86 protein-coding genes and 3 tRNA genes (2 of these 89 running past the window's edge) are annotated in these 115,343 nt (G+C 40.9%); 41 read left to right on the top strand and 48 right to left on the bottom strand.

The window, feature by feature from the left end:
- Positions 1–442 carry the 3' end of a M43 family zinc metalloprotease gene (locus tag K8P02_RS17100; protein ID WP_122202065.1) on the top strand. Its footprint begins 2,441 nt before the window's first position, so the window shows 442 of its 2,883 coding nt (coding positions 2,442–2,883); its start codon lies off the left edge, out of view; its stop codon occupies positions 440–442.
- Between the two features lie 79 nt (positions 443–521).
- Here K8P02_RS17100 and K8P02_RS17095 read toward each other — a convergent pair whose 3' ends face one another.
- The 3 genes from K8P02_RS17095 to rpsO form a co-directional block, all read right to left on the bottom strand.
- Positions 522–2,171, bottom strand: coding sequence for an AMP-binding protein (locus tag K8P02_RS17095; RefSeq protein WP_025867057.1), 1,650 nt, complete (start codon positions 2,169–2,171; stop codon positions 522–524).
- A gap of 104 nt (positions 2,172–2,275) precedes the next feature.
- Positions 2,276–2,851 (bottom strand): helix-turn-helix domain-containing protein, encoded by a 576-nt coding sequence (locus K8P02_RS17090; RefSeq protein ID WP_002558243.1) that lies wholly within the window; start codon positions 2,849–2,851, stop codon positions 2,276–2,278.
- 437 nt (positions 2,852–3,288) lie between these two features.
- Positions 3,289–3,558 (bottom strand): 30S ribosomal protein S15, encoded by a 270-nt coding sequence (gene rpsO, locus K8P02_RS17085; RefSeq protein WP_002558242.1) that lies wholly within the window; start codon positions 3,556–3,558, stop codon positions 3,289–3,291.
- 156 nt (positions 3,559–3,714) lie between these two features.
- On the opposite strand from rpsO, the gene typA reads away from it, so the two are divergent.
- Complete coding sequence (typA, locus tag K8P02_RS17080) at positions 3,715–5,514, top strand: translational GTPase TypA (RefSeq protein ID WP_002558241.1); 1,800 nt, start codon at positions 3,715–3,717, stop codon at positions 5,512–5,514.
- Between the two features lie 178 nt (positions 5,515–5,692).
- Positions 5,693–7,165, top strand: coding sequence for a chitobiase/beta-hexosaminidase C-terminal domain-containing protein (locus tag K8P02_RS17075; RefSeq protein WP_025867056.1), 1,473 nt, complete (start codon positions 5,693–5,695; stop codon positions 7,163–7,165).
- 96 nt (positions 7,166–7,261) lie between these two features.
- Here K8P02_RS17075 and K8P02_RS17070 read toward each other — a convergent pair whose 3' ends face one another.
- The 3 genes from K8P02_RS17070 to pckA all read right to left on the bottom strand — a co-directional run bounded on the left by K8P02_RS17070 (position 7,262) and on the right by pckA (position 11,139).
- Positions 7,262–8,272 (bottom strand): hypothetical protein, encoded by a 1,011-nt coding sequence (locus K8P02_RS17070; RefSeq protein ID WP_002558239.1) that lies wholly within the window; start codon positions 8,270–8,272, stop codon positions 7,262–7,264.
- Positions 8,273–8,297: 25 nt separating this feature from the next.
- The gene (locus K8P02_RS17065; protein ID WP_025867055.1) at positions 8,298–9,323 is read right to left on the bottom strand and encodes a hypothetical protein; all 1,026 of its coding nucleotides are present in this window, start codon (positions 9,321–9,323) and stop codon (positions 8,298–8,300) included.
- A gap of 208 nt (positions 9,324–9,531) precedes the next feature.
- Complete coding sequence (gene pckA / locus K8P02_RS17060; RefSeq protein WP_025867054.1) at positions 9,532–11,139, bottom strand: phosphoenolpyruvate carboxykinase (ATP); 1,608 nt, start codon at positions 11,137–11,139, stop codon at positions 9,532–9,534.
- A 264-nt stretch (positions 11,140–11,403) separates the two neighbouring features.
- Between pckA and upp the strand changes: the two genes are divergently transcribed.
- Positions 11,404–12,057 carry a uracil phosphoribosyltransferase gene (gene upp, locus K8P02_RS17055; RefSeq protein WP_025867053.1) on the top strand — a complete coding sequence of 218 codons (654 nt, stop codon included), beginning with the start codon at positions 11,404–11,406 and terminating at the stop codon, positions 12,055–12,057.
- A 269-nt stretch (positions 12,058–12,326) separates the two neighbouring features.
- Here the strand turns inward: upp and K8P02_RS17050 are convergent, their stop codons facing one another.
- Positions 12,327–13,337, bottom strand: coding sequence for a 2-oxoacid:ferredoxin oxidoreductase subunit beta (locus K8P02_RS17050; RefSeq protein ID WP_025867052.1), 1,011 nt, complete (start codon positions 13,335–13,337; stop codon positions 12,327–12,329).
- A 3-nt stretch (positions 13,338–13,340) separates the two neighbouring features.
- Positions 13,341–15,191, bottom strand: a complete 1,851-nt coding sequence (locus tag K8P02_RS17045; RefSeq protein ID WP_196039924.1) for a 2-oxoacid:acceptor oxidoreductase subunit alpha — start codon at positions 15,189–15,191, stop codon at positions 13,341–13,343.
- A 503-nt stretch (positions 15,192–15,694) separates the two neighbouring features.
- On the opposite strand from K8P02_RS17045, the gene K8P02_RS17040 reads away from it, so the two are divergent.
- Positions 15,695–15,766: transfer RNA gene (locus K8P02_RS17040), tRNA-Arg, on the top strand.
- 232 nt (positions 15,767–15,998) lie between these two features.
- On the opposite strand, the gene K8P02_RS17035 is transcribed toward K8P02_RS17040, so the two are convergent.
- From K8P02_RS17035 to K8P02_RS17010, 6 genes are all read right to left on the bottom strand, one after another.
- Positions 15,999–16,193 carry an FAD-dependent oxidoreductase gene (locus K8P02_RS17035; protein ID WP_223382440.1) on the bottom strand — a complete coding sequence of 65 codons (195 nt, stop codon included), beginning with the start codon at positions 16,191–16,193 and terminating at the stop codon, positions 15,999–16,001.
- A 118-nt stretch (positions 16,194–16,311) separates the two neighbouring features.
- Positions 16,312–19,335, bottom strand: a complete 3,024-nt coding sequence (gene secDF / locus K8P02_RS17030) for a protein translocase subunit SecDF (protein WP_002558226.1) — start codon at positions 19,333–19,335, stop codon at positions 16,312–16,314.
- A gap of 267 nt (positions 19,336–19,602) precedes the next feature.
- The gene (locus tag K8P02_RS17025; RefSeq protein WP_002558225.1) at positions 19,603–21,690 is read right to left on the bottom strand and encodes a M3 family metallopeptidase; all 2,088 of its coding nucleotides are present in this window, start codon (positions 21,688–21,690) and stop codon (positions 19,603–19,605) included.
- Positions 21,691–21,735: 45 nt separating this feature from the next.
- Positions 21,736–22,830, bottom strand: coding sequence for an endonuclease/exonuclease/phosphatase family protein (locus K8P02_RS17020; RefSeq protein ID WP_025867051.1), 1,095 nt, complete (start codon positions 22,828–22,830; stop codon positions 21,736–21,738).
- Positions 22,831–22,833: 3 nt separating this feature from the next.
- Positions 22,834–23,733, bottom strand: a complete 900-nt coding sequence (locus K8P02_RS17015; protein ID WP_007487548.1) for a rhomboid family protein — start codon at positions 23,731–23,733, stop codon at positions 22,834–22,836.
- Positions 23,714–24,388 (bottom strand): rhomboid family intramembrane serine protease, encoded by a 675-nt coding sequence (locus K8P02_RS17010; protein ID WP_025867050.1) that lies wholly within the window; start codon positions 24,386–24,388, stop codon positions 23,714–23,716. The genes K8P02_RS17015 and K8P02_RS17010 overlap by 20 nt, the downstream gene beginning before the upstream one ends.
- Before the next feature lie 225 nt (positions 24,389–24,613).
- On the opposite strand from K8P02_RS17010, the gene K8P02_RS17005 reads away from it, so the two are divergent.
- Positions 24,614–24,886 (top strand): HU family DNA-binding protein, encoded by a 273-nt coding sequence (locus K8P02_RS17005; protein WP_002558221.1) that lies wholly within the window; start codon positions 24,614–24,616, stop codon positions 24,884–24,886.
- An 85-nt stretch (positions 24,887–24,971) separates the two neighbouring features.
- Positions 24,972–26,765: an arginine--tRNA ligase gene (gene argS / locus K8P02_RS17000; protein WP_002558220.1), complete on the top strand. Its 1,794-nt coding sequence runs from the start codon at positions 24,972–24,974 to the stop codon at positions 26,763–26,765.
- A gap of 119 nt (positions 26,766–26,884) precedes the next feature.
- On the opposite strand, the gene K8P02_RS16995 is transcribed toward argS, so the two are convergent.
- Positions 26,885–28,843 carry an LruC domain-containing protein gene (locus tag K8P02_RS16995; protein WP_025867049.1) on the bottom strand — a complete coding sequence of 653 codons (1,959 nt, stop codon included), beginning with the start codon at positions 28,841–28,843 and terminating at the stop codon, positions 26,885–26,887.
- Between the two features lie 139 nt (positions 28,844–28,982).
- Positions 28,983–31,328 carry a type I DNA topoisomerase gene (gene topA, locus K8P02_RS16990; protein ID WP_002558218.1) on the bottom strand — a complete coding sequence of 782 codons (2,346 nt, stop codon included), beginning with the start codon at positions 31,326–31,328 and terminating at the stop codon, positions 28,983–28,985.
- A 423-nt stretch (positions 31,329–31,751) separates the two neighbouring features.
- On the opposite strand from topA, the gene K8P02_RS16985 reads away from it, so the two are divergent.
- Entirely contained in the window at positions 31,752–32,237 is a 486-nt protein-coding gene (locus K8P02_RS16985; RefSeq protein WP_002558217.1) for an HU family DNA-binding protein, read from the top strand.
- A gap of 241 nt (positions 32,238–32,478) precedes the next feature.
- Here the strand turns inward: K8P02_RS16985 and K8P02_RS16980 are convergent, their stop codons facing one another.
- Positions 32,479–34,191 (bottom strand): TonB-dependent receptor, encoded by a 1,713-nt coding sequence (locus K8P02_RS16980; protein WP_002558216.1) that lies wholly within the window; start codon positions 34,189–34,191, stop codon positions 32,479–32,481.
- Positions 34,192–34,197: 6 nt separating this feature from the next.
- Positions 34,198–37,206 carry a tetratricopeptide repeat protein gene (locus K8P02_RS16975; protein WP_002558215.1) on the bottom strand — a complete coding sequence of 1,003 codons (3,009 nt, stop codon included), beginning with the start codon at positions 37,204–37,206 and terminating at the stop codon, positions 34,198–34,200.
- A 256-nt stretch (positions 37,207–37,462) separates the two neighbouring features.
- Here K8P02_RS16975 and K8P02_RS16970 point away from each other — a divergent pair, with 256 nt between their 5' ends.
- Positions 37,463–37,831: a thioredoxin family protein gene (locus K8P02_RS16970; RefSeq protein ID WP_002558214.1), complete on the top strand. Its 369-nt coding sequence runs from the start codon at positions 37,463–37,465 to the stop codon at positions 37,829–37,831.
- Here K8P02_RS16970 and K8P02_RS16965 read toward each other — a convergent pair.
- The gene (locus K8P02_RS16965; RefSeq protein WP_195350605.1) at positions 37,821–38,342 is read right to left on the bottom strand and encodes an NUDIX domain-containing protein; all 522 of its coding nucleotides are present in this window, start codon (positions 38,340–38,342) and stop codon (positions 37,821–37,823) included. The two genes, K8P02_RS16970 and K8P02_RS16965, sit on opposite strands and share 11 nt — an antisense overlap.
- Before the next feature lie 176 nt (positions 38,343–38,518).
- Between K8P02_RS16965 and ahpC the strand changes: the two genes are divergently transcribed.
- The 8 genes from ahpC (at position 38,519) to K8P02_RS16925 (ending at position 50,768) form a co-directional block, all read left to right on the top strand.
- On the top strand, positions 38,519–39,085 hold the full coding sequence (gene ahpC, locus K8P02_RS16960) for an alkyl hydroperoxide reductase subunit C (protein ID WP_025867048.1): 567 nt from the start codon (positions 38,519–38,521) through the stop codon (positions 39,083–39,085).
- 141 nt (positions 39,086–39,226) lie between these two features.
- Entirely contained in the window at positions 39,227–40,777 is a 1,551-nt protein-coding gene (gene ahpF / locus K8P02_RS16955; protein ID WP_025867047.1) for an alkyl hydroperoxide reductase subunit F, read from the top strand.
- 149 nt (positions 40,778–40,926) lie between these two features.
- The gene (locus K8P02_RS16950; protein ID WP_195349210.1) at positions 40,927–43,797 is read left to right on the top strand and encodes a TonB-dependent receptor; all 2,871 of its coding nucleotides are present in this window, start codon (positions 40,927–40,929) and stop codon (positions 43,795–43,797) included.
- A 29-nt stretch (positions 43,798–43,826) separates the two neighbouring features.
- Positions 43,827–45,071, top strand: coding sequence for a DUF4876 domain-containing protein (locus K8P02_RS16945; protein ID WP_223381559.1), 1,245 nt, complete (start codon positions 43,827–43,829; stop codon positions 45,069–45,071).
- A 14-nt stretch (positions 45,072–45,085) separates the two neighbouring features.
- Entirely contained in the window at positions 45,086–46,633 is a 1,548-nt protein-coding gene (locus K8P02_RS16940) for a DUF6850 family outer membrane beta-barrel protein (RefSeq protein WP_025867046.1), read from the top strand.
- A gap of 23 nt (positions 46,634–46,656) precedes the next feature.
- Positions 46,657–48,843, top strand: coding sequence for a HEAT repeat domain-containing protein (locus K8P02_RS16935; protein WP_025867045.1), 2,187 nt, complete (start codon positions 46,657–46,659; stop codon positions 48,841–48,843).
- On the top strand, positions 48,840–50,381 hold the full coding sequence (locus tag K8P02_RS16930) for a C1 family peptidase (RefSeq protein WP_195349203.1): 1,542 nt from the start codon (positions 48,840–48,842) through the stop codon (positions 50,379–50,381). Before K8P02_RS16935 ends, K8P02_RS16930 begins: the two co-directional genes overlap by 4 nt.
- 21 nt (positions 50,382–50,402) lie before the next feature.
- Positions 50,403–50,768 (top strand): HmuY family protein, encoded by a 366-nt coding sequence (locus K8P02_RS16925; RefSeq protein WP_025867044.1) that lies wholly within the window; start codon positions 50,403–50,405, stop codon positions 50,766–50,768.
- A gap of 143 nt (positions 50,769–50,911) precedes the next feature.
- On the opposite strand, the gene K8P02_RS16920 is transcribed toward K8P02_RS16925, so the two are convergent.
- The gene (locus tag K8P02_RS16920; protein WP_025867043.1) at positions 50,912–51,118 is read right to left on the bottom strand and encodes a hypothetical protein; all 207 of its coding nucleotides are present in this window, start codon (positions 51,116–51,118) and stop codon (positions 50,912–50,914) included.
- A 228-nt stretch (positions 51,119–51,346) separates the two neighbouring features.
- On the opposite strand from K8P02_RS16920, the gene K8P02_RS16915 reads away from it, so the two are divergent.
- Genes K8P02_RS16915 through K8P02_RS16905 form a run of 3 tightly spaced genes read left to right on the top strand, consistent with a single transcriptional unit; the run spans position 51,347 to position 55,041 of the window.
- Positions 51,347–53,521: a polysaccharide lyase 8 family protein gene (locus K8P02_RS16915; protein WP_195349201.1), complete on the top strand. Its 2,175-nt coding sequence runs from the start codon at positions 51,347–51,349 to the stop codon at positions 53,519–53,521.
- Positions 53,522–53,533: 12 nt separating this feature from the next.
- Positions 53,534–54,346, top strand: coding sequence for an inositol monophosphatase family protein (locus tag K8P02_RS16910; RefSeq protein ID WP_002558202.1), 813 nt, complete (start codon positions 53,534–53,536; stop codon positions 54,344–54,346).
- A gap of 5 nt (positions 54,347–54,351) precedes the next feature.
- Positions 54,352–55,041, top strand: coding sequence for a ComF family protein (locus K8P02_RS16905; protein WP_025867042.1), 690 nt, complete (start codon positions 54,352–54,354; stop codon positions 55,039–55,041).
- Between the two features lie 119 nt (positions 55,042–55,160).
- Here K8P02_RS16905 and K8P02_RS16900 read toward each other — a convergent pair.
- Positions 55,161–55,234: transfer RNA gene (locus K8P02_RS16900), tRNA-Asn, on the bottom strand.
- Between the two features lie 29 nt (positions 55,235–55,263).
- Positions 55,264–55,337: transfer RNA gene (locus tag K8P02_RS16895), tRNA-Asn, on the bottom strand.
- 76 nt (positions 55,338–55,413) lie between these two features.
- On the opposite strand from K8P02_RS16895, the gene K8P02_RS16890 reads away from it, so the two are divergent.
- The 3 genes from K8P02_RS16890 to K8P02_RS16880 all read left to right on the top strand — a co-directional run bounded on the left by K8P02_RS16890 (position 55,414) and on the right by K8P02_RS16880 (position 59,035).
- Complete coding sequence (locus tag K8P02_RS16890; protein WP_195349197.1) at positions 55,414–56,400, top strand: adenosine kinase; 987 nt, start codon at positions 55,414–55,416, stop codon at positions 56,398–56,400.
- 44 nt (positions 56,401–56,444) lie between these two features.
- Positions 56,445–58,121: a S41 family peptidase gene (locus tag K8P02_RS16885; protein ID WP_025867041.1), complete on the top strand. Its 1,677-nt coding sequence runs from the start codon at positions 56,445–56,447 to the stop codon at positions 58,119–58,121.
- 125 nt (positions 58,122–58,246) lie between these two features.
- Positions 58,247–59,035 (top strand): carboxylesterase family protein, encoded by a 789-nt coding sequence (locus tag K8P02_RS16880; protein WP_025867040.1) that lies wholly within the window; start codon positions 58,247–58,249, stop codon positions 59,033–59,035.
- 131 nt (positions 59,036–59,166) lie between these two features.
- Here K8P02_RS16880 and K8P02_RS16875 read toward each other — a convergent pair whose 3' ends face one another.
- From K8P02_RS16875 to rpoN, 5 genes are all read right to left on the bottom strand, one after another.
- On the bottom strand, positions 59,167–61,011 hold the full coding sequence (locus K8P02_RS16875) for a 4-hydroxy-3-methylbut-2-en-1-yl diphosphate synthase (RefSeq protein WP_195570431.1): 1,845 nt from the start codon (positions 61,009–61,011) through the stop codon (positions 59,167–59,169).
- A gap of 145 nt (positions 61,012–61,156) precedes the next feature.
- Positions 61,157–61,666, bottom strand: coding sequence for a 5-(carboxyamino)imidazole ribonucleotide mutase (gene purE, locus K8P02_RS16870; RefSeq protein ID WP_002558194.1), 510 nt, complete (start codon positions 61,664–61,666; stop codon positions 61,157–61,159).
- 61 nt (positions 61,667–61,727) lie between these two features.
- Entirely contained in the window at positions 61,728–62,108 is a 381-nt protein-coding gene (gene gcvH / locus K8P02_RS16865) for a glycine cleavage system protein GcvH (protein WP_002558193.1), read from the bottom strand.
- A 31-nt stretch (positions 62,109–62,139) separates the two neighbouring features.
- Positions 62,140–62,817, bottom strand: coding sequence for a hypothetical protein (locus K8P02_RS16860; RefSeq protein ID WP_002558192.1), 678 nt, complete (start codon positions 62,815–62,817; stop codon positions 62,140–62,142).
- A gap of 38 nt (positions 62,818–62,855) precedes the next feature.
- On the bottom strand, positions 62,856–64,337 hold the full coding sequence (rpoN, locus tag K8P02_RS16855; protein ID WP_002558191.1) for an RNA polymerase factor sigma-54: 1,482 nt from the start codon (positions 64,335–64,337) through the stop codon (positions 62,856–62,858).
- A gap of 144 nt (positions 64,338–64,481) precedes the next feature.
- Here rpoN and K8P02_RS16850 point away from each other — a divergent pair, with 144 nt between their 5' ends.
- On the top strand, positions 64,482–65,855 hold the full coding sequence (locus tag K8P02_RS16850; RefSeq protein WP_025867039.1) for an aminopeptidase P family protein: 1,374 nt from the start codon (positions 64,482–64,484) through the stop codon (positions 65,853–65,855).
- A gap of 84 nt (positions 65,856–65,939) precedes the next feature.
- Here K8P02_RS16850 and K8P02_RS16845 read toward each other — a convergent pair whose 3' ends face one another.
- Positions 65,940–67,463 (bottom strand): sensor histidine kinase, encoded by a 1,524-nt coding sequence (locus K8P02_RS16845; protein WP_369880899.1) that lies wholly within the window; start codon positions 67,461–67,463, stop codon positions 65,940–65,942.
- Between the two features lie 140 nt (positions 67,464–67,603).
- Positions 67,604–69,277 carry a nucleoside kinase gene (locus K8P02_RS16840; RefSeq protein WP_025867038.1) on the bottom strand — a complete coding sequence of 558 codons (1,674 nt, stop codon included), beginning with the start codon at positions 69,275–69,277 and terminating at the stop codon, positions 67,604–67,606.
- 84 nt (positions 69,278–69,361) lie between these two features.
- On the opposite strand from K8P02_RS16840, the gene K8P02_RS16835 reads away from it, so the two are divergent.
- On the top strand, positions 69,362–71,059 hold the full coding sequence (locus K8P02_RS16835) for a Na/Pi cotransporter family protein (protein ID WP_025867037.1): 1,698 nt from the start codon (positions 69,362–69,364) through the stop codon (positions 71,057–71,059).
- A gap of 72 nt (positions 71,060–71,131) precedes the next feature.
- Here K8P02_RS16835 and rd read toward each other — a convergent pair whose 3' ends face one another.
- Positions 71,132–71,296: a rubredoxin gene (rd, locus tag K8P02_RS16830; RefSeq protein WP_002558186.1), complete on the bottom strand. Its 165-nt coding sequence runs from the start codon at positions 71,294–71,296 to the stop codon at positions 71,132–71,134.
- A gap of 144 nt (positions 71,297–71,440) precedes the next feature.
- Here rd and K8P02_RS16825 point away from each other — a divergent pair, with 144 nt between their 5' ends.
- From K8P02_RS16825 to K8P02_RS16810, 4 genes are all read left to right on the top strand, one after another.
- Positions 71,441–72,010, top strand: coding sequence for a nitrogen regulation protein NR(II) (locus tag K8P02_RS16825; RefSeq protein ID WP_002558185.1), 570 nt, complete (start codon positions 71,441–71,443; stop codon positions 72,008–72,010).
- A 72-nt stretch (positions 72,011–72,082) separates the two neighbouring features.
- Complete coding sequence (locus tag K8P02_RS16820; RefSeq protein WP_002558184.1) at positions 72,083–74,767, top strand: calcium-translocating P-type ATPase, PMCA-type; 2,685 nt, start codon at positions 72,083–72,085, stop codon at positions 74,765–74,767.
- Positions 74,768–74,770: 3 nt separating this feature from the next.
- The gene (locus K8P02_RS16815; protein WP_002558183.1) at positions 74,771–75,388 is read left to right on the top strand and encodes an HAD family hydrolase; all 618 of its coding nucleotides are present in this window, start codon (positions 74,771–74,773) and stop codon (positions 75,386–75,388) included.
- Between the two features lie 17 nt (positions 75,389–75,405).
- Entirely contained in the window at positions 75,406–76,329 is a 924-nt protein-coding gene (locus K8P02_RS16810) for a bifunctional riboflavin kinase/FAD synthetase (RefSeq protein ID WP_002558182.1), read from the top strand.
- Positions 76,330–76,480: 151 nt separating this feature from the next.
- Here the strand turns inward: K8P02_RS16810 and K8P02_RS16805 are convergent, their stop codons facing one another.
- Positions 76,481–76,741 (bottom strand): hypothetical protein, encoded by a 261-nt coding sequence (locus K8P02_RS16805; RefSeq protein ID WP_002558181.1) that lies wholly within the window; start codon positions 76,739–76,741, stop codon positions 76,481–76,483.
- Positions 76,742–77,830: 1,089 nt separating this feature from the next.
- Between K8P02_RS16805 and K8P02_RS16800 the strand changes: the two genes are divergently transcribed.
- From K8P02_RS16800 to K8P02_RS16770, 7 genes are all read left to right on the top strand, one after another.
- Entirely contained in the window at positions 77,831–78,982 is a 1,152-nt protein-coding gene (locus K8P02_RS16800) for a 6-bladed beta-propeller (protein ID WP_162173709.1), read from the top strand.
- A gap of 262 nt (positions 78,983–79,244) precedes the next feature.
- Positions 79,245–79,751, top strand: a complete 507-nt coding sequence (locus tag K8P02_RS16795; RefSeq protein WP_002558178.1) for a DUF3836 domain-containing protein — start codon at positions 79,245–79,247, stop codon at positions 79,749–79,751.
- 37 nt (positions 79,752–79,788) lie between these two features.
- Positions 79,789–80,607: a CPBP family intramembrane glutamic endopeptidase gene (locus K8P02_RS16790; protein WP_002558177.1), complete on the top strand. Its 819-nt coding sequence runs from the start codon at positions 79,789–79,791 to the stop codon at positions 80,605–80,607.
- 5 nt (positions 80,608–80,612) lie between these two features.
- Positions 80,613–81,263: a DUF2975 domain-containing protein gene (locus K8P02_RS16785; protein WP_002558176.1), complete on the top strand. Its 651-nt coding sequence runs from the start codon at positions 80,613–80,615 to the stop codon at positions 81,261–81,263.
- A gap of 14 nt (positions 81,264–81,277) precedes the next feature.
- Complete coding sequence (locus tag K8P02_RS16780; protein ID WP_002558175.1) at positions 81,278–81,739, top strand: DUF2975 domain-containing protein; 462 nt, start codon at positions 81,278–81,280, stop codon at positions 81,737–81,739.
- A gap of 24 nt (positions 81,740–81,763) precedes the next feature.
- Positions 81,764–82,384: a DUF2975 domain-containing protein gene (locus K8P02_RS16775; RefSeq protein ID WP_002558174.1), complete on the top strand. Its 621-nt coding sequence runs from the start codon at positions 81,764–81,766 to the stop codon at positions 82,382–82,384.
- 23 nt (positions 82,385–82,407) lie between these two features.
- Complete coding sequence (locus K8P02_RS16770; protein WP_002558173.1) at positions 82,408–82,620, top strand: helix-turn-helix domain-containing protein; 213 nt, start codon at positions 82,408–82,410, stop codon at positions 82,618–82,620.
- Between the two features lie 3 nt (positions 82,621–82,623).
- Here the strand turns inward: K8P02_RS16770 and K8P02_RS16765 are convergent, their stop codons facing one another.
- Positions 82,624–83,937, bottom strand: coding sequence for a DUF6198 family protein (locus K8P02_RS16765; protein WP_025867034.1), 1,314 nt, complete (start codon positions 83,935–83,937; stop codon positions 82,624–82,626).
- 112 nt (positions 83,938–84,049) lie between these two features.
- On the opposite strand from K8P02_RS16765, the gene K8P02_RS16760 reads away from it, so the two are divergent.
- On the top strand, positions 84,050–84,889 hold the full coding sequence (locus K8P02_RS16760) for a helix-turn-helix domain-containing protein (RefSeq protein WP_025867033.1): 840 nt from the start codon (positions 84,050–84,052) through the stop codon (positions 84,887–84,889).
- Positions 84,890–85,059: 170 nt separating this feature from the next.
- Here K8P02_RS16760 and K8P02_RS16755 read toward each other — a convergent pair whose 3' ends face one another.
- The 11 genes from K8P02_RS16755 to K8P02_RS16705 all read right to left on the bottom strand — a co-directional run bounded on the left by K8P02_RS16755 (position 85,060) and on the right by K8P02_RS16705 (position 102,196).
- Positions 85,060–87,462 carry a glycoside hydrolase family 95 protein gene (locus K8P02_RS16755; RefSeq protein ID WP_223381551.1) on the bottom strand — a complete coding sequence of 801 codons (2,403 nt, stop codon included), beginning with the start codon at positions 87,460–87,462 and terminating at the stop codon, positions 85,060–85,062.
- A gap of 23 nt (positions 87,463–87,485) precedes the next feature.
- The gene (locus K8P02_RS16750) at positions 87,486–89,687 is read right to left on the bottom strand and encodes a GH92 family glycosyl hydrolase (RefSeq protein WP_025867032.1); all 2,202 of its coding nucleotides are present in this window, start codon (positions 89,685–89,687) and stop codon (positions 87,486–87,488) included.
- A gap of 57 nt (positions 89,688–89,744) precedes the next feature.
- Positions 89,745–91,901 carry an alpha-galactosidase gene (locus tag K8P02_RS16745; RefSeq protein ID WP_002558167.1) on the bottom strand — a complete coding sequence of 719 codons (2,157 nt, stop codon included), beginning with the start codon at positions 91,899–91,901 and terminating at the stop codon, positions 89,745–89,747.
- A 113-nt stretch (positions 91,902–92,014) separates the two neighbouring features.
- A complete protein-coding gene (locus K8P02_RS16740; RefSeq protein WP_002558166.1) occupies positions 92,015–93,964 on the bottom strand; it encodes a sialate O-acetylesterase in 1,950 nt (649 codons plus the stop codon).
- Positions 93,965–94,203: 239 nt separating this feature from the next.
- Positions 94,204–95,844 carry a KGGVGR-motif variant AAA ATPase gene (locus K8P02_RS16735; RefSeq protein ID WP_044094774.1) on the bottom strand — a complete coding sequence of 547 codons (1,641 nt, stop codon included), beginning with the start codon at positions 95,842–95,844 and terminating at the stop codon, positions 94,204–94,206.
- A gap of 2 nt (positions 95,845–95,846) precedes the next feature.
- Positions 95,847–96,365 carry a helix-turn-helix domain-containing protein gene (locus K8P02_RS16730; protein ID WP_002558164.1) on the bottom strand — a complete coding sequence of 173 codons (519 nt, stop codon included), beginning with the start codon at positions 96,363–96,365 and terminating at the stop codon, positions 95,847–95,849.
- 5 nt (positions 96,366–96,370) lie between these two features.
- Positions 96,371–96,805, bottom strand: coding sequence for a DUF6932 family protein (locus tag K8P02_RS16725; protein WP_002558163.1), 435 nt, complete (start codon positions 96,803–96,805; stop codon positions 96,371–96,373).
- An 825-nt stretch (positions 96,806–97,630) separates the two neighbouring features.
- Positions 97,631–99,682 carry an alpha-galactosidase gene (locus K8P02_RS16720; protein ID WP_044094772.1) on the bottom strand — a complete coding sequence of 684 codons (2,052 nt, stop codon included), beginning with the start codon at positions 99,680–99,682 and terminating at the stop codon, positions 97,631–97,633.
- Between the two features lie 59 nt (positions 99,683–99,741).
- Positions 99,742–100,173, bottom strand: a complete 432-nt coding sequence (locus K8P02_RS16715; RefSeq protein WP_002558161.1) for a SufE family protein — start codon at positions 100,171–100,173, stop codon at positions 99,742–99,744.
- 35 nt (positions 100,174–100,208) lie between these two features.
- Positions 100,209–101,210 (bottom strand): M20 family metallopeptidase, encoded by a 1,002-nt coding sequence (locus K8P02_RS16710; RefSeq protein ID WP_002558160.1) that lies wholly within the window; start codon positions 101,208–101,210, stop codon positions 100,209–100,211.
- A 74-nt stretch (positions 101,211–101,284) separates the two neighbouring features.
- Positions 101,285–102,196, bottom strand: a complete 912-nt coding sequence (locus K8P02_RS16705) for a S66 peptidase family protein (protein ID WP_044094942.1) — start codon at positions 102,194–102,196, stop codon at positions 101,285–101,287.
- Between the two features lie 167 nt (positions 102,197–102,363).
- On the opposite strand from K8P02_RS16705, the gene K8P02_RS16700 reads away from it, so the two are divergent.
- Both K8P02_RS16700 and buk read left to right on the top strand, forming a co-directional pair.
- Entirely contained in the window at positions 102,364–103,272 is a 909-nt protein-coding gene (locus K8P02_RS16700) for a phosphate acyltransferase (RefSeq protein WP_002558158.1), read from the top strand.
- Between the two features lie 8 nt (positions 103,273–103,280).
- The gene (buk, locus tag K8P02_RS16695) at positions 103,281–104,342 is read left to right on the top strand and encodes a butyrate kinase (RefSeq protein ID WP_002558157.1); all 1,062 of its coding nucleotides are present in this window, start codon (positions 103,281–103,283) and stop codon (positions 104,340–104,342) included.
- 348 nt (positions 104,343–104,690) lie between these two features.
- Here buk and K8P02_RS16690 read toward each other — a convergent pair whose 3' ends face one another.
- From K8P02_RS16690 to pnp, 5 genes are all read right to left on the bottom strand, one after another.
- Positions 104,691–106,343, bottom strand: a complete 1,653-nt coding sequence (locus K8P02_RS16690; protein WP_002558154.1) for a SusD/RagB family nutrient-binding outer membrane lipoprotein — start codon at positions 106,341–106,343, stop codon at positions 104,691–104,693.
- A gap of 20 nt (positions 106,344–106,363) precedes the next feature.
- Complete coding sequence (locus tag K8P02_RS16685) at positions 106,364–109,750, bottom strand: TonB-dependent receptor (RefSeq protein ID WP_002558153.1); 3,387 nt, start codon at positions 109,748–109,750, stop codon at positions 106,364–106,366.
- A gap of 187 nt (positions 109,751–109,937) precedes the next feature.
- Positions 109,938–110,870, bottom strand: coding sequence for a FecR family protein (locus tag K8P02_RS16680; RefSeq protein WP_002558152.1), 933 nt, complete (start codon positions 110,868–110,870; stop codon positions 109,938–109,940).
- Positions 110,871–110,967: 97 nt separating this feature from the next.
- A complete protein-coding gene (locus tag K8P02_RS16675; protein WP_002558151.1) occupies positions 110,968–111,528 on the bottom strand; it encodes an RNA polymerase sigma-70 factor in 561 nt (186 codons plus the stop codon).
- Positions 111,529–111,665: 137 nt separating this feature from the next.
- Positions 111,666–113,792: a polyribonucleotide nucleotidyltransferase gene (pnp, locus tag K8P02_RS16670; protein WP_002558150.1), complete on the bottom strand. Its 2,127-nt coding sequence runs from the start codon at positions 113,790–113,792 to the stop codon at positions 111,666–111,668.
- Between the two features lie 196 nt (positions 113,793–113,988).
- Here pnp and K8P02_RS16665 point away from each other — a divergent pair, with 196 nt between their 5' ends.
- Positions 113,989–115,140 carry a thioredoxin-like domain-containing protein gene (locus K8P02_RS16665; protein ID WP_002558149.1) on the top strand — a complete coding sequence of 384 codons (1,152 nt, stop codon included), beginning with the start codon at positions 113,989–113,991 and terminating at the stop codon, positions 115,138–115,140.
- A 180-nt stretch (positions 115,141–115,320) separates the two neighbouring features.
- On the top strand, positions 115,321–115,343 hold the beginning of the coding sequence (gene greA / locus K8P02_RS16660; RefSeq protein WP_002558148.1) for a transcription elongation factor GreA. The gene runs 442 nt beyond the window's last position; the window shows 23 of its 465 coding nt (coding positions 1–23); its start codon is at positions 115,321–115,323; its stop codon lies beyond the right edge, outside the window.

The raw sequence follows: 115,343 nt of genomic DNA, 5'->3' as shown, positions 1-115,343 counted from the left end.
TATTGCTACCAGCCAGTTTACCAGCTGGTATGGCCGTACTGCTTATGCTGGTTTTGCCTTTGAGTATTTAGGTAATACGTTGTATGGCTGGTTTGAAATAACAGTAAGTGCTGATGGAGGCTATTACGTAGTCAATCGGTTTGCTTACAATGAAAAGCCGGGTGAACCTATTTTTGCCGGTAAGACTGGTCCAAACGCTATTCATAATCCGGGCCTTCAGGCTGTCTCTTTGTCTCCCAATCCTGTAAGTGATCTGTTACATATAACAGCTCCGGAGCATACTCATATCTCTGTTTATGGTATCAACGGAACAAAAGTGTGGAGTGGCGTAATGACTACCGGACAAACAGATGTCTCAGTGTCGTATTGGGAAAAAGGTTTCTACTTTGTTCATTTGTCTAAGGACGGAGTGAATGTGGTACAAAAGATTATGGTAAAATAGAAAAGAAAAATAAAGAAAAGGCCAGCCGATAATTAATCAGCTGGTCTTTTCTTTATTTTGAAGTATCTTGTTACAAGAACTATATTATCTCGATTCCCTGTTCTTTACAGAGTTGCAGTCCCAGATCTTTTAATTTGAACTTCTGTATCTTTCCGCTACCTGTCATTGGAAATTCGTCGATAAAGAAGATATATTTGGGTATCTTATAACGGGATATCTTGTTTTTGCAGAAGTCTCTTACATCTGATTCGTGCATCTTTACTCCTTCGCGGAGAATGATAAAGGCTCCTACAGCTTCTCCGTATTTCTTAGAGGGAATTCCTGCCACCTGTACATCTTTTATACCGTCTAGCTTATAGAGGAATTCTTCTATTTCGCGTGGATAGATGTTCTCTCCTCCACGAATAATCATATCTTTAATACGGCCGGTGATGCGGTAATTACCGTCTTCGTCTTTGATACCAAGATCACCCGAGTGCAGGAAGTTATTCTTATCAATTACTTCGGCCGTGGCCTGAGGATTTTTATAATATCCTTTCATTGTGTTATAACCCCGGTTACACATTTCACCTTGTACTCCTACCGGACATTCTTCTCCTGTTTTCGGATCAATTACTTTTACTTCGGTGAATTCAAAATCATGTCCCACTGTATTACAACGAACGTCAAACGAGTCATCAATTCGTGTAGCCGTCATGCCGGGCGCTGCTTCTGTAAGTCCGTATACACTGGTTACCTTCATGTACATTTTCTCTTCCACCTGTTTCATTAGTTCTACCGGACAGAGAGAACCTGCCATAATTCCGGTACGGAGGCTGGACATATCGAACATGTCGAACATCGGGTGATTCAGTTCGGCAATGAACATAGTAGGAACTCCGTAAAGCGCTGTACAGCGTTCTTTATGAACAGATGCCAATACTACCAGTGGATCGAAACGTTCTACCATTACTTGTGTACAGCCATGGGTGAGGCAGTTCATTGTGGCCAGCACCACACCGAAACAGTGGAATAACGGCACACAGCAACATAATTTGTCATCTGCTGTGAATTTCATATGCTCACCGGTAAGGTAACCATTGTTGGCAATATTATAATGGGTAAGCATTACTCCTTTAGGAAATCCGGTGGTTCCTGATGTATACTGCATGTTTACTACATCATGGCAGTCTACCTGGCTTTTCAACTGATTCAGCTTTTCGTCCTCCACATTATTTCCCAGCAACAGAATTTCGGCAGTGTTATACATGCCCCTGTGCTTTTCCTGGCCTACATAAATCACATTTTTCATGTAGGGGAAACGTTCGCTTTTCAGATGTCCCCGTTCACAGGTTTTTAATTCAGGAAGCATGGTATAAGTCATCTGTACGAAGTCGCTGTCTTTCTCTCCATTGACGATACACAGCGTGTGCATATCGGAGTTCTGACAGAGATATTCCAATTCAGATTGCTTGTAATTGGTATTTACGGTTACGTAGACGGCACCTATCTTGGCACAAGCGTATAACAACGTAAGCCAGTCGGGTACATTGGCAGCCCAGATTCCTACGTGTGTGCCTCTTTCTACTCCGATGGCGATAAGACCTTTGGCCATATCGTCTACGCGACGGTCAAGTTGTTTCCATGTGAAACGCAGATTACGGTCGGAGTATACGATGTATTCTTTGTCGGGAGTTTCCTCAGCCCAATGCTCAAGCCATTGGCCGAGAGTTCGGTTGTATAATTGCATGATAAATGGTGATAAGTGTTGAGTGATAAGCGATTAGTGATTAGTGAGAAGAGATAAGTACGATGGATATGCAATACTTATCACTTCTCACTAATCGCTAATCACTAAATGGGTGTATAGATTACGGCCAAAATTTTTGCTGCCTTTCCTTCATAAGCATGTACGTGGTGCGGGACAATGGAGTCATAGTAAATGCTGTCACCTTCTTCCAGCAAATAACTGGCTTTACCATAACTGATTTCCATGATACCTTCCATAACCATGATAAATTCTTCGCCTTCGTGAGAAGAGAGTACAAAGTCATTATCAGCAGTAGGAGCTACATCAATGATGAACGGTTCCATGTGGCGGTCGGCTTTGGACTTAGATAAAGAGTGATACTCCATATGCTTGCGCGAATGAATGGCATTGTTGGAGAAGCTGATGGAATCTTTGGCTTCTTCCTTACGGCATACCACAGGACCTGTTTCGTCCTGATCGTCAAGGAATGTCCCCAAGCGTACCCCCAATACACGTGCTATCTTGATCAGTGGTGCAAGTGACGGAAGGTCGATATTCCCTTCGATGCGTTCTACTTGTTCTACTGCCAGGCCGGAGCGCTGTGCTAATTCTTCTATCGTAATTGATTTATTTTCGCGGAGGGCTTTAATTTTTTCTCCGACAATCTTACTTGTATCCATATTGATAGTATTTATTGTCTATAAGGTTATAATTTAGAACTATTAAGTTGCAAAAATAGCAAATTCTTTATAGCATCGCAATTATAAGTGTAGAAAATGTCAATTTACTGCCTCCTCTTGCGGAGATAAACTTCAATCAATCGTTTGGTTACCGGCATATGCTTTCTGACTCGGTGAAGAGTATTGCACGACATGTACATCTCGTACAGTCCCAGATGTGCATGTCGTACAGTCCCAGATGCACATGTCGTACTGCATGAGATGTACATGTCGTACAATGTTCTGTTACGACTTCTTTAAAGGCTGTCTACGGTATAGCGTACGAAGGGTTTAATGAAAGTTCGGGTAGGACAATAACTGAGGGAGGACTAAAAAAAAGAAGTCGCTTCTTCTTTTCAGAGAAACGACTTCTTTTAATCTTGTTTGTAACAAGCGGATTACTTACGCAATCCAAGAGTTTTGATGATAGCACGATATCTTTCGATATCTTTTGCTTTCAAATAGTCGAGTAAGCGACGACGCTTACCTACCAACATTGTCAAAGCTCTTTCAGTACTATAATCTTTTCTGTTGAGCTTCATATGCTCAGTCAGATGGGAGATACGGTATGAAAACAAAGCTATCTGAGCCTCAGCTGAGCCAGTATCAGAGTTAGACTTTCCGTATTTTCCGAAGATTTCTTGCTTTTTAGCAGCATCTAAATACATAATTCTTAGTTTTTTGTAATATATAAACTTTACTTTTGAGCGTGCAAAGATAGCCATTATCTTTATATCCCACAACGTTTTGCAGGAAAAAAAATCTCTATAGGTCTTTTTTCTAATCCAATTTTCGTACCTTTGCCGGCAAATATTAGGTATTATATGCAAAACATTAGGAACATTGCAATTATTGCCCATGTTGACCATGGGAAAACGACGTTAGTCGATAAGATGCTTTTGGCCGGAAATTTGTTCCGCGACAATCAGACAAACGGTGAACTAATTCTGGATAACAATGACCTGGAACGTGAACGAGGTATAACGATTCTCTCTAAAAACGTTTCTATCACTTATAACGGAACTAAGATTAACATTATTGATACTCCGGGGCACAGTGACTTCGGCGGCGAAGTAGAACGTGTGCTCAATATGGCCGACGGATGTATTCTGTTGGTAGATGCTTTTGAAGGCCCGATGCCTCAAACTCGTTTCGTATTGCAAAAAGCATTGGAGATCGGTTTGAAGCCTATTGTGGTTATTAATAAAGTAGACAAACCCAACTGTCGTCCGGATGAGGTACATGAAATGGTATTTGACCTGATGTTCAGCCTTGATGCTACAGAGGAGCAGCTTGATTTTCCAACTATCTATGGTTCGGCAAAGAATGGATGGATGAGTACCGATTGGCAGAAGCCTACAGATACTATTTTTCCGTTGTTGGATTGTATTATTGAGAATATCCCGGCTCCTACGCAATTGGACGGTACACCTCAGATGTTGATTACTTCATTGGACTATTCTTCTTATACAGGCCGTATCGCCGTAGGACGTGTACATCGTGGCGTGTTGAAGGAGGGTATGAATGTGTCATTGGCAAAAAGAGATGGCAGCTTTGTAAAATCAAAGATTAAAGAGGTGCATGTATTTGAAGGACTGGGTCGTGTGAAAACGACAGAAGTAGAGTCCGGAGATATTTGTGCTTTGGTAGGTATTGATGGTTTTGAGATCGGTGATACGATCTGTGATTATGAAAATCCGGAAGCATTGCCGCCAATCGCTATTGACGAACCTACTATGAGTATGTTGTTTACTATCAACGATTCTCCTTTTTATGGTAAAGACGGTAAGTTTGTAACTTCACGTCATATACATGATCGGTTGACGAAGGAACTCGATAAAAATCTTGCCCTTCGCATTCGTAAGAGTGAAGAGGATGGTAAGTGGGTTGTTTCCGGTCGTGGTGTTCTTCATTTGTCTGTACTTATCGAAACGATGCGCCGTGAAGGATACGAGTTACAGGTAGGACAGCCGCAGGTTATTTATAAAGAGATAGATGGTGTAAAGTGCGAGCCGATAGAAGAGTTGACCGTAAATGTCCCCGAAGAATATTCAAGTAAGATTATCGACATGGTAACCCGCCGTAAGGGTGAGATGACGATGATGGAAAGCAACGGTGAGCGTGTAAATCTTGAATTTGATATGCCGTCACGTGGTATCATCGGTCTTCGTACCAATGTGTTGACTGCTTCTGCCGGTGAAGCTATTATGGCTCATCGCTTCAAAGAATATCAACCGTTCAAGGGTGAGATTGAACGTCGTACCAATGGTTCTATTATCGCCATGGAGGCCGGAACGGCATTTGCTTATGCAATTGACAAGTTACAAGATCGTGGAAAGTTCTTTATTTTCCCACAGGAAGAGGTGTATGCCGGACAGGTGGTAGGTGAACATTCTCACGAAAAAGATCTGGTGGTAAATGTAACTAAATCGAAAAAGCTGACCAATACCCGTGCTTCCGGTACGGATGATAAAGCGAGGCTGATTCCTCCTGTGCAATTCTCACTTGAGGAAGCTCTGGAGTATATCAAGGAAGATGAATATGTTGAAGTTACTCCGAAAGCAATGCGTATGCGTAAAGTTATTTTAGATGAAAATGAACGTAAACGTGCGAATAAAAATTAACGCTTTTGTAATATAGTAAGGAAAAGCCCGGCTGGAGTCATCTTGCCGGGCTTTATTTTGCTTGGAATTGCTCTTGGTATTACAATGCGGTAACATTGTGAAATTTTAAATATTGAGCGCTTGCTTAATTTTAAATATTGTATAACTTTGTGGAATAATAACTTAAAAACATTATGATATGAAAAAACTATTACTTTCGTTATTTATGGTGGTTGCAGCTGTGGTTACAAGTTTTGCAACAGAGACTGTATTTGATTTAACCAAACCGGAATTATTTGGTTATGCAGTACCTGCATCAGGACAAGGTACTAATCTTGCAGATGGTAATTTGACTGCAGGGAATATTGTAATTGCTTCAAAAAAAGTGGCTAATAATGATACTCGCTTTTGGGGAGTTGCTACGGGAGTTGAAGGAATTCGCGGATATGCAACATCTACTTTGACTTTTTCTACTACAAATGGTGAAGTAATTACTGGAATTAGATTTGAAGGTAAGGATATTACTGCTAAATTTCTGACATTTGACAGCGGAGTTTATACGAGCCCTACATGGGAGGGGGTTGCTAGTGAGGTAGTATTGACTTTTGCTGCTACTGGTAAGATTAGTTCTATTACAGTTACAACAGCTTCTGCAACAGGAGTTCAAATACCTAGATTCTCACTTGCTGAAGGTACTTATTATACACCGCAAGAGGTAGCTTTGTCTTGTGGTACGGCTGATGCTGTTATTTATTATACGACTGATAATACTGATCCTACTGCTTCTTCTACCGTTTATGTTGATCCTATTAAAGTTGAAACTACTACAACAATTAAGGCAATAGCGATTAAGGGTGGTGACAAGAGCGATATTGTTTCGGCTGTTTATACAATTTCGGAACCCATTGCTGTTGCTAACATAGGTGAGTTTGTTGGACAATCTAAGGATGCTGTTATTAAGTTTACAAATCCGGTGAATGTTATTTATCAGAATGGTTTGTATTTGTTCGTTCAGGATGCTACTGGAGCAATGCAGGTTTATGGTAATGTTGGCCAAACATATAAGAGTGGTGATGTGATTCCGGCAGGATTTATGGGTACAGTTGGTGAGTATGGCGGTCTTAAACAATTAACTCCTATGGCTGATACTTTTGTAGCAGGTACTTCTGGTGTAGCTATAACGCCGGATGTTGTTGCAACTGATGGAGTGGTTGAAGCTTTGGTTAACAAGTTGATAAAAGTAGCTAATGTTACTATTACTCTTGATGAAGGTAAAACAAAGAACTATACCATTACTGATGCCAAAGGTACTGCAGCAGTTTATGATCGTTTTACAGGTGTTGTAATACCAAAAGATGAAAAGAAATATGATGTTACTGCTATTGTAAACATATATAATGGAACTGTCCAGCTTTTCCCGACGGAAATTATTGAATCCCAAAACGTAGGTATTGCTGGTACAGAAAGTGATAACGCTATTGCAACCGTTTTTGCTGGTGATAAAGCTATCAAGATTGATGCAGCCGAAAGTGCTCAGGTTCTTGTTGTTAATACTGTCGGTCAGGTGGTGGCAAGCAAAACAATTGCTGCTGGTGCTAATACAGTTGAGGTACCTGCTGGTCCTTATCTTGTTAAAGTAAATAATGCTGTAACTAAGGTGATTATTAAGTAACTTTGATTATTAAGATATGAAAAAAGGAAAGCGTATGTACGACAATGAGTCGGTATACGCTTTCCTTTTATTTTTATCAGTTAATATCTTGTGTCATTAATTTCCTCCTTGCCAGGGAAGGTCAGTTGTCGGATCATTTTCCAGTTCACCTTCATCAGCTATTTTTATACTTAGATCGGCGTCTGTACCAAAGTTGTCAATGTCGCTGATAGCAATAACCGATTTATAATTACGTTTAAAAGAACGGTTATATTCCATTATTTTCCCCTGACTGACTCCATCCTTAAAAAGTTCCACTCTGAACATTGCATTTTCTGAAATAATATTACTACTTGTGATTTTTCCGGTTAAAGTTCTGAAAGATATGTAGGTATAATCTGTCTCATTCTTTTCCGGTGTCAGGACCCATTTAGGAGAATCATCCAGTTGAACTTCCAGTTTGTAGTTCTTACGCAAGCCGTTTGCTACGAATTTTACAGCAAAGTAACGTCGGTATAGTTCTAATTCATTATTTGCAGTATGTGTTTCCAGGGAGTCAATAAGTCCATGATATCGTAAAATAGATGGGCGAGAGATATCTTCTTGTGCTTTAGTTCCTATTTTACTGTTATCTGCATCAAAGAGGAATAGCTGTGTACCGTCAGGTTGATCTGCTATAAGAAACTTGTTTTCTACTGTACCATATACTTTCCCGTTACGGTCAAGAGTGAAAGGGCGGGCTAATTTTCCATCTACTTCGAGGGAGTCTGTTGCATTTCTTACCATTGTGCAAGCTACACGATATTTGTAACCGTCTAACAGATTTAATTTCAGGTTACTAATATTGTCAAATATCCCATATGCATAAGGTTTACTTTGGAGACGTCCACTTGTGTCTCTGATCCATTGAGAAACAGTAATACCATAAATGTCTTTTTTCTCATTTGTAGCACGTGAAAGCGGAGTTTCTGTGGTGCTACATTCACCTCCAATATTAAAAGTTACCTCTGAATAGGTTTCCGGTTCAGGAACTTTACTAATTTGTGACAGATCTTTTTCTTCGATGCAAGAACTTAATATTGCCACTGCTAAAGCGCTGATGGTAGCAAGTTTTTTAGAATAATTCATGATGATATATGTTTATTTTATTGTTTTAGATAATTTCCTGGTGTTCAGAATCAGTGGGGTTACCAGCTATTTCTCCTTCGCCCATAGTAAAATGACCTTCTCCTGTGGCCTGATTTATATTGATGAATTTGATAATATTTCGTTTGTTTCGTTTTAACGTGATGAGAGGAGCGTCTTGATAGATGGAGTGCCATTCTTTGTCTTTGGTTGAGTAATATCTCACTAAAATAGAACTTTGATCACTTGCATTGATTCCTCCGTTCCATCTGTCGGCTGTTTTGCTGAGTGCCAATAATCGTTCTTCCGTTTTTATCGTTCCATCTCCACCGGTTCCGAGAATGGTAAAGGGAGATGTTCCTGAAAGAGTTATTTCAATAATATCTCCTTGCGGAATATCTTTCGATTCGAATGTCAGTGTACAGTATGCCCGTAGCAATTCGATGTTCACATTGACATGTGAAGTTGTTGATTGGCTCAGATCGACAATGTTGCTTCCGTAATAACGATGGTTAGAAGGGTAAGAGCATATTTTGCCTTCTGTAACTTCTGTGTTGCCTGAATAAGTTCCCTGATAAAACTGATTATTTTTATCGAATGGAGCCAGAGAGACAATTAATCTATTAGTGACCGGAGCATAAATACTGCCATCTTGCGTCAGAGCAAAAGGACGTCCATATTTTATAACCCCATTGTCGATAATGTGATGAGGAAGTTCATTTTCTCCTAAATAGGTACAGTCAAAACGGTATTTATACCCATCGATGAGGCTGATACTTACTTGGCTTACATCATCGAACAGACCAGAAACGTATGGTTCGTAATTTTTTAATCCCTTACCTTGCCAAAATACATTAATAGTATACAACCCTTTCGGTTGTTCACTGCTACGGCTCATTGGTAATTCGCTTTGTTCAATAGAAGGTGCGATACAGAGAGATACTTGGGTGGTGCTCACCGGATCTGTAGGGTAGTCAGAAGCTTCATCACTGTTGCATGCTACAACGAAGAATGAAATTAGAAAAAAGGCAAAGGCAATGAATGGTGATTTCATTTTACTTTGGAGTTTAATATTGCAAAAGTGAGAGCCAAATTCTTGCTAAAAAAACATGAATAAGAGTCTGATTATTTGTTGTTAAGTTTGTCTTGCACAAAAGTAAGTGTTTTAACTGTAAGAAACAAAAAAAGCGACCCCCTTTTGGGAATCGCTTTTATTATTATAATCAGTATTTGAACTTTCGTTCGAAATGATTTGCTTTATCTTACAATTTCGGACCAGCAGCAACCAATGCTTTACCAGCTTCGTTACCTTCAAACTTAGTGAAGTTTTTGATGAAACGAGCAGACAGGTCTTTTGCTTTTTCTTCCCATTTGCAAGCACATTCGTAAGTGTCACGTGGGTCAAGAATTTTAGGATCAACTCCCGGAAGTTCTGTAGGAACAACAAAATCGAAGAAAGGAATAACCTTAGTAGGAGCTTTGTCGATAGAACCGTCAAGGATAGCATCGATGATACCACGAGTATCTTTGATAGAAATACGTTTGCCAGAACCGTTCCAACCTGTGTTAACCAAGTAAGCCTTAGCGCCAGATTTTTCCATCTTCTTCACCAATTCTTCAGCATATTTTGTTGGGTGCAATGACAAGAAAGCAGCACCGAAACAAGCAGAGAATGTAGGAGTCGGTTCAGTGATACCACGTTCTGTACCTGCCAATTTAGCTGTAAATCCAGACAAGAAGTAATATTTAGTTTGCTCAGCGTTCAGGATAGATACCGGAGGCAATACACCGAATGCGTCAGCTGACAAGAAGATAACTTGTTTTGCAGCCGGACCTTTAGATACCGGTTTAACAATGTTTTCGATGTGATAGATCGGGTAAGAAACACGAGTGTTTTCTGTAACTGACTTATCTGCGAAATCAATTTTACCGTTAGCATCAACAGTAACGTTTTCAAGAAGAGCATCACGTTTGATGGCATTGTAGATGTCCGGTTCGCTGTCTTTATCCAAGTTGATAACCTTAGCGTAGCAACCACCTTCGAAGTTGAATACACCTTCGTCGTCCCATCCGTGTTCGTCGTCACCAATCAACAGACGTTTCGGGTCAGTAGACAAAGTTGTTTTACCTGTACCAGACAGACCGAAGAAGATAGCTGTGCTTTTGCCTTCTTTGTCTGTGTTAGCAGAGCAGTGCATAGAAGCCATACCGTTCAATGGGAGCAAGTAGTTCATGTAAGAGAACATACCTTTCTTCATTTCACCACCGTACCAAGTGTTCAGGATAACCTGAATCTTTTCTGTAAGATTGAATACAACTGCAGTTTCTGAGTTCAGACCCAATTCTTTGTAGTTTTCAACTTTAGCTTTAGAAGCGTTCATGATAACGAAATCAGGTTCACCGAAGTTAGCCAGTTCTTCAGCTGTCGGACGGATGAACATGTTTGTTACGAAATGAGCCTGCCAAGCAACTTCCATGATGAAACGCAGTTTCAAACGAGAGTTAGGGTTGGCACCGCAGAATGCATCAACAACAAACAATCTTTTGTTAGAAAGTTCTTTTGTTGCCAATTCTTTAACGGCTTTCCAGCATTTTTCATCTACTGGTTTGTTATCGTTTTTGTATTCGTCAGAAGTCCACCATACTGTGTTTTCGCTGGTAGCATCTTTAACGAAGAATTTATCTTTAGGAGAACGACCTGTGTATACACCTGTCATTACGTTTACAGCACCCAGTTCTGTTTCCTGGCCTTTTTCAAAACCTTCCAAACCTGGTTTGGTTTCTTCAGCGAACAATACATCGTAAGACGGGTTGTGTAAAATCTCTGTTACACCTGTAATACCGTACTTGCTTAAATCTAAATTTGCCATTTTCTTTTGAATTAATTTAAATTGGTATTTTGTTTTATTATCTCATTCTGGCATTTGAGGGAAAGAATGTTTTTAAACATCTCCTTGTAAATCGGCTACAAAAGTAGTATTTTCTTTGGAAAGAAATAACGTATTAGAGAAATTTTTCCCTAATCGAATCTCTTTTATATATTACTAACAATATCTGCTAACTGAATGTTGCAATTTGAAAGATTATCATTTACTTTGCATCGTATAAATTCTGAATAAATAAAGGCTAATAAAATGAAGATAATTGATTTTAGTGAAACAAATTCTATTCTGAATCAGTATGTATCAGAAATAAGGAATATAGAAGTTCAAAATGACCGTCTGCGTTTTCGTCGTAACATTGAGCGGATAGGTGAGATTATGGCTTATGAAATGAGTAAGACGTTTGCTTATTCTGTAAAGGAGATTCAGACTCCTTTGGGGATTTCACCGGTCAGTACACCGGATAGTCAGTTGGTAATCAGTACTATTCTTCGTGCCGGGTTGCCATTTCACCAGGGCTTTCTGAGCTATTTTGACTATGCAGAAAATGCCTTCGTTTCGGCATATCGTAAGTATAAGGATACATTGAAATTTGATATACATATTGAGTATATTGCTTCACCACGTATCGATGGAAAAACTTTGATAATTACTGATCCGATGCTTGCAACGGGAAGCAGTATGGAGCTTAGTTATCAGGCTATGCTTACTAAAGGGCATCCGGCAGAAATTCATGTAGCTTCTATTATTGCCAGCAGGCAGGCGGTGGAACATATTGCTTCGATATTTCCGGAAGATAAAACGACTATTTGGTGTGCAGCTATTGATCCGGAGATTAACGAGCATTCGTATATTGTTCCGGGATTAGGTGATGCCGGTGATCTGGCTTACGGAGAAAAAGAATAGGAGAGCTGTGAATCATTATTCTTCTCAATATATATGAAACAACTTTCTCAATGCATATGAAACAGTGTTCTCAATGTATTGAGAATTTTTTCTCAAAGCTTTGAGAAAAGACTCTCAAAGGGTTGAAACAGATAGACCCTCTAAAGCCAATAAGAAGTATATAAAGCAGAGGATGTTTATATAGAATGCTGAAGGGGTGATAAGAAAAAAGAGGTCGCACTGTAACCGTCTTAGGTAAGTGCAACCTCTTTTCTGTTTGTATATAGTAATTATTTTACTTCCCAGGTATCGTTGGTCATAAGTAGTTCGTTGAAATTGTGATATTTCTTCTTACCTTTTACTTCCTCGATCTGCTCTACTACGGCATCATTGTAAGTAGGAGCTTCCACATCGCGAATTACACCTAAAGCAATCGGGAACTCGGGACCTTCCATCAGTGCAAGTTTCAGTTGCAGTGTGTTGTCTGCGCAGTGGGCATCGTGTATCAGAATATCTTTCTCTGTGATACCATTTTCTCCCAGCTTTACTACTTTCAATCCGAAACCTTGCTGCATTAACCCAAACTCTTTGTTTTCACCAAAGATCATCGGTTTGCCGTGCTCCAGATAGATTGCATTTTTAGCGCGCCCTTCTTTGGTAGCAACGCTCTCGTGGGTACCGTCGTTGAAGATAACGCAGTTTTGCAGTACTTCTACGACAGAAGCGCCTTTATGGTTGGCTGCTGCTTTCAGTACCTCTACAGAAGCGGCACCATCAACAGCTATACAACGGGCAAAGAAGCGTCCACGTGCTCCAAAACAAAGCTCTGCAGGGTGGAAAGGATCTTCTACTGTTCCGTAAGGAGATGATTTACTGACAAATCCACGTTCCGAAGTCGGAGAATATTGCCCTTTAGTCAGTCCATAAATACGATTGTTTAGCAGAATCATATTCAGGTCTATATTACGACGAACGGCGTGGATAAAATGATTACCACCGATAGCCAGTCCGTCACCATCACCGGATATCTGCCAGATAGTCAAGTCGGGATTAGCAACTTTGGCACCTGTAGCTACGGCAGCAGCACGTCCATGGATGGTGTGGAAGCCGTAGGTGTTTACGTAATAAGGCAGACGGGAGGAGCAGCCGATACCGGAGATTACTGCGATATTGTGCGGAGCAACTCCCAAGTCGGCCATTGCTTTATGCAGAGAGTTCAGGAAAGCATGGTCACCACATCCCGGGCACCAACGGGGCTGACCTGATTTATAATCTTTTGCTGTATATACTGTTTCGCTCATCTCTTATTCCTCCAATAATTTAGTGAATGCATCTACAAGTTCTCTCGTAACGAAAGGTTGCCCCTTCACCTGGTTGAATTGGCTGACATTCAGTCCGGGCACTTTCATTCGCAGGTATCCGGCAAATTGCCCCAGGTTCTGTTCGGCTACTATAATCTTTTTGTATTTCTTCAGTACGTCGGCTGTGTTCTTGGGTAACGGATTGATGTACTGGAAATGAGCAAGGGCTACTTTCTTACCGTTCTTACGCATATGTTCTACAGCCGAATAGAGATGTCCGTATGTTCCGCCCCATCCTACTACCAGTAGGTCAGCATCTGCATCACCTTGTACTTCGAGTTCAGGAATACTATCGGCAATCTTATCTACTTTGGCTTGGCGTAACAACGTCATCTTATGGTGATTCTCAGGTTCAGTAGAGATCACTCCTGTTTCGTTGCTTTTTTCCAGTCCGCCGATACGGTGCATAAATCCTTCTGTTCCCGGAACAGCCCAGTAACGTGTACCGGTCTTCTCGTTGCGTTGGAACGGAGTCCATGTTTCCGCCATGTCCGGAGTGACGTATGGAGGATTAATAGCCGGGTATTCTTCCAGATTAGGTAACTTCCAGGCAGCAGAACCATTGGCGATGAAAGCATCAGTCAGCAATACTACCGGAGTCATGTGTTCCAGGGCTATCTTGGCTGCCATATAAGCAGCATCAAAGCAATTGGTAGGTGAAATAGCGGCAATAACAGGCATCGGGCTTTCGCCATTACGGCCGTAAAGCGCTTGTAACAGGTCGGTTTGTTCCGATTTAGTAGGAAGCCCAGTCGAAGGGCCGCCACGTTGTACATTGACTATTACCAACGGAAGTTCGGCAATGACAGCGAGGTTCATCGCTTCGCTTTTTAAGCATACACCCGGTCCGGAAGTAGTAGTAACAGCGAGGTCGCCTGCAAAAGCAGCTCCTACGGCTGAAGCACATCCGGCAATTTCGTCTTCACACTGTACTGTTTTTACACCCAGTGATTTATGTTTTGAAAGCTCGTGTAGAATGTCTGTAGCCGGAGTAATAGGATAAGAACCCAGGTAGAGTTCCAGTCCTGCTTTCTCAGCAGCGGCAATCAGACCATATGAAGTGGCTTTGTTACCATTAATATCGGTATAGAGTCCTTTTGCTTTCGGACTTTTACTTTCTATTTTATAAGTAGAGGTAGAAGCATGGGTATTGGCGCCGTAATTATAACCGTCGTTCAATACTTTTATATTTGCTGTGGCAATCTCGGGCTTTTTAGCAAACTTCTGGCGGAGCATGTTTTCTGCAGCTTCGAGGTTACGGTTGAAGAGCCAGCAAACCAGTCCCAGTGCAAACATGTTTTTGCAACGGAGTATAGCCTTGTTGTCCAGTCCGGAATCTTTCAGACTCTCTTTACACATAGATGAAATAGGTACTTCAAGTACTTCTTGCTTAACACCTAATTCTTCAAACGGGTTATCTGTTGTGTATTTTGCTTTTTCCAGATCTTTTGCTCCAAAAGAATCGGAATCAGTGATGATCAATCCTTGCGGTTTACAGAACTTAATCTGTGTTTTCAGTGCTGCGGGGTTCATTGCAACCAATACGTTGCAGCGGTCGCCCGGAGTAAATATCTTACTTGCTCCAATATGTACCTGGAAGCCGGATACACCCGTTAATGACCCTTGCGGGGCACGGATATCTGCCGGATAGTCAGGGAATGTACAGATGTCATTTCCTACTGTTGCCGACACGTTCGAGAAGATGTTGCCGGCCAATTGCATACCGTCGCCGGAATCGCCGGAGAAGCGCACTACCACTTGCTCCAATTCTTTAACCATCATTTCGTCTGCCATAATTTTACTTACTATATTTAATTTTAGGATCGACTTTCTTCGTTTTGCATAAATATAACCCCTTTTTAAGTGGTTTGTGTATATTCATTTATTGTGCAGAAGGTTTCGCAAAGGTCGTAAAGTTAAACGACTTAGCAAAATCTTTTTCTGTTTATCTGTAGCCTCCTGTCAAAAGAATTATGTTATGGGGCTATTTTGGTATTTAGAGTAAGCAAAATGCGCTGTTCTGTGTCTTGTTTGTGTTTTAAATGATTGCATATTGTTATTGCTCTTTTATGCTGAAAATGACGAAATGTTGCAGTTTTTATGCAAAATGTAATCTATCTGTTAGTTTTTAGGGTGTATTATCTTGCAATGATGAGAATATTCTTGTTCTTTACTGACTCTATTTTATAGTATATTTTATGACTGGCTTATTATTGTTCGGGCACTCTATAAATCTGTATGTTCTGTCTTGTTAAATCAAGAGAATACGTTATCTTTGCAACCGAAATCTAAAAGGAGGTCCTGTAGTTCAACGGATAGAATAGAAGTTTCCTAAACTTTAGATAGGGGTTCGATTCCCCTCGGGACTACTTTCAGAATATGTAATCTATTGTGTGCAGATAGATAGGTTACAGCTTTTCTTTTAAAATATTCCTTCATTGCACCTCTGATTGTTTCCCAGCCCTTGTCTGGCAACTCCTTTTTTATAAATGTCTTTAGATCATCCAGATACATTCTATATATACAAGGGGATTTACTTGATACTTCTTACATAGTGAGGTATCTGTACCACTACTTCTCCTATTATATCTGTGGTACGTATCATCCGTATCGTTCCAAAGCTACATGGGTAACGCTAATGTTGTGTCCTGCCATAAATAAGTTGCAGACGTTTTGGGAATACAAGCGACGATATGGAAACTGATACAGATGAATCAGCATATGCTTAGTTACAGCTTTAAACTTATTACCGGGAAAATATTCGCTGTTTTGTGGATCCTTCCGGTGTAAATCGATACCCCGAGTTGGTAAAGGAAGTATCTTTGTGTGTTATATTCCTATTTATCTATGATAGGGACAAAAAAAGAGAAAGCTTATCTGAAGCTTTCTCTTTTTTTATATAATCAGGCTGTTGTTATTCTACAGCAACAGTAGCAGCCTCTGCTGTTTCTTTCTTTTTGCTCATCATTGCATATGCAATAGGCGAAGCAACAAACAGAGAAGACAGTGTACCGATAATAACACCCAGGATCATTGCGAATGCGAAGCTACGGATAGAGTCACCACCTAGGATGAAGATACACAGCAACACGATCAATGTACTCAATGAAGTATTGATTGTACGGGCCAATGTTGTATTTAGTGATTCGTTGAACAGCTGACGTTTGTTACGCTTCGGATATAAACCGAAGAACTCACGCACACGGTCAAAGATTACCACCTTATCATTGATAGAGTAACCGATAGCTGTCAGGATAGCACCAATAAATGTCTGGTCAATTTCCAGTGAGAACGGCACCAATCCCCATAATAGAGAGTAGGCACCAATAATCATTATTGTATCACAAGTCAGTGCCACTACAGAACCTACACTATAAGCAATATTGCGGAAACGAAGCAGGATATACAGACCGATAGCAATCAGAGCCAGAACAACAGACCAGATGGCAGATGTCTTGATATCGTCTGCAATACTCGGACCTACCTTTTGTGAACTGACAATACTACCACCTGTATGGTTGTCACGGTCAATGAAAGTGGCTAATGAAATGTTTTGAGTTAACAATGGTTTCAGTGTTTCGTACAGATATGCCTCGATCTCAGAATCTACATTATTACCTTCTTCTTCGATGCGGTAGTTAGTGCTGATACGAACGGTTTTCTTGTCAGTACCGATAGAGATTACACTTACGTTGGCATCACCGAATTTACTTGCAATCAATTCACGTACCTGTTCCGGTTCTACTTGTTGTTCAAACTGTACTTTGAAGTTACGTCCACCGGTGAAGTCGATACTCTGACTTAAACCACGGGTTACGAATGAAGCAATACATACCAGAATGATAACACCTGTGATTATGAAGTAACGTTTATTGTTCTTCATGAAGTCGAAATGAGTATTTACCAGCAGATTTTTAGAGATTGCAGAGGTAAATGTCAGATTCAACAACTTGTCTTTATTCATGAAGTGTTCGTAAACGATACGAGTCATGAATACTGCTGTAAAGAATGAGCAGAGGATACCGATTATCAAGGTAGTGGCAAAACCACGAATAGGACCTGTACCAAAGTTAAACAGGATAATACCGGTGATGATTGAAGTTAAGTTGGAGTCGAAAATTGCAGAGAATGCATTTGAGTAACCATCGGCCAATGCTTTCTTTACACCTTTACCACTGCGCAACTCTTCTTTCGTACGTTCATAGATAAGTACGTTTGCATCTACTGCCATACCGAGTGAAAGCACCATACCGGCAATACCCGACATTGTCAGTGCTGCCTGGAAGGATGAAAGGATACCCAGCGTGAAGAAGAAATTGAGGAACAATGCACCATTAGCAATCATACCCGGGATAAATCCGTACATAGCACACATGTAAATCATTAGCAGGATAAGTGCCACAACGAATGAGAATACACCTGCGTTGATAGATTCCTGACCTAATGACGGACCTACGATATCTTCCTGTACAATGTGTGCAGGAGCAGGCATCTTACCTGACTTCAAAACGTTTGCTAAGTCTTTTGATTGTTCCGGAGTAAAGTTACCTGTGATGATTGAGTTACCACCTGTGATTTCTGTACTTACGTTCGGAGCAGAGTATACATAATTATCGAGTACGATAGCAATGGAACGTCCAATATTTTGTTTGGTCAATTGTGCCCAACGGCGTGCACCGTCAGAGTTCATAGACATGCTTACAGACGGTTTACCGTGTTGATCGTAATCGTCTTTTGCATCTGTTACTACATCACCCTCAAGTGGAGCTTTGCCATTACGTTCAGTAGATTTGATAGCATACAATTCGAAAATTTGTCCTTTCGGAGCAAAGTCAGCTGCGGCAACACCCCATTTTAAGCGCAAGTCTTTGGGAAGTTCAGCCATTACTTCTTTCATGGAGAGATATTTGTTTATCTCAGCAGTGTCTTTGTGATTGGCGTAACCAATGATAGGCCCCTGACCGCTTGTATTCAACTGCAAAATAGCCAACAATGGATGCTCTTTCTTGATTTGTTCCATGTTGTTGGAAGCTTCTTGCTTGTCACCTTTCAGTGTGGCCTTAATACTATCGGTAGCGCTAATGACTTTTGCAGGTGCAACCTCTGCTACTACTTCTTCTGTAACAGTTGTAGTAGTATCGGTTACTGCAGAAGAGCTTGCCAGGACACTACGTATTCTGCCGTCTACAGATTCCATAACGGGCAACACTTCTTTGGCTGTGTATGTTTCCCAAAATTCCAGATTGGCAGAACCTTGAAGAAGCTTTCTCACACGTTCCGGTTCTTTGATACCCGGAAGTTCTACCATGATACGTCCCATCTTGTCTTCGAGGCTTTGGATATTGGGTTGAACCACACCAAAACGGTCGATACGGGTACGGAGTACATTATAAGAGTTCTCTACGGCAGCTTTTACCTCAGAACGTAATACTTTCTCTACTTCAGCATCAGATGATTTCTGGTTAACTTTGTCTTTCAACTGTTGTGTCGCGAAAAGTTCAGAAAGTTTAGCGTTCGGTGCTATTCTGTGATATTCCTTAACGAATAGGGTGATCACATCGTCCTGGCTGTTGACAGCTTGTTTGGCAGCGGTTGCCAATGCCTGATTGAAGTTTTCATCAGGTTTGTTATCAGCCAGTGCTTTAATAACATCAGGTACAGATACTTCAAGGATGACGTTCATACCACCTTTGAGGTCCAGACCTAAACTAATTTCCATTTCACGACATTGTTTCAGCGTGTAATTCCACTTCCATATTTTCCAGACTGGCTCATTAGCGAGAGAGTCCAGGTATTCTTGTTCTACTTTAGCATTGCCATTCGCTACTTCTTTTGCCTTATTAGTATAGTGGCGGGTAACGAAGGAAAAAGAGAGGTAGAACACGCATACCAGCGTGAGAAGTACCGCAAAAACTTTTACAAATCCTTTGTTTTGCATTTTACTTTTAATTTATTATGATTACTTTTTAATTTAATTCTGTCGCATATAAGGCTGCAAATATAGTTTTTTTTTCACATTCAGTGGTAATTAGGGGTCAAATATTTGAGGTTTAGGGCACATTTTGCTCCTAATGTAGAGATTTATATCCGGGAAAATAAAATATCCCCGGAGGATTCTGAATTACCTCAGGGGATATTAAAGTTTACTTGAAGTTAAAAAAGCTCAGCATTCCGCTTCTTATTTTTAACCTTAGATTATTTTTCATTACTTCATGCCTCTGTTTTTCAACATCGGTTCCAGCTGTGGCTCTGCTCCGCGGAAGTTTTTGTAGAGTACCATCGGATCTTCACTGTTTCCTTTCTCAAGTACGTTGTGACGGAACAGATTGGCTGTTGTTTTATCAAAGATGCCATTCTCTTTGAAAGCTTCAAAGGCGTCATTATCCAATACGTTGGCCCAGAGGTAACTGTAGTAACCGGCAGCATATCCGCCAATGATGTGGTTGAAATACGTTGTACGATAACGTGGTGCTATTTCAGGAATAAGCCCGAGCTTATCCATTGCTTCTTTTTCATAAGAAATTACATCTAAATTCTTTACGTTTGTCAGGTTGTGAAGATTCATGTCCAGGATAGCAGCTGCGAGTAATTCTGTTGTCATAAATCCCTGGTTGAAGGTCTTCTGTTTCAGAATTTTGTCGATAATTGAATCAGGAATGACTTCACCCGTCTGGTAATGTTTGGCATACATCTTCAGCACTTCCGGTTCGGTAGCCCAATGTTCATTGATTTGCGAAGGAAGTTCTACAAAATCGCGTACAACGTTGGTACCTGAGATACCTTGGTAGTTGCATTTGGTCAATAGGCCATGAAGTCCGTGTCCGAATTCATGAAAGAGTGTTTCCACTTCGTCCATGGTAAGCAATGATGGAGTATTGCCTACAGGTTTAGTGAAGCTGGCAACATTACAAACCAGTGGACGGATGTCTCCTTTTTGTTCGCGATAATTACTCATCCATGCACCACCGCTCTTTCCGGGACGGGGATAATAGTCAACATAGAAGATACCTAATTGAGAACCATCTGCGTCTTTCACCTCAAATACTTCCACGTCGGGATGATATACAGGAATATTTGATAATTTGGTCAAAGTGATACCATACAGTTTATTGGCTACTGCGAAAGCACCTTCACGTACATTCTCCAGTTTGAAATAAGGTTTGGTTTCTTCTTCATCTAAATTGTATTTCTCTTTGCGGAGTTTTTCGGTATAATACCACCAGTCCCAAGGTGCTAACTTTTCACCTTTACCTTCTTTATCCATGAGCTTTTGCAATTCAGCAGCTTCTACTTTGGCTTTAGGGAGCGAATAACTCCATAAGTTATTGAGGAAGTCCATAACAGTGGCTGAATTTTTAGCCATTGTATTATCCAGAACAAAGTTTGAATAACAGTCAAAACCGAGTAAATTGGCTTTTTCAAGACGGAGACTAACTATTTTGGTAATTATCTCTTTGTTGTCGTTTTTATCATTGTTATTGCCACGGTTAATATAGGCCTGGTATATTTTCTCACGAAGTGGGCGGTTCTCCGAATATTGGAGAAAAGGCAGACGGCTGGCATTATGCAATGTAAACAACCATTTTCCTTCTTGTCCGGCAGCTTTTGCCTCTTCGGCTGCACTTTGGCGGAACCATTCGGGTAAGCCGGCAAGATCTTCTTCCTTATCTACGAATAATTGGAAAGTATTATTCTCATTCAGGATATTATTGCTGAATGTGATGCCAAGAGTGGAAAGTTCCTTATTAACTTCGCGTAAGCGTGCTTGTTTTTCAGCAGAAAGATTGGCTCCTGAACGTACAAAGCTTTTATAGGTTTTGTCCAGCAGGCGTTCTTGCTCCGTAGTGAGATGCAAGTCGTTCTTTTGTTGATATACGTTATTTACTTTGGCGAATAGCTCTTGGTTGAGGGAAATGTTATCACTGTGTTCAGAGAGTACCGGAGCCATTTTTATAGATAATTCGGTCAGTTCATCTGTTGTTTCTGCATCGGTCATATTGAAGAAGATGGCACTGACACGATCCAGAATAGGCGAACTGTTATCCAGCGCTACAATTGTGTTTTCAAATGTAGGTGCTTCCGGATTTTCGATAATGGTTTTGATATTCTGATTTTGCTCTTCTATTCCTTTTAGGAAAGCGGGTTCGTAATGTTCCAGTTTGATTTTATCGAAAGCCGGAACACCATACTCGGTTTGAAACTCGGTAAAGAACGGATTATTATCCGTTTTTGTAGCACAGGAGTACATCATACAACTTGCAGCTAAAATAATTACTGTTTTCTTTATTTCCATAGGTATTGTTATTGGGTATTGTCATTCGTTTTATTGGTCATTGATTTATCGTTTGGTGATATAACACCAGATGGGATAGTGGTCAGAATCTTTGATAGAGCGATCCACTGTGCAGTTATAGGCTTTTAGGTTCTTGCTTATAAGAATATTGTCTATCCTGAAATAGAATTTATTCTGATTGTAAGAGATACCCAATCCTTGTCCGGATTCGGTGAAGGCATCGTCTAGATTTTCTGCAATAACCCGGTGCGTGTAGGAGATGGCGGTGTCATTAAAGTCGCCACATACAATGATATACGGATGGCGGGATTTGGCAATTTCGGCTGCAATGACGTCCGCCTGTTTAGAACGGATGGCAGATGCTTCTGCCAGTTTTCCAACCAGATGGCGGGTACCGCTTTTCACTTTATGGGCATTGGGGTCTTTCAGCATTTCTTCATATACAACTTTGTCTTCCTTGGTCAGTTTGTTCGATTCCAGATGGTTGTTTATGAGAGTAATTGTATCTTCGTTGACTTTCAATTCATAAATTGCAGAACCGTTATAACTGCTTTCATATTGCAACTCTCGTGCAGAGAGGATAGGATATTTTGAATATATGGCTATCCGGTTATTACTGATTTCTTTACCTACGCGTTGAATATGCCGGTAAGGATAGGCTTTCATACCTTTTTCCACCTCTTTTGCATTCAGGTGTATCTTGGCTGTTGAAGAAACATTGTGCTCTTGCAGGCAAACGATATCGGCATTACTGGCACGGATATATTCGAGTACAGGGTTTTTGCCATTCTCTTTCTCCATGTTTCCGAAAGACATGATATTGTAGGAAAGAATTTTAATGCTTCCTTCGGGAATATCTGATGTATGGATATTAATAGGGAAATACGTCCGGATTTGAGGATAGCAGAAGGCAAAGCCGAGAATGGGCAAAAGCGCAAACTTGTAACGCACCAGCAGCCAAAAGATGAGAAAACAGAGGTTGATGATCAGAAAAATGGGAAAAGTGAGTCCCATACATGATTCTACCGGATGTACCACAGGGTGAATATGCGGACTATAAGCTGTCAATAAAAGAATCCCGACAAAGAATGCGTTGACAGCTAAAATCAGATAAGTGAAAACTTTTCCGACGTGTTTCATGCTTTATTTTTTGCTTGCATCAAAAAGACTTTTTTTCTCTGCGGTAGTGAGGCTCTCGTATCCGGATTTCTTTAATTTATCGAGTATACGGTCTACTTCATCCGACTGAGCTTTTTTGCGGGCATTGTAATCGTAATCTTGTTCACGGCTGTAATTGCCATAGTGAACCTTCATCTTAGGCTTACGCTTCCAGGTCTTTTTATCGAACAAAGAAGAAACGCCATCCAATATTCTGTTAATCCAGGCTGTAATATCTGTACCTTTGCTAAGGCTGGCAGCAAACCCAAGTCCGGCCAATGCTCCGCCCAGGTGAGCGATATGTCCGCCTGCATTATTGGAAGTGATAAACAGTAAGTCTGTGAGTACTACGATCAGAGCTAAATATTTTAAGCGGATAGTACCGAAAAGAAAAAGGCGTACCGGATAGTTAGGCTCCCGATAAGCAGTTGCCACTACAATCGCAAGTACGGAGGCAGAAGCTCCTACTAAAGTTGATATCTCTACCATTGGGTAGAAGTAAGGGAAAATGTTGTAGGAAATCATGTATAGCAATCCACCACAGATTCCTCCCAAAATATACAGTCCGCGCAAGTGCTTTCCCGAGAAAAAGTAGAGGAACAATTGTCCGAACCAATAGAGCCAAAGCATATTGAACAGGATATGCATGAAACCTGCATGCATAAACATATACGTAAACAATGACCAGGGCTGGAAGATAAACCGGGTGAAAGAAGCCGGAAGTGCCAGTAGTTCGAATATACCATCTGCACTTCTATTAAAAAGTAACAGAAAGATATTAATCAATGTAGTTGCTACAAAAACTCCTACGTTGATGTATATCAGTTGGATAAAGACGTTTCCTCTTCGGAAAGCTTCTTTTAAATCAGCTATAATATGTGCCATGATCGTTATTCTTTTTTCTCCAGTACATAATCAGAATAAATCCGAATATCATTCCTCCCAAATGGGCAAAATGTGCTACGTTATCATTGGGGTTATTGGCGAATCCTGAGTACAGTTCAATTAGAGCATATCCGATGACAAAGTATTTGGCTTTGATGGGGAACGGAAGTGGGAAGATAAACAATTGCTGATTTGGAAATAGCATTCCGAATGCAAGCAGAATAGCATATACGGCTCCCGAAGCTCCTACGGTATTCATCATGTTCAGATACTCACTCATCGGTATGGTCCCGCTAATGGTTTGAACCATAGTATATCCGGATAATACGGTTTTATATTCAACAAATTGTACAATCTCCTGTATAAGTCCTGCTCCGATACCACAAGCAATATAGTAAAAGAGAAAACGTTTGGGACCCCACACTTGTTCGAGGATACGACCGAACATCCACACGGCAAACATGTTAAAAAAGAGATGTGTGAACCCTCCGTGCATAAACATATAGGTGATTAACTGTGCAGGGTTAAAACTGTCGGCCATGAAGAAATGCAGACCCATATAATCTGCGAGATCTATACCATAACTTTGAGCTACGATGGTCCCTAAATAAAGCAGTACATTAATAATTATCAGGTTTTTAGTAACTGTAGGCATCATATGTTTGAATTTCTTTTTATGCTAATAATTGAGTAATGGTCGCAAAAGTACGAATAAATTCTGTTTTAAAGCAGAAAAAGTGGTCGCTATTAGTTCTTTTTCAGCAATTTGCTGTGTTTTTTGGATGTTTTTATTTGATATATTGTTTTGTTACTCTATATTTGTGAGGAATTTACGTCTATCTTTTGTGTAACATATATATTAATTAATCATTTACGAATTATGAATAAGGCTGAACTTATTAATGCTATCGCAGCAGAGTCGGGCTTGAGTAAAGCAGATTCTAAAAAAGCACTTGAGGCTTTTGTGTCTTCAGTAACGAATGCTCTGAAGGGTGGTGACAAAGTTTCTTTGGTTGGTTTTGGAACTTTCGCAGTATCCGAAAGAGCTGAAAGAACCGGTATTAATCCATCAACGAAACAGGCTATCACTATCCCGGCAAAGAAAGTTGCTAAGTTTAAAGCAGGTGCAGAATTGTCTGAAGCTGTTGAATAAGCTATATAGTTGAAAGATTTACAAAAAAGGAGACGTGCTAACGCCTCCTTTTTTGTATCTTTGCGCGCAGAAAAAAAATGTAACTATGAATATAGAGAATAAACTTGTGGATTCCGTAATAAACGGACTGAAAGCCCTTTACGGTCAGGAGGTACCTGCCGTGCAGGTGCAGTTGCAGAAAACTAAAAAAGAATTTGAAGGACATCTGACCCTGGTTGTGTTCCCTTTTCTGCGTATGTCGAAGAAAGGACCGGAGCAGACGGCACAGGAAATCGGTGAGTATTTGCAGGCCAATGAGCCGGCAGTAGCTGCTTTTAATGTGATTAAAGGTTTCCTGAACTTGACTATTGCCTCTTCTGCATGGATTGAACTGTTGAATGTGATCCATGCCGATGAACAATACGGAATCACTGCCGCAGATGATAATTCTCCGTTGGTAATGATTGAGTACTCTTCCCCTAACACCAATAAACCACTTCACTTGGGTCATGTACGTAATAACCTGTTGGGTAATGCACTTGCCAATATTGTGATGGCAAACGGCAATAAGGTGGTAAAAACCAATATTGTGAATGATCGTGGTATTCATATCTGCAAGTCTATGCTGGCATGGAAACTTTATGGTAACGGTGAGACTCCTGAGTCGTCCGGAAAAAAAGGAGACCATCTGGTAGGTGACTATTACGTCTCTTTTGATAAGCATTATAAGGCTGAAGTAGCTGAGCTCATGAAGGGTGGTATGACAAAAGAAGAGGCCGAAGCTGCTTCTCCGTTGATGAATGAAGCCCGTGAAATGTTAGTGAAGTGGGAAGCCGGTGATCCGGAGGTGCGTGCCTTGTGGACAATGATGAACAATTGGGTATATGCCGGATTCGATGAAACTTACCGTAAGATGGGAGTTAGTTTTGATAAGATATACTATGAATCCAATACATATCTCGAAGGAAAAGAAAAGGTCATGGAAGGACTGGAGAAAGGCTTTTTCTACAAGAAGGAAGATGGTTCGGTGTGGGCTGACCTGACGGGGGAAGGACTTGACCATAAACTCTTGCTTCGTGCGGATGGTACCTCTGTTTATATGACCCAGGATATTGGTACAGCCAAATTGCGTTTTGCCGATTATCCTATTGATAAGATGATTTATGTGGTAGGTAACGAACAGAATTATCACTTCCAGGTGCTTTCTATTTTGCTTGATAAGTTAGGATTTGAGTGGGGTAAGAGCCTTGTGCATTTCTCTTATGGTATGGTGGAATTGCCCGAAGGCAAAATGAAATCCCGTGAAGGAACCGTTGTAGATGCAGATGATCTGATGGAGGAGATGATTGCTACAGCGAAAGAGACCTCTCAGGAACTTGGAAAACTGGACGGACTGACCAGGGAAGAAGCAGACGATATCGCCCGTATTGTAGGCTTGGGTGCATTGAAATACTTTATTCTTAAAGTGGATGCACGTAAGAATATGACTTTCAACCCGAAAGAGTCTATCGACTTTAACGGGAATACAGGTCCGTTCATTCAGTATACATATGCACGTATTCAGTCGGTACTCCGCAAGGCTGCCGAGAGTGGTATTGTTATACCTGCGCAACTTCCTTCAGGCGTCGAATTAAGTGAGAAAGAAGAAGGACTTATCCAGATGGTAGCCGACTTTGCAGCTGTTGTAGCACAGGCCGGAACGGATTACAGCCCATCTGTTATTGCCAACTATACATATGATTTGGTGAAAGAATATAACCAGTTCTATCACGACTTTAGCATCTTGCGTGAAGAGAACGAGGCGGTAAAAGTATTCCGTGTCGCTTTATCTGCCAATGTGGCTAAGGTTGTTCGTCTTGGTATGGGATTGTTAGGAATTGAGGTTCCTGCAAGAATGTAAGGATTTCAGTGAACAAAACAGAGCGTGCGGGAGTTCTTTAGTTGAATCATATACTAAAGAACTCCCGCACGCTCTGTTTTGTCTGCTCCACCCGTTATTCCGGGAAAGAGATGCTGATCTTACTTTTTCTTATGTAAATACCAGTCTGCATTTTCAGTTCCATGGCTTTGAACCCACCGTGTGAATTCCGGATAGAGCATGTCTATACGTGTTCCCTCTTCCTCTTTCTTATAGTCAAAGTTTTTAATATTGGGGATATTTATGGCATATGGCATGTTCTCTTTTCCTATGTAATACATCTGTTGTGTCGGATCGGAGATGTCGTTCTTAGTGCCAAAATAGCTTGTATCCATTCGTTTGGTGGGTGCATAATTGGGCAGATGTAATTCTTTACCTCTTTCTTCGTGTGCATCGATAATAATGAACGGGTTATAAGGAGGCAGTAAGAAAGTTGATTCGGACTGCGGACTTGCAAATGTAGTTTTTACAATAAACTTACTATGCTGTTTGGTTGCCTTTTTCATGTCGTCAGCAAGTATGATTATTGCATTATCGTTGTCAACTCTTTCTTCAAGACCTTTACTGTCAAACTGGAACAAAGGGCTCGAAGTAAATTCGTAGTTCTCAGATGTTATCTGTACGGAGTTTACTTTGTCAGGCGTAACGGATAGTTGGTATCCGAATCCATTAAACTTATCATATCCTGCACCATCCCAATAAGGAAGTATCAGATCTTCTGTTGCAATGATTTGATTCTTATCGTTTTTGTACACTTTTGATTCATAGTAAATCACTACATCATTCATGTCATAATCTCCTTCTTTGGGCCATAGGTCTTCAAAGGAAAGCATTCCAAAATATGTCGTGTAGTTATCCTCTTCTGAAGGACCGGGATTTTCCGGCTTTTCCAGATCCGGTATATTATTCCCGCCAATAGCTCCCGATACGTCTGTATGAAGATACAATACAACATCCGTGTAGTTAGAGATATTTGCTATAGGTCTGTCTTCCATACCAATAATCACTGAACTGTAATCTTTATTGAAAATAGCGATAGTATGCTGTGCATTTTCATCCCCACTTCTTGTGTTCAGTTTGTCGGTTGAATAGTAATTATGGTTTCCGCCGGAGCTTCCTACATTACCGTCTTTAAACGAACTGGAAGAAACTCCCCAACCGATAGTAACTCCTTCCGGAAATTCATCTTCGAATTTTCCGTCTTTTTCATTCCAGTACCGCAATTGTACTGTACTGCCACAGGAGATCCCGGCGGATACCGGATAGGCTATTATTTTCTGGATATCATTAACGGATGCAGGTTCCTGTCCGGTAGGGTAAGTATAATAAATAATTGTATTGCTTACTGCCGGTGCATACTTACCTATCATAACCAGATTCACTTTTGTTTTTTTGATGATAGGTATTCCTCTTTCATTATCCGGATCGAAGTATTCGGGGTGAGTACCTCGCATACCTTTTGAATAGTCTTTGATTTTTGTAGCCTCGGTGATATAATATAACTCATTCTCGGGGAAATTAAAGCGGTTAGGTGTCAGGTAAGCCGGATAGCCGAATATGTCCCAATCGCCTATTACTTTCATGTCCGCAGGGTAAGTATACGGCATGCTTCTGGTTACAGTCGCTCTTGTTTGTGATTTTGCTGTATGGACGTCAGCAAAGATCCCATTTGCTGTAATCTCTGTTTCAATAAAAGGAACACCTGCATAAGGAGAGTAGATATATGCTTTCTTCAGGTAAGACGGGAGTACGGTTTGTCCTTCCAGCTTTCCTTGTTCATCTGTGATACCGCGATAAAGGGGTTCAATGTCTTTTTTAATAATGACTCCATCGGTATCTTCAAAAGGATTTTCACCGTAGACTTCTATTAAGACCGGATAATCTTCCAATCCTAGATCTATGTTTATCGGACAATCAAGGGTGGTTTGAAAGTCGAAATAATCACCTTTTACCGGTTTGGGTACGGATTGTGATAAATCAACATCTTTAACGCAGGAAGATAAACTGATTAGCAGTGATATACTGGCAATCTGTAATGTTTGTGTGAGACTTTTTTTCATATACTAAAATGTTCGTATGTTTGCGCTGCAAATATACGAACAAAAAGAATATAAACAACTGAATATTAGGAAAAAAGTATATCCAAGCTAAAAGGGCATTCCGGAATCCCAGAATGCCCTTTTAGCTTGGATATACTTTTTATTTCTTCTTTGTCGCCCGTCCTTTTTTCGGAGTAGTGGCGGCCTTCTCACTTTGTAGTTTTATAATATCAAGACAAGTTTGAAGATTCAGATCCTGTGGGACTACATCTTTCGGGATCTTATAATTACTGCCCTTGTAAGCAATGTAAGGGCCGTATCTTCCGTTCAGAATTTGTAATTCCGGTTCTTCTGCAAATTCTTTGATATGCTTTTGGGCCTCTGTTGCACGTTTCTCCTGGATCAGTTCGATTGCTTCTTCAAGCGTTATAGCCATCGGATCAAGTGTTTTCGGCAGAGATATATACTTGTTGTCATGACGAACATAAGGGCCGAAACGGCCTGTACCTATACTTACCTCTTTGTCTTCATATTCTCCTACTACCCGCGGAAGTTTGAATAATTCCAGCGCTTCTTTCAGGGTAATCGTTTCCATTGACAACCCTTTCTCCAAACGGGCAAAACGCGGCTTTTCTTCGGAATCTGTACTCCCGATCTGTATAACCGGTCCGAATCGTCCGATCTTTACGGATACAACCTTACCCGTTCCCGGCTCTTCACCTAAGATACGTTCGCCTACTTTATGTTCGCTCTTTGTGGCTAAAGTTGACTCTACAGATGGATGAAATCCTTTGTAGAAGTGTTTCATGATAGCAGTCCATTTCTTCTCTCCGTCTGCCACTTCATCAAACTCTTTCTCAATATTGGCTGTGAAGTTATAATCCAGAATATTAGAGAAGTATTCGTTCAAAAAGTCGTTTACTACAGTTCCGATATCCGTAGGAATCAGTTTCGATTTTTCTGCTCCTACTATTTCAGTATGTATGGCATCAGTTATCTTTTTGTCTTTGAGTGTCAGTATATTAAATGACCGCTCTTCTCCCGGTTTATCGCCTTTCTCCACATATTCACGTTGCTGGATGGTAGAGATAGTAGGTGCATATGTTGAAGGACGCCCAATTCCAAGTTCTTCCAGCTTGCGTACCAGGCTGGCTTCGGTATAGCGTGACGGACGCTGGGTGAAGCGCTCTGTTGCTACAATATCTTTATGGTCAAGCACCTGCCCTTTTTTCAATGGGGGAAGCAGATGGCTTTCGTCTTCCTGTTCGGTATCATCATCATAAGACTCTTTATATACACGCAGGAAGCCATCAAAGGTTACTACCTCTCCGATTGCTGTGAAAGCATCATTACTGGTACTGATACCGATAGTAGCTGTTGTTTTTTCCAGTTCGGCTTCGGCCATCTGTGAAGCAATGGTACGCTTCCATATCAGGTCATACAACCTTTTCTCTTGTGAAGAAGCTTCCACGGTAGCATTTTCCATATAGGTAGGACGGATCGCTTCGTGCGCTTCCTGTGCTCCTTTGGTTTTTGTAGTGAAGTGGCGCGGGTGCACATACCTTTCGCCCATCATGTTGATGATAGCCTGTTTGCTTCCTTCGGTTGCATATTCCGAAAGGTTTACCGAGTCGGTACGCATATAAGTAATGAATCCGGCTTCGTATAGCTTTTGTGCCAGCATCATGGTTTGTGCTACCGTATAGCCTAATTTACGCGCTGCTTCCTGTTGCAGGGTAGAAGTGGTAAATGGTGCCGCCGGACTTTTCTTTATCGGACGTTTGGTAATATCTTCAATGGTGAAGGTAGCCTCTTTACAGGTTTCAAGAAATGCCTTCGCCTCTTCTTTGGTTTTGAGGCGATGGGCCAGTTCGGCTTTCATTTCTACCAGTTTGCCGTCAGTGTCCGGCACAAGGAATATGGCTGTAACACGGTAGGAAGCTTCGCTTTTGAATGCTTGTATTTCACGTTCGCGTTCTACGATCAGGCGGACAGCCACCGACTGTACACGTCCGGCAGAAAGAGCAGGTTTAACTTTTTTCCACAATACGGGAGAAAGCTCAAAACCTACGATACGGTCGAGGATACGTCGGGCCTGTTGTGCATTTACCAGGTTGATGTCGATTTCACGCGGATTTTCGATTGCTTTTAATATGGCAGTCTTGGTGATTTCATGAAAGACAATTCGTTTTGTTTGTTCCGGCTTTAGCTTTAGCACTTCATAAAGATGCCAGGCGATAGCTTCTCCCTCGCGGTCCTCATCGGATGCGAGCCATACGACATCTGCCTTTTGGGCTTCTGCTTGCAATTTCGCTACCAGTTCTTTTTTATCTGCAGGTATTTCATAATTCGGCTTGAAATCTTTTTGGATATCAATACTAAATTCTTTCTTCTTCAAGTCCCGGATATGTCCGTAACTGGAAAGTACTTTAAAATCTTTCCCAAGAAACTTTTCAATCGTTTTTGCTTTGGCTGGAGACTCGACAATTACAAGGTTTTTCTGCATAGTTTTTACTTTAATAAGGATGCCGGGGGGGATGTCTTTCTAAGTTACAACCTCTTTACATCATAAAATTCGGAGGCAAAAGTAGAAAAAAACATTTTCCTTACCTTATAATATAGAGAGAATCTGTTTCTTTTTTGCAAAAAAAGACTTTTTTTAGGACTCGGAAGAGGTGGGGTGTGTGAAGATATGTTTTAACCAAATCTGCTTTTCTTACCGGGATTGTTTGCTTTCCCCGTAAAGAAAGGTTATCTTTGTCGTAATCGCCCATTGTTTTACATGTACATGTAAAGCTGCTCCACATGCACATGTCGTACTGTCTGAGATGTACATGTCGTACTGCTTTAGATGTACATGTAAAACAACGAAGAACTACGAGAAAAGCATCGGATGTTTAAACCCTAATCAATAAACACTTATAAGAAAATGTCAATACCCTATTTAGTAAGAAAGAAAGTGAGCGTCATAGGCGGCAATAAGAAAGTGCGGTGGTATGCCGTACAGAAAAAGCTGCAGGAGCGCGGTGGTAAAACGGAGGAAGATGTAGCGCGCATCGTAGCGGAACGGGCCGGATTCCGTGAAGGTGAAGTACAAGGTATCCTGACGGATGTCTCTTTGGTGCTGGGAGAACTTCTGGCAGAAGGATATTCGGTGAATCTGAAAGGAATCGGTACATTTCAGGTGGCTCTTACCAGTCCGGGAGCAGAACGTCCGGAAGATGTAACTCCGGCGACAGTGGAAGTGTCGCGCATTTATTTTATAGCAGATCGTTGGTTAACACGGCAAATCAGGAAAATGAAGTTTATTCGTATACCGTTGTCGAGTTATTTCCCGAAATCGATGCTGAGCAAAGAGGTGATAAAGGAAGAGAAAGCGCAAGGCGATTTGCCGGGAGAGAGATTGGAGGATTAGCTGATTGAAGTACCGGATTTTACTCGCGGAACCTGGGATTAAAAGGTGTATTAAAAGTCTGAGAAAGCTTATCAATATGTAACTTTAGAAACGCAGATTAACGCTAATTACCGCAGATTAAATGTAATCTCTGCGTGAATTAGCGTTAATCTGTGTTTTAACGATAGCGAATTTTACTTTTGGCACCTCCTCTTATATACCTGTTGCGTTGGTCCGAAGTTACAGGAGATGCCAGTGGTATTCAGAATCGGAAACTTAGACCGCCCAGGAAGTTAATTCCTTCAGTGGGATAGAGCAGATAACGCTGGAATTTCTTGTTTAACAGGTTATCCGCCTTTGCATAGACAGAGACTCCTTTAAATAAGTGATAAGTGGCTCCTATATTAAGATCGCTGACGGCGGGGAAGAATGTTTTGCTAAATCCGTAATATCTTTCAGCCCGCCAGATATATTGATAACCTATATTTAACCACAGAGCCGGAATGGGATGTATCTCTGCTTTAAAATTTAGCTCTGTCTCTGGTTTCATCCACAGAGCGGGATTATAATTCGGGGAAGATACATTATCTGTGTAGGCATCACTGGCTTTCCAATGGCGGTAGATACCTTCACCTGAGAGTGTAAACAAGTCCTTGTAGGTATAACTGGCACTGAGTCCGGCATAGATATTATTCGTTGAGGTTTGTCTCAGATCAATGAAATTGCCGCCTGTTCCGCCTATCCAGCTATTTTCTATCTGATACAGATCGTCTTTGAGATTCTGATATCCGGCAAAGAGATTAAACCATAAACCTGTTACAGGGCTGGCTTTGAATCCTAAAGTGGCATTGAGCTGCTCATAGGTATCTCTCACCTCGTTAGAAGGGTCGCTGTATGGGTTATAAGTCTCCAATCGGCGCAGGTCATTGAGTTGTCTGCCCCCTGTAGCATTGGCGTAGACCACATAACTGTCTGAGAATACATATTGTATGGTTACATCCGGAGAGACACGAAATGATTTGCCATTACCGAAAGAGAAATCAACATTGGCTCCTAAGTGCAGTCGCCAATCATCGTTGTTGAGTTCGTAGTACGGGTTTAAGTCTACGACGGTACGGCTTTTGAAAATGCTCTTTATCTCTTCATTATAAAAGTCTCTTTTATTATTGTAGATGAGGTTGTTCATTTTGAAAGCAATACTTATTTGTTGCTCGTCGCTGATGTTGCCGCTGACAATGGCTTTGGTACGTATTTGCGTCTCATTCACACCACCGAAGAATTGGTTGTGTTGCCGGTCATAAAGCATCAGGTTGGTTTCTGCATTAAACTGTAACGGCATTGTTTCGTCTGTAGACTTCACTCCGAAATGCAGATCGCCTGAAGTGAACTTCTGTTTCTTGAAAGAAAAACCATAAGGCTCATAGTTGAAATTATTTAATCCGAAGTGTCCTGCTACACTCAGGTCTATCTTGCCAAATTGATGCAGATAATCGATAGCAGCACGCGTACGGTAGTAATGTGCATCCCATTTCCGGGCATCACCGTAGGGCATGTCCAACGTACCGTTCATGCCGTCCATGCTGAAGTTTACATTCAGCTTATCCCGGCTGGAAAGGTGAAAAAGATAATTACCCAATAAGTCCAGGTTACCATAGTTACCATATCCGGCGCGTACATATCCCGGTTTACTTGTCGGTTGTACCTCTTTTCCGGTATAAGCCTGCATTGTTCCCACAGGGATATTGGAGGCAGGGGTAGAACTTATCGCATATTCAACCTCTTTCTTGTTTACTACAGGCTCTTCTACTTTGGGCAAAACGTTTACTTTAGAGGCATCCAGAATGATAGGATTGTATTCCTGTTCAACCACGACAGTGCGGTTCATGGTCGTATCTTTGGATTGGGGTTGCACCTGAGCCAGTGAAGGGAGTGCGACGAGCGCCATTCCCAGGAAGATATAATGATTACGTTTCATACTTCGTTACTTATTAAGTTTTTCAAGTCTGCTTTCAATCATGCCTTCAATGTCATCGTTAGCGTGATAGTTCTGTTGCAAGCTCAACAGATATTGCCGTGCATCCAGCTTTTTGTCCATAGCCATGTATACATCCGACAGAAGGACGAAGCTACGTGCCAACCAATATGCGTGGGGAGTACTCCGTTCGATGTAGTCGAGTAACTCTTTCTCGGCTGCGGCATACTCTCCGGCAGTATAGTATTGCTGGGCTACCAGATACTTCGCTTCTGCTCCGTAAAGGTTACGGGTATCTTTGGCTAGTGTCTGAAGATCGGCCAATGCTTTCTTGTCAGCTTTTTGGTTCATATAAGATTTAGCACGATAATAAAGTGCTTCATTTGCCAATTCAGGAGTCAATTTGGCCTCTGCCAGCAAGGCTGTTGCAGCATGAATGGTTTCTGCATCGTCTTTGATGAGGTGTGCACAGCGTAACATTCCTGTTTCTGCCAGCAGACGGCGGTCTGCTGTGGTTGCTTTCTCTTTCAGCATTTTGTAGGATGCTAATGCATCTGCAAATTGTTGCAGGTTGAACTGAACTTCCGCACGCATTATTAATGCTTCTTCAGAGAATGGATTATCCGGATATTCCAGTAATTTGCCGGAGTGAAGCAGAATCATATCATAGTTCTTTTGCTCTTTTCCGATGAGGCAAAGGTAATAATGAGCATTCAGGCTAAAGGAACCTTCGGGGAAAGTTTGCAGGTATTTGTTGAAACTGTTTTTCGCTTCTTCTATGCGTCCGCGTCCATAAATTTTCTCAGCAGCGATGTAAGTTAAAGAATCCTGTTCGCTGGCATCAAAACGTATATTGCCCGGCATGGAAGCTGCAAGTGCGGCAAACTCATCAATGCGGTTCATATCAACGTAAAGAGACTTTAGATCGAGCATTGCCAAACGGGCTTCGTCACTTCCCGGATATTTGTTGATTACCAGTTTGTAAGCATCGATTGCCTGATCGTAGTTTCCATCCTGATAATACAGCAAACCGATTTCGGCAGCAGCTTTGCGGCTGATAGGACTTTCGGGGTATCTGCTCAACAATTCTTTAAAAGAGGCAATGGCCTGGTTGTTGTTATTCATTAATACATACGAACGTCCTTTTTCATAAAGGGCATTTATAACGTAAGGTGATGTGGGGTATTTGCCTGCCAGACGGTTCAGCAGAGTGATTTTGCCGGAATAATCTTTTTGCAGTCCTGATACCAGGGCAAGTTGGTAGAATGAATAGTCTCCGGAAGAGGCATTCATACTTTCGGCTTGTGCATAATAATGTTTGGCTTCGTCGAAATTACGTTCGTTGAGGAAGCAGTCACCGATACGATTGTAAGCATCGGCCAGTGCTGTTCTGTTTTCACCCTTTTCCAGTTGTATGTATTTGAGGAACCAGTTGCGTGCCTGTGCATAATCTTTCTGATGGAAAGCGGTATATCCCAAATTATAGTTTGCCAGTGCATACATTTCGTTATTAGTCTGTTCCGTCAGTTGCAGGTATTCTCTGAAATTACGGGCAGCCTCCGTCATGCGGTTCAGGCGGTAGTAAGATTCTCCGCGCCAGTAGAGGGCATCGGCCTTGGTCTGGCGGTTGTATTGGCCAATGGCAACAGACTGGTTAAAGTAGCCGATTGCCTGCTCAAAAGAGGCATTGGCAAATGCTTGTGTACCGAGTTGGAACAGTATTTTTTGTTTCGCTTCCATGATGCGGGTACCCGGATGGGCAATGCGTTCAATGGATTTCAGTGCCGCTTCGTAGCTGCGGGTGTTCAAATATACTTCAACAAGATAATTGCTTACCATTTCGGTATATTGGGAGTTGGGGAATTCGTTCAGGAATTTCTCGAAAACGGTTACCGACTCTCCGAATGCAGAGTAGGACGTTTCGTGAATGCACAAGGCATAGTTATAGGCAGCCTGTTCTTTTATTTTCATATCGGCATTGGAGGCGGCAGCCTGTTCAAAAGCCATACGGGCTTTGTTCTTTTCGGCCAGTTGCAGGTAGGAAAGTCCCATATGCAAGTACGCATTTTGCGTCAATGCGTCGTTGGCGCCTGTTACTTCTCCCAACGTCTCAGCTGCTTTTGAATATACTCCTGTCTGGAAATAAGAGAGTCCTAACATGTAGAGGGCATCCCGGCGGGGCGAAGCATCTCTTTCAAGATAACTCTCAAATGCGTTGATTGCTTCGTGGTATTTGCGGAAATGATAAGAAGCATCTCCCAGGATGCGGTACATTTCGGCAGCATGTTCATTCTGCGGATATGCCGATAAGTAGTTTTGTGCTACGATCTCAGCTTTATCATAGTTTTTTCTGATTGCATAAATTTCTGCAATGTAATAGGGCACCAGTGCTTTATATTTGGGGTTGTCCTGCAGAGGGAGGAAACCTTTCAATGCTTCGTCATAGCGCTTTTGTGTGTAGCGTATATAAGAGATATAGTAAGCGCAGTCATTGTCGTATTTCTTACTGCTGGCTTTCAGGGTTTCAAACCAGATGGCAGCTTCTTTTACATTCCCCGTTTTCAGATAACAGGTAGCCAGCAAATAGGTCATGTCATCCCGTTCTTCATTACCCAGCAAGTCCAGTTGGGCGGAGTTGAACAGTGCCAGTGCTTCGTCATATTTTTCTTCATAGAAATAGCCGGCAGCAAGTAAAGCATAAATACGGTTGGCATAAGGAGTATCGGGATATTGCTCCAGATAATTGCGCAACAGGGTGATACTGTTCTTATCTTTCAGTTCATATGCCGAACATACCAGCATATATTCTGCTTCTTCGCGCAATGAGGCATTAGGTTCCTGTCTGATAAAAGCTTTTAATGGCGGAGTAGCTGCTGCATAATTTTTTTGCAGAAACAGGTTTCTTCCTTCTTTATATAGATTGACAGGCGAGGTAATTTTTTCGCTTGTTTGTGCCGACGTGATGATAGGCGTACAGCATATCAGGGCACATATAAATCGTGAAATTCTTCTTTTCATAATTTAGTGTTTTGGCAAAAGTACTTGTTTTTGGGGACTTTATAGCAAACAGCTCTTTAGTTTTACAGGTTTTAACGTCCAGAGAAGGGAAAATGTTTTAATAAAAGGATGAATTTCTGCCTGGTATGTAGATTTGAACTTTGTGTGATAGTGGGAAAAATTGCTATATGAATCAGCTAAATTGCTATTTCCTGCTTGGATGGAATGCCGTAATTTTGCATCATAGAAAGACAATGATAATTAAACCCTAAATAATATGAAAGTAATTGATTTGACAAAAGAGAGTTTTACAGAGAGAGTATCTGATTTCCGGCAATATCCTGATAGCTGGGAGTTCAAAGGAGATAAACCTTGTATCGTCGATTTCCATGCCCCTTGGTGTATTTATTGCAAGAGGTTATCACCGGTTCTTGATGAATTGGCTGTTGAATATGCCGGTAAGATTGACTTCTATAAGGTGGATGTGGATAACGAGCCTCTTTTAGAGTCTGCTTTTTCCATCCGTACTATCCCGAATTTATTGTTTTGCCCGATGGAAGGGAAGCCCTGGATGAAGCTGGGGACAGTTGGAAAACCCCAGCTAAAGAAAATGCTTGATGACCTGTTGGCAGGTGTTACAGAGTAGATAGGAAAATTCCAAGACCTTTGCGGATAGAGTCGAGCCCGAAGTCTTCGGGACGGAGCTCTGCAACGGGAATAAAGAAGGCATCAGCAGCATCGTCCATTGCGGCAATGTGACTGGTGTCTTCTACTTTACAGAGGAAAAACATATCCAGTGTATGTACCGGGAAGCCTGAATATACATAAATATTGGGAAGAGTAAATCGATAGATTGCCTCTTTCACTTTTAATCCGGTTTCTTCTAACACCTCACGTGTTACACCTTCTTCTGCTGTTTCGTTCATATCAATGAATCCTCCCGGCAGGTCGAGCGTACCTTTTGCCGGGTCTTTGGCGCGGCGGCATACCAGCAATTCATTCTTCTTATTCAGAATCAGGGCAACTGTTGCCGATGATGGATTAAAGTAGTATACGAACCCGCAATTGGTGCATTGTTTAGATTTCTCATTGTGTATGTTGAAATGCTCCGAACCGCACTTCGGACAGTATTTGAACTGAGACAGAGGATGTTCCATGTTTCTTCTTCTTTATAGTTTCCTGCAAAAGTACAAAAAAGACAGATAGTATAATGGATTTTGTCTATCAGAGTATAGAATTATTCGATTGGACTTTTTTTGTTTCTCCGGTAGGTATCCCCCTATCTTTGTATCAGAAACAAAAACAAGTTAAATCAATAAATAATAAGTTTAGTATGGAATCAATTCTTAATTCTCAGCTTCCTGAATTCAGTGTTCAGGCTTTTCATAACGGTAGTTTCAAAACAGTGACCAATAATGACGTTAAAGGTAAATGGGCGATTTTCTTCTTTTATCCTGCCGACTTTACTTTTGTATGTCCTACAGAACTCGTAGACGTAGCCGAAAAATACGACCAGCTTCAGTCAATGGGTGTAGAGGTATATTCTGTAAGTTGTGACTCACATTTCGTTCATAAAGCATGGCATGATGCTTCAGACAGTATCCGTAAAATCAAGTATCCGATGTTGGCAGATCCGACAGGTGCTTTGGCCCGTGCTTTCGGCGTATATATTGAATCAGAAGGTATGGCCTATCGTGGTACTTTCCTGGTAAATCCGGAAGGTTTGATTAAAGTAGCCGAATTGCATGACAATAACATCGGTCGTGATGCAAGTGAATTACTTCGCAAGGTAGAGGCTGCTCAGTTTGTAGCTACTCACGACGGAGAGGTTTGTCCGGCAAAATGGAAGAAAGGGGAAGCTACGCTGAAACCAAGTATCGACCTGGTAGGGAAAATCTAAATTAGAATGTAGAATTTAGGAGTTGGGAGTTGGAATCTGTTCAGGTGTTTTCTTATTCATGTATTCCAACTTCTGACCCTCATATTCTATAATTCCGACTCCTGACTTCTAACTTCCAATTCTATATTCTATCTCCTAATTATGTTAGACCCTACATTAAAAGAACAACTGAAAAGTATATTTGCCGGATTAGAGGCAGATTTTACTTTTGATATATACGTATCGTCCGGACACGAAAGCCGTGGCGAGTTACTCGATCTGCTGGCTGATGTAGCCGATTGCTCTCCCCATATCTCTTGTCGGGTGAATGAGGGAGAAAGGTTGGAGTTTACTCTGTTGAAGAATGGAAATGAGACCGGTATTACCTTCCGGGGTATTCCTAACGGGCATGAGTTTACTTCTTTGCTACTTGCCATTCTTAATCTTGACGGTAAGGGAAAGAATTTTCCCGATGAACAGGTTTGTAACCGTGTGAAAGCCCTGAAAGGCCCGATACACCTTACTACCTATGTTTCGCTTACTTGTACCAACTGTCCCGATGTGGTGCAGGCTCTCAATGCTATGACTACGCTGAACAATTCTATCTCACATGAGATGGTGGACGGTGGTCTTTATCAGGACGAAGTAGAAGCTCTTAAAATTCAGGGGGTACCTTCTGTATTTGCCGATGGAAAACTACTGCACGTAGGGCGTGGCGATTTTGGGGAGTTACTTACCAAACTGGAGGCCCAATATGGTATCAATGAAAGCGAAATAGGCACTACCGTAAAGAACTATGATGTTATTGTTGCCGGTGGAGGTCCTGCCGGAGTTTCTGCTGCTATCTATTCGGCACGTAAAGGATTACGTGTGGCAATTATCGCCGAGCGTATTGGCGGACAAGTAAAGGAGACGGTAGGAATTGAAAACCTGATATCTGTCTCACATACGACTGGAAGTGAACTGGCAGATAATTTGAAAACGCATCTGTTACAATATCCGGTAGATTTATTGGAACATCGTCGCATTGAAACTGTAGAAGTCAACGGAAAAGAGAAACTTGTGACGACTTCCGTTGGTGAGAAATTTGTAGCTCCCGCCTTGATTATTGCTACTGGTGCCAGTTGGCGAAAGCTGAATGTTCCCGGTGAAACAGACTATATCGGAAGAGGCGTCGCTTTCTGCCCACATTGTGACGGTCCGTTTTATAAAGGTAAGCACGTAGCCGTTGTCGGTGGTGGAAATTCTGGAATAGAAGCGGCTATCGATCTGGCCGGTATCTGTTCGAAGGTTACAGTCTTTGAATTTATGGACGAGCTCAAAGCCGATCTTGTTCTGCAGGAGAAAGCAAAAAGCTTGCCTAATGTGGAAATATTTGTTAGTTCACAGACGACGGAGGTAATAGGTAATGGTGATAAATTAACTTCTCTCCGCATTAAAGATCGTAAAACAGACGAAGAGCGTATAATGGAACTGGATGGCGTTTTCGTCCAGATAGGTCTGGCTGCCAACGGTGCTGCTTTCCGTGGAGTTGTGGAGATGAACCGTTTTGGTGAAATTGGTATTGATTCACACTGCCGTACGAACGTTCCGGGCATCTATGCTGCCGGAGATGTATCGACTGTACCTTATAAACAAATTATTATCGCCATGGGTGAAGGTGCCAAGGCCGCTTTGTCTGCTTTCGAAGACCGGGTAAGAGGAATTATTTGAGACATTCTTTTTTCTTGTGTTACCTCATTTTAAACAATACCTATTGATAGGGTATTCCGATGTGAATATCCCTATTGATAGGTATTTTTTTGCTTCCTTTACTGAAGTATCTTTGCAGCTCAACATCAGGCGTAAAGATAAGAACGAATATGAGACAACAATATGCTGTAACAAGAGCATCTTTTCTAATACTATTTTTGATATCCTCCCTTTGTATATTTTCGCAGAATACTCCAGTCAAACGTATTGATTTTAATGGAACCCTCATTGATGCGGAAACAGGAGCTCCCATTGAATTTGCTACTATACAGATACCGGATCATGCACTTTGGGCAATTAGCGATATGGATGGTAAATTTAAAATTCCGGGAATGAAGCCGGGAGTTTATACGTGTGAGATCTCTGTGCTGGGTTATCAAAAGACAATTAAGAAAATAGAGATAAAGCCGGAGATGAAGCTGACTGTTATTAAACTCTCTCCCATGACTTTGGCTTTAAATGAAGTAGTCGTTACTGCTCAGGAACAGCGGATGGGATCGGCTTCCAGAATAGATCAAAGCGCCATTCAACATATCCAACCCAAAAGTGTGGAAGATATGTTGCAACTCCTTCCTGGTAATCTGACTAAAAATCCGGATTTGAATAATGTGGGGCAGGCTTATATTCGTGAAGTATCTTCCAATGATAATAATGCTTTGGGTACATCGGTGATGGTGGATGGTGCTCCACTTTCGAATGATGCAAATATGCAGGTGCTTTCTACCAGTAAGTCCGGTACGAGTCTGAATGCTCAGTCGGTGAGTGGAAAAGGACTTGACCTGCGTACCATTTCTCCGGATAACATTGAATCTATGGAAGTAATCCGGGGCATTCCCTCTGTAGAGTATGGAAATCTTACGTCAGGTGCGGTCATTATCAAAACTCGTTCGGGGGTTACTCCGCTCGAAGTAAAACTGAAAGCAGATCCTTTCTCTAAAATGGCATATGCCGGAAAAGGTTTCCTTATCAGTGAGAAAATGGGAGCAATGAATATTTCCGCTGATTACTCACAGTCGTATGCAGATATACGTAAGCGCTATAACGGATTTGATCGGATTACGGCCAATCTGGGATATTCCAATACTTTTATGAAAAGTTCCCGGCCTTTGACTTTCAACATGAGACTGGCCTATTATCAGAACATAAATAGTGAAAAAACAGATCCTCAACTGAAGCAGGATGAGAAGATAAAAAATGAAAATATGGGGGTGCGCTTCAATCTTGAAGGTAACTGGCGCCTGAATACTTCCTGGATTTCTTCTTTAGGATATAGTTTCATGGTAAATTATAGCCATCAGCAGGATTATCGTCGTGAACAGATCATCTTGCAATCGGGTATTACTCCGGTGGCTAATTCGTATGTGAGTGGCGAATACCAAACCTATTTCCTTAGCTCATCTTATTATTCCGACTATACGGTGGACGGTAAACCTTTGGATGTGTTCGGACAGTTGAAAGCCAATAAACTTTTCCAGTTCTCATCCGATTGTTTTATGACCCTGAAAGCAGGCATCGAATGGAAATATAATGTGAACCGGGGTGATGGGATGATGTTTGATCCTAAGCTTCCTCCGGTGGTAAACGATATTCAGTCTATTCGACCCAGGTCGTTCAAATCAGTTCCGGCTATCAATACACTATCTTTTTTCATAGAAGACAAAGCCCAGTTACCCATTCGGAAAACAACATTGACCTTACAGGGAGGTGTACGCCTCAGTAATCTGTTTATAGATAAGAGTGCCGGAAGAAAGGATATGTTTATGGTAGAACCTCGTATTAATATGGAATATAATATCCTGAACGGTGACAATAATAAAGTGTTTGATGACTTGAGCATTGTAGGTGGGTTTGGTATTGCTGCCAAAGCACCTACTCTTCTCTACCTGTATCCTGATAAGGCTTATTTTGACGAATCAAGTTTCAATCTAATGTTTGCCGATGATATGAGCAAGTCCACTTCTATTATGACTACCAAAGTCATAGATAATACCTCTAACCCTGATCTGAAACCAGCTTATAGCCAGAAGATGGAAATAGGTTTGGCAGGACGTATCAGAAAGGTAATTGGAAATGTTACTTTCTTCTATGAAAAACATACCAATGAGTATTCTTTCAAAGGAGTACCTGTGACGATGCCTTTTCGGCGTTATTCGGTTCCGGGATATGTGGATAATGTGAATTATACCAACGGTATGCTTTATTATGAAAAAGACGGAATAAGAAACCCGGCTACAATTGTAAATGATACTACCTTGTATTCTTACAATATGCCGGTAAACAATACCCGTACCATCAAGCGGGGGGTAGAGTATAGCATCAACTTCGGACAGATTCCTCTTTTGAAAACGTCTGTGGTGGTAGACGGTGCCTGGCTCTATGTAAAGCGTCATTCTACATTGCCTACCTATTCGAAGATAGGATCCTCGTATGAGGGAAAACTTTATCCTTATATGGCTGTGATGCCCGGAGGAGGTGGTTCTATAGAACAACGTTTCAATACGAACGTTCGCTTTATCACGCATATTCCTAAATTGAAAATGATTTTCTCCACTACGGCACAGATTGTATGGAAAGAGAGTTATCAGCGTATTTACGAAGATGAAAGTGGAAATAATCTGTTCTACAAGGCTGTTGATCCATTGAGTGGTAACAATGAAGAGAAATACTTTGTCAACCCTATAGGCTTCATCGACAAGCAGGGAAACTTCAATGAGTGGAAAGCCGAATATCAGGATATATACAAATATCGCCTGATGATGACTCAGTATGGACACAGTAATTACTTTGGGGTAGAGAATTACCCGACTACTATATTACTGAATTTTCGTTTGACAAAAGAATTGGGAAAGATGCTGGAACTCTCGTTTACAGCAAATAATTTCCTCAAAATATCAAAGAGCTATAAGTACCGGACCGCTGCAGGTTACAAAGACCTGACTATTCCGATCTACTTTGGAGCAGAAGTAAAAATCAAAATCTAAGATGTAATAACTAAAAAAGAAAACTAAAGATGAAAAAGTTGTTTTGTTTATTGCCTTTGTTGGCAATGTTGTTTTTGGTATCGTGTTCAGATGATGAGAATGATAACATCGCAAAGAAATACACAGTGGATGTAACTGTGATTCTTCCCACGGATATCAGTATGGCGGATGTAACAGAATTGGTAATAACAGCCGTTAATACTCAAACATCCGAAGAATCGGTAGCTAATCCGGTAGATGGTAAAGCTTCGTTTACCTTGAATGCCGGTGAATATGATTTCCGCGCATCAGGTAGTGCTAAAGATTACAATCTGAACGGGTTGGTAAGCAAAGTTTCTGTTTATAGCGATCAATCTGTAAGTTTACCTTTGGCAATTGCCTCTGGTAGTGGATTGATTTTTAAAGAAGTCTATTTTACAGGAGTGAAAGACTGGTATTTCAAAGATGCCTTCTATGAAATCTATAATAACTCGGATGAAGTGCAGTATCTTGATGGAGTTATCTTAGGTATTGTAGACAACGGTCTTCCGGTAAATGTATATGTTCCTTCTCCTTCTATCTGGGTAGATGAAAACGGAGAATTATTAGATCGTTATCCGATGGCAAGCTTTACCGTTGCTTTCCCGGGAACAGGTAAGGAACATCCTCTTCAACCCGGTGAAAGTGTGGTGGTTGCGACGAATCCTATCAAACACAATGAACGTCAATTGACAGGTGATGATGTAGCTTCTCCGGTAGATTTGAGCACAGCTGACTGGGATATTTATTGTGGTCCGTTCTCTATTTCCGACACAGATATCAATGGAATTCCTAATATGGATTGTCTCTATCTGAATGCTTCCTATGGTATGGATTTCATGCCTTCTGTAGATGGGCAGGCACTGATTTTGGCTAAACTCCCGGCAGGTATGACGAATGTAACATTTGTGGCTGATCCGGAGAATATGATGGTGGCTCCCGGTAAGAGCGACAAAGCACAGCTGATGATTCCACGTGAATATGTAATTGATGGTATTGATATTGTGCCGGCTATAGAAAGCGATCGGTATAAACACCTGAAATCTACTGAAGATGTGGGTATGGCATGGGTAGACGGTTCTTCTAACGGCTCTTTGGCGAGCAGCGCATACTCCGGTAAGAGCCTCCGTCGTAAAGTAATTGCTATTAATAACGGTCGGGTGGTGTATAAAGACACAAACAACTCCAGCGAAGATTTCATTCTGGGTGGACAAACTCCTACTCCGGGAACACATCCGACAGGAGTAGATAAATAAAGAAAAAACGAGTTATGTTTGTAAAGCTGAAATTCTCTTTAATAATAGGTTTGTTTCTTTCCTGCCTTTGCCATGCGCAAGGCGGGAAAGATTCGCTACGCTTGTATCAGGATGTGCTCTATCTGGGCAATATACAATACGGCAGTAATAATCCGACAGCAATTTCCGATTCACCTCTGCGTAGTGTGACGGATATCAACATTAACTTCCTTCGTTCTTCGGGTGACTTCCGGTTGGTAGATCAGTCCTCGCGTGAACACTGGTGGAGTGGAAGCTTGTTTGGTATACAGCGGATTGGCAAAATAACTTTTGAAGGAGATGTCAGCTATGAGAATGGTAAACAGACGGACCGGAAATGGAACAGTACGCTGTTTATAGCTGATGATAACCCGTTTATTGTAGCCGACTCACTTACGGGTGATTACAATGTGGAGAAGTTCAGACTTAATGGAGGTTTCTCTTATGAGATTAATGCACATTGGAGAGCCGGGTTAAGAGCGATATATGAGGTTGGAAGCAGTGCGGATCAGACAGATCCTCGCCCCGATATCAAAGGAATGCGCTTTTTGCTCAATCCGGGTGTGAATTATCAATGGGGTAACTTCAGAATTGGTGCTTCTGCCGGTGTACGCTGGCTGGGTGAATCGGTGAATTATACTTTGGTAAAAACTTACGAGACCTATCAATTATTTTTGTTCCGGGGTATGGGAAATTATGAAAGTCAGCAGGCGATTGGCTTCCAACGGAGATACATCGGAACTGCTTATCAGGGTAATTTGCAGTTAGGTTGGAATAATGCGGCTCATCTGGCTGATTTTCTTGAGTTAGGTTACGAGAAATCTACAGAAGAAGCAATAGATGGTAGCAGCAGTAATAAATATAAAGGAGGAAAGTATGCACGTACAAGATTCTCTTTAACGAACCGTTTTCGGATTTCCGGAGAGAGAACAATGCATAATGTCACCCTTGAGGCCTCGCATAATAAAGTAGAAGGAACGTGGTATATCCAGACACAGTCCAGTGATGCAGATGGCAATACCGTATGGGAAGTAAAAGATGCTTCCGTATGCCATATCGAGAAACGGACGGATGCTTCACTTACCTACCGTATGGACCGGATGCGGCAAATGCTGCCACATTTCACCTGGGAGGTGAAGGCCGGAGTCCGTCAGTCTGATATAAAAAATTATCCGGAGGTTTATTTACAGAAATATACGGCTGCTTATGCTGTACTGAATGCCTGTAAGAACCTTCCTATTAAGAAAAGTCTGCTTAGCATCTATCTTAACGGGATGTATAATCACAGGCTTTCTTCCAGCTTTTCAGCTGATGGACTGAAGCTGAAAACAGTTTATAGCCTTCCTGCTTTTGAAACCTCTGCAGCTGCCTACTGTCAAGGGAATATAGGTGCAAAGGCACAGGTTCCTCTTGCTATTTCCGGTTTTCACTCGTGGCTGGGAGTATATGCGGAGTATACATTGAAACATTACACGGGAGATTATGTACCTCTGGACGGTACAAACCGTAATCAATTAAATGTGGGTGTGAATTTGACTTTTTAATGAATTAAAGTAATAGACGAAAAATGATAAAAAGAATAGTTAGCTTACTGATTCTTACCGGAACAATAACCTCTGTTGCATTGGCTGCAAAACTTCAACGGGGTTTCGCTATTGTAGTTGATCCGGTGAGCTATAAGGAAGCTTGTACGGATATAGATAATTATGCTAAGGCTGTAGAGAATGACGGACTAAAGACCTACATCATTGTAGACCGTTGGGGAGTCCCTGATTCGATTCGCTTTCAGCTTCAACAGTTGTATCTTCAAAAGGAATGCCCTATTGAAGGAGCTGTTTTTGTAGGGGATATTCCGGTACCTATGATACGTGATGCACAACACCTGACTTCTGCTTTTAAAATGAATCAGGAAACCTTTCCCCGTACCGAATCATCGGTGCCTTCTGACCGTTTCTATGACGACTTCGATCTGAAGTTCAATTTTCTGGATAAAGATGAGCAGTATCCATTGTATTACTACTACTCTCTGTCTCCGGATTCTCCGCAATTTCTGTCTCCTGAAATCTATTCGGGACGTATAAAAATGTCGGCTGATGATGCTTCTAAATATGATAAGTTACGTGCTTATCTGCAAAAGGTAGTGGCTTTAAAGCAAAATACTAACCCTGCCGATCAGTTACTTTACTTCAGTGGGCAGGGGTATGTATCCGAATCTATGATGGCCCGGATTGATGAGAAGTTAGCTTTAGTTGAAAACTTTCCCTGGACACGGATACAGCAAAATGGCATTGAGTATATTGATCACAAACGGGATGCTGCTGTGAAGTATCGCCTGATGTCCGAACTTCAGCGCAATGATCTTGATATCGCTATTCTCCATCATCACGGAGATGTGGAAATAGAATATATGAATGATCTGCCCGAACCGCAGACTACTAAAGATCAGGTGGAGGGCATCAAGCTTTATTTGCGTGAAACAATGCGTCATGCCCGTGAGAAGGGAAAGAATACTGATTCGATACAGTTGGTATTAAGTAAGCGTTTCGATGATCTGCCGGCTTCCTGGTTTGAAGGTAGTTTTGATCCGGAAATCACCCAAAAAGATTCTCTTTTTCTGCGTAGTCTCGATTTGTATATTGAAGACTTTGACAACTATACTCCCAATGCCCGTTTTATCGTGCTGGATGCTTGTTTCAACGGTTCTTTCCATAAAGATAAATATATAGCCGGTGCCTATATTTCGGGTAAGGGCAATACAATGGCTGTACTTGCAAACAGTGTAAACGTGCTACAGGAGAAGTGGACAGATCGTTATTTGGGACTTGTTGGTCTGGGTATGAGAGTTGGGCGTATGGCGATGGAAAATCCTTATCTGGAAGGGCATTTGATTGGTGATCCTACTTTTCATTTTGCTGTTCCCGTTGCTCTGGGATTTGATATCAATGAGGTGCTTTCAACTAAAAATGCTGCCTGGTGGAAGAAACAACTGAATAGTTCTTATCCTGCTTTGCAGGCTATGGCATTGAGGCAGCTTTCGGATGGCGGACAGATGAACTCCAAACAACTGTTGGATAAGTTTATGAGTAGCCCGTCTGATATCGTGCGTATGGAATGTCTGGTATTACTTTCTGAATATGACGATGATAACTTTATCCGTTGTCTTGATTTAGCTGTATCCGATAGTTATGAAATGATCCAGCGTTTTGCTATCAATATGATTGCTCGTAATGGAGATGATCGTTTGGTTCCTGCATTGATTCGTGCTGCCATTCGTAATAATACAGCGGAGCGTATTGAATTTAATGTAAAACAGGCACTTGCACTTCTCCCGGAAAAAGCATTGACGGCTGAGTTTCAGAAACAGTTTAATCCGTCGCTGTATGTAGAGAGCGAAAAGGCAGAGCAAGGCATTAAACGTGCTATTGAAGTAAATTCTAACCGTTGGCTGAAAGATATTAGTTCTATTTATGCAGATGATAGTCTGACGGTGAATCAACGGTTGGGGCGTATCCGCTATTTACGCAATTATAATGTGCACAGCCAGATTCCTCAGTTATTGGAGTATCTCCAGAAAACGGATAATGAACCGGTTCAGGTTTCATTGCTTGAAGCACTGGGATGGTTCAGGATGTCATGTCGCCACAATGAAATAAGCCAGGTGGCACAGGCTATGAGTCAGGATAGCCGTTATTCACAAGTTGTGCGTGATGAGGCACTTAAAACTTATAATCGGATAATGAATCATCGTAAATGAATAATTCACGAAAGTATATAATTTTAATAGCTTACCTGCTTGCTATCGGTCTGTCATCGGTAGCACAGCAGGTACGCCCTGTTTATCCGGTGAAGCCTTTGACGCAGGAGGATATCTCCCGCAGGCAAAGAATACCGGAGTGGGGGACGAATACACGTTCTGCCTCCTCTGCTGTACTCCCGGAGGGTGTAGATAATTCAACCTTGAAATATTTCCCTCCTGTATTTTCTCAGTTGGGTAATTCCTGCTCACAAGCCTCTGGTGTGCGCTATGTTTATACTTATGAGTTGAACCGTTTGCTTGATCGTGCTGCTGATAGCCCTGAACACATATTCAATTATCATTTTACCTGGAATTATCTGAATGAAGGAAATGACCAGGGCTCTCATCCTGAACTGGGTTATAACATGATGAAGGTAGCTGGTGCTGTAACATTGAGTGATATGAATGATGAGAGTGCTGTCACCTCTTCTACTACCTGGATGACTGGTTATGATAAATATCTTCGCGCTATGAATTATCGGGTGAAAAGTTACTCAAAGTTTACTCTAAAGACGCGGGAAGGTATAGATCGCCTTCGCCAGTATCTTTATAATCGTGGCGAAGAGGGAGAACCGGGTGGTGTGGTTACTTTTTCGTGCAAGAGCTCTGACTGGAAAGAGGTTACTTATAAGGGGACATCTGTCACTGGATTGACACATATGATCACCCGTCCCGGTACGGACGGAGCACATGCTCTTACCATTGCCGGGTATGATGATACGGTAGCCTATGATTTAAATGGTGATGGAGAGATTACTGAAGACGAGCGTGGAGCTTTTATTGTAGTAAATTCCTGGGGAACCTGGTGGGGAAGTGAAGGTAAGTGCTATTATCCTTATAAATATTTTCTACTCCCTGCTGCTGAGGGTGGTCTTGCCGATTTGGATGCAGAGGCACTTATGGTAGAACCGGAGATTCATACTCCGCTTGTTGTTTTTCGGGTGAAGTTGACTTATACATCCCGTAATGATCTCTATTTTCGTTTGGGTGTAGCCGAAGGAGATGCCGCTTCTCCTTCCGTCATATTAGATTATCCGTTAATGTTGACACAGGGCGGTGACTATTATATGCAGGGAAACGGTACACTTGAATCTTTCAAGACTATTGAAGTAGGGCTTAACTTTACAGATAAATTAGCTGATTTTCAGTCTTTCCGCTCTCCCAAATATTTTCTGATTGTCAGGCAAATTGGCAACGGGAAATTAGGGGAAGGGAAAATAAACAGTTTTTCTGTGAATGACTATCGCACTGGAACAGAATATGCGTGTACAGAGAAAGATCTGCCTATCAAAGGAGAGTTAAAGCTTTCTACCTCTTCTACTATAGAAAGCGGACTTTCAGCCAGTCCTGTGGAGTGGCTGGTTCCTGATACTAATACTCCTCAGTCTCACCCGTTTGTGGTTCGTAAAGCAAACGGACAAACAGTTAAATTACAGTTCCAGGGATACGACCGGAAGAATGGAAAGCTGACCATTCGTTATGCTCCTCTGCCTTGATAACTGTAAAAAAAAAGAGTTATGAAACCGATTATCTTTATTTTAATATGTATAGGTCTGTTTACTTCTTGTGCTTCGGAGAAATCTGTTATACAAGAGGAAGACCGTTTGGTTACCTTATCCGGATTGAGTGATACGCAGTGGACTTATATCTCTTTGTCTACTGGTGAGGTAGTAGGTACTTCGCCACTGAATTCTACAGAAGATGATGCTCACTGGCGCCTCCGTACTGATTGGGATATGGCTGTTTGTGGAAAGTATATTCGTACGAATAGCGGTACTTCGGGTGTAGGGCAGGGAGGTATTCAGTCAATTCTTACCCCTTATGAAGAACTTACGACTCTTCCTGCTGAAGAGTTTAAGGTGGATGTGTATACCAATAAATAGATTCTTTATATAAAGAAAGTACGTATTTCACTACTACTTAAATACGTATTTAACGCTATGTTAAATACGTTAGTTTGCAGTATAAAAGTACGTACTTTTTTAATGCTTGATAATCAGCATCTTCTGATAGAAGAAACACAGTCTCATTTCAGATCTTCTTTGATGACTTTATCCATTTCTTTGATCCGTTCTTTCTTGCTTTTAGTAACGTTTTCTTTGGTGTCATGAAATACATTTTCGGTTTCTGATACTTCATTACTCCAATCTTCAAACTTATCAGTCGCCGGACGTCCGTCAGGATCAATGTTCTCTTCGGCAATAGGATTGTTTCTGTTAATAATACCACTCATAATCGTTCTGTTTTAATTGTTTATAGGAGTAAAACAGCTACAGGCAGCGAATGTTCCGATTTTTATACTTTTTGTAAAATATAGTATTTAATTATCATTGGAACAGAACTGTATCACGCTCTTCTGGATATTAAAAAGAGGAAAAATATGGCGTATAATAGCTTGTATCTCATGGAAAATTGCCAACTTTACTGACAATTTATAGCAGTAATTTATAAAAAACAGACTATGAGAACAGTGTTTCGTTGTATAGTAGTATTGGTTGTATTTGCAGTATCTTTTCTGCCGACCATGGTAAATGCCCGCCTTTTACCTCCTTCGCCCGGAGAAGTAAATGAATTTGAAATGTTGATGGATAAGATACGGGCAGATTTTGCCGGCAATCCTTCTATTGATGAATATCTGACTAAGTACAATGCTGTTGATGGTTCATTCACAGATATAGATTATAGTCGTACGGATCGTACAAACTGGGAACCGTTGATTCACATTGACCGTGTCTATGATTTTGTTTTTGCCTATACAAATCCGAAGAATAAACACTATCGGCAGGAAGCATTGTATAGTAAGATTGTGGCTGCACTTGAATATTGGTACCGGCGCAATCCGAATTGTAGTAACTGGTGGTACAATCAGATAGCCGAACCACAACGGATAGGGGTTCTTTTGATTCAGATGCGCACGGGGAAAAAGCATATTCCGGCCGATCTTGAACATAGAACATTGGAACGGATGAAAGCTGAAGGTGGTGATCCGGCCAAATGGACTGGGGCCAATATGACTGATATTGCCTTACATTGGATTTACCGGGCTTGTCTGACATCCGATGAGGAAATGTTGAAGAAGGCTATTGGCTATTCGTATAGTACTGTTGTATATACTACTAAAGAGGGATTTCAATATGATAATTGTTACTTTCAGCATGGAGTACAGTTGTATATAGGTGGTTATGGTGATGAGATACTGAAAGGAGTGACTCAGGTGGCTATGTATACAAGAGGTACCCAGTATGCTTTACCAGCAGATAAATTGGCGCTTTTGAGTAAGTTCATGCGGGGTACTTATTACCAGACGATTCGTGGTAAATATATGTCATATGATGTGTTGGGACGCGGAGTAAGCCGTCCCGGTATTCTGGATAAAAGTGCAATGGCTGAATTTGCTAAGCGAATGATTGTTCTGGATCCGGAATATGCGGCTGAATATGCAGCGATTGTAGATCGCCTTGCCGGAAAGAAACCAGCGGATTATGCTGTGAAACCATGTCATACGCATTATTTTATCGGAGATTATACGTTGCATGTACGTCCGGGGTATGCATTTGATGTTCGTATGGCTTCTTCTCGTACTATGCGGTGTGAGTATGGTAATGGAGAGAATCTGAAAACTTATTTTCTTTCGGATGGTTGTACCAATATAGTAGTAAAGGGAGATGAGTATTTTAATATTTTCCCGGTGTGGGACTGGGCAAAAATACCCGGAGTGACGGCACCGCAAATGACAACTATTCCTAAAGCTGCCAGTGACTGGCAGACGAGAGGAACATCCACTTTTGCCGGTGGTGTATCAGACAGTATCTATGGTGTAACGGCCTATGCTTATCAGGACAATTATGCAGGAGTAAATACCACTGCAAAAAAGGCATGGTTCTTTTTTGATGATGAGATTGTATGTCTGGGTGCAGGAATTACCTCTACTGCAACAGAGAGTGTCAGTACAACGGTGAATCAATGTTTGCTCAATGACAAGGTTCCGGTTAGCATATCCGATAATAATCAGGTTTCTACAGTAGGAGCAGGAAATTATTTCTATAAAAATAAGCTGAATTGGGTATTACACAATGAAGTGGGTTATGTATTCCCTATGGGGGGGAATGTTTTTCTAAGTAATAAAACCCAGTCCGGCAACTGGTATGATATCAATACAGCTGCCCCGAAGATGGAGCAGGATACAGATGTATTTACCTTGGGTTTTGATCATGGACTATCACCCAGGGATGCGACTTATGCTTATATTGTGGTTCCTAATAAAAAGACGGCAGAAGACATGGCTGCTTATCCGGCAAGTAATATAGAGATTCTTGCCAATAGCGATTCGATGCAGGTGGTCAGAAACAAGAAACTGGATGTTTGGGAGATGGTGTTTTATCGGGCTGCAACGTTCAGCCATGGTAAGATCACTGTAAAGGTGGATAAAGGTTGTGCACTACTCTTTAAGGATATGGAGAATTCTGCTTCCTGTTTTCATATTGCAGATCCTGCACAGGCGCAATCCGTTATTCGTGTGGATGTTTGTATCCCTTCTGTAGCTAAGGATACAAAGACGATCGTATGTGATTTTTCTGATACAGGTATTTATGCGGGAATGTCGAAGTTGTATTCTTTGGAAAAATCGGAAGATTAAATTAAAAATGATATGTTAGATTTAAAACAATTGACTGCCGATGTATGCTGTATCGCAAATGCTATCGGTAGTTTTCTAAGAGAGGAACGGAAACATTTTCGTTCTGAATATGTTGTCGAGAAGTGTACGCACGATTATGTTTCTTATGTAGATAAGGAATCGGAGAAAAAATTGATTACAGCACTTTCGGCTTTGCTTCCTGAGGCGGGATTTATTGCTGAAGAAGGGTCGGCTACTTACAATGATGAACCCTATTGCTGGGTAATTGATCCACTGGATGGGACTACCAACTATATCCATGATAATGCCCCCTATTGTGTTAGTATTGCGCTGCGTAATCGGGATGAATTATTGCTTGGTGTCGTTTATGAAGTTTGTCGTGACGAGTGCTTTTATGCCTGGAAAGGAGGGAAGGCCTGGTTGAATGGCGTACAGTTGCAAGTTTCGGAAGTCAGGGATATAACCAATTCTTTTCTTATTATAGAACTGCCTTACAATGACAAAGCGTACAAACAGACGGCGCTGCATCTGTTAGATAATCTTTATGGCAGAGTAGGTGGTATTCGTATGAATGGTTCTGCCGCTGCTGCTATTTGCTATGTAGCTGCCGGACGCTTTGAAGGTTGGCTGGAAGCATTTATTGGTAAATGGGATTATGCTGCAGCTGCATTGATCGTATTGGAAGCAGGTGGAGAGGTGACCGATTTTTATGGGAATAAACATTTTATAGAAGGACACCATATTATTGCAACGAACGGAAGTATCCATTCACTCCTGCAGAGTCTGGTAAAAGAACTTCCACCGGAGGGGCTTTTTAATCATTAAGTGCCATGGGAGACTGGTTTAGCTCTTTTCTTTCTCTTTTTTTTCCACGTTGTTGTTTGGTATGTGGTGGTCCGTTGGCAAAAGGGGAGGAGTGTTTATGTACCCGCTGTAACATAGGATTACCCCGTACGGGATACCATCGGATTAAAAACAATCTGGTAGAGCAGTTGTTTTTGGGAAAAATTCCTCTGGAAAGAGCTACGGCTTATTTCTTTTATCAACGGGGAAGTGATTTTTGTCATATTATTCATCAATTGAAGTATGGCGGTCAAAAAGAAATAGGAGAAGCGATGGGGCGTTATATGGCAGCAGAATTACTCTCTTCCGGCTTTTTTGAAGGAGTAGATGTGATTGTTCCTGTACCACTTCATAAGAAAAAGCAAAAATTACGTGGCTATAATCAAAGTGAATGGATAGCTCGCGGAATTTCTGCCATAACTTCCATACCGGTAGAAACCTCCGGTGTGGTACGTGAGAAGAATACCGAAACACAAACCCGTAAGTCTTTGTTTGAACGTTGGGAAAATGTGGACGGTATTTTTCATCTTGTTACTCCGGAGTTTTTCGTGGGAAAGCATATACTCATTATTGATGATGTACTTACCACGGGAGCTACTACCGTAGCCTGTGCTTCTGCTTTTGAGAAAGCGGATAGGGTACGTATAAGCGTACTAACATTGGCTATGGCTGAATAAACTTAACAGAATTAGCTTGCGCTGATCTTTAATCAGTTCCACAAAGGATAAAGGTGGCATTGCTATTTGATTGAAGAGAATAAATACAAAAAAGTCCGCCATAAAGACGGACTTTTTTGCTCTTCCTCTTGGACTTGAACCAAGGACCCTCTGATTAACAGTCAGATGCTCTAACCGACTGAGCTAAGGAAGAATAATTTGCAATCAAGAATTTAAACTTTGCTCTTCCTCTTGGACTTGAACCAAGGACCCTCTGATTAACAGTCAGATGCTCTAACCGACTGAGCTAAGGAAGAATGTTTTTCTCAATTGCGATGCAAAAGTAATAGGATATTTTGAAATATGCAATATCTTTGCAAAAAAAATATCAAAATGGACAAAATAATTGGTTTGGGCAACGCCCTTGTAGACGTACTTGCAACTCTGAAAGATGATACTATCCTTGATGAAATGGGTTTACCAAAGGGAAGCATGCAACTCATCGATGACGCTAAGTTACAACAGATTAACGAGAAATTTAGTAACATGAAGACCCTCCTTGCAACCGGAGGATCGGCTGGAAATACTATTCTTGGACTCTCTTGTCTTGGAGCTGCTACCGGTTTTATAGGAAAAGTGGGAAATGATAATTATGGAAACTTTTTCCGCGAAAATCTCCAGAAAAACAATATTGAAGACAATTTGCTCCTCTCTGATTTACCTTCGGGAGTGGCATCTACTTTTATTTCTTCGGATGGCGAACGTACTTTCGGGACATACTTGGGAGCTGCTTCTACGTTGAGAGCTGAAGATTTATCACTGGATATGTTCAAGGGGTATGCTTATCTGTATATTGAAGGATACCTGGTACAAGACCATGATATGATTCTCCGTGCTATTAAACTGGCAAAGGAAGCCGGATTGCAAATTTGTCTCGATATGGCCAGTTATAATATCGTGGAGGAAGATAAGGAATTCTTTTCTTTATTAATAAGTAAATATGTAGACATTGTATTTGCTAATGAAGAAGAGGCGAAGGCATTCACAGGTAAAGAACCTGAGGAGGCTTTGGAAATAATCGGTAAGCTATGCAGTATTGCTATTGTGAAAATAGGCTGTAGGGGTTCGCTGATTCGTAAGGGTACGGAAGAGGTCAGAGTATCGGCTATTCCGGTAAAAAAAGTGATAGACACCACAGGTGCCGGTGATTATTTTGCAGCAGGATTCTTGTATGGGCTTACTTGCGGTTATTCATTGGAAAAGTGTGCTAAGATAGGTTCCATTCTTTCAGGAAATGTTATACAGGTTATCGGAACCACTATCTCAAAAGAACGTTGGGATGAAATAAAGTTAAATATTAACGAAGTTCTGTCTGAATAAGCAGGTAATGAGTTACATTTACGACTCATTTTAACTAAAAGTGTATGAAAAAGTTTCTAAATAGGCAGAATGGTATCATTGCAGTGATCGTGTTGATTGCGGTAGCATTCTTCGGTTTCAAAAAAGGAGACGACCGCAATTTTCAGATTGCTAAAAATCTCGACATATTCAATGCGATTGTAAAAGAGCTGGATATGTTTTATGTGGATACCATTGATCCGAATAAAACGATTCGTGAGGGGATCGACAATATGTTGTATTCACTTGATCCTTATACCGTATATTATCCGGAGAACGATCAGGACGAACTGGAGATGATGGTCAAGGGCTCTTACGGTGGTATTGGTTCTTTGATCAGATATAATCCGAAACTTCAATATACTGTGATTGCTGAACCTTACGAAGGAATGCCGGCGGCTGAAAGCGGGTTGAAAGCCGGTGATATATTGCTGGAGATTGATGGAAAAGATTTGAAAAACAATTCGGATGTGAGTACATTACTTCGGGGGCAGGTGGGTACCAGCTTTAAACTGAAGGTACAACGCCCTGGTGTGAAAGAACCATTGGAGTTTACAATTGTACGACGTTCTATTCAGATGCCTACTATTCCTTATTATGGAATAATGGAGGGTCAGGTGGGTTATATAAATCTTAGTAGTTTCTCGGGTACTCCTTCCAAGGACTTTAAAAATGCTTTCCTGGATTTGAAAAAGCAAGGTGCTACTTCATTGGTAATAGACTTGCGTAACAATGGTGGCGGATTACTTGACCAGGCTGTGGAAATAGTGAATTTCTTTGTGCCACGAGGTAAGACAATCGTTACAACGAAAGGTAAGATAAAACAGGCCAGTAATACTTACAAAACACTGCGCGAACCATTGGATACGGATATTCCGATTGCTGTGCTGGTAAATAGTGGTACGGCTTCTTCGTCGGAGATTCTCTCCGGATCATTGCAAGATCTTGATCGTGCTGTGATTGTAGGTAACCGTACCTATGGAAAAGGTTTGGTGCAAGTGCCCCGTTCTTTACCCTATGGAGGAAACTTAAAGATTACTACTTCTAAATATTACATCCCCAGCGGGCGTTGTGTACAGGCTATTGATTATGCGCATCGGAATGAAGATGGTAGTGTGGCACGTATTCCTGATAGTTTGACAACTGTATTCCATACTGCTGCCGGGCGTGAAGTTCGTGATGGTGGCGGTGTTTCTCCCGATATCGAAGTAAAGCAGGAGCGATTGCCCAACATTCTATATTATTTGGTTCGTGATAATTTGATATTTGATTACGCAACAGATTACTGTTTGAAGCACCCTGTTATTGCTTCGGCGGAAAAGTTTGAACTGACAGATGCCGACTATACAGATTTCAAGAATAAAGTGAAGGGAGCAGATTTCAAGTATGACCAACAGAGTGAGAAGATACTGAAGACTCTGAAAGAGGCCGCCGAATTTGAAGGGTATATGAAGGAGGCTTCCGATGAATTTAAAGCGCTGGAGAATAAGTTGAGTCATAATTTGGATCGTGACCTTGATTATTTTTCTAAGGATATTAAGGAGATGATTTCTGAGGAAATTATTAAACGTTATTATTATCAGCGTGGTGCGATTATTCAGCAGCTGAAAGGTGATAATGAACTGGATGAAGCTGTGAAGATTTTAACGAATCCGGAACGTTATCAACAGATATTGAGCGTAACAGCCACTGAGAAAAAATAGATTTAATATCTTATTATATTAAGAAGGGAACGCAGATCATGTGTTCCCTTTTTTGTTGAGAGACTGGGGCGTTTGATAAATAGGATGTATCTTTACGGTTAAAAAATTAATGGTACAAAGAGGATATGAAAAAGATTATTAGTTTGGGTTTGTTGTTTCTGTTGACTATCTCTGTTTCAGCGCAAGAGGTTTATCAGAAAGAAGTGTTTATTTCTTCCCGGGGTGATTCATTGAAATACCGTTTGCTCCGTCCGGAAAAGGAGAAAGCAGGAAAGAAGTATCCGCTTGTTCTTTTTCTACATGGTGCGGGAGAACGGGGTAGTGATAATGAAAAGCAATTGGTTCATGGAGGCCAGATGTTTCTTAATCCGGTAAATCGTGAGAAGTATCCGGCTTTTGTGTTAATGCCTCAGTGTCCGATAGATGCTTACTGGGCATATACTTCTCGTCCTGTCTCGTTCGTTCCGTCGGATATGCCCGCCGGACAAGAAATTTCTCCTGTTTTTAGTTCGTTAAAAGAGCTGTTGGATGTTTATCTTAGTATGCCACAGATAGATAAGGATCGTGTTTATATTATTGGTCTTTCAATGGGTGGAATGGGTACCTATGATATGATAATTCGTTTTCCGGAACTTTTTGCGGCAGCAATTCCTATCTGTGGAACGGTGAATCCATCCCGGTTAGCAGATGTTAAGGGAGTAAAGTTTCGTATCTTTCATGGAGATGCAGATAATGTAGTGACGGTAGAAGGATCACGTGCGGCCTATAAAGCATTGAAGGCGACAGGGGTTGATGTAGAATACATTGAATTTCCCGGTTGTGATCATGGTAGTTGGAATCCGGCATTCAATTATCCGGGATTTATGGACTGGTTATTTAGTCAGAAGAAAAAAGATAATATATCGATGGAATGAATAATGAATCTATTTACGATTAGACGATTGACGATGTACGATTGGGATCACTCTGTCTCTAACATCGCTGAAACAGGCTTTTAAAGAGTAACTTCAATCGTACATCGTCAATCGTCTAATCGTAAATAGATTTATTTCTGCTCAGTATAATCCCCGTTCGCCTTAATTAGCTCAATCAATTTCTCTACAGCTTCTTCTTCCGGAATATTTTTTTCTATGCATTCCTTCTGTTTGTAGAGGCTGACTTTGCCTCGTCCGGCACCTACATATCCATAGTCAGCATCTGCCATTTCTCCGGGACCATTCACAATGCATCCCATAATACCTATTTTCAATCCTTTCAGGTGAGAAGTAGCTTCTTTAATACGGGCAATGGTGCTTTGCAGATTGAACAACGTTCGTCCACAACCCGGACAAGAAATATATTCGGTTTTGGAGGTACGGATACGTCCGGCTTGCAGAATACCGAAAGCGGTGGCATCTACAATAGCATGTGGGAGTAATCCCTGATTGAACAGAAAGATACCATCACACAAACCATCAAATATCAATGCCCCCATATCAGCAGCAGCTTTGATTTGCAAATCTTCCGCATCCTCTTCCTGATAATGCTGAAAGAAGATAACCGGGTTTTTCAATCCTTCGGACATCAACTGATGTACTAAGGCACGGTGCTCTCCAATGCGATTCGGATGATTACTTTGAGAGATAATAACCACTTCCGAGTGTGTTTTGAGACAGGCAATCACTTCATCTGTCTGTGCCATATACGGCATGAATAAGAATTTTAATTCTGCCTGGCACATGCCCATCAGTGGAAGTTGAGAGTAATTGAATGCCGGCCATGTACCTTCTTCTCCTGTCCATACATCGGCATCAAGGATATATTCAACATTGGCTTCCTGTATGGCGGGAAGTTCTCTTCCTGCATAAATATAATCGGGTGTAAATTGCGGATTGACTTCTGTCTTTCCGTCCATGCGGTCGGCAAGGACAACAGGAAGGTTGTTTCCACCAATATTTCGGATGGTATTCGTTTCCCGGCGGGTAGGAAAGAGGTAGTTGAATTCAGGTGTTTCTATTCCGGGGATATAAGGGTGATCCTGGCGGGTAAGGATGTAATCTACTAACTTACGTGCTACAGGAATTTCCGCTTCTGGTTCTTCACTTAAAGAGACACGGATGGTATCTCCCAATCCATCTGCTAACAATGCTCCTATTCCCAATGCCGATTTGATGCGTCCGTCTTCTCCGTCTCCTGCTTCTGTAACTCCTAAATGTAGAGGAAATGCCATCCCTTCCTTTTCCATTACGGCTACCAACAGACGAACAGTTTTTACCATTACGACCGTATTGGAGGCTTTGATGGATATTACTACATCCTTAAATTTTTCATCTATACAGATACGCAGAAACTCCATACATGATTCCACCATACCTTCGGGAGTATCACCATAGCGAGACATGATACGGTCGGATAATGAACCGTGATTTACTCCGATACGAATTGCCGTATGATTCTCTTTACAGATATTCAGAAAAGGAATGAAGCGATCACGGATTTTCTGTAATTCTTGCGCGTATTCCTCATCCGTATATTCCAATTGCTTGAAGGTACGTCCCGGATCTACATAGTTTCCCGGATTGATACGTACTTTTTCGGCATATTGTGCTGCCACATCAGCCACTTTGGGGTTGAAATGTACATCGGCGACAAGTGGTACCATATATCCCTGGCTGCGTAGCCCAATGTTGATATTCATCAGGTTCTCTGCCTCCTTGATACCTTGTGTTGTAAGGCGTACATACTCGCCACCTGCATCTACAATACGTTTCGCCTGCTCTACACAGGCTTCTGTGTCCTGAGTCGATGTGTTGGTCATCGACTGGATACGGATAGGATTAGGGCCGCCCAATGGAACGGCCCCAATATTTACTTCTGATGTTTCTCTCCGGGAGTAATTGAATAAATCCACGATTTTATTTACGATTAGACGATTTACGATTAGACGATTTACGATTGAACGATTTACGATTGAAGATACTTCTACCGATTAGACGAAGCGTTAATCATCTTGTTAGCATCTTCAATCGTAAATCGTAAATCGTCCAATCGTAAATCTAATTGGTTTTATATTCAAACTTAACCTCTTTAAGTTCCTCGTTAGCTTTTACAATTTTTTTCTTCAAGCCTTCTTTGTAAGCTGCAAATGTATCAGCCAGTTCAGTATTGCTTAATGCTAACATTTGTACTGCCAGGATAGCGGCATTCATTGCTCCGTTGATAGCTACTGTAGCTACCGGTATTCCCGGAGGCATCTGGATGATAGAATACAGGGCGTCAACACCGTCCAGAACAGAACCTTTGATAGGTACTCCGATTACAGGCAAAGTGGTATTGGCGGCAATTACGCCTGGAAGGGCAGCAGCCATACCGGCAGCGGCAATAATAACTTTAATACCGCGTGAACGGGCATTTTTAGCAAACTCCTCTACTGCTTCCGGAGTACGGTGTGCAGAAAGAGCGTTCATTTCGAACGGTACATGCAAATCATTGAGTAGCTGTGCTGCCTTTTCCATTACAGGAAGGTCGGAAGTGCTACCCATGATGATACTTACAATTGGGGTCATGATTTTATTTACAATTTACTATTTACTATTTAGTGGTACGATGATCACTAACCACTATTCACTAATTGTTAATCACTGCCTTATATGCTTCAGCATCGAGCAGGTCTTCAATATCTTTTAGATTGGCAGGTTTCATCTTGATAAGCCATCCTTCACCATATGGATCTTTATTGACCAGTTCAGGATTTTCTTCAAGACTTTCATTCTGTTCTATTACTTCACCTGCTACCGGTAGAAAGAGGTCAGAGATGGTTTTCACCACTTCAATTGTTCCGAAAGTTTCATTCGCCTCCAGTGATTCACCCACTGTGGGGATATCAACAAATACAATATCGCCCAATTGTTCCTGGGCATAATCAGTGATACCTACATAAGCCATATCTCCTTCTACACGAATCCATTCGTGCTCATTGGTGTACTTTAAATTTTGTGGGAAGTTCATAATAATTAGTTTTTATGGGTTTATATTCATGTTAAAATAAAAATATCCGGAATAATACGTTACTTAGTGGATGCAGTACCAATAGTGCACAGATAAATCCTACACCGAAGCCCGAGAGTACTTCGCCTAGAGAATGATGTCTCAGAATAATCCGTGCCGAACCTAACACACCGGCTACTAGAATAAACAGGCATAGCCACCAGACAGGATTATAACCAAACAATTCGCTGAATGAAATCAATCCACCAATAATACCACCTATGCCAGCCATGTGTTCACTGAGTTTCCATTTCAGATTTACAATGATACAGATAATCTGAACCACCAGTGCAGACAGTATAATACCAGTCATATACCAGGGAATATTCAGCTTGTGCATCATCAACAGACAGAATATATAAGAGATGATGGTAAGCGTAAAAGGAATGTACCGTTTTTTTCGTTCACTCAATTCCTGCAAGGCAAAACCATTGATTTTGCGAAACAGGAAAATTGTGATGGTTGGCATCAGTATAGTAAAACAATATACGATTCCCAATACAATAAGTTTATACTGCAAGGGCATGATACGAAGGTAAGAGAATAAGAACAATACCAGAAAAGCCAGAAAAGGGATAGAAAACGGGGTTAGTATCCACGATGTAATCTGTGCCGTTCTGATAAGCGTTTTATCTGCAATGATATGTTGCTCTACGTTTGCTTCTCCCATGATGGAGCCCTTTTATTGTTAATTATTAATATCTTTAATTACTTTCTTAGTCTGGCCACTGGTATATTCAGTTGCTGACGATATTTAGCTACGGTACGCCGTGCAATAGGATATCCTTTTTCTTTTAAGATCTCGGCCAGTTCATCGTCAGTCAGTGGTTTCTTTTTATCTTCGTTGTCAATACACTCTTTTAGTATTTTACGTATTTCACGTACTGACATTTCCTCGCCGTCTTCGGTAGTATATCCATCACTGAAGAAAAATTTCAGCGGATAGATTCCAAAATTTGTTTGCACATACTTGCTGTTGCTAACACGTGATATGGTTGAGATATCCAGTCCCGTACGTTCGGCCACGTCTTTCAGGATCATAGGGCGAAGCAATGATTCGTCCCCTTCAAGAAAGAAAGGGCGTTGCAGGTCGATAATAGCCTGCATGGTAGTCATTAATGTATTCTGACGTTGCTTTACTGCATCGATAAATCCCTGGGCAGCATCCATTTTCTGTTTCAGAAACATCATTGCTTCTTTGGATTCTTTAGATTGATTGGCTCTGTTTTTCGTATGCTCCTCTACCATTTCGGTGAAGTCACGGCTCATACGAAGTTCCGGTATATTCCGGTTATTGAGATTGACGCTGATAGAGCCGTCATCATAGGTATCTACAATAAAGTCGGGAACGATTTGCTGCATGTTACGACCGATGGCTTCACCCAATGAAGCACCCGGCCGAGGGTTTAACTTTGTGATTTCAGAGATGGCAGTGTTGAAAAGCTCTTCTTCGCATCCCAGTTTCTTTATTATCTTATCCCAGTGTTTACGTGTGAACTCTTCGTAACATTCATTGATAATTCTCTGTTCCAGCATAAGTGCCTTATCCGGCTTACCTTTTTCCAGCTTTCGTTGGAGTTGTATAAGTAAGCATTCCTGGAGGTTACGTGCACCAAGTCCGGCCGGGTCGAAGTCTTGTATAATACATAAAGCCTCTTCCAGTTCCTCTTCGGTAGCGTTGATACCTGCATAGATAGCCAGCTCATCGCTGATACTTTCAAGTGATTTGCGGAGCAGGCCGTCATCGTCCAGTGAGCCGATAAGGTATTCTGCCAGTTCACGCTGATGTTCTGTGAGGTTACGTTCACTCAATTGTTCTCTCAATATTTCATAAAAAGAAGTAGCGTCAGAAAAAGGAATTTCCTCTGCCTGCTCACCTTTGGAACGGTTGTTTTCTTGTAATTTATAATCAGGAATGTCGTCTTCGTTTAGATAGTCGCCCAGGGAATCATATTCATTGGCATCACTTTCTGCTTCCAGATCGTTACTGTTGCTTTCATCCGGATCATCGGCAGCCGCTTCTTCTCTACCTTCTTCAAGAGCTGGATTTTCCAATAATTCGGCGTGTACACGGTCTTCCAGTTCTACGGCGGGAAGCTCCAATAGCTTTACTACCAGAATCTGCTGCGGAGAGAGCGTTTGTATCTGCTGCTGCGCCTGGGATTGTATTTGACGGGAACCTTGTGCCATAAATATTTTATTTTCTACATTCGGTTATATCTCGCTACAAAAGTAACTTTTTCACCACAGATTACACAGATTAGAACGATTATTTTTCTTTCTATAACGCTAAATTCTCTATCTTTGTTGCACTAACTTAAAAAATAGAACATTATGTTTGGTAAAGAAACGTATGTGCAGCGCCGGGCCCTGCTGAAAAAGAAATTAGGCTCCGGGGTGTTGTTGTTCCTGGGGAACGACGAGTGTGGGCTGAATTATGAGAGTAATACCTTCCGTTATCGTCAGGATTCTACTTTTCTTTATTATTTCGGTCTTCCGTTTGCAGGACTTTCTGCCATTATCGATATTGACGATGAAAAAGAAATTATATTCGGCGATGAACTGACAATTGATGATATTGTATGGATGGGTGTCCAGCCTACTCTAAAAGAGAAGAGTGAACGTGTAGGAGTGACGCGTACTTTACCATCTGCTGAAATTGTAAACTATTTGCATCAGTGTGTACAGAAGGGTAAATCAATTCACTATCTTCCTCCTTATCGTGCTGAGCATAAACTGAAACTGATGGATTGGCTGGGTATACCTCCTGTACGTCAGGAAGGTTCGGTACCTTTTATCCGTGCGGTGGTTGAACAGCGTAATCATAAATCAGCTGAAGAAATTGTAGAAATAGAGAAGGCTTGTGATGTGACTGCAGATATGCATATTACTGCAATGAAGGTGCTTCGTCCGGGTATGAAAGAGTTTGAAGTAGTAGCTGCTATGGAGGCTGTTGCTGCCGCTGCAGGTTGTGAACTTTCTTTTGCAACCATTGCCACCATCAATGGGCAGACCTTGCACAACCATTACCATGGTAATACCGTAAAGTCCGGAGATCTGTTCCTGATTGATGCAGGAGCTGAAACAGAAATGGGATATGCCGGAGATATGTCGTCTACTATACCTGCTAATAAGAAATTTACTACCCGCCAGCGTGAAGTCTATGAGATTCAAAATGCAATGCATCTGGAATCAGTGAAAGCGCTTCGTCCGGGTATTCCTTATATGGATGTGTACGACTTGTCAGCCCGTGTGATGGTAGAGGGCCTGAAAGGACTGGGTTTGATGAAGGGTAATGCCGACGATGCAGTACGTGAAGGAGCACATGCTTTGTTTTATCCACATGGATTAGGACATATGATGGGACTGGATGTACATGATATGGAGAATCTGGGTGAACTTTGGGTAGGGTATAATGGCGAACCGAAGAGTACTCAGTTCGGTCGTAAGTCGCAGCGTTTGGCCATTCCTTTGGAGCCGGGCTTTGTACACACTGTAGAGCCGGGTATTTATTTTATCCCTGAACTTATTGATATGTGGAAAGCCGATAAAAAGTTTGCTGATTTTATCAATTATGATAAAGTAGATACTTATAAGAACTTTGGAGGAATTCGTAATGAAGAGGATTATCTGATAACTGAGACCGGTGCCCGTCGCTTAGGTAAGAAAATTCCGTTGACTCCTGAAGAGGTGGAAGAGATTAGATAGAAGGGAGAATGGAGAAGGGAGAAGTACTATGCAGCAGATAGCGCAGCTTACTTCTCCCTTCTCCATTCTCCCCTCTCCCTTTTATTAAGCGTGTAGCTCTAATATAAACCGGCTTCCTTTTGTATAGCTTGTATCCAAAGTCAGGCTGCCGTTCATTTTTGTAGCAATAAGTGAACATATAGGCAATCCCAGGCCATCTCCTTGTGTGAGGTCTTTCACTTCGGTAAAAGGTTTGAAGATTGTTTCCTGTTGTTCAGTGGGAATACCAGTACCGGTATCAGTTACAATAAACTGATGAGTATGCGCTCCACGTTTTTTGAAGTCGAGGCTGATGCGTCCTTCTTGTGTGTAATAAGCAGCATTTTGTAGTAAGTGAAGAAGTATACGCTCCAGTTGTTCTTTATTGGTTTTTACTTGGAGCTTTGGTGCATTTACAGAAGTGGTAACTTCGGCTTTAATGTTACTTTTCACTTTTTCCATTACTTCTTCGCAAAAAGTACTGGCGTTGATATCGCTCATTTCGTAGGGATCAGTCAACGAATTTTCCAGCGAAGAAAGTTCTTGTATATCATCACTAAACTTTTTTAATGCAACTACTTGCGTCTGCATTTGCTGTGATTGTTGTGGCGCTTTGTCTGAAAGTTCACTTGCTGAGGCAGCCAGTGTGTCCAGAGTCGGTTCCATCTGTGAAGATATATTTTGAATGAATTTGGTTTTCAATTCATTGTGTTCGTTGGCTATTTGTATGTTTTTCTTGAGTTTACGGTTTCCTGCCATAAAACGTAGTAATACAATTGCAAGAAGCACCAATGCCGCAATAAGAATAACAACCAGTGTGCAAAGTCCGATGATAATATACTGTTTGGCGGACAGTGTGTCGTCTTTTTCTTGTATTGTCAGCTGACTTTCGTCATATTTCCTTTTCAATACATTCAATTCATCTTGTGCGGTGAGTGCCTTTACAGAGTCGGTCCATACAATATAATTTTCATAAGTACGTCCCATCAGTGCGGCATTATTCGCTTTGCGGGCAATGGATATCAGATTTTTGTAGCACTCGTCTACTTTCTCATAATTCTTTTTTTCTTTGTATTGATTGATGAGTTTGCGGAAACAAGCATCTCCTTGTGTATTAAGGCCAAAGGTATAATAATAATTGGCCTTGGTATAGAGTAGATCCTCACTTATTGAGTCATTTTTAGCAAGATTGGCTGTTTCTTCCAGCTTGTCCAATTGTAATTTGGCCTGTGCTGCATTTTTTAGTGCGATATACATTTGCAGGCGCTCTTTGGTAATTAGAAACCGTAGGTCGTGCAAAGCTTTCTTGGTTTTCTGTTCACCTGCCCACACTAATTGGTCCATGTCGCGGCAGAGTTCGAAACCTTCTTTATAAAAATTCTCACGTATATAGAGTCCATTGGCTTGAATACCACATTCTACAGCCTGCGGATAATCTTCGCGGGTAGCAAATGCTTCGTACGCTTTTTTAAAAAGATAACGTGCCTTGATATAATCTTTTTGGCTCAGGCTATTTTGAGCTTGTTCCTTTAATTCCTGTGCTCTGTTTTTTGTATTCTGCGCATGACTTAATGTGCTAAAGCAGAGCATAATCACAATGATAGCTACGGGTGTTTTCATTTTATTGCTTGTTTAATTGACACAAATTTATAATAAATTCGGGACTTAAAACAGAAAATAGGTATAAAAAAGCAGGATTATCCGCGATAACGGATAATCCTGTAATATGATTAATACTTAAAACTGCTTCCTCCCAGAAATTCTCTTAATAGTGAGGTCGGTGGAATCTCTTTGTCCTGAACAGGAATAAAGTATTTGATGAACTTCAACAGGCGGTATGCCTCACAATACTCCGGGCAATTGCGGGGTACTCCCATTAAGATAGGTTCGGCGTGAAGACGCAATACTGCAAATTCAAAAAGCAAGGCGGAGTTGAACATCACATCCGCATTTTCCTGATAAGGGAATATCCATTTATCCTCTCCGGCGCGTACACTGGGCCATCGTGAGATGGTGTCTTGTGCTGAATATCCACGGTAGTTGAAGTCGCGGATAATGCGGCGAAGCAGACGGTTGTCTGTGGTAGGAATCCAGTTATGATCGTCCAAGGAGATGGTTGTTAGTGCCGAAACGTAGATTTTGAACTTGTTTTCTTCCGGGATATGCGGAGTCAACTCAGGATTCAGGGCATGAATACCTTCCAATATTAAGATGGTATGTTTATCTATTTTTAGTTTATCTCCTTTATATTCTTTCTTTCCGATACTGAAATTAAAGCGGGGAAGTTCCACTTCCTCTCCTCGAAGCAGGGCTTGAAGCTGTTGATTAAACAGATCCAGATCCAATGCATACAATGATTCATAATCATAATTTCCATTTTCATCAAGTGGAGTTTCTTCGCGGTCCACAAAGTAGTTATCCAGTGAAATGGGATAGGGCTTTAACCCGTTTGTCATCAACTGGATAGAAAGACGTTTACTGAAAGTGGTTTTCCCCGACGAAGACGGACCGGATATCAATACCAGTTTTACGCGGTTTCCATTTTCTCCGCGATGAAAGATCGTATCGGCTATCTGGGCTATTTTCTTTTCCTGTAATGCTTCGGCTACATTAATCAGATCGGTAGCATGTCCCTCTTCACAGGCCAGGTTAAAATCGCCTGCATTGGTTATTCCCATGATATTACTCCAGTTCAGGTATTCTTTGAATACGTCGAGCATTTTCTCCTGTTTCACCACTTCTTCAAGTACATCCGGATTTTCTTTATTGGGGATACGCAACAATAATCCGTCGTAGTACTTCACCAGATCGAATAGCTTGATGAATCCGGTACTGGGCAAAAGGTTACCATAGTAATAGTCAATGGTATCTCCTAAAGTATAATAATAGGTATAAAGTGAGCCGGAGGTTTCCAGTAGCTTTACTTTATCGTTCATTCCGTGTTCATTGAAAATACGTACCGCTTCCGTTGTATGACATTCAATTCTGTGATAAGGAATATTTTCAGCTATAATCTCCTGCATTCTTTTTTTGATGAGTGATACATCTTCTAATGTAATAGGACGTCCGATACGCAGATTGCAGAAATAACCTTTTGATACGGGGTGTTCTACGAAAAGTTTTCCTTCCGGGAATAATTCGCTGACAGCTTTATATAGCACAAAACAAAGTGAACGCACATACGTACGCATTCCGGAGGAATCTCTTACGTCCAGAAATTCTACGTCTTTATTATTATATACTCTGAAATTAAGACCTTCGGAACGATTATTTACCTTGGCGCTAACTACTTGATAGGGAAAATTAAGATTAAAACCGTAATAAATATCCAAAAGTGAACTGCCAATAGGGAATTCTCTATAAATATTATTATTTTTGCAACATATTTGTAACATCTGTTTCATTTTGGCTTTTAAAGAAGTAATTTGAATTGGATAAATATATGATATAATCGATTAGAGAACAAACAACTATTAAAATAATTATAGATGGAATATTCTTTTTATGATTTTTTAAAACTCATCGGTTCGTTAGGACTTTTCCTGTATGGGATGAAGATAATGAGTGAGGGTTTGCAAAAAGTCGCAGGTGACAGATTGCGAAGCATTCTGACAGCAATGACCACCAATCGGGTAACAGGGGTTTTAACAGGAGTGTTGATTACAGCCCTTATTCAGTCCTCTTCGGCAACAACAGTGATGGTGGTTAGTTTCGTTAATGCGGGATTGCTAACACTGGCAGAGTCTATCAGTGTAATCATGGGAGCCAATATTGGTACTACGGTTACGGCATGGATTATTTCAATATTTGGATTTAAGGTCGATATGTCGGCTTTTGCTCTTCCTCTTCTGGCTTTTGCCCTTCCACTTATCTTTTCTAATAAAAGTAACCGTAAGTCTATCGGAGAATTTATCTTTGGTTTTTCTTTCCTTTTTATGGGGCTTTCTTTTTTGAAAAATAATGCTCCCGATCTGAATGCCAACCCAGACATGTTAGCTTTTGTACAGAACTATACGGATATGGGTTTCTTTTCAGTGTTGTTATTTCTTTTTATTGGTACCATACTGACCATGATTGTGCAAGCTTCTGCTGCAACAATGGCAATAACATTAATTATGTGTGCTAATGGCTGGATAAGCCTCGAATTGGGAGCCGCTCTTGTATTGGGAGAGAATATTGGTACTACCATAACAGCTAACCTGGCTGCCCTGACTGCCAATTCTCAAGCAAAACGAGCCGCCTTGGCACACTTTGTTTTTAATGTATTTGGTGTGATTTGGGTATTGATTATTTTTCATCCTTTTATGGAATTTGTCAATTGGGTGGTAGATACATTCTTCCATCCGGGAAATTCAGAAGTGGCTATTTCTTATAAATTATCTGCTTTCCACTCTATCTTTAATATATGTAATGTGTGTTTATTGATATGGGGTGTGAAACTGATAGAGCGTACTGTTTGTGCTATCATTCGTCCGAAAGAAGAAGACGAAGAGCCTCGCTTGCGGTTTATCACTGGCGGCATGTTGTCTACAGCAGAGCTTTCTATCCTTCAGGCACGTAAAGAAATCCATTTGTTTGCTGAGCGTACGCACCGTATGTTTGGCATGGTACAGGACTTATTACATACGGATAAAGACGATGATTTTAATAAAGTGTTCAGTCGCGTAGAAAAATATGAGAATATCAGTGACAATATGGAACTGGAAATCGCGAACTATCTGAATCAGGTTTCTGAAGGTCGTTTAAGTTCGGAAAGTAAGTTGCAGATACGTGCTATGCTACGCGAGGTGACGGAGATTGAGAGTATTGGAGACAGTTGCTATAATCTTGCACGGACCATTAATCGTAAGCGCCAGACTAATCAGGACTTCACGGAGAAACAGTATGAGCACATTCACTTTATGATGAAGCTTACTAACGATGCTTTGGAGCAAATGATTGTAGTAGTAGAGAAACCCGAACATCACAGTATTGATGTAAACAAGTCATTTAATATTGAGAACGAGATTAATAACTACCGCAACCAACTGAAAAATCAGAATATTCTGGACGTGAACAATAAAGAATATGATTATCAGATGGGAGTTTACTATATGGATATTATTGCCGAATGTGAGAAGCTGGGCGATTATGTAGTCAATGTAGTAGAAGCGAGTAGTGATGTGAAAGAGAAGAAACTTTCGTAGAAGTGATAAACGGATTAGTGATTAGTTCACTGCGTTGTAACCGCATGGCACTAATCACTAACCCGTTTATCACTATTCATTATACTCTTCAAAGTCTTCTTTCCCCACTCCGCAAAGAGGACATACCCAATCATCCGGGATGTCTTCAAAAGCTGTGCCTGGTTCAATACCACTGTCAGGATCGCCCATTTCCGGGTCGTAAATGTAGTCACACACGGTGCAAATATACTTCTTCATATTTCTTTTTTAAAGTTTACTACAAATATAACATAAAAAATATACAGATTGTTCATTGCCCTTTCTTTTTTTACCATAGAAAAAAGGTATCTTTGCGGTATGTATTTGGATAATAGGTAACCGGTTGATAAAAGAATAATGAGAATGGAAATAGGTTTAGTTATTTTATGTTCAGTTCTTTTAGTTGCCTTTCTTTGGGAAAGAAGAAAAGCAGTACAGGTGCGCCGGGCATTAAAAAAAGAGGTGGATGAACTGAGAAAGACAAGCTATATTGCAGGGGCAATATTGCAGAGTGTACATGCTTTTGTTTTACTGATAGACTCAGGTTTTGTTGTGTTGAAAACAAACTATTACAGACGTACAGGCATTAAAAAAGGAGCTGCGGAGAAGAAAGTGGGAGATCTGTTGCAGTGCCGTAATGCGATGTCTGCATCAGGTGGGTGCGGAACACATGAGCTTTGTGGTTCTTGTCCGGTACGTCGTGCCATACAGGAGGCTTTTGATAAAAAGAAGAGTTTTACAGATTTGGAAGCTACCTTAAACGTGTGTACCTCTGGTTATGAATCCGTAGAATGCGACGCTGTTGTTTCCGGAACTTATCTTTTGTTAAACGGTGAAGACCGGATGGTGATCACTGTCCATGATATCACTCGTCAAAAGCAGGCAGAGCGTGCATTGGCAAAGACTAAAATGCACGGAAATGTTACTCCTTAAAAAAAATTAATAAACATTCTATGCCGATTTAATGTTGTATTTTTGCAACCTAAATTTAACGCATGTATCTGAATGACTGCAAAAAACAATGACTATTATCATTTAGGCCTTACAGATAGTGAGGTCTTGGAAAGTCGGGAAAAAAATGGTGTAAATCTATTAACACCTCCTAAACGTCCTTCTCTTTGGAAACTTTATCTGGAAAAGTTTGAAGACCCTGTTGTACGCGTACTGCTCGTTGCTGCTGTTTTCTCTCTGATTATTTCGATTATAGAGAATGAGTATGCTGAGACTATCGGTATCATAGTTGCTATTTTGCTGGCTACTGGTATCGGTTTCTTTTTTGAGTATGATGCAAGCAAAAAATTTGATTTGCTGAATGCTGTCAACGAAGAAACACTTGTAAAAGTGATTCGTAACGGACGAATTCAGGAAATCCCCCGAAAAGACATTGTAGTAGGAGATATTGTAGTGCTTGAGACCGGTGAGGAGATTCCTGCCGATGGTGAGTTGGTGGAAGCCATCTCTCTACAGGTCAATGAATCCAATCTGACGGGTGAGCCGGTTATTAATAAGACGATTGTCGAAGCTGATTTTGACGACGAAGCGACTTATGCCTCCAACATGGTGATGCGGGGTACGACGGTAGTTGATGGTCACGGTATGATGAAGGTGCTTCGTGTTGGTGATGCTACGGAAATCGGAAAGGTAGCCCGGCAAAGTACGGAACAGAGTGGTGAACCTACTCCGCTGAACATACAACTTACCAAACTGGCCAAACTGATAGGTAAGATTGGCTTTACTGTAGCAGGAGCTACTTTTATCATTTTTGTTTCAAAAGACTTATATCACTATATTTCGGCCAATGAAATCGTAGGTTGGCATAACTATATGGCCATAGCCCAGATAGTACTGAAGTACTTCATGATGGCTGTTACATTGATTGTAGTTGCGGTACCCGAAGGTTTGCCGATGAGTGTGACGCTCAGCTTAGCTCTGAATATGCGTCGCATGCTTTCTACCAACAATCTTGTGCGTAAAATGCATGCTTGTGAGACGATGGGAGCTATTACCGTTATCTGTACGGATAAGACTGGTACGCTGACTCAGAACCTGATGCAGGTACATGAACCGAATTTCTATGGATTAAAAGATGGAGGTGTACTTGCCGGTGATGATATCAGCAAATTGGTGATAGAAGGTATCAGTGCCAATTCTACCGCTTTTCTTGAAGAAACCGGTGAAGGTGAAAAACCAAAAGGTGTAGGAAATCCTACGGAAGTAGCATTGCTTTTGTGGCTCAACGCTCAACAACAGAACTATCTGGAATTCCGTGAACAGGTTACTGTACTGGATCAGCTGACTTTCTCTACCGAGCGTAAGTTTATGGCTACTTTGGTACAGTCTCCCCTTATCGGTAAAAAAGTGCTATATATAAAAGGTGCTCCCGAAATTGTACTTGGAAAATGTAAGGAGGTAATCCTCGACGGCAAGCGGGTGGATACGGTTGAATATCGTTCTACGGTAGAAGAGCAGTTGTTGGGCTATCAAAATATGGCAATGCGTACGTTAGGATTCGCTTTTAAAATAGTGGATGATAATGCACCTAATGATTGTGTCGAGTTGGTTGCTGCCAATGATCTTAACTTCTTAGGGGTTGTTGCTATCTCCGATCCGATTCGTCCCGACGTTCCGGCTGCTGTGGAAAAATGTCAGTCGGCAGGTATTGGCATTAAAATTGTAACGGGCGATACTCCGGGTACGGCTACTGAAATAGCCCGTCAGATAGGACTTTGGAATTCCGAGGATACGGAACGTAACCGGATTACCGGTACTGCCTTTGCCGAGTTGACCGATGAGGAAGCTCTGGACAGGGTGATGGATTTGAAGATAATGTCTCGTGCCCGTCCTACTGATAAACAACGTCTGGTGCAGTTGCTGCAACAGAAAGGGGCTGTAGTTGCTGTAACCGGTGACGGAACCAATGATGCTCCCGCATTGAACCATGCACAAGTAGGACTTTCAATGGGTACGGGAACTTCCGTAGCCAAGGAAGCCAGCGATATTACTTTGCTTGACGATTCGTTCAACAGTATCGGTACGGCTGTGATGTGGGGACGTTCGCTTTATAAAAATATCCAGCGATTTATCGTATTCCAGCTTACAATCAACTTTGTTGCACTGCTTATCGTATTGCTCGGTTCATTTATGGGCACAGCTTTGCCGCTGACCGTGACTCAGATGTTGTGGGTGAACCTAATTATGGATACATTTGCTGCTCTGGCATTGGCTTCTATTCCGCCAAGTGAAACCGTGATGAATGAAAAACCCCGTCGCAGCACTGATTTTATTATCAGTAAAGCGATGCAGTACAATATATTCGGGGTCGGTACCGTTTTCCTGATAGTATTGTTGGGTATGATTTACTATTATACGAATGCTGAAGGTGGAATGACCGTGCACCGTCTTACAATCTTCTTCACTTTCTTTGTTATGCTGCAATTCTGGAACCTGTTCAATGCCCGTGTGTTTGGAACAAACGACTCGGCATTTAAGGGACTTTCCAAATCGTATGGCATGGAGCTGATTGTGATTGCTATCCTTGGCGGACAGATTCTGATCGTACAGTTTGGTGGAGCAGTATTCCGTACCGAACCGCTCGACTGGCAGACGTGGCTGATCATAATAGGTACCTCATCACTCGTTCTGTGGGTGGGAGAACTTATCCGCTTCGTTCAGCGTTTAATACATAAATAAAAGATGAAAAGAAAAGGAATAAAAAACCTTCTTATTGATTTTGGGGGCGTTCTGATAAATCTCGATCGTCCGCGTTGTATTGAGAATTTTAAAAAGTTGGGATTGCAAAATGTAGATGAACTGTTGAATGTTTATCATCAGCAGGGTATCTTTATGCAGCAGGAAAAGGGATTGGTAACTTCTGCTGAGTTTCGTGACGTTATCCGGCAGATGGTAGGGAAGCCATTAACAGATCAGCAGATTGATGATGCCTGGAACTCTTTTCTGGTGGATATTCCTACTTACAAACTTGATTTATTGCTGAAACTTCGTGAAAAGTATGTGGTTTATCTGTTGAGTAATACCAACGATATTCATTGGAAGTGGTCTTGTGAGAATGTTTTTCCTTATCGTGGCTTCCAGGTGGAAGATTATTTTGAAAAGATATATCTTTCGTTTGAGATGAAGATGGTAAAGCCCGATACAGAGATATTTGAAACAGTACTTGCAGATGCCAATATCGACCCGAAAGAGACTTTTTTTATTGATGATTCGGAGGCGAACTGTCTGGCAGCCCAGGCATTGGGTATTTCTACTTATACGCCGCAGGCAAACGAAAATTGGAGCCATATCTTTAATTAAACCGATTTTACTGACTGATGCAGATTATTCGTAATATACCGGGTACATTACTCGAGCCATGTGTGGCTACCATTGGATTTTTCGATGGAGTACATACAGGTCACCGTTTCCTCATTGAACAGGTGAAGGAGGTAGCTGCTACCCGTGGGTTACGTTCGGCTTTGATTACTTTTCCTGTTCATCCCCGTAAGGTGATGAAGGCCGATTATCATCCGGAGTTACTCACTACGCAGGACGAAAAGATTGCATTACTGGCTGAAACCGGAGTAGATTATTGCATTATGCTCGATTTTACTCCGGAGATATCCTGGTTTACTGCCCGGGATTTTATGACTACCATTTTGCAGGAACGTTACCAGGTACAATCGCTTGTAATTGGTTACGATCATCGCTTTGGTCATAATCGTAGTGAGAGCTTTGAAGATTATTGCCGTTATGGTGAAGAAATCGGTATGCAGATAGTTCTTGCGCGCGCGTATATATATAAGGAGATCCATATCAGTTCTTCCGTGATTCGTGACTATCTCCATCAGGGAGATGTTAAGATGGCTGCGCGTTGTCTTGGGTATGATTATTTTTTGGATGGGACGGTGGTTAGCGGTTATCAGGTTGGACGTAAAATAGGCTTTCCAACAGCTAATCTCAGTGTAGACGATCCTGATAAGCTTGTCCCTGCGGATGGAGTATATGCTGTGCAAGTCAGTTTTGATGGATGTACCTATGCCGGTATGTTGAATATTGGTCATCGCCCTACACTTAATAATGGGATGAATCGAAGTATTGAAGTGCATATCCTTCATTTCCATTCAGATATCTATGATAAATTTATTCGTATCTCTTTTGTGCAATACATCCGTCCTGAGATGAAATTTGACGGGATAGAAGGGCTTATTGCACAACTCCATAAAGATGCAGCAGCGGTAGAAACTCTGTTGCTGTAAACTCGTGATAATCAATGCTTAAAAGAATGTACACTTTTGTATCGCAAAAATGTACATTCTTGATACATAAGAATGTACATTCTTGTTGTAGAAAAGTGTATACTCTTGCAATCCTTTATTATCGTATTCATTTTCTTGAATAAATATTCTCTTAAAGGAAACGTTTCACTACTCTTTCTCTGCATCGATATAGGCGGATCAGTTCTGTAACGGTACATGTATAGTATTCCTGTTCGATAGAAAATAGAATGCTGTCGAGCAGACATAGGCAACACAGTAATTCTTGTTTGGGCAGCGCTTCAATGTATCCGGGAGATTCAATGCCGGGGTAGTACTCTTTAAGAAAGGAGATCTTATCAACCGATTGCTCCAGATCGGTTTTCATAAGACAAGGGCAGGAATAATCGTTCATATATTTGTGTGTTTTAACCGATTGAAAGGCTTCCATGCATGTATAAAAAGGCGTGGAAGCTATATACTATATTATCCCATTGAGGCTCTGGTAAGCCCACACATAAATAATACGCAATAGCTCCACGCCCAGATGGTATATAACAAAGTTATATGCATCTTGGACGTGGAGAGTCTCACCTATTATCTGCATGTGTTAAAATTTACCAGATTTCAATGGCAGATAACAATAAGATTTCTCCGTCGTTCAATAAAAACGATGCACCCATTTCTTGGTTGCATTGCAAAGATAGGAATAATTTGATAATCCGATAACTTTCTCTGATAAAAATAATTGTCTGTCTTTTTTCTCCTTTACCTCTTATATTTCTCTTGTTTTATCCCTTTTTACATGTGTAAGGGGAGTTTGAAGTTATTTGGCTTCAGAGTAGAAATATCCTACTGGTATATGCTTCGTTTTAAAGTACAAAAACAAAACTGGAATATCGCAATTCTATAGGGTCAATTTTTATTATAATTTCAATGGATCAGTTTTAGTTATAAAGGTGGGTCAGAGAACTTTTATAATAGTGGGTCAAGTGACTTTATATTTTCCATTAAATGATCATATGATTAATGATGATTATTTTGTTACAATAGAAAAGCTAGCTATTTCTTATTCTTGTTTTATTTGTAATGTCTTATGAATTTTCTGCTTGTTGGTCGTAGAGATTTGTCTTGTTGGTCGTAGAGAAACATCCCATTTCTCTACGAGTTTCATCTTATTTCTCTACGAGCAAAAAAAAACAATATTTAATACATTGATAATGAAGTGTTTGTGTTTTGGATTGTTTGTGTGAATATTTTAATGCAAAAAGTGTTCTATTTTTTCTTTCTGTAGCTTCTTTTCTTTCCTGAATAATTACAAAATGGTAAGGTATGCTCAAAGTCTGGTTAAAATGTATGTGTTTATTCTTGCCTAATTTGTATCTTTTCAATTATATAACAGGTTTGAATACCTATTTGGCAGAGATAGACATGTGTGTGTTTATAACTCCTTTTATCTTTGTAGTAATACTTATATAAATTCTAAAAAATACAATTAATGCCTATGAAGCCAACTATTTTCATACTGTGTTTTATATTATTTACTTGTTACAAAAACTCAAATGCGAGAGATCATAATATACCAGATGTAAAAACATTCACTTTTAAAGAAGCTGGAGGAGTATTAGAAGATACTGTTTTCTTTAAATCGAAGAAAATAATACCTCTGGAAACAAATGATCTGGCATTAATTGGGCAAATAGATCGTATTTGTATGGCAGAAGATACTCTTTTTGTTCTTGATCAGCAATCTAACAGTGTTATTGTTTACGATAAAGACGGGAAGTATATAAATAGAATAAGGAACGTGGGGAAAGGTCCGAAGGAATATATTAATATAGGTGATATCAGTGTGGATAATCTGAATAAAGAACTTGTAGTATTATGTGCGCATCCCTCTAAAGTACAGTTCTATTCCTATCAAGGCAAGTTTCTTAGGGAGGAATCTTTAGGCGAACGGTACTATAGTCATTTAGGTACAGATGGGCGATATATTTATTTTCATGACAACACAAATGTGAATAAAAAGAAGGAAGTAGCTGTTTATGATCGGCAATTGAATCACAAAGCAGACATATTGGAGCATGGAAAGGTATTTGAAAATAATGAATTGGGCACTGTAACCCTTTTTGGTCATGGGAATTCTATGACACAAGACTCTTCTATCCATATTGTGAGAGGATTTGATAATACTATATATGAAGCTAAATATGGGAAGGTTTATCCCAAATATAAATTGGATTTCAAAGAATGCACATTGCCTGAAAGCTTATTAGAAAGCAAGATGAAATCTTTTGAATTTCTGGATCTTTGTAGGGAGAAACATTATGTAGTATCTTTAGAAGAAGTGATAGAGAATTCCAGACGTGTATTATTTACAACTAATATTGGCCTTTTTGTATGCGATAAACAAAGTGGAGAGATGACACGGCATCTCTTTCTTTTAGATTCAACAGTGGATGTGGGAAGTAGCAATGTACAGGTAATTGGGAATACGAATAAGATAGTTGTTGCCTGGCCGGTTGCTCGTTTAAAAAATATGATGGATGTATCTTTAGAGCATTCCTCCAAAAATAAGCTTAAAATGGAATTTATAAATAAATTGAATGCCATGGATGATGAAAATAATCCTATTCTGTTTATCTATGAGCTTTAGTTCGTGTTTCTAAAATGATAGTGTGTAGTTTTTTGTGTTGACACTATTGGGAGCATTAAATGTTGATTAGAATTATATAGAGGTAGAAAAGAAGAAATAGATCATACTCAGTAATTGAGCAAATAAGCCGCAAAAAAAAACTTTTTATTGTTTATCGATAAATTTTTATCGTTTTTCTTTGGTAGATGAAAAATAATGTTTTCCTTTGCATATCGAAAAACGATAAATAATCATTGAATAACAATTAAAAATACATAGTCTTATGAAAAAGTCATTTATGAGTATCTCGATGCTGGTTGTATCTATCTCAATGTTAGCCTTATTTTTGTGTAGTTCTGCAGTTAGTGCACAGACTTCTTCTAAATTCGTTTATAATAAGAGCGAGAATGCTGAAACGGTATACTCTCTTGATAAAAGCGGAAAGTATCTTACTCCGAAACTGAAATATGAATATAGCAAAGACGCTCAGGGGAAGGGCGGAGTAAAGAAAGCCTATCGTTGGAGCGAGGGAGAACAGAAATGGGTACCTTATTATTTGATCAGCATGTCCGAATCCGGAAATAATTCAATAGTAGAGTATGCTGCATGGGATAGCAAAACGCAAGACTTCTCGCTGAATCCGCAAAAGGCTGTTTATAGCAAAGGACTTGAAAATGAAATTCTGTCATACGTGCTTTATAAATGGAATCAGAACGAAGAAAGTTGGGAAGCAAACCAGTATTTACTGTGCGGGGATTATCTCGCAATGGAGGCCGATAGTCTGAATTAAAACAATTATCTTTGCATCCCTTTAATATAAAAATGAAATGAAAACTGCGATAAAACTGGTTCTTATTTACTTTGCAATTTTACAGATTCTGTCACCTATTCTGATAACAGTTCCCTGTGCTATTTATTTGTTTGCCACTACCGGTGGGATAGATAAAGAGGCGCTGATGCAGATGATAATGATTCCGGCACAGATGACCGGTATTCTGTTAATGCTTTTCTACCTTTGGAAAGCAGGTTATATCAGTAATGAAAAAGTAACCTGGTCTACAGTATCCCCTTCTTATCTGGTGCTGAGTGTGGTTAGCCTTCTCTCTTGCTCGTGGTTGGCTTCTACATTGATATCTCACATGAAGTGGTTACCCAATATAATGGAACAGGCTTTCGATATTTTGCAATCCGGTTGGGGAGGAATTGTTGCCATAGCTGTTGTAGGGCCTATCCTTGAAGAGTTGTTATTCCGTGGCGCTATCACCAAGGCTTTGTTGAAACAATATAATCCTGCAAAAGCCATTTTTATCTCGGCTTTGATATTTGGGATATTCCATATTAATCCGGTGCAGGTGGTACCCGCATTTCTTATCGGTCTTCTTTTAGCATGGGTTTATTACAAAACAGCGAGTCTGATACCTTGTATTCTGATGCACATATTAAATAATAGCATATCGGTTTATATTAATATAAAATACCCCGGTGTGGAGGATATGGATGCTCTTGTTGGTGGTACGGCCAATCTGATAATCACTTGTGTGGCAGCTGTATTGCTGGTAGGGTGTTATTGGTTGATGAAACGAACGACAGTAGCTTATCCCTGGAAAAAAGATAATAACATAGAAATATTGACTGAAAACAATTGATTGTCATGAAAAGGAGATTGAATATACTTTGTTTATTGGTAATGCTGGTATTTTGTTACTCGGTGTTTGAGTCTGCTTACTATTTTAGTAATGCATTTATGGCCGGTTTCCAGGTGGGAATGAATGCAGAGCATGATAAAGAACAATTGAAGAGAACACACAATATGAAATCCATCTCTTTGTTTCCGGATGATTTTGTTGATCTGAAAGATTCAGTGTATAATGAGAAATCGGGAAAGTTTGTTCCAGCTATTTATGGCAAATTGATAGTGAGTGTGAATACACCGATTAATCTGTGGTTTAAGTTTACCTCTATGTTGTGCAATTTTATTGGCATTTTCACTATGATTTTCTCTGTGGTCTTCTTCTTTAAATTGATAGTAGCTATTAATAAATCGAATATTTTCAGTTGGAAGAATGTCCGCCGCCTTCGCTGGTTGGGAGCTATTCTCATTCTTAATTTTATTTGCGATGCTCTTCCTGCTTATATCTCGGCTTATGAACTATCGGATGCATTCTCAATACCGGGATATTCTTTGAATTTATCTGGTCTTGTATCCAAGTTGACTTTAACCTTAGGGTTGGTAGCCCTGATTGTAGGTGAGATTTTTGCTATCGGATTAAGAATGAAAGAAGAGCAGGATTTAACTATTTAAGAAAGGAAACGAGTATGAAAAGTTTGTTTAGCAAAGATCCGAAACAAGAGTTGGAAGTGGTGATGACATGCTTGATGTTTATCTGTTTCTGCTGCTTGCTGATTAGCTTTATTCAAAATGCGATGTTGTGTTTTGATTTAGGGAAAGATGACACCGACGATTTCTTGTGGATTATGCTTCCTCAAAGTGTTACTCTATTGGCAATGGCTGTATGTAGTATTCTTATCTTCTGCCTGCTTCGTAATGTGAAACGTAAAGAGGTATTTACGAAGGAGAACTCTACTCTGATTGTGGCTATTGGAGGAATTGTCGAACTGAATGGGTTATTGCAAGGCTTTTTCGGAACTTTTGTCTCTGTGAGCAATCTCCGGCAGACTTATCTGATTTATATTTTGCTTGGAGTATTTATTTTATTTATCGGATGTGTATTCAAGATTGGTGTCCGTATGAAAGAGGAGCAGGAACTCACTATCTAATAATTTGTGTCTGAAAGGATATTTATGGGAAAGATGAAAGCTATAAAAATATTGGGTATATTGGTTTTTGTTATGTTTATGGTAACTGCATTGAAAGATGCTGTGCCAGGCTTTATAGATGGCTGGAATGAAGCAGGTGATTCGAGAGAGTATATTGGTGAGAAAGGTACATATACTACCGATTTCTCTGTGAAGGCAGAGCCGGTTGTTGAAGACTCGTTGTTGAACAAAACTTTTGATAAAAAGGTGCCTTACTCCGTTGCTTGTATACGCACCGTTGTGAAAACTCCTTCCTGGTATATGATGTATCAATGTTGTATTGTACCGTTTATTATTTTATGTATATACGGTATTTATTGTCTGGTCCGGGTTGTCTTTTCTGCTATCCGTGGTGATGTATTTACACGGAAAAATGTAAAGCGTATGCGTTACTTTATTTACTCTGTCATTCTGTTGGGAGTTTGTATGGAGGGTGGAAATTACTTTTTGTATAGTGATTGGACTTCGCAAATACTTTTGGATGGGTATGAAGTGAAAAGTTACTCTATAAAATATCCATGGATGATGTTCTCTATTCTTGCTTTGTTTATTGAGATTTTTGCAGTAGGAGTGAAATTAAAAGAAGAGCAGGAACTTACCATTTGACCTGAACTGAAAAAAGAGAAATTATGGCTATAATAGTAAACCTTGATATAATGATGGCCCGGAGGAAAATATCTCTGGGAGAATTGGCAGAAAAAATAGATATTACGCCGGCCAATCTGTCTATATTGAAAACCGGAAAGGCAAAAGCAATCCGGTTCTCAACACTTGAAGCGATTTGTAAAGAGCTGGATTGCCAGCCGGGAGATATTCTGGAATATAGAGAAGGAGAGGAGTAGTTGCTATGAGATTGTTATGGGGGCTTTATCCTTTCTTTTTAGGTATATTTTTGCAGTCTTCTCAATGATTTTGCATGCCTCGTCTATACCCAAAATGCTGGTGTTGAGACACAAATCGTAATTTCTAGAGTCATTCCACGTACGGCCGGTGTAGGCTTTGTAGTGGTTGGCTCTTGCTTTGTTTATTCGTCTCAGTTTACTTTCTGCCTTGTCTGCAGGCTCTCCGTATTCATTAATAATTCTTTTGAGTTTGCTGTCCCGATCTGCATGTAGAAATATATTAAAGCATCGTTCACAATCCTGTAAGACGTAATTAGCGCACCGGCCTACTATTACACAAGAATGCTGGCTTGCTACCTTGCGGATTACTTTACTTTGGGCAACAAACAGAGCGTCGTCAGAAGAGAGACTTTTCTCAATGGGTACAGTGAAATCCTGCATGATGAATTCGTAGAGTAGTTGGCTTGAAATGTTCTGCTCATGTTGTTCCACATATCCTGGTGTGAGATTATTTTCGGTTGCTACCATATTAATCAGTTCTTCATCATAAAATGCAATACCTAAGTCACTGGCTATTTTTCGTCCTATTTCCCGTCCTCCACTGCCAAATTCTCGTGCTATGGTGATGACGAATTGTGTTTTACGAGGAACTTCGACAGTGACAGAAACTGTCCGGTCACTGAGCATTGTATTTAGGAAAATCAACCGATGATTGAAAAAGCGTGCGAATACGCCGACAAGTAATGCCGCCATAATAGTTCCTTCTCGTACGCCTGTAATCTCTCCGAATAGTATCAGAGACAAAGTACAGGCCAAAATCATCAATGTACAATCGAAACCTATTTTCACCCAGCCAAACTCTTTTTTCTTCTTCTGTGAGATAGCATGTACGAACGCTTCTCCCGATAGCATAACTACATTGGCTATTACTTCCAGACTGACTCCTAACCCGAGAATCATGCAACCCAGGAGTAAAGTAACCATTTTCCAAGGGTAGAATTCGGGCATTACCCATGCCAGTATCAGCATGGAGAGGTCTATGAAAAAACCGAAAAGGATGGAGACGGGGAGCTGTAACCATTGGATTTTCTTAAAATCTTTCTTTAGTAATACGATCTGTCCTGCTATGAGAAAAAGGTTTAGAATAAAAGTCAGTGTTCCCAGTGTGATAGGAAATCCGAGACTGATGGTGTAAGGAAGACTGGAAATAGGAGATGAACCAAGTCCTGCCTTGATAATCAGACTGATTCCTATTGCATTGATAAATAAGCCGGTGATGAATAAAATGTACCTTTTTGTCGTTTCTTTTTTTGACATACCTCTTTGTTTAATTTCAAGTTGCAAAATTAAGCTGTTTTATCTTACCGGATTTGTCGCTAAGTTGCAAAATTAGTTGTCTGTAAGAGTCATATTGATTATCTTTGCCACTATGAATCATCAACGTGAGTTTCGGAAATCCGAAGAGCCTTTTTATTTTGTGTGCTATGATAAGCCAACACAGAAAGAATTGTATGAACGTAATTACAAACTGATAAAAGTGGTGGAGGGGATGATTGCGTTGTCTAATTCCGGGGAGCATATTATGGCGAGAGCAGGTGATTACTTTTTTGTCAACCGTGGTGGGTTCTCGAAGATAAAGATAACGCCTGGTAAGAATGGATATTGCCGCTTGCTTTGCCTGAACCTTACGGAGAAGTTTTTAAAGTCTTATGCACAGAATAATCTGGTACCAGTGTGCACGAGCTATACTTCATTCTATTTTAAGAAGATAAATGAGAATACATTTTTGAAAGCTTTGTTTGCTTCGCTTGCTGTTTATTCGGATGAGGGAGTTCATTTGGATAGAAGATTGATTGAACTTAAACTGGAAGAATGTCTTCATTTGTTGACTTTTACAGATAAGGAAATTGTTGCTTCCTTGTTTAGTAATCCATTGGTTCAGAAAGATCTGGTTGAGTTTATGAATGCTAACTATATGTTTAATGCCCCTTTGGAGCATTTTGCAGAGTTTTCGGGTAGAAGCCTTTCTACGTTTCGCCGGGAGTTTATCCGGCTATTTGGCGCAACACCTAATAAGTGGTTGATTGATAAACGTCTGGAGGTTGCTTATCATAAGATAGCAGAGGAGCGTCAGAGACCTTCGGATATTTATTGGGAGTTAGGGTTTGAAACCCTGGCGCATTTTTCCCGGAAGTTTAAAGAGAAGTATCATATGGCACCGTCACAGTTAAAGGGGGATGACTTAGATGCAGATGTCCCGGCTTTATAAAAAAGGGGGGTAAAAGTAAAATCAGCCATTATTAAAACGCAGATTAACGCAAATTAGCGCAAATACAATTTAATATTTGCGCTAATTTGCGTTAATCTGCGTTTCTAAAGTTACATATTGATAGCTTTATCTGCTTTTGACGCACCCTCTCTTTTCATATGGTATGAATCTTATTTGATTTCCAGCAAATCCTGAACTTTCATTTCAACAGTGATTAATCCCTTACTATCGGTTTTTGCCGAGACTTCTTTTCCGTTCAAGGTTACCGTATACTTCTTTTCGGTAGGAAGTTTTACAGTAAACGTGTTGTCGGCTGTAGCTTTCAATGATGCATGTTGGATCACAGCATCTTCCCATTGTGCCGAAACCTCCGCTCCTCCACGAATACATAAACCCTTGAATTGCCCATTTTTCCATGCTGCCGGCAAGCAAGGCAGGAATTCAACATATCCTTCGTGGTTTTGTATTAACATCTCAGCCATTCCGGCAGCTCCTGCAGGATTTCCGTCGAATGAATAAATGTCATTCGGGGCTCCGGCTATGCCGCCTGGTGAAACAGTCAACAGGTTTTCGCGTGATAACATTCCCTGAAGGGTCTTTACACTTTTGTAAGCTTCTTCCGCATCCTTCAGGCGGGCATAAAAGCAGATCATGTTGGCACGACTCCATTCTGTATCTTCCCAGTTTTCTGCAGCAAGACGCGCTTCTATCGTTTTACGGGCTGCTGCTGCGAGTTCGGGCGTTTTCTCTAAAGTGATTTGTGAGAAAGGATATAAAGCTAATAAGTGCGAAGTATGGCGATGGTTCGGGTGTGCTTCTTCATAATCTTCAAACCACTCGCGGATGGCTCCGTTTGCACGCAGTTGTATAGGAGGTAGTTTGGCTAAAGCTGTTTGCAGATTGTTACTGAATGCTTTGTCAATGCCTAAAATATCAGCAGCCTGGATGCAAGAAGTAAAGATCTCATAAACCAGTTCACGGTCACAGGTAGGCATCATAGAGGCTACCATTTCCTGTCCGTCTGCTGTTTTGAACCAGTTTTCCGGTGAGATACTTGGACCTGTCATCAAATAGCCATTAGCAGGATTTTCTGCCATATAGTCAAGTATAAATTCTGCATTACCTTTTAGCAAAGGATAAGCTACTTCTGCCAGATACTTTTTATCCTGTGTATATTCATACTGTGTCCATAAATGCGTAGCTATCCATGAACTGGCCAGGGGGAATAGTCCCCAGATGATAGTTCCGGATGCCGGGGTGTATCCCCAGATATTGGCAGTTGTATTGGCTGTCCAGCCTTTGCAGCCATATACAACTTCAGCAGTTTTGGTTCCATGTACGGATAAATCTTTGATGTAATTGAAAAGTGGAGTATTACACTCTGCCAAATTTCCTACATTGGATACCCAGTAGTTTTGTTGCGTGTTTATATCAAGATGATAGTCGTTTGTCCATCCCATATTACAAGCCTTATTGTCATTAAAGAAACCTTGTAAAGCAATTGGCAACGGTGAATTCTCACGTGAACTGGCTATTGTCAGGTAGCGTCCGTACTGAAAGTACAAAGCATCGAAACTTGTATCTGTTTTTCCCGATCGTATTTGTTTCCAGCGGATATCTGTAGGTATGGTGTCGTTAGAATCTTTACCTAAGTTCAGTTCTACCCGGTTGAATAAATCTGAATAATCTTTTATATGCGTCAGCTTCAGGGCTTCGTAAGGTTTCATACCGGCCTCTTCGACTGTTGTTGCGCACAAAGCTTTATAATCCGGATTTTTATAATCGGTACGTACGTCTACGATCATTGTCACCGCATCAGCATTGCTTACACTGATACCCGCTTTATCCATTTTTACTTCGCCATTATCGGTCAATACGGCTATTCTTCCTTCAAAATTCACACCACCCGGACCGTGTAACGGAAAGTCTACTTTACCAGTAAAGATCATCTGATTATCTTCGACAGTAAATTCTGACTGACGCATTAGATCCAGAGCCATATCCATGGTGACAGACTTTGGTTTATCTGCTGATAAGCGAAGAACAAGTACATTATCGGGATTCGTAGCAAAGTATTCACGCTTATAATTTACCCCACCTGCATTAAAAGAAACACTGCTGATTGCTTCGTTTAAATTTAGTGAACGGCGATAGTCTGTTATATCTCCTTCAGGATAAGTAAACCTTATTTTCAGATCACCTATAGGAAGATGGGTACCGAAAGATGTTTGCATGCCATTCAGGTTGTCACCGGCTGTCTGATTTCCTTCCCATAACTTTCCTTCGAAAAATAGCTTTCTCAAATTATCCAGTTTAGCACGACCGAAGGGTCTATCCTGATTCTCATTGAACTGCCCTGACCACATGGAAGATTCATTCAAGGCCAGCGTTTCTTCTTCGATTCCACCATAAGTCATAGCACCCAACCGACCATTACCGATAGGTAGGGATTCCATCCATTCTTTTGCAGGTTGGGCATACCACAACTCTGCGGTTTCACCAGCATTATTTGCACTTTGACATCCTGTAAACGCCAGGGTTGCTACTGCTAAATAAGTTTTTAAATGTGTCATATTTTTCATGATTAATAGTACTATTACTTTTGTGGTGTAGCACTCATAACAAATTCCAGGGTACCGCCATTTAATATATCTTGATGTGTGATATAATTTTTTGTATACTTCTTACCATTTAGCTTTATGGAGCGGATATAAATCTCATTTCCTTTTTTGCGGGGAGCTTTTATTGCAAAAGTCTTTCCGTCGGGCAGATGTATCGTTGCTTTTTCCAGCATCGGAGTGCCAATTATATATTCACCACTCGCCGGGTTGACCGGGTAGAAACCAAGTGCTCCGAAGATGTACCAGGCAGACATCTCACCACAATCATCGTTTCCGGCATATCCCGAAGAAGTATCATTGTACAGGTTATTCATGATGTGCGCTACATACTTCTGTGTTTTCCAGGGTTCTCCAGCACAGGTATACAGGTAAGCTACGTGATGGCTGGGTTCATTTCCATGGGCATATTGGCCAACAAAGCCGGAGGCATTATCGTTTAGTTCACCGCTTTGATGATTGACGGTGAAGAATGTATCCAGTTTTGTTGTAAAGGCTTTATTTCCTCCTGTCAATGTAATGAGGTCGGGTATGTTTTGTGGTACATACCAAAAGTATTGCCAGGCATTTCCTTCTGTGAAAGGATAACCGCCATTGGCTCCGTATTTATAAGGATCAAATGGCTCTATCCATTCGCCCTTATCATTTTTCGATTGAAAGAATCCGGTCTCCGGATTGAATAAATTACGATAGAAAGCGGAGCGTTTCATAAAACGTTCGTGGTCATTGTTCTTTCCTAATTTTTTTGCAAGCTGTGCTACACACCAGTCATCAAAAGCTTGCTCCAGAGTAATGGAAACTGATTGAGTCTGTATATTTTCGGGCATATATCCATATTTTTCCCATACTTCAAAAGGTGAGTTGGGATGAGAAATTACCGAACTGTTGTATACGGCTTCATAAGCTTTTTCTATATCAATTCCGGGTATTCCTTTCAGGATAGCATCTACAATGACGGGAATGGAGTGGTTACCTATCATGCAGTAGTTGTCTTGTCCCCATAATTGCCAGACAGGCAGATAGCCATAATACTCATATTGACGTATCATGCTTTTTACGAAATCTGTGACACGATCCGCGTTGAGTAATGTATAAAGTGGATGAGCACCTCTGAATGTATCCCAAAGAGAGAATGTCGTGTAGTGTATTTCGTTTGCAGACAGCTGCCGGGTGGTGTAATCGGCTGCCATATATTCTCCGTTTACATCACTTATTGTATTGGGTTGTATCAGGGTGTGGTATAAAGCTGTATAGAATATTGTTTTTTGCAAATCGGTACCTTGGATATTGATTTTTTCCAGTTCTTTTTCCCATAATCGGTCGGCATCAGTGGTGTATTGGTTAAAGTCCCAGTGTGAGGCTTCCTGCTTTAGATTTAATTGGGCATTATCCGTAGATATCGGAGATAAAGCTACTTTGCAAATCAACGGTTTTTCATTAAGCTTTCCAAAACGCAACATGGCATGCAGATTACTGCCATTGATGACGGGTGTGTTTTCGTATTGGCGGTCACCGTCTCTCAACGATGAGGAGAGAATAGGACTGGAAAATTCTATGTAGAAATATACTTTTCGTAGTTTGGCCCAACCTGTAATGATGCGGTATCCTTCGATAGCATGATCATTAACGATACGGATCTGAGAATTTATGATGCGGCGATTCCAGCTTCCTTTATTGGCTGAATGGTCTAAGTCGATGATGAGTTGTGCTTCTTTTCCGTTAGGGTAGCTATACCGGTGGATTCCTGTTCGTGTGGTTGCCGTCAATTCAGCATTGATTCCTTCGTCTGCCAACATCACCTGGTAGTATCCGGGTTGAGCCTTTTCTGCTGTGTGGGAGAAATTCGAAGAAGTACGCCCTTCGCTTGTCGGTAAAAGTAAAAGGTCTATCAAGTCTGACGCTCCTGTTCCGCTGAGGCGGGTGTGACTGAATCCATAGATGGTCTGGTCATTGTAATCATATCCCGATGCTTGTGCCCAGTCGGGAGCTTCGCGAGTATCGGGGCTTAACTGTATCATTCCGAAAGGAACGGTGGCACCCGGGTAGTTGTTACCGGACAAGCTGCCGTGCACGGCTCCTGTTCCGATAAAAGGGTTTACGTATTGTGTGTGTTCGCCGGCTTCTATAGTACCGGTAATCAGCATAAATGTAAAGATGCTGCTTAATAGTATTCGATTCATTGTGTTATGGTATAAAGAGGAGATGGAATCTCTTTCCATCTCCTCGTGATTCCGTTTTTACTGTGCTATGATTTCAATAATGCGGCTGTTTAATTTATAACCAGTGAAGAGGTCAAGGCCTACATTCATCAGATATTCACCCGAGAAAGTCTGTCCGTTTCCGTTTACAGAAGAAGAAGCTCCCGGCATCAGATTAATTTCTTTCACCTGATACATTTTGTTGGCTTCCAATCCTTGTAAACGTACAGGCAGGATATGTTCGCCGTAGCGTGGGTAAACATCAAATGCGAATACGATGGCTTGATTCTTATCTTTGTTCACATACATACTTGAAGTATGGTTACTTCCGTAAGGCGAAACAAGACGATAGAGATCACCTTCCAGTATAACCGGTTTCAAGCGGTTGTATTCTGTTACAGCCTGACGACAATACACTTGTTCGTTTGGGTTAAGATCACTCATCTTGATATCAAATCCCAGTTTGCACATCATTGCTACATCCGTACGAAACTTGATGCTGGCATCTTTGTTCCAGGTAGTAACGTGGGCACACAAAGTCTTACTGGGGAATACTTGTGAGAATCCCCATTGGATAAACAGACGTTCGATAGGATCTGTGTTATCGCTGGGCCAGAATTCAGTGAAGTACTTCAATGCTTCATAATCAGAACGTCCGCTACCACCGGCGCACAACATCATAGGCAGATTCGGGTATTTGGCTTTTATGCGGTCGAGCACTTTGTATAAGCCTTTTACATAGTCAATATATAGATGTGTTTGTTTTCCTTTCAGGTAGGGTGAATAGATGTTAGTGATAGGGCTGTTACAATCCCATTTGAAGAAAGCAAGATCCGGGTATTTAGTCATTAACTGATCCACAACGCCGAATACATAATCCTGTACAGCCGGATTGCTAAGGTCTAACACCATTTGGTTACGGAAGTAATATTCTTCACGGTTAGGCAGATGAATTACCCAGTCTTTATGCTTCTCGTAGAGTTCGCTTTTGGGGTTTACCATTTCGGGCTCAATCCAAATGCCGAATTTAATACCGTGTTTCTTTGCTTCAGCAGTCAGGCGTCCTATGCCATTCGGTAACTTATCAGCTGTTTCTATCCAGTCGCCCAGCCCTTGATGGTCACTGCTGCGAGGATATTTGTTAGCAAACCAACCATCGTCCAACAAGAACATATCTACACCCAATTTCTTGGCTTCGTCCATCAAACCGATCAGTTTTTGTTCGTCGAAATCAAAATAAGTAGCTTCCCAGTTGTTAAGTAAGGTCATACGTGTCTGATCACCGTCTTTTACCTGATAGTGGCGTGCCCAATCATGGAAATTACGGCTGGCTTGTCCTTTTCCGTTCAGGCTATACGTGAAGTAAAACTCCGGTGTACGGAATATCTCTCCGGAAGGAAGGCTATATTCTGATGCGTAGGGATTGATACCACTGATGATGCGCAACTGGCTCTTGTTGTCTACTTCAAAGGTGAAGTTGAAATTGCCTGTCCAGCCTAATGTACCGACCAATACTTCGCCTGCATTTTCTTCGGAAGGCTGATCTATAGCCAACTGGAAGAAAGGGGAAACGAACATATTGGCGCGTGCTCCCAATTTGGTATCAATGACTTTTTTTCCGAAAGCCAGTTCACGTTCCATGACATTAGCTTCGTGTGACCAATCTCCGGCAAACTCTGTGAGGAAGTATTTGTCATGATTGAGATGTAACAGTGAAGAAGCATACTTATGAAGCATTACCGGCTTCTTTTCACGGTGACTGATTTCGGTAAATGTTTTGATAATGTCTTCATTAGCATAAGTCACATAGTGCAACTTCACAGTTACCGGATATTGGTCGTCAGCTAATGTAATGACAGTTTCGTTTACACCATCTGAGAGGTTCCGGCTGTCGTGTGATACATATTTTAATAAGGTAGAAGAATTGCCGTCATTGTGCACAATGTGCAGTGCTGGTTCAAAGTAGTCTTCCATACCGTGGGTGAGATAGGCTTCGGTCCCTTGCGGCAGATGGTTAATGTCTGCTTCGTGGTTGAGGCGTTTGCCCAAATATGACTGGTAAAGACGGCCATTGTCACCTACACGGTAGATGAGGCTGGTGTTTCCGGTCTCAATTTTTATTACCGGTTTTTCGATGGCGTGGGCTATGCCTGCAAGACATAATAAACCTGCCAATAGGGTCGTTTTTAAATTCATGGTACTAAATAGTCTTTAAATTTATGAATGAATTACGAATTAGTCTCGTCTGCAAAGTAACCCGGATTTATCCTGTTAAGGAATAGATAAAATTACTTAGAATATGGATAATCTTACTTTTGTGCCTCTTCGCATGTTCCTTTGTCTGTTCGGAAGGGCGGAACCGGGAGGTTGGAGTTGGTACTGTAAAGATTACCATCCGGACAATCAGCCCAGTTATAGCGGGCAGCTATAGGGATTGCCACATCCGGAGATTCAAGTACGATGTTTGTTTTTCCTGTTAAGGTTGCCGTTGCCGGATGGAACACTCCATCCGGTCCGGCCAGGATAAATCCTTTTATTATTTTTTCTTGTGCTTGTATTTCAGTGTTGAATGTCAATGTTAATTTCTTTCCGGAGATGTTATAAGACTGGCAGGCTGGCATTATGTATTCTCCCTGATGGTAAGTATTTGCCAGTGCTAAAGTAGCAAAGCGTTTAGCCACTTCTTGTTTGTTTTTAGGGTGAATGTCGTAGGATACTCCCAGATCTATGGCTACTACCATTCCCGTATTATCCACATGCAGGGCTTCTGCCTGTGCCTCCCGGAGGGCGGCCCATTGAGAGTCTGGCTGAACCTCTTGGGGCTTCAGAAAGTTTGCCAGTTGAACAAAGTAGAATGGAAAGTCCGTATTCCATTGCTTTCTCCAATCGGCAATCAGCGACTGGAATAGGGGAACATATTGTTTATCTCTTCCTACATTAGCTTCTCCCTGATACCAGATAACTCCTTTGATTGGGAATATAGTAAACGGATGTACCATAGCATTGTACAAGACCGAAGGATAACTTGAGCTTTCTAATGACATCGGTGCCGGAGGGAGATCTCCCAGAGCTATACCTATCCGGTAATTCCATATTCCTTCCAGCTTGATTTTCTGCCCGTTGGCTTCTGCAAACATATCTTTTCCTTCTCCGTGTATACCACCTTCTCCGCCAGAGTCGGACACTCGTATAGTGATGACTCCTTTTCCTGCTTTAACTAGTTCTGCCGGGACGGTATAGTGGCGAGGAGTTGAGTATCCATATCCTTTGGCTATTTCTTTTCCATTATAATAAGTGACGTCTTCGTCGTCTATCATGCCGAGATTTAATGTTATTTCCTTGCCTTCCCAGCTTGAAGGAATCTCTATTTCCCGTTGGAACCATACTATGCCGTCTACTCCGTTTAGTCCTTTCTGTTCCCAATACCCCGGAAGTTCCATAGTCTTCCATGCCGGATCGGTCTGAAGAGAGGAGATCCACATTGGAATTCCTTTATTGAGGCCGGCATCCTTGGTTACTAATAGCTCCTGCCACTCTTTTATCTCTTGCTGATAAGCTGCGATGGCCTCTGACTTTTCTATTTTACTTGCTTGTATCTCGAAACCTGGCACTTGTTTTAAAGAACCGATACTTGTCCATGCTTCGGCGGGAGTTCCCCCCCAGGTACAATCAATCACACCAATGGGCACATTCAGTTCTTTCCATAGTTCGCGTGCATAGAAATATGCTATGGCCGAGAATTCCGGAACGGTAGAAGAATTGCATTCCTGCCAACCTCCCATGTTCATCTCTACATTTTCTGCAGGAGTCACTGAAGTCGTTTTTTTAACTTGCAGTAAACGGATAGAAGGGTATTTTGCTTCTGTTACTTCCTGTTCATAGTTCATTACCTTTCCCCATCCGGCTACAGGCATTTCCATGTTAGATTGTCCTGAACAGAACCACACTTCTCCTGCCAGTACATTTTTTAATGTCAGGGTTTCTCCGTCAGAGATTGTTATGGTATAAGGCCCTCCGGCAGCAGGAGTGGGTATTTCTATTCTGAAAGAACCGTCAGCAGTTGCTTTTGTCGTGAACTTATTGTCATTCCAGCTGGCTTTTACTGTAACATTTTTGCCTGCTTTGGCTTTACCTGGAAGCGTTAATGTGCTGTTTTGCTGTACCACCATATTGTCGGTGAAGAATGCTGGTAATGTAACTTTTGCTTGTACAAAACCAGTCATGCTCAAGGCCAATAAAATCAGTTTATATTTGTTCATCTCTACTTTGAGTTTTAATCGTTTGCTCAAAAGTAGGCAAAGGCAGACTATTAATAGTAGACAAACAAACCAAAAAATGAAACATTTACGGCATAGAGTGCTTTTTGAGTGGTTTCGTATACATTTCTACTGTTTTTGGCTTCATTTGTGATAGTTTTAGAGGCCTTTGGGGATTATCTGGATGTTTGTTCTATCTCTTTTTACCGAAATATTTAAGGAAAAAACAGATGTTTCTGTTTCTACAATGTTTTCAATAATTCAATTTCTTCCTCTTTTCCATAGCGTTTCAAAAGAGAAATAAACTTCTCGTCATTCTTGAATTTTGAATAAACACGAGGTACAGTCGATATTGCATTCTTTATATCAGCCCCTTTACTTAATGCCATATCTATATTCATATAAAATAGAGGAATATCGTTTTGATTTGCTTTTATTTCAGCTAAAGTAGTATAAAATAGCGGTTCATCCTTCTTTTGTTCAAGAGCACTGTATATTGATCTTTCGGCTTCTTTGTAATTTCCGATATCGTTTTGATAACAAGCAATCAGGTTATCCACTTCCGGAGACAAATAGTTCATTTCTTTTAATTCGCTCAACTCCTGTAGAACTTCATTTTCAGGAAATCCGCCTATAGTTGTTTTCGTTAAACAATATTGATAAAAAGCTTGGGGAGAAATATGTCTTATTGGCGATATCACTTTATAAGCTTCTTTCCACTCTCCTTTATTGTAGAGTAACCCTGCTTTTAGTATCAGATAATAGGGTAAAGGAAGTAGTTTGATAGCTTGATTTATAGCTCTAATCCCTTTCTCTTCCATTTCGGCTTTCAAGCATTTAAGAGCAAGTAAATAATAAAACTGATCTGCTTTCGGATATTTTTTTATTGCTTCTTCTGCCAGTTGTACGCCTTCTATGGCATTTTCTGTCTGACTTATTTTATTATAAAGCCGGGCTATTTCTTTCTCATTATCAAACTTCTCTATTTCCTCTTTTGTTAAATCACCTGCTGTAATTCGGGCAAAAAAATCCAGATATTCGTTTGCAATGATTTCTGATGAGCCTTTTGTCTCTTTTTCAAAACCAATTTTAAAAGTTTCGCTACACTCCAGATCTCTGTCCGAATGAATCACTACCGGAGTACTGTTCAGTTCCTTGCCGGAAGCGTAAGTCAATCCCTCAAAGTGTTTTTTAAAGTTGGCGATTAAACTCTCTTCCCGCAGGCATTCTGTAGGAGTAGAAGGATAAGGTATTCTCGTAAGAGCCAAAATAATCTCTTTTTCCTTTTCCAACATATTATTTTTTTGATTCAATACGCTCCGTACAATTCGTTGGCAGCCTTCGAGATTTTCTTGATTATTGGCAGATAGAATAACTAACCGGTCAGCAAGTAAAGAGATCGTGAGGCTGGATATATCAGTTATTCCCGTACGTGTATCAATCAAAAAGTAGTCTGGCTTATATTTTTTCTCTATTTTTACCTTCAGATCCAGGAAGAAGGCGATGCCTGTTGCATTCTCGCCATAAAGCAATTCATACCAGTTAATGGCAGATAGTTTTCGCCAGTACTCCGAAGATTTAGGATTACCAGCCGGAATTAAATCTAACGAGGAAGACAAATCTTCCAGATGATATGCATACGGTGTTATTTTTGCCGGAATTTTATGATTGATTGCATATTCGTAGATATAATCTACAATGCCGCTCTCAACCTTTCTGTCCCATTGAAAATTAGAGAACTTAGTATGTAGCCCCGGAGCTTCAAGATCGAGGTCAAGCATGATCACTTTTTTCCCAAAATCGGCGAGCCTCCTTGCTATATTCGAAAGAGCTAATGTTCTGCCCACCCCTCCTTTGTACGAGTAAAATGCAATTGTTTTCATAATTATTCCTCTCCTGCTATTTGCAATATACTTCCTCTTTTCCGTATCTTATCATTTAGTTCCCACACATTCGCAGGAGTTGCCTTAAAAGCGTCCTTTTTAAAATCTTTTCGCAGTATCATACGTATCTCCAGTGCTTCCAGCAGCTGTAGAATACGCTCAAAACTGGCACTTAAGTAGTCTGATTGTTCATAACGCTGTATTTGTTGCTCCTGGATAAACATTTCTGCCGCTAACTTTTTCTGACTGATATCTGAGGCGATACGAAAACTTATGATAGCTTTGTTCATGTCATCTTTAAAAGAGTCAAATTCCAGCCATGACAAAGATTTAGAAGTTAGCTTTTCATACTCCTCCAGTTCTTTTTGTAATTTAACTAATCCTCTTTCAAAAGTGCCTAATTGTAGACGAAGTGGTATGTTATTCTCTTTTTGCAATATCTCTTTTATGTCCCATATGTTTGTGAGCAACTCTTCCAGTTGCTTCTTCATCATTGTGTATTGCTTCTTGTTTTTAATCATAATGCTTACAATTTAATCATTACAATACCCTTATCTTCATATTGCTTTGTTTTTTGGAAGTATTCTAGAATAGTTAATTCGGGCAATAAAATAGCTTTTGAAAAAGCTGAATATATTTCTCCACCGAAATACTCTTTCTGTACCTCCGAATTACTTTCTAACAAAGACTCTAAGACATTGTTCAGAACCTGTTCCCGGTTCTCTGCTGTTGTATCCCAGCAGGCATCGTAATCGTTTGGATTTAACTTTTTAGTAACAAAACTTCCATCTAAATACAGAATATCACAATGTAGTATTCTACATTGCTCCAGTAAGAAAGACATTCCCTGCAACAATTTCTGCCGCTTCCAACTAAATCCAAACCTGTTCTTTACCTCCTCAAAAGAGGCCTCATATATACCTGGTGGCAAATAACCGTCTTCATTAAACTCTGGAATCATTCTTTTTCGGTTGAGTTACTGCAAATATACAACAAATTTGTTTGGTATCATGCATTTGAATATTTATTTTTCATAAACTATACCAGTTAATAAAAACATGACTCTCAATAAAATTACTCAGAAAATAGGCGTGGTAGGGAGTCGCTTTGGAATGAGGTAATGTATAACTACTTTAATTATTCATGCGAATCAGTAGTTGGATATTGGCTTCAGAACTGGTCGGACATGAACTAAACTCACCACAGAGTACTATTTATCTGATGAAACACGTATTAACACATAAACACAGATTAAAAGATTGTAGTTCTTTATCTTAGATTTGTTTCCCTTTGCGAAAATCTGCGTTCAACTGCGTTTTAAAAAAGATTTAAACTCTGTAGAACTCCGTGTTATTCTGTGGTGAAATACACTCAAGACCGTATAGATATGAACAAGACTAACTCTTAACTGGTTTCAACTACTGTCCGTATTATTAAATTATTTTTGATCTAACTTTCATTTTAAATGGGCAGAAATTATATGAATCTGAATAAAAGATTCTTTTTAAAACTGATTTATTAAAAGGGGGAAGCGTTATATTAAATGATAAGGCATTCCTGACATTTTATGAGAAAACAATGACTGCTTACATGGAAAGGATACATCTGCGATATTTACCAGTTTGGGAGGAAGCATTTTGACACGGCATGATCATACAAATAAAACGGCATTTAAGAACCATATTGCTCAATCTGCCGTCAGGAAGGCGGTTTTCTCACGAGCTGTTACGTTAGAGGTAAAACCGGAAACACAGGGGTAGCTATCTGTGAAAAATAGAAATATCTTTTATTTTTTCTTTTTCTCAAAGCAATATACCCTTATGTCACCGGCGGGAATCTCACATTTCAATTCATTCCCTGTGGGGTTTACAGAGGTATCGGTCCATAATTCTTTGATGCGTTTTACGTTAGCCACATTGACTCCTAATCTGGTCAGGTTGATTGTCTCTGTGGCTTCTTTCGATGCATCATAATTGAATACAGCAAGGTAAAGTGCATTGTCTGTGTCAAGCATGAAGGCTTTTTCCACACCATAAGTACCGCTTCCCGTACTAAAGTTAACAGGCATATTACCTTCTACCGGACGAAATGAACGTCCTAATTGTGCTAATGCATTGATGCTGGCATTAAGCACTACCTTTTCCGCCTGGTCACGAACCGTCTGATTACCTGGATAGGAGCCTTTCAAACTAAAATTGTCACCTAATAACATGGTTCCTGTCATCGCTCCTGTAGTGACGCGAATACGGCTGGCTCCTTCAGAATTACCATTCAGTACCAAATGATCGGGGTCATTGTATGGATATACACGATCCAGCCACCAACTAAAAGAAAGGCTATTGAGCATATACTGGCTGTTGTCTATACTTCCCCAGGCATCGCATGAAATGCGGCGGGCGTGACCATATTGCGATGGAAATACGGGAGCAATAGAGAGATCAATAAAGAGATCATCACCACACGCTTTGGCAAAGTAACTCATGCCATAGTTGTAGGCTTGTATGCCGGTGGTAATGTCCGGATTATAAAACTTATCGGCTTCCAATGCTGCGTTGTTGATAAAGTCTATTTTTACGTACTTATAGCCCCAGTCTTTGAAACGTTTTATTTGCCAGTCTATACGGGCCAGCGTACCGGGATGCGTGGGATCAAGTGCATAAGATTCTATTTTGCGACGCTTGCCGTTGGCAGTAATGATGATATCGCCATATTTGTATTTACCGTCTGTTCCTTCCACGTTCCAGTTATCTTTTTCGCCTCCCCAAAAGGAGAAGGGCGTCCAGTAAATACCCGGGATCTGCCCGTTGGCTTTGCAATGGGATACGAAGTCTTTGAGTTGTTGTTCATTAAAGTTATCCCAAAAGGAGTCGAGTATCATATATACCTCTCCGTTTTCATTATGAAATCCGGCTGGTTGCAGTTTGTTTCTGAAATAATCTGAGATATCAATAGCACCGGTATAATTCACTTTATCGGCCATACCTCCCCAACTTTGCCAGGCAAAAATGGTCCCTTTCTGCCAAGGTAGTGGCGGAGTAATAAGAGCTGTTGCTTCACCGATATTCTCCATACCGATACGCCAGTCTTTGAAAAAGCCAACAAGGATCTTGGGCGATTTGATGCGTGTGCCATACAATTTTCCATGTTTATGGATAGCAGGTCCTTTTTCCGGACGAATGTCATTAGTGCGGGCATCTACCAGTCCACCAAATACAGAGAGACTTTGCAGGCAGTTATTCTCCGAACTGCTGTAGGTTATACCGGTTTTCCAGTTGTCATGTTCTATCGAACCCAGGCAGAGGCCCTGGCGGCTGGTAGCATCATAGAAGGCTGTTACTTCACAGGAAACAGAACTGGTGTTCCAGGGATTGGCAGAGTAACCACGGAAACTATCATTGTCGAAGGGGACATCCAACAGCCGATTGTCACCATCGGCAGGCAGGAATGTGCTACTGGTATTACTCATAACCGGAGCTATCCAGTTACAGCTTGTTCTTTGATCTGATAGGAGATAGGCTTCGGTCAACAGATAATTGCGTGCGGGATAAAAGTAGAACACTTGTTCCAGATTTTCTTTACCGGGCCGGCCGGAATAGACATATGTATATTTTTTGCCTTTACCGAATGTGTCCGAGATATTCTCTCGTTTCAAAGTAGCAATGGGATAATCGGAACTTTTCAATACCTCTCCACTGGCATTGATTGCTTGTACGAAAGTTTCCTTTAGCAGTGTTGTTTCCTGATAGAGATAATCTATCGTTTGTGTGTGTTTATTGAATGCAATTTTCCACTTTCCGTTTTTGATATCAAGATTTCCTGCAAGCAAAGTTTGTGCCATGAGGCACAAGCTACTTGCAAGTAGAAAGCATTTAAATCCGCAGATTATCATTTTGATTTTTATTTTTTACTCTCGTCTTTGGCTTTGAATGCCAATGCATAAAGTCGCATTTGCTTTACCATTGAGAGTAGACCGTTGCTACGAGTGGGAGACAGATGTTCTTTTAAGCCTATTTTATCGATAAAATAAAGATCTGCATTTAAAATTTCATCCGGTGTATGTCCCGAAAGAACTTTTATAAGCAGGGCAATGATACCTTTTACAATCAGCGCGTCACTTTCTGCTTTGAATATCATTTTTCCATCCACTTCATCAGCTTGTAGCCATACACGGCTTTGGCAACCTTCAATCAGATTCTGTTCCGTTTTGTATTTCTCCTCAAGCGGTTCTTGTTCATTTCCTAAATCGATAAGCAACTGGTAACGATCCATCCAGTCATCAAAGTCGCTGAATTCAGCTATTACTTCGTCTTGTAATTCATTAATTGACATGAGTATATCTATTTACATTGCACATTGTGCACATATTATTTTTCATTATAAATGACTTCCATTACTGTTTGCCCTACGGCTTTCAGAGTATTACGGTTGATGTTGTCCATGTCATCTTTCAGTGTGTGCCACGTCGGATCAAAGGAGTATTCTCCTTCCGGGTCACAGGGAACGATGTCAATTGTCTTGATTCCTGCTATTTTATTAATAAACAGATGGTCGTCTGTCGCTCCACCGTTAACTTCATCTATGAAAAATTTTCCATATCCCAATGTGTTGGCTTTCTCCCATACTTTCTGATTGATGTCTTTCGCGTATTTTTCGGAATAAGCTTCGCGGTAGAAAGTAGGTTGTTGTCCGCCTACCATGTCAAGTAGAATTCCGAAACGGGCATTGTAACCCTGTATGTGCGGATTGCGTGCCCAATATTGTGCACCCAGGCACCAGGCATCTTCTTTGTGGGCACCGGTATAAGATTGATGTGTACCGTAGTCTTCTGCATCAAGGAAGATGATATCGATTCCCAGTTCCGGCTGTTGTTTTTGTATCTGACGGGCTATTTCAAGCAATACTCCTACACCACTGGCACCATCGTTTGCTCCCAGAATGGGGGTGTAATGATTTTTAGGGTCCGGGTCATTATCAGCCCAAGGACGGCTGTCCCAATGTGCAAAGAGAGCTACACGCTTTTTGCTTTCCGGTTTGTAGGCACCGATGATATTCCGGGCTTTTAATAACGTACCATCATAGGCGATAAGATCGGCATATTGGCTGGTCACTTTGGCTCCGAATTTTTCCAGTTGTGATGCAAGGTAGTTACCGCAGGCAACGTGTTCTTTACTGTTGGGTACACGTGGTCCGAAGTCAACCTGCGATTTTACGTATTGATAGGCACTGTCTGCATCAAACTGAGGTGTCTGGACTGCTGTAACTTCCTCAACCGTTTCACTTGCTTTATTCTTGTTTCCGCAAGAAGAAAGAGAAAGAGTGGAAAAGAGTAATAGACCGGCCAGTAACATGGTATAATTCCTTTTCATTTTAGATAACTGTTTTTATTGTGCAGGCAAAAGTAATGATTTTCACTATAGCTTGCTCCGGAAGCCATCGTTTATTAACAAATGAACTTCAATTCAACTGATTTTTTACCTACTGTAAACTCTACTTCTGCTCCGTTGATCAGTGGTAGGTTATTGGTAACATGTCCCACCGGAAAATTGAAACAGACCGGGTAATCATATTCTTGTACGAGATCGGCCAACGCGGCATATAGCACTTTTCCTAACGAACGGTCTTCTTCAAATTCAGTGAATTGTCCGATAATAAGTCCGGAAAGTTTTTCGAGCACTCCACCCAACTTTAGATTGTACATCATACGCTCTATTGCATGAGGACGTTCGCTGATATCTTCGATAAAAAGAATTGTTCCTTCCGCCGGTATATCATAAGGTGTACCCCGCAATCCATGAAAAACAGCCATATTGCCCCCGCGGAGAACCCCGCGTGCTGTTCCTAATTTATTCAGTACATGCCTTCTGTTACAGTATTCAGGTAGTTTACCGCTAAGAATATTTTTCAGATGTAGTGTACAGGGATCATCTTCCGGTTCTACAGTAAGATGACGTGCCATCGGCGCATGTAAAGAAGCAAAGCCATTGAATTGTATAAGATTGTGGAGTGCAGTAATGTCACTGAACCCTATCACCCATTTGGGATGTTCACGAAAAAGAGTAAAGTCGAGTTTCTCAATGAGATGTATAGCTCCATATCCACCCCGACTACAAAGAATCGCTTTTATTTCCGGATCGTCCATGGATTCCTGGAAATCTTTCAATCGCTGTTTGATGGTTCCTGCGTATCTACCCGACGAAGCTCCTGCGTATTTGCCTGTTATAACTTTTAATCCCCAGGATTCCAACCGTTTTTTGGCTTCTTTGAGGAACGACTTATCTATTTTACTCGATGGAGATACGATGGCGACTTTGTCACCTTCATTTAAATAAGGAGGTAGAATCAGGCTGTTCATACGCATTTGTTGTTTTTTGCAAATGTACATATTCAAGACATTGTGGCATAAAGTTTAACGAATTTTATTCTCCGTATGACAAAATGTTACGTATATGCATTATTTTTATACGTTACTATGCTGTATTTTTCAATCATTTTTCTGATATTTGCTAAAAATCTAACGTTATGGAACCTATTAGAAATTTCGACCAGCTGACATCCCACTTGAAAACGTTGAATAGACGGAAGAGGATTGCAGTAGTTTGTGCCAATGATGCCAATACAGAATATGCCATAGCCCGTGCTCTTGAAGAAGGAATTGCTGAATTTCTAATGATCGGAGATTCGGCGATACTTGAGAAGTATCCCACTTTAAAGAAATATCCGGAACTGGTAAAAACCATCCATGTTGAAGATCCGGATGAGGCTGCCCGTCAAGCTGTGCGTATTGTTCGTGAAGGTGGAGCAGATATTCTGATGAAAGGGATTATTAATACGGATAACCTTCTTCATGCCATTCTCGACAAAGAAAAAGGACTGTTGCCTAAAGGGAAAGTATTGACTCATCTTGCTGTGATGCAGATTCCTACCTATAATAAATTACTGTTTTTTTCTGATGCGGCTGTTATTCCCCGTCCTACTTTGCAACAACGTATTGAAATGATCTGGTATGCCATTCATACTTGTCATTCTTTTGGGATTGAACAGCCACGTATCTCTCTTATTCATTGTACGGAGAAGGTCAGTGCCAAGTTTCCCCATTCATTAGATTATGTGAATATTGTGGAGTTGGCAGAAGCCGGTGAGTTCGGTAATGTTATTATTGATGGTCCGTTGGATGTCCGCACTTCCTGTGAGCAGGCAAGTGGCAATATAAAGGGAATTGTTTCGCCTATCAACGGGCAGGCAGATGTTTTGATATTCCCTAACATCGAGTCTGGTAATACTTTCTACAAGTCAGTGTCTCTTTTTGCCAATGCAGATATGGCAGGCTTGCTGCAAGGTCCTGTTTGTCCGGTGGTACTACCTTCACGTAGTGATTCCGGTTTGTCAAAATATTATAGCATGGCTATGGCATGCCTTACTTGTAAATAAGATGTATAATGAAGATACTCGCCATTAATCCTGGTTCTACTTCGACGAAGATTGCCGTTTTTGAGGATGAAACTCCGTTGCTGGTTCGTAATATTCGTCATACGGTAGACGAGTTGGCTACCTTTCCACAGGTGACCGATCAGTTTGATTTTCGTAAATCTCTTGTACTTACGGAGCTGGAGAAGGAAGGAATTCCTTTCCAGTTTGACGCCATTATCGGCCGTGGAGGGCTGGTAAAGCCAATTCCCGGAGGTGTATACGAAGTTAATGAGGCTATGCGGCTTGATACTCTTCATGCTATGCGTACCCATGCCTGTAACTTGGGATGTCTTATTGCGGCTGAGTTGGCTTCTATGCTTCCCGGTTGTCGTGCTTTCATTGCCGATCCTGGTGTGGTGGACGAAATGGATGAAATACCTCATATCACAGGGTCACCTCTTATGCCTCGCGTTACGATCTGGCATGCATTGAACCAGCGTGCTATTGCCCGTCGCTATGCCCGCGAACACGATACGAGATACGAAAATCTGAATCTTGTTATTTGTCATTTGGGCGGAGGTATTTCTATTGGTGCCCACGATCATGGGCGTGCTATAGACGTAAATAATGCGCTTGATGGTGAAGGACCGTTTTCGCCTGAGCGTGCCGGAACTCTTCCGGCCGGGCAATTGATAGACTTATGTTATAGTGGACGTTTTACGAAAGATGAATTAAAAAAACGTATTTCCGGTCGTGCCGGTCTGACAGCACATTTAGGTACGACGGATGTTCCTGCTATTGTAGCTTCTATAGAGAATGGAGATAAGAAAGCAGAGTTGATATTGAATGCAATGATTTATCAGGTGGCCAAGAGTATTGGCGCGGCGGCTGTAGCTCTCTATGGTAAAGTGGATGCAATACTGTTGACGGGAGGGATTGCCCATTCCGATTATGTCGTTTCCCGTTTGAAAGAACGTATCTCTTTCCTTGCTCCGGTGTATGTATATCCGGGTGAAGATGAGTTGGAAGCTCTGGCACAGAATGCATTAGGAGCTTTGCGAGGAGAATTGCCTATTGCTGAATATACATGATACGGGTTGGGTGTATAGAGAACAGATATACTTGATTGTAATAATAGTATAGAATACCTTGCTTAAGATATGAAGTTTGCAATGAAAACATCCGGATGTTGTGCTGCACAACATCCGGATGTTTTATATAAGAACATGGGGATGTTTTTATTGTAAAAATGTACTTTTATCTACAATAAGAAAGTACGGTAATGATTAGAAGCATTACTGTGGTTTGTTCTATTGATTCGTAGTTATGCTGTATTATAAAACAAGAGGGTACCCTTCACTTTCGGATACCCTCTTTCAATCCTCTCTCTTAATTTAAACTAATACGGAGAAAACGTCTAATCAGGATTTTTATATCTATTAGAAATTATTTTTTCCAACACTCCACCATACGTCGGTACCACCATTATCGGCGCCTCCTAAAGCACCTACCAATTGTTGATATAGATCCGGGAAGGATGAAGCTAAACCAGACGGGAACGGGAGACGGCGTACCATCTTATTGGTATCAATCAGTCCATTGCTATGATTTGTCAATACTTTAAACAAATGAGGATAACCAGTACGACGCTGTTCAGCCCATGCTTCTGCTCCTTCCGGATACAGTGCCAACCATTTTTGCGTGATAATTCGTTCCAACTTCACTTCCTTGCTGGCATTTTCATCCCATTTGGGAGTTATTGTTGATACGGCTTTCATGTCATTGCTTTCAAAGAATACGTCTTTGTAGTCTGAAGGTTGGGAATTACTTTGTAAGTATTCGTCTGCATTTGTTGCTCCCCACTGTTCGAAAGAAAGGCGGACAGCTTTTTCATAACAGTTCTGAACGCTTTCGTTTGCTCCGGTGAATTCACGTAATTTAGCTTCGGCGCGAAGGAACCAAACTTCGGAAGCTGTCATTAAGGGTGCATCAGTAGTAATCTGGATAGTTGAGCGTGAGTGGTATTTATAATGATTACATTCGGCTGGCGTATTGTAGTTGAATCCTTGCGGAATACCTTTTTGCATGCCCTTATAGTCGAAGCGTGGTTTGAATGATGCGTCCAAACCTTCGGTTCCGCCTACAGAAGGTGTAAAATACTTATTGGTACGAGGATCATTATAACCTACGAGGAAAGATTCCATTGAGGCATTCATATACACTTCCCACCAACTGAGCCCGATGGTGCCCAATGGATTTTTGTAGTTACTTCCATCAGCAAAGACGGCTACATTTTCGGCATTGGTTTCAATGAGTCCGTGAGGGTCTTGTAATGCTTTGGTAACCTCAGTTGCTGCCTGTTTCGGATTTACGTTGGATATACGCATGGCTAATCGCAGGCGAAGTGAATTAGCCCATTTGGCATAATGTGCCAACGTTTTATCGTTTTTCATCAGAATATCGAATTTAGTAATATTGTCTATAATTTCTTGAGCAATACCTTCTTGAGTGGACTCATCTATCCAGGAGAGAGCCTGATCGATATCTGCAAACATGGCTGTGTATACCTTTTCCTGAGATTCGGGAATGTAATTTTCAAAATCTGAATAAAGAATTGCACCATACTGATCGGCTAATCGATGAAGCATAGCTACTTTATATATTTTGCATAAGGCTAAGTAAGGTTTGCAATTAACATTGGCATCCATACTTTTATTCAGAGCAGATACTCCGTATTGATAAGTATAAGTCCAGTTTGTTCCATTCCATCCGTCATTTAGATTGTAAGTGGAATTCATGTCGGTAAACTTGGAAGCCATGTCGTGGAAGTAGCCTGCAAACATATCTACATTCAGATTTTGCATGGTCTGAAATGTCCAGTCTGTACCACCTGGAGCCGGGTCATTAAAGTAGATGGAACGTTGAATGGTATTGAAATACATTTTGTTACCATACTTACTATCTGCTATTTGCTTGTCGGGTGTATAGGCTCCCAATTCGGTGTTCATATATTCAAACTTGTCCGTACAGGCGGTTACAACAAACAGAATACCGAATAATAATGCTGCTATATATTTGATTTGATTTTTCATATCGTTCTGTGTATTAGTTATTAGAATGTAAATTTTAGGTTAAATCCCATACTGCGTGTAGTTGGCATTCCAAATACGTCTACTCCCTGATTTGTGTTACCTACAGACATTAAAGCATCCGGATCGAATGGTGCATCTTTGTAAATAAAAAACAGGTTGCGTGCAACTAATGCCAAGTTGATACTTTTAAATACCTTTGTTTTTTCAATCCATGCCTGTGGCAGATTGTAACCGATAGATAGTTCACGCAGGCGAATATTGGTTCTGTCGTAAACGTAATACTCAGAACATCCATCAATGTTACCAACTCTTCCATAGAAGCCTTGTACATCTTTAATTTGTTTACCTTCTAATTCGACATAACCGCGGTCCATCGCTTCTCCTATGTTTTTGCTGACACCATATTGATCCAGTTGGCCTTGAGTGAATGACAATACTTTCCCACCAAAGCTGCCATCGATAAGGAAACTGATGTTTACTCCATAGAAGCTGAAGGTATTACTCCAACCCAAAGTACAGTCGGGGTTACTGTTTCCTAAGTAAACATCGTCACGGTTTGCTGTTAGAGTAGGGAGTCCGTCGTCGTCATATTGAATCTTTCCGTTATCGTCACGGCTGAAGCCTTTTCCGTAAAGATCTCCCAATGATCCCCCTTCTTTTACTTTCATACGATAAGCCATGTTCAAGCCATCCTGTCCATAGTTATACTCTTTGTATGTGTCGGTCAATTCTTTTACTTCATTCTTATTGGTGGCAAAGTTTACCTGGGTTCTCCAATAGAAGTTTTCATTTTGTACAGGAACGCCACCTATTGTCAGTTCGAAACCTTTATTACTGATTTTGCCTGCATTGATCATCTGATTGGTATAGGTAGAACCTGGTTTCATCGGAACAATAAGGAATTGGTTTCTGGTCATAGTCTGATACCATGTGAAGTCAAGGTCGATTCGGTTATGTAAGAATTTGAATTCACCACCAACTTCCCAAGAGTCTGTAAGTTCGGGTTTCAAAGTTCCGTCATTATAGTTGGTCACTTGTTCTATATTGCCTCCGATAGACAGTTGAGGATAGAGATGGGCCTGATATCTGGGCAGGTCATTACCTACCTCGGCAAATGAACCACGTATCTTGGCAAAATTAATCCAGTCCGGCAGATTAATTGATTTGTGAATCAACCATGATAAACCTACGGAAGGATAGAAGTAACCTTTTTTCAAAGAATTGGTTCCATACAGTGTAGATGACCAGTCATTACGTGCTGTCAGATCCAGATAAAGAGCATCAGCGTATCCGATTTGTGCGGTACCGAACACAGATTGTACTTCTCGGGTAGCATTGTTTTCAGTTTCCATACCCGTACCGGAATCGTATTTGACATTACGTAAGTCAAATACATTAGGGTAATGAAGTCCGCTTTTATATGAATCGATATTTAGTGAGTTACTTCTCTGGTAGTTGATGGCTGCACCAAGTGCTGCGTTCAGGCTGAACTTACCCCATGTTTTATTTATCATAGCCATAAGGTCACCATATACCATGAACTCACTACTTGTCCCATACATGTATCGTCCGTTATCTGTTTTTGCATCCCAATCTCCGCCAGTCAGACTGGTAGAAGTGGAAGCCCACATTTTTTGTTCGGTTTTATCACCGATATAATCGCCTGTACCACGTGCCTGGATAGTCAGCCAGTCAGTTGCCTTGACATTAGCAGTTAATGAAGCAATGGTACGTGTGCGTGTGTCTCTGTTGGTTACGCGGTTTAGCATCCAGTAGGGATTTCCTTCCATTCCGTTGTTGAAGTCTTTATACCAGTACTGTCTGGGCATACTACGATCATCGTCCCATTTCTCTCCGGCTTTGTATTCGTTCATATCTTTCTCACGTGGGAAAGTATATAAGCCGATCAATGGATTCAGGTATAGGCCACCGGTTACAGGACGGTTTTTACCATTTTGGTGCATCAGGTTAACGTTACCGTCAAGGGTTAATTTATCATCGAAGAACTTGCCTGTCTGGCGGAAAGTAAGGTTGTGTTTTGATAGTTTGTTAACGTCAATGATTCCTTTGGCTCGTGTATTGGAATATGAGAAATAGGTTTGAGCTTTCTCATTTCCGGTAGAGAGACTTATTGAGTTGATGGCTGTGATACCGGTTGAGAAGAAGTCGGACAAATTATCATGTTTGCCGATACTTGCATCTGGTTTCCAGCTGGAATTGTATGAGTCCTGGAACTCTGGTTTACTAATTGCCTGATCGAATGTGAGGCTGGCTGAATAAGTTACGCGGGTTGAACCTGCCTGTCCTTTTTTCGTGGTGATCATGATAACACCATTTGCGGCTTGTGAGCCATACAGCGCTGCGGCAGAGGCACCTTTCAGGACAGAAATAGATTGGATATCTTCGGGATTCAGGTTCGAAATACCATCACCGGTATCATGATTACCAGCATCATTATTACCTCCCATAATAGTAGAAGTAGTTTCATTGGCAGAGTTCAGCATGGGCACACCGTCAATTACATAAAGTGGTTGATTGTTTCCATTTTCATAGGCCGAACGGATACCGCGGATAGATACTTTGGCAGATCCACCCAATCCGGAAGCACTTTTGGTTATAGTTACACCGGCAATTTTTCCTTCCAGTGCATTAATCATATTGGGATCTTTTACGCGGGTGAGATCATCTCCGTTTACCTGTTGTACGGAATAGGTCAATGTTTCTGATTTACGTTTGATGCCCATTGCTGTTACAACAACGGTTTCAAGTGACAGTGCTTCTTCCTCCATCTTGATATTGAAGTTTCTTTGTCCTTTTACTGCAATACTCAGTGGCTGATATCCTACATAGGTGATGGTTAGTGTAGCATCGGCAGGGACGGAGAGAGTGAAATTACCGTCCATATCTGTAATTGTACCATTAGTCGTACCTTTTTCCAAGATATTGGCACCAATGATAGGTTCTCCTTTACTGTCGGTAACTGTTCCTTTGATAGGAATGTTATTGTTGTTTTGTTGTATGGATACTACATTCTCATTATTTTTAGTGAGAACGATATTGTTTCCTTCCATTACATAGTTGATCCCTGTACCCTTGAAGGCTTCGTCCAGCACCTCTGATACGGCTTTATTGTCAGCATCAATGGTTACGGTGCGTCTGGTGTCTACATTCTTTTTGTTGTAAACAAACAGATACTCGGTCTGTGATTCTATCTGAGAGAGTAATTCGCTCACTTTCAGATCTGAGCGGGGAATGCTAATTTTTGCACTTTGTGAATAGCTGTTTCCGCTGTAAGCCTGAAATGTTACGAACAGAAGAAGGAAAATAGTAATCTTCATAGTAAGTAATATTTGCTTGAATGCTAAACTTTTTGGGCATAAATGCCCTTTCAAAGAAATTTTTCTCATATCTTTGTAATGTGTTAAGTTAATAAATTGATTAAGGTCGATTTTTGACTGTTTCGAATCGGAAAGTATGGGGGTACTTTCCGATTCTCTTTTTCAGAGGGGATAGGGGATTTTCTATAACTTCATGTGCATTCTGGTATTTAAAGGGTTAGTACTAAATTAAAGGTTTTATTGAGCTCTTTTTTTCCTATTCTATGGTTATACTGTCTTTGTCTTCGTTGATCTGATAAGTGAATCGGTGGTCTTTCTGAATAACCCGGAGTATGTGTTCAACACCGTCTTGCTCTTTGAACTTACCTGTACAACGGTAATTCAATACTTCGGGATTTTTGACTGTTATCTTTACATTATAATATTTTTCGAGTTTAGAGAGTATGCAGGTAAAGGGGGAATCGTCAAAACAATACAATCCTTCTTTCCATCTTAAATATTCATACGAAGGGAGAATTTTCTTTTGGGCTTTTCCATTGTACGATCCGAAAAATTCATCTTTAATGAGGCGGGTAACAGGTTTTATTCCTTCAGAAGTATAAATATCGACGATACCTTCTACAAGTGTAGTTTCAAATTCATTACTTCCCTTGTAAGCACATACATTGAAACAAGTACCTACTACGCGTACTTTATTTGTTTCAGTATTTACAAAGAAAGGAATCTTTTTGTTTTTGCTTACTTCAAAATAGGCTTCTCCATCCAAGCTAACGTTTCTCTCTTGCCGTCCGAAGTTACTGGCATAAGTCAGTGTAGACTGGGAGTTTAACCATACTTTGGTACCGTCTGCCAATGTGATTTGTGCCCGTTGTCCAGCAGGAACGGTTACAGTTTGTAGTTGGGCCAGTCTGTTGTATTGATAGTCTTTGAACAAGAATCCACACCCCCAAACGATTGCTATCATTGCTGCGATACGGGTAGTCCATTTCAGCATTGGAATGATACGTGCTTTATTATTTGCATGGATGGATTGTTTTTCATTGGAGAAAAGCGCGATGTCATAAAGCATACGCTCTTTTTGGAATGTTTTTCTATTTTCATCAGAAGCATCCACCCAATCGAGAATTTGTTTTTCTTCCTCTATTGTGGCGTTTCCCTTAAAGTATTTGTATAGCAGATCCTGGTTCATAAGGCTTTTATTTCTATTGTTTGGAGGAGCTTTTTCTCTCCCTTCTGTATATATAACAGGTTACCTCAGGACTACCCTAATGAAAAAATGATTTTTTTTAGAGAAGAATAGAAATTAAATAATCTTTTAGCTCAGTACGTAATATTTTTAGCGCTTTGGTGATATGAAACTCTACGCTTTTGATTGATATACCAAGCTTCTCAGCTATCATTCTGTTGGGAGTATTCTGATAGCGGCTTAGTATAAATATATTCCGACTTTGTTCGGGCATTTTGAGAAGTGCTTTACGGACGATATGTTGTATTTCGGTATTGAAGATCATATCCGGTTCACACGCTTCAAGTGTGGAGATTCGCAAATCAAGTTCTCTTTGTCTGTGGGTATTGATATCATCTTCGGCACGCAGACGTACTTGTTCGTGGGCAAGATGGTTTAGTGCTTTGTTTTTGATGATTGTCAGGAGTAGTGCTTGCAGATTAGAGTCATTTTTCCATTTTTCACGGTTCTCCCAAAGAGCTATCATTGACTCCATCAGAATATCCTCAGCCTCGACTTTGTTCCTTATATAGGAATAGGCAAATGATAAAAACCTTTCCTGATTCTCCTGAAAAAATCGGGTAAAGGTATCCATAGTATGAAGGTTATTCGGTTGAGGCATTATCTGCTTTAATGTTTTTTTCTTTTTCTTCAGACAAAACAACGCATTCTTTTCGAGAAAAACAAACTTATTGATAAAAAAATGGCTGAACTTATTGTAGTTCAGCCATCTCCTATCTTATAAAAAGCAATGCTTTGTTATTTCTTTTCCGGTTTTGGAAGTAATACTTTTCTGGACAGCTTAAATTTTCCAGTTTTAGGATCAACATCCATTAGTTTCACTTCAATCTCGTCACCTTCTTTGATTCCGGCTTCTTCTACTGTTTCCAGACGTTTCCAGTCGATTTCAGAGATGTGGAGCAATCCGTCTTTGCCTGGCAGGAATTCAACGAATGCACCATAAGGCATAATAGAACGAACTTTACCTTTGTATATTTCACCAACTTCGGGTACAGCAACGATGCCTTTGATGATACGCATAGCGTCGTCAATGCTTTTTTTGTTGGTTCCGGCTATTTCGATACGACCTACTCCGTCTGTTTCTTCGATGGTGATAGTAGCACCTGTATCTTCCTGCATGCCCTGAATGATCTTTCCGCCCGGGCCAATGATAGCTCCGATGAATTCTTTCGGAATAGTCATTGTTTCAATACGTGGAGCATGGTCTTTCAGTTCAGTACGAGGTTCGTCAATTGTTTCGAGCATCTTACCGAGGATATGCATACGTCCTTCTTTTGCCTGATTCAATGCACGTTCAAGGATATCAAATGACAAGCCGTCTACCTTAATATCCATCTGTGTAGCAGTGATACCGTTTTCAGTTCCGGTTACTTTGAAGTCCATATCTCCCAAGTGGTCTTCATCACCAAGGATATCCGAAAGTACTGCATATTTGTCTTCACCTGCATTCTTGATTAATCCCATAGCGATACCAGATACCGGTTTTTTGATCTTTACACCAGCGTCCATCAGTGCCAATGTTCCGGCACAAACAGTAGCCATGGAAGAAGAACCGTTGGATTCGAGGATATCAGAAACGACACGAACTACGTAAGGATAATCTGTCGGGATCATACCTTTTAATGCACGCCATGCCAAGTGTCCGTGACCAATTTCACGACGTCCTACACCACGCTGTGCTTTTGCTTCTCCTGTAGAGAAAGGAGGGAAATTATAATGCAATAAGAAACGCTCTTTTCCGTGAACCAGTACATCGTCTATAGTCTTTTCATCGAGCTTGGTTCCAAGTGTAACAGATGTCAGTGACTGAGTTTCTCCACGAGTGAAGATAGCTGATCCGTGAGGTCCCGGCAATGGATTAACTTCGCTCCAGATAGGACGAATCTCGTTTGTTTTACGTCCGTCCAGACGTTTACCTTCGTCCAGAATACAACGGCGCATAGCCTCTTTTTCTACATCATGATAGTAACGGTCAATCAATGCGCTTTTCTCAGCCAGTTCTTCTTCAGTAAACTGAGCTTTGAATTCGTCGCGGATAGCATCGAAAGCTTCCTGACGTTCGTGCTTGTTTCTGTTGCCGGAAGCTGCAATTGCATATGATTTGTCATAGCAAGCTTCGCGAACAGCCTTCCGAAGTTCTTCATCGTTTTCTTCGTGTGAGTATTCACGTTTTACAGTTTTACCAACTTCCTGAGTTAGTTCCATCTGTGCTTTACAATGAATCTTAATAGCTTCGTGAGCTACTTTCATTGCTTCCAGCAGTTCTGCTTCTGATACTTCGTGCATTTCGCCTTCTACCATCATGATATTTTCATAAGTAGCGGCAACCATGAGGTCCATATCTGCTTGTTCAAGCTGGTCGAAAGTAGGATTGATAACGAACTTACCATCAATACGTGCTACACGTACTTCTGAAATCGGTCCGTTGAATGGAATATCTGATACAGCAAGTGCTGCTGAAGCGGCAAGTCCTGCCAATGCATCGGGCATGTCAACACCATCTGCTGAGAACAGGATAATATTTACATAAACTTCTGCGTGATAATTATCGGGGAATAGGGGGCGGAGAGCACGGTCTACTAAACGGCAAGTAAGAATCTCATAATCAGAAGCTCTTCCTTCTCTTTTTGTAAAACCACCAGGAAAGCGGCCAAATGCTGCAAATTTTTCTTTGTACTCTACCTGAAGCGGCATGAAATCTGTTCCGGGAACTGCATCTTTAGCGGCACAAACAGTAGCAAGTAACATGGTGTTACCCATGCGAAGCATTACAGAACCGTCTGCCTGTTTTGCCAACTTTCCCGTTTCGAGCGTGATGGTTCTGCCATCTCCTAACTCGATCGTCTTAACAATTGGGTTGATCATAAAAATTGTTTTATCTATATTTTCTTTCAAAATTCCTGCAAAGATATATATTTATCATTCTAATATCGTGGGAATGAGATAAAAAGTTATTGCTTATTTGGTTTTTTTTCAAAAAAAGGGTGAAGAACAGAACAAAATGCTTTGATGAGTCTCGAAAAGAACTATATTTGCAGTTCGAAAAATAACATGCATAGATATGAAAAAAATAACTTTTGTAGCACTTGCTGCCTTAGCCTTGAGCTCTTGTAATTCCGGCCCTCAGTTTAAAGTGAATGGAGTGGTTTCGGATGCCAATGGTAAAATGCTTTATCTGGAATCATCAGCTCTTGAGGGTATTATACCTTTGGATTCAGTGAAGTTGAAAGGGAATGGTTCGTTCAGTTTTCGGCAAGCTCGCCCGGAATCTCCTGAGTTTTACCGGTTGCGTGTAGACGACAAAGTTATTAATTTTTCAGTTGATTCAACAGAGACCATTGAGATAAAGGCGCCTTATGTTGATTTTGCTGCTGCATATACGGTAGAAGGTTCTGAAAACAGTCAGAAAATTAAAGAGCTAAGTTTGAAGCAGGCTCGTTTGCAGAATCGGGTGAATGCGTTACTGGCAGCTGCCCGTTCCAATAAATTGGGGCATGATGTTTTTGAAGATAGTTTGTCTGTGTTGCTCAAAAATTATAAGGATGATGTGAAAGTGAACTATATTTTTGCTGCTCCTAATACAGCCGCTGCTTATTTTGCTTTATTTCAGAAGTTGAATGACTATCTTATTTTCGATCCTTTAAATAGTAAAGACGATATTAAGTGTTTTGCGGCGGTGGCTACCAGTTTGAATAATTCCTATCCTCATGCTATCCGTTCCAAGAATCTGTATAACATTGTTATAAAGGGTATGAAGAATACGCGTGCTCCTAAGCAGAAAACGATAGAGATACCTGAGGATAAGATAGCAGAAACCGGCGTAATTGATATTAGTTTGCGGGATATAAAAGGAAATGTTCGTAAACTCAGCGAACTAAAGGGGAAGGTTGTCTTGTTGGATTTTTCTGTTTATCAGACTCAGGCAGGTGCTCCTCACAATCTGATGTTGCGTGAGCTTTATAATAAATATGCAAATCAGGGATTTGAAATTTATCAGGTGTCTTTGGATGCAGATGAGCATTTTTGGAAAACATCAGCCGATAATCTGCCATGGATTTGTGTGCGTGATGGTAATGGGATATATTCTAATACTGCTGCGTTATACAATGTTCGTCAGGTGCCTGCTTTCTTTCTTGTGAACCGGAATAATGAACTGAGCGCACGTGGTGAAGATGTAAAAGACTTGGAGAGTGCGATCAAATCATTACTTTAAGTTGTTATAAATTAGAAGATTTCATTTAAATATGTTACATAGCATTGGTTTTTGCTTGACGCGTATCATTTAAAAGCCTATCTTTGCAAAAGAAATAATGAAAAGAGGGTTCCAGCATGGCTCATGTTGGAATTCTTTTTTGTTTTATATGACCGTTTAAATTAAAGGAGGAAAAACATCATGGCTTATATGTCAGAAGAAGG

It is taken from the genome of Bacteroides nordii, assembly GCF_019930665.1.
Taxonomy (GTDB): domain Bacteria; phylum Bacteroidota; class Bacteroidia; order Bacteroidales; family Bacteroidaceae; genus Bacteroides; species Bacteroides nordii.
Note: the sequence above shows the minus strand (reverse complement) of the source record. Positions and strands in the feature narration are given on the sequence as shown.

Coding starts and splice junctions, on each gene's coding strand:
- K8P02_RS16965 (WP_195350605.1), bottom strand. CDS start 38,342: ATGGAACATCCTCTGTCTCAGTTCAAATACTGTCCGAAGTGCGGTTCG.
- K8P02_RS16800 (WP_162173709.1), top strand. CDS start 77,831: ATGAAGCCAACTATTTTCATACTGTGTTTTATATTATTTACTTGTTAC.
- pnp (WP_002558150.1), bottom strand. CDS start 113,792: ATGATCAACCCAATTGTTAAGACGATCGAGTTAGGAGATGGCAGAACC.
- secDF (WP_002558226.1), bottom strand. CDS start 19,335: ATGCAAAACAAAGGATTTGTAAAAGTTTTTGCGGTACTTCTCACGCTG.
- K8P02_RS16985 (WP_002558217.1), top strand. CDS start 31,752: ATGTCAATACCCTATTTAGTAAGAAAGAAAGTGAGCGTCATAGGCGGC.
- K8P02_RS16795 (WP_002558178.1), top strand. CDS start 79,245: ATGAAAAAGTCATTTATGAGTATCTCGATGCTGGTTGTATCTATCTCA.
- K8P02_RS17095 (WP_025867057.1), bottom strand. CDS start 2,171: ATGCAATTATACAACCGAACTCTCGGCCAATGGCTTGAGCATTGGGCT.
- pckA (WP_025867054.1), bottom strand. CDS start 11,139: ATGGCAAATTTAGATTTAAGCAAGTACGGTATTACAGGTGTAACAGAG.
- K8P02_RS16915 (WP_195349201.1), top strand. CDS start 51,347: ATGAGAACAGTGTTTCGTTGTATAGTAGTATTGGTTGTATTTGCAGTA.
- K8P02_RS16790 (WP_002558177.1), top strand. CDS start 79,789: ATGAAAACTGCGATAAAACTGGTTCTTATTTACTTTGCAATTTTACAG.
- rpoN (WP_002558191.1), bottom strand. CDS start 64,337: ATGGCACAAGGTTCCCGTCAAATACAATCCCAGGCGCAGCAGCAGATA.
- K8P02_RS16760 (WP_025867033.1), top strand. CDS start 84,050: ATGAATCATCAACGTGAGTTTCGGAAATCCGAAGAGCCTTTTTATTTT.
- K8P02_RS16740 (WP_002558166.1), bottom strand. CDS start 93,964: ATGAACAAATATAAACTGATTTTATTGGCCTTGAGCATGACTGGTTTT.
- K8P02_RS16720 (WP_044094772.1), bottom strand. CDS start 99,682: ATGGCACAAACTTTGCTTGCAGGAAATCTTGATATCAAAAACGGAAAG.
- typA (WP_002558241.1), top strand. CDS start 3,715: ATGCAAAACATTAGGAACATTGCAATTATTGCCCATGTTGACCATGGG.
- K8P02_RS16735 (WP_044094774.1), bottom strand. CDS start 95,844: ATGAAAACAATTGCATTTTACTCGTACAAAGGAGGGGTGGGCAGAACA.
- gcvH (WP_002558193.1), bottom strand. CDS start 62,108: ATGAACTTCCCACAAAATTTAAAGTACACCAATGAGCACGAATGGATT.
- K8P02_RS16920 (WP_025867043.1), bottom strand. CDS start 51,118: ATGAGTGGTATTATTAACAGAAACAATCCTATTGCCGAAGAGAACATT.
- K8P02_RS17020 (WP_025867051.1), bottom strand. CDS start 22,830: ATGAAACACGTCGGAAAAGTTTTCACTTATCTGATTTTAGCTGTCAAC.
- K8P02_RS16810 (WP_002558182.1), top strand. CDS start 75,406: ATGCAGATTATTCGTAATATACCGGGTACATTACTCGAGCCATGTGTG.
- K8P02_RS16860 (WP_002558192.1), bottom strand. CDS start 62,817: ATGGGAGAAGCAAACGTAGAGCAACATATCATTGCAGATAAAACGCTT.
- K8P02_RS16945 (WP_223381559.1), top strand. CDS start 43,827: ATGAAAAAGTTGTTTTGTTTATTGCCTTTGTTGGCAATGTTGTTTTTG.
- topA (WP_002558218.1), bottom strand. CDS start 31,328: ATGCAGAAAAACCTTGTAATTGTCGAGTCTCCAGCCAAAGCAAAAACG.
- K8P02_RS16775 (WP_002558174.1), top strand. CDS start 81,764: ATGGGAAAGATGAAAGCTATAAAAATATTGGGTATATTGGTTTTTGTT.
- K8P02_RS16950 (WP_195349210.1), top strand. CDS start 40,927: ATGAGACAACAATATGCTGTAACAAGAGCATCTTTTCTAATACTATTT.
- K8P02_RS16780 (WP_002558175.1), top strand. CDS start 81,278: ATGAAAAGTTTGTTTAGCAAAGATCCGAAACAAGAGTTGGAAGTGGTG.
- K8P02_RS16765 (WP_025867034.1), bottom strand. CDS start 83,937: ATGTCAAAAAAAGAAACGACAAAAAGGTACATTTTATTCATCACCGGC.
- K8P02_RS17010 (WP_025867050.1), bottom strand. CDS start 24,388: ATGCCTACAGTTACTAAAAACCTGATAATTATTAATGTACTGCTTTAT.
- K8P02_RS16675 (WP_002558151.1), bottom strand. CDS start 111,528: ATGCCTCAACCGAATAACCTTCATACTATGGATACCTTTACCCGATTT.
- rd (WP_002558186.1), bottom strand. CDS start 71,296: ATGAAGAAGTATATTTGCACCGTGTGTGACTACATTTACGACCCGGAA.
- K8P02_RS16665 (WP_002558149.1), top strand. CDS start 113,989: ATGAAAAAAATAACTTTTGTAGCACTTGCTGCCTTAGCCTTGAGCTCT.
- K8P02_RS16745 (WP_002558167.1), bottom strand. CDS start 91,901: ATGAATTTAAAAACGACCCTATTGGCAGGTTTATTATGTCTTGCAGGC.
- K8P02_RS16835 (WP_025867037.1), top strand. CDS start 69,362: ATGGAATATTCTTTTTATGATTTTTTAAAACTCATCGGTTCGTTAGGA.
- K8P02_RS16935 (WP_025867045.1), top strand. CDS start 46,657: ATGATAAAAAGAATAGTTAGCTTACTGATTCTTACCGGAACAATAACC.
- ahpC (WP_025867048.1), top strand. CDS start 38,519: ATGGAATCAATTCTTAATTCTCAGCTTCCTGAATTCAGTGTTCAGGCT.
- argS (WP_002558220.1), top strand. CDS start 24,972: ATGAATATAGAGAATAAACTTGTGGATTCCGTAATAAACGGACTGAAA.
- K8P02_RS16940 (WP_025867046.1), top strand. CDS start 45,086: ATGTTTGTAAAGCTGAAATTCTCTTTAATAATAGGTTTGTTTCTTTCC.
- K8P02_RS17065 (WP_025867055.1), bottom strand. CDS start 9,323: ATGAAATCACCATTCATTGCCTTTGCCTTTTTTCTAATTTCATTCTTC.
- K8P02_RS16705 (WP_044094942.1), bottom strand. CDS start 102,196: ATGAACAGCCTGATTCTACCTCCTTATTTAAATGAAGGTGACAAAGTC.
- K8P02_RS16700 (WP_002558158.1), top strand. CDS start 102,364: ATGGAACCTATTAGAAATTTCGACCAGCTGACATCCCACTTGAAAACG.
- K8P02_RS17045 (WP_196039924.1), bottom strand. CDS start 15,191: ATGGCAGACGAAATGATGGTTAAAGAATTGGAGCAAGTGGTAGTGCGC.
- K8P02_RS16690 (WP_002558154.1), bottom strand. CDS start 106,343: ATGAAAAATCAAATCAAATATATAGCAGCATTATTATTCGGTATTCTG.
- K8P02_RS16805 (WP_002558181.1), bottom strand. CDS start 76,741: ATGAACGATTATTCCTGCCCTTGTCTTATGAAAACCGATCTGGAGCAA.
- ahpF (WP_025867047.1), top strand. CDS start 39,227: ATGTTAGACCCTACATTAAAAGAACAACTGAAAAGTATATTTGCCGGA.
- K8P02_RS16755 (WP_223381551.1), bottom strand. CDS start 87,462: ATGACACATTTAAAAACTTATTTAGCAGTAGCAACCCTGGCGTTTACA.
- K8P02_RS16840 (WP_025867038.1), bottom strand. CDS start 69,277: ATGAAACAGATGTTACAAATATGTTGCAAAAATAATAATATTTATAGA.
- upp (WP_025867053.1), top strand. CDS start 11,404: ATGAAGATAATTGATTTTAGTGAAACAAATTCTATTCTGAATCAGTAT.
- K8P02_RS16975 (WP_002558215.1), bottom strand. CDS start 37,206: ATGAAAAGAAGAATTTCACGATTTATATGTGCCCTGATATGCTGTACG.
- K8P02_RS17070 (WP_002558239.1), bottom strand. CDS start 8,272: ATGAATTATTCTAAAAAACTTGCTACCATCAGCGCTTTAGCAGTGGCA.
- K8P02_RS17075 (WP_025867056.1), top strand. CDS start 5,693: ATGAAAAAACTATTACTTTCGTTATTTATGGTGGTTGCAGCTGTGGTT.
- K8P02_RS16815 (WP_002558183.1), top strand. CDS start 74,771: ATGAAAAGAAAAGGAATAAAAAACCTTCTTATTGATTTTGGGGGCGTT.
- K8P02_RS16785 (WP_002558176.1), top strand. CDS start 80,613: ATGAAAAGGAGATTGAATATACTTTGTTTATTGGTAATGCTGGTATTT.
- K8P02_RS16730 (WP_002558164.1), bottom strand. CDS start 96,365: ATGATTAAAAACAAGAAGCAATACACAATGATGAAGAAGCAACTGGAA.
- K8P02_RS16885 (WP_025867041.1), top strand. CDS start 56,445: ATGAAAAAGTTTCTAAATAGGCAGAATGGTATCATTGCAGTGATCGTG.
- K8P02_RS16980 (WP_002558216.1), bottom strand. CDS start 34,191: ATGAAACGTAATCATTATATCTTCCTGGGAATGGCGCTCGTCGCACTC.
- K8P02_RS16725 (WP_002558163.1), bottom strand. CDS start 96,805: ATGATTCCAGAGTTTAATGAAGACGGTTATTTGCCACCAGGTATATAT.
- K8P02_RS16750 (WP_025867032.1), bottom strand. CDS start 89,687: ATGAATCGAATACTATTAAGCAGCATCTTTACATTTATGCTGATTACC.
- K8P02_RS16970 (WP_002558214.1), top strand. CDS start 37,463: ATGAAAGTAATTGATTTGACAAAAGAGAGTTTTACAGAGAGAGTATCT.
- K8P02_RS17025 (WP_002558225.1), bottom strand. CDS start 21,690: ATGGAAATAAAGAAAACAGTAATTATTTTAGCTGCAAGTTGTATGATG.
- K8P02_RS16685 (WP_002558153.1), bottom strand. CDS start 109,750: ATGAGAAAAATTTCTTTGAAAGGGCATTTATGCCCAAAAAGTTTAGCA.
- K8P02_RS16890 (WP_195349197.1), top strand. CDS start 55,414: ATGGACAAAATAATTGGTTTGGGCAACGCCCTTGTAGACGTACTTGCA.
- K8P02_RS17090 (WP_002558243.1), bottom strand. CDS start 2,851: ATGGATACAAGTAAGATTGTCGGAGAAAAAATTAAAGCCCTCCGCGAA.
- K8P02_RS17050 (WP_025867052.1), bottom strand. CDS start 13,337: ATGAGCGAAACAGTATATACAGCAAAAGATTATAAATCAGGTCAGCCC.
- rpsO (WP_002558242.1), bottom strand. CDS start 3,558: ATGTATTTAGATGCTGCTAAAAAGCAAGAAATCTTCGGAAAATACGGA.
- purE (WP_002558194.1), bottom strand. CDS start 61,666: ATGACCCCAATTGTAAGTATCATCATGGGTAGCACTTCCGACCTTCCT.
- K8P02_RS17005 (WP_002558221.1), top strand. CDS start 24,614: ATGAATAAGGCTGAACTTATTAATGCTATCGCAGCAGAGTCGGGCTTG.
- K8P02_RS16995 (WP_025867049.1), bottom strand. CDS start 28,843: ATGAAAAAAAGTCTCACACAAACATTACAGATTGCCAGTATATCACTG.
- K8P02_RS17015 (WP_007487548.1), bottom strand. CDS start 23,733: ATGGCACATATTATAGCTGATTTAAAAGAAGCTTTCCGAAGAGGAAAC.
- K8P02_RS16880 (WP_025867040.1), top strand. CDS start 58,247: ATGAAAAAGATTATTAGTTTGGGTTTGTTGTTTCTGTTGACTATCTCT.
- K8P02_RS16910 (WP_002558202.1), top strand. CDS start 53,534: ATGTTAGATTTAAAACAATTGACTGCCGATGTATGCTGTATCGCAAAT.
- K8P02_RS16905 (WP_025867042.1), top strand. CDS start 54,352: ATGGGAGACTGGTTTAGCTCTTTTCTTTCTCTTTTTTTTCCACGTTGT.
- K8P02_RS16820 (WP_002558184.1), top strand. CDS start 72,083: ATGACTGCAAAAAACAATGACTATTATCATTTAGGCCTTACAGATAGT.
- K8P02_RS16845 (WP_369880899.1), bottom strand. CDS start 67,463: ATGCTCTGCTTTAGCACATTAAGTCATGCGCAGAATACAAAAAACAGA.
- K8P02_RS16850 (WP_025867039.1), top strand. CDS start 64,482: ATGTTTGGTAAAGAAACGTATGTGCAGCGCCGGGCCCTGCTGAAAAAG.
- K8P02_RS16770 (WP_002558173.1), top strand. CDS start 82,408: ATGGCTATAATAGTAAACCTTGATATAATGATGGCCCGGAGGAAAATA.
- buk (WP_002558157.1), top strand. CDS start 103,281: ATGAAGATACTCGCCATTAATCCTGGTTCTACTTCGACGAAGATTGCC.
- K8P02_RS16825 (WP_002558185.1), top strand. CDS start 71,441: ATGGAAATAGGTTTAGTTATTTTATGTTCAGTTCTTTTAGTTGCCTTT.
- K8P02_RS16710 (WP_002558160.1), bottom strand. CDS start 101,210: ATGAAAAGGAATTATACCATGTTACTGGCCGGTCTATTACTCTTTTCC.
- K8P02_RS16715 (WP_002558161.1), bottom strand. CDS start 100,173: ATGTCAATTAATGAATTACAAGACGAAGTAATAGCTGAATTCAGCGAC.
- K8P02_RS16930 (WP_195349203.1), top strand. CDS start 48,840: ATGAATAATTCACGAAAGTATATAATTTTAATAGCTTACCTGCTTGCT.
- K8P02_RS16680 (WP_002558152.1), bottom strand. CDS start 110,870: ATGAACCAGGATCTGCTATACAAATACTTTAAGGGAAACGCCACAATA.
- K8P02_RS16925 (WP_025867044.1), top strand. CDS start 50,403: ATGAAACCGATTATCTTTATTTTAATATGTATAGGTCTGTTTACTTCT.